At 53.8% G+C, this 115343-nt stretch carries 105 protein-coding genes and 1 pseudogene (1 of these 106 running past the window's edge); 47 read left to right on the top strand and 59 right to left on the bottom strand.

Going from position 1 to position 115343, the window contains the following annotated elements; translation table 11 throughout:
* The 4 genes in view from moaA to ACQKE4_RS00515 are tightly spaced (each overlapping or abutting the next) and all read right to left on the bottom strand, a layout consistent with a single transcriptional unit that may run on beyond the window.
* Positions 1–450 carry the 5' end (the start) of a GTP 3',8-cyclase MoaA gene (moaA, locus tag ACQKE4_RS00530; RefSeq protein ID WP_427386431.1) on the bottom strand. Its footprint begins 597 nt before the window's first position, so the window shows 450 of its 1047 coding nt (coding positions 1–450); it begins with the start codon at positions 448–450; the stop codon falls past the left edge of the window.
* Positions 447–1718 (bottom strand): molybdopterin molybdotransferase MoeA, encoded by a 1272-nt coding sequence (gene moeA, locus ACQKE4_RS00525; protein ID WP_427386430.1) that lies wholly within the window; start codon positions 1716–1718, stop codon positions 447–449. Before moeA ends, moaA begins: the two co-directional genes overlap by 4 nt.
* Positions 1715–2353 (bottom strand): molybdenum cofactor guanylyltransferase MobA, encoded by a 639-nt coding sequence (mobA, locus tag ACQKE4_RS00520; RefSeq protein ID WP_427386429.1) that lies wholly within the window; start codon positions 2351–2353, stop codon positions 1715–1717. The genes moeA and mobA overlap by 4 nt, the downstream gene beginning before the upstream one ends.
* Positions 2350–3207: a formate dehydrogenase accessory sulfurtransferase FdhD gene (locus ACQKE4_RS00515; RefSeq protein WP_427386428.1), complete on the bottom strand. Its 858-nt coding sequence runs from the start codon at positions 3205–3207 to the stop codon at positions 2350–2352. Before ACQKE4_RS00515 ends, mobA begins: the two co-directional genes overlap by 4 nt.
* Positions 3208–3312: 105 nt before the next feature.
* Between ACQKE4_RS00515 and ACQKE4_RS00510 the strand changes: the two genes are divergently transcribed.
* From ACQKE4_RS00510 to ACQKE4_RS00460, 11 genes are all read left to right on the top strand, one after another.
* A complete protein-coding gene (locus ACQKE4_RS00510; RefSeq protein ID WP_427386427.1) occupies positions 3313–3753 on the top strand; it encodes a DUF3305 domain-containing protein in 441 nt (146 codons plus the stop codon).
* The gene (locus ACQKE4_RS00505; RefSeq protein ID WP_290836316.1) at positions 3750–4355 is read left to right on the top strand and encodes a DUF3306 domain-containing protein; all 606 of its coding nucleotides are present in this window, start codon (positions 3750–3752) and stop codon (positions 4353–4355) included. The genes ACQKE4_RS00510 and ACQKE4_RS00505 overlap by 4 nt, the downstream gene beginning before the upstream one ends.
* A 199-nt stretch (positions 4356–4554) precedes the next feature.
* Complete coding sequence (locus tag ACQKE4_RS00500; RefSeq protein WP_427386426.1) at positions 4555–6282, top strand: 4Fe-4S dicluster domain-containing protein; 1728 nt, start codon at positions 4555–4557, stop codon at positions 6280–6282.
* A 4-nt stretch (positions 6283–6286) separates the two neighbouring features.
* Positions 6287–6904 (top strand): TorD/DmsD family molecular chaperone, encoded by a 618-nt coding sequence (locus ACQKE4_RS00495; protein WP_427386425.1) that lies wholly within the window; start codon positions 6287–6289, stop codon positions 6902–6904.
* 78 nt (positions 6905–6982) lie between these two features.
* Positions 6983–7183: a twin-arginine translocation signal domain-containing protein gene (locus ACQKE4_RS00490; protein ID WP_427386424.1), complete on the top strand. Its 201-nt coding sequence runs from the start codon at positions 6983–6985 to the stop codon at positions 7181–7183.
* 24 nt (positions 7184–7207) lie between these two features.
* Positions 7208–10060 (top strand): molybdopterin-dependent oxidoreductase, encoded by a 2853-nt coding sequence (locus ACQKE4_RS00485; RefSeq protein WP_427386423.1) that lies wholly within the window; start codon positions 7208–7210, stop codon positions 10058–10060.
* 76 nt (positions 10061–10136) lie between these two features.
* Positions 10137–10751 (top strand): formate dehydrogenase FDH3 subunit beta, encoded by a 615-nt coding sequence (gene fdh3B / locus ACQKE4_RS00480; RefSeq protein WP_427386422.1) that lies wholly within the window; start codon positions 10137–10139, stop codon positions 10749–10751.
* An 11-nt stretch (positions 10752–10762) separates the two neighbouring features.
* A complete protein-coding gene (locus ACQKE4_RS00475; RefSeq protein ID WP_427386421.1) occupies positions 10763–11860 on the top strand; it encodes a formate dehydrogenase subunit gamma in 1098 nt (365 codons plus the stop codon).
* Between the two features lie 119 nt (positions 11861–11979).
* Positions 11980–12303 (top strand): DUF1244 domain-containing protein, encoded by a 324-nt coding sequence (locus tag ACQKE4_RS00470; protein ID WP_427386420.1) that lies wholly within the window; start codon positions 11980–11982, stop codon positions 12301–12303.
* A 5-nt stretch (positions 12304–12308) separates the two neighbouring features.
* Positions 12309–12830 (top strand): molybdenum cofactor biosynthesis protein B, encoded by a 522-nt coding sequence (gene moaB / locus ACQKE4_RS00465; protein ID WP_427386419.1) that lies wholly within the window; start codon positions 12309–12311, stop codon positions 12828–12830.
* A complete protein-coding gene (locus ACQKE4_RS00460) occupies positions 12823–14028 on the top strand; it encodes a molybdopterin molybdotransferase MoeA (protein WP_427386418.1) in 1206 nt (401 codons plus the stop codon). The genes moaB and ACQKE4_RS00460 overlap by 8 nt, the downstream gene beginning before the upstream one ends.
* On the opposite strand, the gene ACQKE4_RS00455 is transcribed toward ACQKE4_RS00460, so the two are convergent.
* The 19 genes from ACQKE4_RS00455 to dctP form a co-directional block, all read right to left on the bottom strand.
* Positions 14011–14493, bottom strand: a complete 483-nt coding sequence (locus tag ACQKE4_RS00455) for a hypothetical protein (RefSeq protein WP_427386417.1) — start codon at positions 14491–14493, stop codon at positions 14011–14013. The genes ACQKE4_RS00460 and ACQKE4_RS00455 overlap by 18 nt on opposite strands.
* A gap of 1 nt (position 14494) precedes the next feature.
* Entirely contained in the window at positions 14495–15049 is a 555-nt protein-coding gene (locus ACQKE4_RS00450; RefSeq protein ID WP_427386416.1) for a chemotaxis protein CheW, read from the bottom strand.
* On the bottom strand, positions 15042–16718 hold the full coding sequence (locus tag ACQKE4_RS00445; protein WP_427386415.1) for a diguanylate cyclase: 1677 nt from the start codon (positions 16716–16718) through the stop codon (positions 15042–15044). The genes ACQKE4_RS00450 and ACQKE4_RS00445 overlap by 8 nt, the downstream gene beginning before the upstream one ends.
* 49 nt (positions 16719–16767) lie before the next feature.
* A complete protein-coding gene (locus tag ACQKE4_RS00440; RefSeq protein WP_427386414.1) occupies positions 16768–17130 on the bottom strand; it encodes a response regulator in 363 nt (120 codons plus the stop codon).
* A gap of 41 nt (positions 17131–17171) precedes the next feature.
* The gene (locus ACQKE4_RS00435) at positions 17172–19274 is read right to left on the bottom strand and encodes a hybrid sensor histidine kinase/response regulator (RefSeq protein WP_427386413.1); all 2103 of its coding nucleotides are present in this window, start codon (positions 19272–19274) and stop codon (positions 17172–17174) included.
* 1 nt (position 19275) lies between these two features.
* Positions 19276–20700, bottom strand: a complete 1425-nt coding sequence (locus ACQKE4_RS00430) for a CheR family methyltransferase (protein WP_427386412.1) — start codon at positions 20698–20700, stop codon at positions 19276–19278.
* On the bottom strand, positions 20697–21770 hold the full coding sequence (gene cheB, locus ACQKE4_RS00425; protein WP_427386411.1) for a chemotaxis-specific protein-glutamate methyltransferase CheB: 1074 nt from the start codon (positions 21768–21770) through the stop codon (positions 20697–20699). Before cheB ends, ACQKE4_RS00430 begins: the two co-directional genes overlap by 4 nt.
* Before the next feature lie 12 nt (positions 21771–21782).
* A complete protein-coding gene (locus ACQKE4_RS00420) occupies positions 21783–23789 on the bottom strand; it encodes a methyl-accepting chemotaxis protein (RefSeq protein ID WP_427386410.1) in 2007 nt (668 codons plus the stop codon).
* 204 nt (positions 23790–23993) lie between these two features.
* Positions 23994–25160, bottom strand: a complete 1167-nt coding sequence (locus ACQKE4_RS00415) for a glutathionylspermidine synthase family protein (RefSeq protein ID WP_427386409.1) — start codon at positions 25158–25160, stop codon at positions 23994–23996.
* 15 nt (positions 25161–25175) lie between these two features.
* On the bottom strand, positions 25176–25799 hold the full coding sequence (locus ACQKE4_RS00410; RefSeq protein ID WP_427386408.1) for a DUF1190 domain-containing protein: 624 nt from the start codon (positions 25797–25799) through the stop codon (positions 25176–25178).
* A 28-nt stretch (positions 25800–25827) separates the two neighbouring features.
* Positions 25828–26241 (bottom strand): DUF350 domain-containing protein, encoded by a 414-nt coding sequence (locus tag ACQKE4_RS00405; RefSeq protein ID WP_427386407.1) that lies wholly within the window; start codon positions 26239–26241, stop codon positions 25828–25830.
* Positions 26242–26298: 57 nt separating this feature from the next.
* On the bottom strand, positions 26299–27024 hold the full coding sequence (locus tag ACQKE4_RS00400; RefSeq protein ID WP_427386406.1) for a DUF2491 family protein: 726 nt from the start codon (positions 27022–27024) through the stop codon (positions 26299–26301).
* Positions 27025–27063: 39 nt separating this feature from the next.
* Complete coding sequence (locus ACQKE4_RS00395; RefSeq protein ID WP_290836302.1) at positions 27064–27759, bottom strand: PspA/IM30 family protein; 696 nt, start codon at positions 27757–27759, stop codon at positions 27064–27066.
* 84 nt (positions 27760–27843) lie between these two features.
* Positions 27844–28302 carry a DUF2170 family protein gene (locus tag ACQKE4_RS00390; RefSeq protein ID WP_427386405.1) on the bottom strand — a complete coding sequence of 153 codons (459 nt, stop codon included), beginning with the start codon at positions 28300–28302 and terminating at the stop codon, positions 27844–27846.
* 147 nt (positions 28303–28449) lie between these two features.
* Positions 28450–29985, bottom strand: coding sequence for a malonate--CoA ligase (locus ACQKE4_RS00385; protein ID WP_427386404.1), 1536 nt, complete (start codon positions 29983–29985; stop codon positions 28450–28452).
* Positions 29982–31349, bottom strand: coding sequence for a malonyl-CoA decarboxylase (locus ACQKE4_RS00380; protein WP_427386403.1), 1368 nt, complete (start codon positions 31347–31349; stop codon positions 29982–29984). The genes ACQKE4_RS00385 and ACQKE4_RS00380 overlap by 4 nt, the downstream gene beginning before the upstream one ends.
* Before the next feature lie 11 nt (positions 31350–31360).
* Positions 31361–32695 carry a TRAP transporter large permease gene (locus ACQKE4_RS00375; protein WP_290836298.1) on the bottom strand — a complete coding sequence of 445 codons (1335 nt, stop codon included), beginning with the start codon at positions 32693–32695 and terminating at the stop codon, positions 31361–31363.
* A 2-nt stretch (positions 32696–32697) separates the two neighbouring features.
* On the bottom strand, positions 32698–33213 hold the full coding sequence (locus ACQKE4_RS00370) for a TRAP transporter small permease subunit (protein ID WP_427386402.1): 516 nt from the start codon (positions 33211–33213) through the stop codon (positions 32698–32700).
* A 76-nt stretch (positions 33214–33289) separates the two neighbouring features.
* A complete protein-coding gene (gene dctP / locus ACQKE4_RS00365; RefSeq protein ID WP_427386401.1) occupies positions 33290–34285 on the bottom strand; it encodes a TRAP transporter substrate-binding protein DctP in 996 nt (331 codons plus the stop codon).
* Positions 34286–34441: 156 nt separating this feature from the next.
* Here dctP and ACQKE4_RS00360 point away from each other — a divergent pair, with 156 nt between their 5' ends.
* The 3 genes from ACQKE4_RS00360 to ACQKE4_RS00350 all read left to right on the top strand — a co-directional run bounded on the left by ACQKE4_RS00360 (position 34442) and on the right by ACQKE4_RS00350 (position 37393).
* Positions 34442–35125 (top strand): GntR family transcriptional regulator, encoded by a 684-nt coding sequence (locus ACQKE4_RS00360; RefSeq protein WP_427386400.1) that lies wholly within the window; start codon positions 34442–34444, stop codon positions 35123–35125.
* A gap of 109 nt (positions 35126–35234) precedes the next feature.
* Positions 35235–36239 carry a GlxA family transcriptional regulator gene (locus tag ACQKE4_RS00355; protein ID WP_427386399.1) on the top strand — a complete coding sequence of 335 codons (1005 nt, stop codon included), beginning with the start codon at positions 35235–35237 and terminating at the stop codon, positions 36237–36239.
* On the top strand, positions 36230–37393 hold the full coding sequence (locus ACQKE4_RS00350; protein WP_427386398.1) for an MFS transporter: 1164 nt from the start codon (positions 36230–36232) through the stop codon (positions 37391–37393). The genes ACQKE4_RS00355 and ACQKE4_RS00350 overlap by 10 nt, the downstream gene beginning before the upstream one ends.
* Here the strand turns inward: ACQKE4_RS00350 and ACQKE4_RS00345 are convergent.
* Genes ACQKE4_RS00345 through ACQKE4_RS00325 form a run of 5 tightly spaced genes read right to left on the bottom strand, consistent with a single transcriptional unit; the run spans position 37390 to position 42695 of the window.
* Entirely contained in the window at positions 37390–37836 is a 447-nt protein-coding gene (locus ACQKE4_RS00345; RefSeq protein ID WP_427386397.1) for an HAD family acid phosphatase, read from the bottom strand. The two genes, ACQKE4_RS00350 and ACQKE4_RS00345, sit on opposite strands and share 4 nt — an antisense overlap.
* Entirely contained in the window at positions 37824–38915 is a 1092-nt protein-coding gene (locus ACQKE4_RS00340; RefSeq protein WP_427386396.1) for an MBL fold metallo-hydrolase, read from the bottom strand. Before ACQKE4_RS00340 ends, ACQKE4_RS00345 begins: the two co-directional genes overlap by 13 nt.
* Complete coding sequence (locus ACQKE4_RS00335; protein ID WP_427386395.1) at positions 38912–39988, bottom strand: ABC transporter ATP-binding protein; 1077 nt, start codon at positions 39986–39988, stop codon at positions 38912–38914. Before ACQKE4_RS00335 ends, ACQKE4_RS00340 begins: the two co-directional genes overlap by 4 nt.
* A complete protein-coding gene (locus tag ACQKE4_RS00330; protein ID WP_427386394.1) occupies positions 39976–41688 on the bottom strand; it encodes an ABC transporter permease in 1713 nt (570 codons plus the stop codon). Before ACQKE4_RS00330 ends, ACQKE4_RS00335 begins: the two co-directional genes overlap by 13 nt.
* 2 nt (positions 41689–41690) lie before the next feature.
* Positions 41691–42695: an ABC transporter substrate-binding protein gene (locus ACQKE4_RS00325; protein ID WP_427386393.1), complete on the bottom strand. Its 1005-nt coding sequence runs from the start codon at positions 42693–42695 to the stop codon at positions 41691–41693.
* Positions 42696–42830: 135 nt separating this feature from the next.
* Here ACQKE4_RS00325 and ACQKE4_RS00320 point away from each other — a divergent pair, with 135 nt between their 5' ends.
* The 3 genes from ACQKE4_RS00320 to mtnK all read left to right on the top strand — a co-directional run bounded on the left by ACQKE4_RS00320 (position 42831) and on the right by mtnK (position 45330).
* Complete coding sequence (locus ACQKE4_RS00320; RefSeq protein ID WP_427386392.1) at positions 42831–43583, top strand: DeoR/GlpR family DNA-binding transcription regulator; 753 nt, start codon at positions 42831–42833, stop codon at positions 43581–43583.
* A gap of 61 nt (positions 43584–43644) precedes the next feature.
* Entirely contained in the window at positions 43645–43911 is a 267-nt protein-coding gene (locus ACQKE4_RS00315; RefSeq protein WP_427386391.1) for a DksA/TraR family C4-type zinc finger protein, read from the top strand.
* Positions 43912–44067: 156 nt separating this feature from the next.
* Positions 44068–45330: an S-methyl-5-thioribose kinase gene (gene mtnK, locus ACQKE4_RS00310; protein WP_427386390.1), complete on the top strand. Its 1263-nt coding sequence runs from the start codon at positions 44068–44070 to the stop codon at positions 45328–45330.
* A gap of 328 nt (positions 45331–45658) precedes the next feature.
* Here the strand turns inward: mtnK and ACQKE4_RS00305 are convergent, their stop codons facing one another.
* The 3 genes from ACQKE4_RS00305 to mtnB are packed head-to-tail and all read right to left on the bottom strand — an operon-like array spanning position 45659 to position 47546.
* Complete coding sequence (locus ACQKE4_RS00305; protein WP_427386389.1) at positions 45659–46207, bottom strand: 1,2-dihydroxy-3-keto-5-methylthiopentene dioxygenase; 549 nt, start codon at positions 46205–46207, stop codon at positions 45659–45661.
* Between the two features lie 36 nt (positions 46208–46243).
* Entirely contained in the window at positions 46244–46930 is a 687-nt protein-coding gene (gene mtnC / locus ACQKE4_RS00300; RefSeq protein WP_427386388.1) for an acireductone synthase, read from the bottom strand.
* A gap of 28 nt (positions 46931–46958) precedes the next feature.
* On the bottom strand, positions 46959–47546 hold the full coding sequence (mtnB, locus tag ACQKE4_RS00295) for a methylthioribulose 1-phosphate dehydratase (protein ID WP_427386387.1): 588 nt from the start codon (positions 47544–47546) through the stop codon (positions 46959–46961).
* 111 nt (positions 47547–47657) lie between these two features.
* On the opposite strand from mtnB, the gene mtnA reads away from it, so the two are divergent.
* Positions 47658–48677 carry an S-methyl-5-thioribose-1-phosphate isomerase gene (mtnA, locus tag ACQKE4_RS00290; protein WP_427386386.1) on the top strand — a complete coding sequence of 340 codons (1020 nt, stop codon included), beginning with the start codon at positions 47658–47660 and terminating at the stop codon, positions 48675–48677.
* Positions 48678–48704: 27 nt separating this feature from the next.
* Here the strand turns inward: mtnA and ACQKE4_RS00285 are convergent, their stop codons facing one another.
* The 7 genes from ACQKE4_RS00285 to ACQKE4_RS00255 form a co-directional block, all read right to left on the bottom strand.
* The gene (locus tag ACQKE4_RS00285; protein WP_427386385.1) at positions 48705–49373 is read right to left on the bottom strand and encodes an RES family NAD+ phosphorylase; all 669 of its coding nucleotides are present in this window, start codon (positions 49371–49373) and stop codon (positions 48705–48707) included.
* Between the two features lie 8 nt (positions 49374–49381).
* Positions 49382–49783 (bottom strand): MbcA/ParS/Xre antitoxin family protein, encoded by a 402-nt coding sequence (locus ACQKE4_RS00280; RefSeq protein ID WP_427386384.1) that lies wholly within the window; start codon positions 49781–49783, stop codon positions 49382–49384.
* Between the two features lie 120 nt (positions 49784–49903).
* Positions 49904–51721 carry a DNA helicase RecQ gene (gene recQ / locus ACQKE4_RS00275; RefSeq protein WP_427386383.1) on the bottom strand — a complete coding sequence of 606 codons (1818 nt, stop codon included), beginning with the start codon at positions 51719–51721 and terminating at the stop codon, positions 49904–49906.
* A gap of 64 nt (positions 51722–51785) precedes the next feature.
* Entirely contained in the window at positions 51786–52640 is an 855-nt protein-coding gene (locus ACQKE4_RS00270) for a carbohydrate ABC transporter permease (protein ID WP_427386382.1), read from the bottom strand.
* A complete protein-coding gene (locus ACQKE4_RS00265; RefSeq protein WP_427386381.1) occupies positions 52637–53524 on the bottom strand; it encodes a carbohydrate ABC transporter permease in 888 nt (295 codons plus the stop codon). The genes ACQKE4_RS00270 and ACQKE4_RS00265 overlap by 4 nt, the downstream gene beginning before the upstream one ends.
* Positions 53525–53592: 68 nt before the next feature.
* A complete protein-coding gene (locus tag ACQKE4_RS00260; protein ID WP_427386380.1) occupies positions 53593–54876 on the bottom strand; it encodes an ABC transporter substrate-binding protein in 1284 nt (427 codons plus the stop codon).
* A gap of 11 nt (positions 54877–54887) precedes the next feature.
* Entirely contained in the window at positions 54888–56066 is a 1179-nt protein-coding gene (locus ACQKE4_RS00255) for an ABC transporter ATP-binding protein (RefSeq protein WP_427386379.1), read from the bottom strand.
* Between the two features lie 913 nt (positions 56067–56979).
* Between ACQKE4_RS00255 and ACQKE4_RS00250 the strand changes: the two genes are divergently transcribed.
* Positions 56980–57663 carry a helix-turn-helix domain-containing protein gene (locus ACQKE4_RS00250; RefSeq protein WP_427386378.1) on the top strand — a complete coding sequence of 228 codons (684 nt, stop codon included), beginning with the start codon at positions 56980–56982 and terminating at the stop codon, positions 57661–57663.
* A 52-nt stretch (positions 57664–57715) separates the two neighbouring features.
* On the opposite strand, the gene ACQKE4_RS00245 is transcribed toward ACQKE4_RS00250, so the two are convergent.
* The 6 genes from ACQKE4_RS00245 to ACQKE4_RS00220 form a co-directional block, all read right to left on the bottom strand.
* Positions 57716–59116 carry an MmgE/PrpD family protein gene (locus ACQKE4_RS00245; protein WP_427386377.1) on the bottom strand — a complete coding sequence of 467 codons (1401 nt, stop codon included), beginning with the start codon at positions 59114–59116 and terminating at the stop codon, positions 57716–57718.
* Between the two features lie 33 nt (positions 59117–59149).
* On the bottom strand, positions 59150–59950 hold the full coding sequence (locus ACQKE4_RS00240) for a transporter substrate-binding domain-containing protein (protein ID WP_427386376.1): 801 nt from the start codon (positions 59948–59950) through the stop codon (positions 59150–59152).
* Between the two features lie 12 nt (positions 59951–59962).
* Positions 59963–60730 (bottom strand): amino acid ABC transporter ATP-binding protein, encoded by a 768-nt coding sequence (locus ACQKE4_RS00235; protein ID WP_427386375.1) that lies wholly within the window; start codon positions 60728–60730, stop codon positions 59963–59965.
* 1 nt (position 60731) lies between these two features.
* Positions 60732–61592 carry an amino acid ABC transporter permease gene (locus tag ACQKE4_RS00230; RefSeq protein ID WP_427386374.1) on the bottom strand — a complete coding sequence of 287 codons (861 nt, stop codon included), beginning with the start codon at positions 61590–61592 and terminating at the stop codon, positions 60732–60734.
* Between the two features lie 21 nt (positions 61593–61613).
* Complete coding sequence (gene argH, locus ACQKE4_RS00225; RefSeq protein ID WP_427386373.1) at positions 61614–63062, bottom strand: argininosuccinate lyase; 1449 nt, start codon at positions 63060–63062, stop codon at positions 61614–61616.
* 1393 nt (positions 63063–64455) lie between these two features.
* Positions 64456–65895: a sigma-54 interaction domain-containing protein gene (locus tag ACQKE4_RS00220; protein ID WP_427386372.1), complete on the bottom strand. Its 1440-nt coding sequence runs from the start codon at positions 65893–65895 to the stop codon at positions 64456–64458.
* Between the two features lie 263 nt (positions 65896–66158).
* Here ACQKE4_RS00220 and speB point away from each other — a divergent pair, with 263 nt between their 5' ends.
* The 4 genes from speB to ACQKE4_RS00200 all read left to right on the top strand — a co-directional run bounded on the left by speB (position 66159) and on the right by ACQKE4_RS00200 (position 71755).
* On the top strand, positions 66159–67109 hold the full coding sequence (speB, locus tag ACQKE4_RS00215) for an agmatinase (RefSeq protein WP_427386371.1): 951 nt from the start codon (positions 66159–66161) through the stop codon (positions 67107–67109).
* A gap of 139 nt (positions 67110–67248) precedes the next feature.
* The gene (locus ACQKE4_RS00210) at positions 67249–68631 is read left to right on the top strand and encodes a YjiH family protein (RefSeq protein WP_427386370.1); all 1383 of its coding nucleotides are present in this window, start codon (positions 67249–67251) and stop codon (positions 68629–68631) included.
* A gap of 10 nt (positions 68632–68641) precedes the next feature.
* On the top strand, positions 68642–70270 hold the full coding sequence (locus ACQKE4_RS00205) for a 5-guanidino-2-oxopentanoate decarboxylase (protein ID WP_427386369.1): 1629 nt from the start codon (positions 68642–68644) through the stop codon (positions 70268–70270).
* 9 nt (positions 70271–70279) lie between these two features.
* Positions 70280–71755, top strand: coding sequence for an aldehyde dehydrogenase family protein (locus ACQKE4_RS00200; RefSeq protein WP_427386368.1), 1476 nt, complete (start codon positions 70280–70282; stop codon positions 71753–71755).
* Between the two features lie 13 nt (positions 71756–71768).
* Here the strand turns inward: ACQKE4_RS00200 and ACQKE4_RS00195 are convergent, their stop codons facing one another.
* Together ACQKE4_RS00195 and ACQKE4_RS00190 are read right to left on the bottom strand one after the other, a co-directional pair.
* Positions 71769–72704: a hydroxymethylglutaryl-CoA lyase gene (locus ACQKE4_RS00195; RefSeq protein ID WP_427386367.1), complete on the bottom strand. Its 936-nt coding sequence runs from the start codon at positions 72702–72704 to the stop codon at positions 71769–71771.
* A gap of 12 nt (positions 72705–72716) precedes the next feature.
* The gene (locus ACQKE4_RS00190) at positions 72717–73922 is read right to left on the bottom strand and encodes a CaiB/BaiF CoA transferase family protein (RefSeq protein WP_427386366.1); all 1206 of its coding nucleotides are present in this window, start codon (positions 73920–73922) and stop codon (positions 72717–72719) included.
* A gap of 149 nt (positions 73923–74071) precedes the next feature.
* Between ACQKE4_RS00190 and ACQKE4_RS00185 the strand changes: the two genes are divergently transcribed.
* Positions 74072–74986, top strand: coding sequence for a LysR family transcriptional regulator (locus ACQKE4_RS00185; RefSeq protein WP_427386365.1), 915 nt, complete (start codon positions 74072–74074; stop codon positions 74984–74986).
* Here the strand turns inward: ACQKE4_RS00185 and ACQKE4_RS00180 are convergent.
* A complete protein-coding gene (locus ACQKE4_RS00180) occupies positions 74967–75734 on the bottom strand; it encodes an SDR family NAD(P)-dependent oxidoreductase (RefSeq protein ID WP_427386364.1) in 768 nt (255 codons plus the stop codon). The two genes, ACQKE4_RS00185 and ACQKE4_RS00180, sit on opposite strands and share 20 nt — an antisense overlap.
* 278 nt (positions 75735–76012) lie before the next feature.
* Between ACQKE4_RS00180 and ACQKE4_RS00175 the strand changes: the two genes are divergently transcribed.
* The 4 genes from ACQKE4_RS00175 (at position 76013) to hpaI (ending at position 79720) form a co-directional block, all read left to right on the top strand.
* Positions 76013–76993, top strand: coding sequence for a TRAP transporter substrate-binding protein (locus ACQKE4_RS00175; protein WP_427386363.1), 981 nt, complete (start codon positions 76013–76015; stop codon positions 76991–76993).
* 108 nt (positions 76994–77101) lie between these two features.
* Positions 77102–77644, top strand: a complete 543-nt coding sequence (locus ACQKE4_RS00170; RefSeq protein ID WP_427386362.1) for a TRAP transporter small permease — start codon at positions 77102–77104, stop codon at positions 77642–77644.
* Positions 77641–78936 (top strand): TRAP transporter large permease, encoded by a 1296-nt coding sequence (locus tag ACQKE4_RS00165; protein ID WP_427386361.1) that lies wholly within the window; start codon positions 77641–77643, stop codon positions 78934–78936. Before ACQKE4_RS00170 ends, ACQKE4_RS00165 begins: the two co-directional genes overlap by 4 nt.
* A 16-nt stretch (positions 78937–78952) precedes the next feature.
* Entirely contained in the window at positions 78953–79720 is a 768-nt protein-coding gene (hpaI, locus tag ACQKE4_RS00160; RefSeq protein WP_427386360.1) for a 4-hydroxy-2-oxoheptanedioate aldolase, read from the top strand.
* A 34-nt stretch (positions 79721–79754) separates the two neighbouring features.
* Here hpaI and ACQKE4_RS00155 read toward each other — a convergent pair whose 3' ends face one another.
* The 3 genes from ACQKE4_RS00155 to ACQKE4_RS00145 are packed head-to-tail and all read right to left on the bottom strand — an operon-like array spanning position 79755 to position 83691.
* Positions 79755–81179, bottom strand: a complete 1425-nt coding sequence (locus tag ACQKE4_RS00155) for an FAD-binding oxidoreductase (RefSeq protein WP_427386359.1) — start codon at positions 81177–81179, stop codon at positions 79755–79757.
* Positions 81179–82480: an L-fuconate dehydratase gene (locus ACQKE4_RS00150; RefSeq protein ID WP_427386358.1), complete on the bottom strand. Its 1302-nt coding sequence runs from the start codon at positions 82478–82480 to the stop codon at positions 81179–81181. Before ACQKE4_RS00150 ends, ACQKE4_RS00155 begins: the two co-directional genes overlap by 1 nt.
* A 47-nt stretch (positions 82481–82527) precedes the next feature.
* Positions 82528–83691 (bottom strand): fumarylacetoacetate hydrolase family protein, encoded by a 1164-nt coding sequence (locus ACQKE4_RS00145; RefSeq protein ID WP_427386357.1) that lies wholly within the window; start codon positions 83689–83691, stop codon positions 82528–82530.
* A gap of 240 nt (positions 83692–83931) precedes the next feature.
* Between ACQKE4_RS00145 and ACQKE4_RS00140 the strand changes: the two genes are divergently transcribed.
* From ACQKE4_RS00140 to nanR, 8 genes are all read left to right on the top strand, one after another.
* Positions 83932–84696 carry an SDR family NAD(P)-dependent oxidoreductase gene (locus tag ACQKE4_RS00140; protein WP_427386356.1) on the top strand — a complete coding sequence of 255 codons (765 nt, stop codon included), beginning with the start codon at positions 83932–83934 and terminating at the stop codon, positions 84694–84696.
* The gene (pdxA, locus tag ACQKE4_RS00135; RefSeq protein ID WP_427386355.1) at positions 84693–85694 is read left to right on the top strand and encodes a 4-hydroxythreonine-4-phosphate dehydrogenase PdxA; all 1002 of its coding nucleotides are present in this window, start codon (positions 84693–84695) and stop codon (positions 85692–85694) included. The genes ACQKE4_RS00140 and pdxA overlap by 4 nt, the downstream gene beginning before the upstream one ends.
* Positions 85691–86866, top strand: a complete 1176-nt coding sequence (locus ACQKE4_RS00130; RefSeq protein ID WP_427386354.1) for a four-carbon acid sugar kinase family protein — start codon at positions 85691–85693, stop codon at positions 86864–86866. Before pdxA ends, ACQKE4_RS00130 begins: the two co-directional genes overlap by 4 nt.
* A gap of 166 nt (positions 86867–87032) precedes the next feature.
* Complete coding sequence (locus ACQKE4_RS00125; RefSeq protein WP_427386353.1) at positions 87033–88034, top strand: sialic acid TRAP transporter substrate-binding protein SiaP; 1002 nt, start codon at positions 87033–87035, stop codon at positions 88032–88034.
* A 57-nt stretch (positions 88035–88091) separates the two neighbouring features.
* A complete protein-coding gene (locus ACQKE4_RS00120) occupies positions 88092–88634 on the top strand; it encodes a TRAP transporter small permease (RefSeq protein ID WP_427386352.1) in 543 nt (180 codons plus the stop codon).
* A gap of 60 nt (positions 88635–88694) precedes the next feature.
* Entirely contained in the window at positions 88695–90074 is a 1380-nt protein-coding gene (locus tag ACQKE4_RS00115) for a TRAP transporter large permease (protein ID WP_427386351.1), read from the top strand.
* 96 nt (positions 90075–90170) lie between these two features.
* Entirely contained in the window at positions 90171–91247 is a 1077-nt protein-coding gene (locus ACQKE4_RS00110) for an Ldh family oxidoreductase (RefSeq protein ID WP_427386350.1), read from the top strand.
* 75 nt (positions 91248–91322) lie between these two features.
* Entirely contained in the window at positions 91323–92045 is a 723-nt protein-coding gene (gene nanR, locus ACQKE4_RS00105; RefSeq protein WP_427386349.1) for a transcriptional regulator NanR, read from the top strand.
* A gap of 15 nt (positions 92046–92060) precedes the next feature.
* On the opposite strand, the gene ACQKE4_RS00100 is transcribed toward nanR, so the two are convergent.
* The 4 genes from ACQKE4_RS00100 to ACQKE4_RS00085 form a co-directional block, all read right to left on the bottom strand.
* Positions 92061–93638 carry an aldehyde dehydrogenase (NADP(+)) gene (locus tag ACQKE4_RS00100; RefSeq protein ID WP_427386348.1) on the bottom strand — a complete coding sequence of 526 codons (1578 nt, stop codon included), beginning with the start codon at positions 93636–93638 and terminating at the stop codon, positions 92061–92063.
* Between the two features lie 77 nt (positions 93639–93715).
* Positions 93716–94999 (bottom strand): TRAP transporter large permease, encoded by a 1284-nt coding sequence (locus ACQKE4_RS00095; RefSeq protein ID WP_427386347.1) that lies wholly within the window; start codon positions 94997–94999, stop codon positions 93716–93718.
* Positions 95000–95002: 3 nt separating this feature from the next.
* A complete protein-coding gene (locus tag ACQKE4_RS00090; protein WP_427386346.1) occupies positions 95003–95596 on the bottom strand; it encodes a TRAP transporter small permease in 594 nt (197 codons plus the stop codon).
* A 76-nt stretch (positions 95597–95672) separates the two neighbouring features.
* Positions 95673–96749, bottom strand: coding sequence for a TRAP transporter substrate-binding protein (locus tag ACQKE4_RS00085; protein ID WP_427386345.1), 1077 nt, complete (start codon positions 96747–96749; stop codon positions 95673–95675).
* A 289-nt stretch (positions 96750–97038) separates the two neighbouring features.
* Here ACQKE4_RS00085 and ACQKE4_RS00080 point away from each other — a divergent pair, with 289 nt between their 5' ends.
* Genes ACQKE4_RS00080 through ACQKE4_RS00065 form a run of 4 tightly spaced genes read left to right on the top strand, consistent with a single transcriptional unit; the run spans position 97039 to position 101594 of the window.
* Entirely contained in the window at positions 97039–98841 is a 1803-nt protein-coding gene (locus ACQKE4_RS00080; protein WP_427386344.1) for an IlvD/Edd family dehydratase, read from the top strand.
* 21 nt (positions 98842–98862) lie between these two features.
* Positions 98863–99807, top strand: a complete 945-nt coding sequence (locus ACQKE4_RS00075) for a DMT family transporter (protein ID WP_427386343.1) — start codon at positions 98863–98865, stop codon at positions 99805–99807.
* A 31-nt stretch (positions 99808–99838) separates the two neighbouring features.
* Positions 99839–100609, top strand: coding sequence for a FadR/GntR family transcriptional regulator (locus tag ACQKE4_RS00070; protein ID WP_427386342.1), 771 nt, complete (start codon positions 99839–99841; stop codon positions 100607–100609).
* Between the two features lie 58 nt (positions 100610–100667).
* A complete protein-coding gene (locus ACQKE4_RS00065; protein ID WP_427386341.1) occupies positions 100668–101594 on the top strand; it encodes a Gfo/Idh/MocA family protein in 927 nt (308 codons plus the stop codon).
* A gap of 56 nt (positions 101595–101650) precedes the next feature.
* Here the strand turns inward: ACQKE4_RS00065 and ACQKE4_RS00060 are convergent, their stop codons facing one another.
* From ACQKE4_RS00060 to ACQKE4_RS00040, 5 genes are all read right to left on the bottom strand, one after another.
* Positions 101651–102556 carry an NAD(P)-dependent oxidoreductase gene (locus ACQKE4_RS00060; RefSeq protein ID WP_427386340.1) on the bottom strand — a complete coding sequence of 302 codons (906 nt, stop codon included), beginning with the start codon at positions 102554–102556 and terminating at the stop codon, positions 101651–101653.
* Between the two features lie 76 nt (positions 102557–102632).
* Positions 102633–103685: an Ldh family oxidoreductase gene (locus tag ACQKE4_RS00055; protein WP_427386339.1), complete on the bottom strand. Its 1053-nt coding sequence runs from the start codon at positions 103683–103685 to the stop codon at positions 102633–102635.
* 37 nt (positions 103686–103722) lie between these two features.
* On the bottom strand, positions 103723–104607 hold the full coding sequence (locus ACQKE4_RS00050) for an NAD(P)-dependent oxidoreductase (protein WP_427386338.1): 885 nt from the start codon (positions 104605–104607) through the stop codon (positions 103723–103725).
* Positions 104608–104665: 58 nt separating this feature from the next.
* Positions 104666–105631, bottom strand: coding sequence for a GntR family transcriptional regulator (locus ACQKE4_RS00045; RefSeq protein WP_427386337.1), 966 nt, complete (start codon positions 105629–105631; stop codon positions 104666–104668).
* A 188-nt stretch (positions 105632–105819) separates the two neighbouring features.
* Positions 105820–107349, bottom strand: coding sequence for a UxaA family hydrolase (locus ACQKE4_RS00040; protein WP_427386336.1), 1530 nt, complete (start codon positions 107347–107349; stop codon positions 105820–105822).
* 274 nt (positions 107350–107623) lie between these two features.
* Here ACQKE4_RS00040 and araD1 point away from each other — a divergent pair, with 274 nt between their 5' ends.
* From araD1 to ACQKE4_RS00005, 7 genes and pseudogenes are all read left to right on the top strand, one after another.
* On the top strand, positions 107624–108637 hold the full coding sequence (gene araD1 / locus ACQKE4_RS00035; protein WP_427386335.1) for an AraD1 family protein: 1014 nt from the start codon (positions 107624–107626) through the stop codon (positions 108635–108637).
* 67 nt (positions 108638–108704) lie between these two features.
* Positions 108705–110288: an aldehyde dehydrogenase (NADP(+)) gene (locus ACQKE4_RS00030; protein ID WP_427386334.1), complete on the top strand. Its 1584-nt coding sequence runs from the start codon at positions 108705–108707 to the stop codon at positions 110286–110288.
* Between the two features lie 191 nt (positions 110289–110479).
* Positions 110480–111613, top strand: a complete 1134-nt coding sequence (locus ACQKE4_RS00025) for an iron-containing alcohol dehydrogenase (RefSeq protein ID WP_427386333.1) — start codon at positions 110480–110482, stop codon at positions 111611–111613.
* Between the two features lie 188 nt (positions 111614–111801).
* Positions 111802–112788 (top strand): tripartite tricarboxylate transporter substrate binding protein, encoded by a 987-nt coding sequence (locus tag ACQKE4_RS00020; protein ID WP_427386332.1) that lies wholly within the window; start codon positions 111802–111804, stop codon positions 112786–112788.
* Positions 112789–112797: 9 nt separating this feature from the next.
* Complete coding sequence (locus ACQKE4_RS00015) at positions 112798–113292, top strand: tripartite tricarboxylate transporter TctB family protein (RefSeq protein WP_427386331.1); 495 nt, start codon at positions 112798–112800, stop codon at positions 113290–113292.
* Complete coding sequence (locus tag ACQKE4_RS00010) at positions 113280–114776, top strand: tripartite tricarboxylate transporter permease (protein ID WP_427386330.1); 1497 nt, start codon at positions 113280–113282, stop codon at positions 114774–114776. Before ACQKE4_RS00015 ends, ACQKE4_RS00010 begins: the two co-directional genes overlap by 13 nt.
* 217 nt (positions 114777–114993) lie before the next feature.
* Positions 114994–115248: pseudogene (locus ACQKE4_RS00005) on the top strand (dihydroxy-acid dehydratase); the annotation flags it as partial.
* Positions 115249–115343 lie beyond the last annotated feature (95 nt).

The raw sequence follows: 115343 nt of genomic DNA, 5'->3' as shown, positions 1-115343 counted from the left end.
CTGCTTAAAGCGCTCGGCATCCAGTGAATCAAGACTGATATTCAACCGCCGTAAGCCGCTGGTGTAAAGCTGCTTGGCATGCTTGCGCAGGCTGGCACCGTTGGTAGTCATGGTGAAGTCTGTGAGGCCCGGCATTGCACCGATCTCATCAGCCAGTTGCTCTATGCCGCGGCGCACTAACGGCTCACCGCCGGTGAGGCGAATCTTCTCAACACCAAGCTCAGTGAAGGCGCGAGCGACCATGGCGATCTCTTCCAGCGTGAGTACCTGGGCGCGGGGCAGAAACGTCATCTCCTCGCTCATACAGTACACGCAGCGGAAATCGCAGCGATCGGTGACCGAAATACGCACGTAGCTAATGCGCCGACCAAAGTCGTCGATCAGTTGCTGGTCAGTCAGCGATTGAGACCGCTGTTGGTCAAGTGGTTGTGCGGATCGTTGCTCGCTCATCGCCATCCCGTTAGTGGTTGTATGCTGACTACCTCGCCTGGTTGAGCGCCGTCTTGGTCATCGGCAAGCTCAATCAAACAGTTAGCAGCCACCATCGAGGTTAAAATACCCGACCCCTGGGCGCCGGTGCTACGCACGTGTAACTGCCCTTGCTCATCAGTATGGTAGACGCCGCGAATAAAATCAGTGCGTTTGAAGCGGCTTTTTAAAGTGTTATCGGCAACCGCATTAAGGCGCTGGGGTGGTGCGACTGACTGCCCCTGAAGCCGATCCAGCAGCGGCGTAACAAACTGTAGAAAGGTTACCATGACCGCTACTGGATTGCCGGGCAAGCCAACAAACGGCGTGTGTGTTTCACCCAGCCAACCACACACCATTGGGCGCCCTGGGCGCAGCGCCACGCGCCAGAAGGCTAAACGGCCCAGTTGCTCCAAAGCAGCGCGGGTAAAGTCAGCTTGGCCCACCGATACGCCGCCGCTAGTGATCACCAAATCGCTCTTCTGGGCGGCCTGCTCAAGGGCCATTTTGGTCGCCACCAAGTCATCCGGCAGAATGCCCAGGTCAATCACCTCGGCGCCCTGTTCTGTGAGAAGACCTATCAGCGTAAAACGGTTGGCGTCGTAAATACCTGCCTGGGGTAGCGGCTCGCCAGGCGCAGTAACTTCATTGCCGGTGGAGAAGATCGCTACCTTCGGGCGTTGGTACACGTTTATTTCGGCATAGCCCAATGAGGCTAACAGCCCTAGTGATGCCGCATCCAGCCGTGCTCCTTCAGGCAGTGCTGTGTCGCCAATGGCAATATCTTCACCGGCTTGGCGAACATGTTGGCCGTGTTTGAGGAGCTCAGGAGACTCAATGATCACATGTGCAGGCTGCTCATCTAGCGGTTCGCGCAGTTGTTCACTCATCACCACTGTATCGGTGCCCGGCGGTAAGGGGGCACCGGTAGTGATGCGTACACAGTAACCGGCAGGCACCCGTTCGCGACGATACTGCCCGGCCAACACCTCACCGGCCAGTGGCCAATGGTTTTGCTTGGCTCCCACTCCTTCCCTGGGTAAGGCTAACGCCACGCCATCCATCGCCGCATTAGTGTTTTGCGGCACGTTAATCGGCGCCTGAACGGATGCCGTCAAGCGGCGGCCATGGGCTTGCGCCAAAGGGATCTGCTCACTGCCTAGTGGGTGCTTAATAAGAGTGGCAAGCGCCTGGCGCGCTTCGTCGACGCTGAGCATCTGTTCGCCTAGATCAAAGCAGGAGAGGGTCATTTCACCTCCTTGCTCGGAGTTCCCATTAGTACTTTTTCCAGGCTTAGCTTCTCCTCTTCCGTATTAAGGTTGGCAAAAGCCTCCGGGCAGTCCGACATATCGACTTTGCACCAGTCGTGACGGGCGTACCAGCGGTCAATTTTGCGCTCGCCCTCGCCAAGCGTTGCGGCCAAATCATCGGCGAGTGAGGTGCGTAATAACGCGACCACCGGGTGTAGCCGTTCACCGTCAAAGGCTACGGCGATATCATGCTCGCCATTATCTGAGGCAATACCTGCCACCATGCGCGCTACTAAATCGTCGGGTAGGGCGGGGGAATCGCAGGGGGCCACTAATAGCCAGGGGGTTTTTGCCGCGCGCAGGCCGCTATAGATGCCCATTAATGGCCCCTTAAAGCCACCTTCGGCACCGTCCATTGCGAGATCAGCAATCACACGGTCAGCAAAGAATTGGTAGGCGTCGGCATTGCGGTTGGCGTTAACCAGCAGCTCGGCTACTTGGCCTTCAAGGCGTTTCACTACATGAGCAACGAGTGGCAAACCTGCGAATGGCTCAAGCCCTTTGTCGCGGCCTCCCATTCGTCGCCCTTCGCCGCCGGCGAGAATCATGCCGGTGAGTTCTTGAGTGGGGATCATGAGCTTGCCTCTTTGGATGAACGGGCATGGGATGGGCGCGGCGGAATAGCGTCTAGCGTTAAACGGCTCTGGGTATTGATAGCCTGAAAATGGCGGCCCTTGGCGCGGGCGATCAACATCACCCCAAAGCGCTCGGCGAGCTCAACGCCTTTTTGCGTAACACCTGAGCGTGATACCAGCACGCTAATACCCATTTGTGCCACTTTTAACACCATCTCAGATGTCAGTCGCCCGGTAGTATAGAAAATATCCGCATTGGCACTGTCGGCTTGTTTAAGCCATTGGCGCCCAGCCAGCGTATCTACCGCATTGTGTCGCCCAACATCTTCAACAAAGTCGAGCACCTCGGTTTGGCGGCACAGCGCGCAGCCATGCACGGCACCCGCGCTGCGGTAAGTTTCATTATAGGCGTTAAGGTTTTGCAGCAGTTGATAGAGGGTGGATTGCGCTAGGTGGGTATTGGGCAGTGCGGTAAGCGCAGTTTGATCAAGCAGCTTACCAAATACCGTGCCTTGGCCGCAGCCGGTGGTCACTGTGCGCGTGCTTAAACGCGTTTCCAAATCTTCTGGTAAGTGGTGGGTCACCACCACGGCCGCTTCGACCGACCAGTCGACCTGCACCGCCTGTAAATCTTCCGCTGCACGCAGCAGCCCCTGGTTGCGTAGATAGCCAACGACCAAGGCTTCCGGGTCGTCGCCCAGTGTCATCAGCGTGACGATTTCACGTTTGTTGAGATAGACAGTCATTGCCCGTTCAGCGGCAATTGCCTGCTGGCGTGCATCGCCGTACTCATCAACGATGCTGATCTCGGTAGTGGCCGGTAAGCGAGCTCGGCTTAACTGAAGGGCGGGCATCTATGCTCCTCACAGAATACGACAGGGTTGACGATGATGGCGCTGGGGATGCTTACTTGTCTACCTATTCAACGGCAATCCGTTCAAGGCAAAGGGACTGATGTTATGAGTGACAACCTACGCCCAATCAGTATTACCCTGGTTGCTGAAGCAAAGCAGGTGAAACAGTTTACCCTGACCCAGTGGCGAATTGCTGAGCTTACGCTAGGTGATCAGGGTGATCATGTGCTTAACCTGCAGCTTTCAATGACCGAACGGGCGGCTTACCGTTTTAATCTGACCTCTAAAACGCCGCGTCTGTTTGTACGGGCGGGTTTTAGCGGAGAAACACCAAAACCCGATGCCATCTCTGCTAGTCAGGATGTAGCGGCAGGTTGGATGGACGGTGAGCGCCAGGTGTTGGAAGCGCCAATGCCGATGGCGATTGAGGTGTGGATGGAAAATTATCTTGCCCGCCACGGCGAAGCGCCGGTGGAAATGCGCAAGAAGAAACGCAAAGGAGCGGGTCGTGCTAAAGACACCCCGACCAAGGAGCAGCCGCAGTGAGCCGTTTAGAACGCTGGTCACGGATTAAGCGCAACGTTGCCCGCGAGGAAGATTCGCCACCCCCTGCGTCTAAAGCGCCTGTTGAAGAGACATCTTTAGAGCTAACGTCTTCAGAAGCCGTGTCTACATCCAGTGAAACGGTGCAGGCTCACGTCACTACTGACGCCGGACACGAAAAAGCACCGACCTCGCCTGAGCCAGAACCTGGCAGTCTGGATCACACCTTGCCTGACCCTGAAACGCTAGAAGCCGGCAGCGATTTCAGCGCTTTTATGGCACCGGGGGTAAGTGGGCCGCTACGCAGGCAAGCACTGAAACGGCTGTGGGCTACCGGCAACTATAATGTCCGTGACGGCTTGGATGATTATGATGCCGACTACAATAAGCTCTTAAAGCCCATGACTTCGGAGCTTGCCGGTAAACTGCGCCGTTGGACGCACAAAGTGGAAGAGGCGGTCGATAAGTCGTTAGCTGAGGCGGAGTCCGAACTTCCCGTTGAGGAAGAAACCTTAACGCCTGACGCTGAAAGTGGTGCCAGTGAAAAAAACATCGCTCTAGACGACCAGTCTGATTATTTATCTGGCCCTAAGACGAAAACATGATGCCAATATTAAAATAATAAAAATCAATATGTTAGGTTTTTAAAAATACATGATCGTTGGCAGCGTTGACAGCTGTTAGGTTGGCAAATGTCATATTTCGCCATACGCTGAACTTAGCTCTAGCGCATAGTTATGCCACAATAGTTAAATTAGACAATTCAAAATTATAATAAGAATTATTCACTGACCGTGAGAGCGCATGAACCAACGAATCCAACTGGCGTCGATAGACGACCAGCGTAATGCCGAGGCTCGGGAAACGGTACGCCAGCGTATCTCCTGGCCCGCTAATTTAACGCCTGCCAATGTGACCTATCACAGCCGTGGTCATGCGCTGTTAATAGGGTCGGTCGACGACGTTTATCCAGCTGCTCGCGCGCTCCAGGGGCGCGGCTTGGCATCGCTTACACTGCTTTTAGCTGAATCTGCTGAACACAACCCAAGCCCTGCTCCTGTCGATACGCTTGGGGGCAGTGAGCCGGTAGTTACCCAGATGCTCAGTAGCGATCAGTTAAGCCAACTGCGTATCAACGGTTATTTAGGTGCTTTCAGCGTACTTATTGAGAGTGATGATACGCCGCTTGATCTTGCCCGCGCACTGATTGAGCGTGACGGTTTTGATCTGATATTCGATCTTGCTGCGACCACGCATTCACAGCGCTGGGAGTTACCGCCACCTGGCTATGTCACTATGCAGTGGCATGACGTTGAGCAGCGCAGTGAAACTCTCGATAGCTTTGTAGGGCTAGTGGGTGAGTTTGATAAGCCGCGTTACTTCCAAGTCAACAGTGATTTATGTGCTCACTCCACCAGCGGCAATATTGGCTGTACGCGCTGCTTGGATGTTTGCCCGGCGGATGCTATTTCCAGCGTTAAAGGTCGGATTGAATCCCGTATCGAGGTTGACCCTTATCTCTGCCAAGGCGTTGGGAGTTGCACCAGCGCCTGCCCAACCGGTGCTATCGAATTTCGCTTACCGGAAACCCGCCGCCAACAAGATACGCTGTCTACCTGGCTGGGTGCTTATCGCGAAGCGGGCGGCCAAATGCCGGTGCTGCGTTTTATTACCCATGATTCACAAGATGCTGAGCGTGCAGCTGGCGTAGTCCCTGCAGGTCACGTCATTGACGCACCGTTAGAAGAGCTGGGCGCGGCGGGTCACGACCAGTGGCTTACCGCGCTCGCTGCGGGTGCTGCCGAAGTGCGCATCCAACTGCACCCCAATATGCCTGCTCGCTTAAGCGCTTTTTTGACTGATCAGGTTGCTCAAGCTCATGCGCTCTTAGAGGCGCTGGGTCATGACTGCGCTCGCGTAAAGCTGGTCGAGATAGCCGATGGTGCAGGTCGGGATGCGCTGCCAGCGCTAACGCCGCTGACAGAGGCACCGCTTAGCTTGCCAGAACCCGAAAAACGCGCCCGTTTAAACCGCGTATTAGCGCGCTTGGCCGAGCTTGGAAGCCCCAGTAGTGAGCGAGTGGCATTGCCGGTCGGTGCTGCTTACGGCACGATCCAGGTCGATAGCAATGCCTGTACGCTGTGCCATGCCTGTGTCAGTAACTGCCCGACACCAGCCTTGAAATCAGGCACCGACCAGCCAGCGCTTAGCTTTCTGGAAGCGGACTGTGTGCAGTGTGGTTTATGTGAGCAGGCCTGTCCTGAAAACGCGATTACCCTGCTGCCCGGTTTCCTGGCGACGGATGCGCGTACAACGCGGCACATTTGCCACGAAGAGGCTGCCTTTGAATGCATCAACTGCGGTAAGCCGTTTGCCACCGTCAGTACCGTAGCTACTATTAAACAGAAGCTCGCCCACCACCCCTATTTTGCCGGTGAGGCAATGATCCGCCTGGAAATGTGCGAAGACTGCCGGGTAAAAGATGTTTGGAAAACCATGATTCGCGATCCAAACGCGCAACTGAAGGTATAAGCCAATGACGGATGCTGCACTGTCCACGCTCAAAGAAGCGGATGCACTACGCGCCGATATATACCGGCTGCTTGCTTCACTATTACGTCAGGCACCCGATGCAGAGCTTTTGGAGTGGCTGGCTGATCTTTCCATTGATCAGGATGGCAGTCGCTTAGCTGAGTGCTGGAAGGCTCTCTCAGAAGCTGCAAAAGCGGCCCACATAGAGCAACTGCAGCGTGCGCATTTTAATCACTTGGTGGGGGTGATTCAGGGAGAGGTGGTGCCTTATGCCTCCTGGTATCGCAACGGCGAATTAATGGAAGCGGCGCTGGTGGCGCTGCGTCGTGATTTAAAAGTACTTGGTTTTGTGCGTAGTGAGCATACCCGTGATCCAGAAGATCACCTTGCAGCGCTATGTGAAGTCATGGCGATGTTGATCGATGCCGAAAGCCAAGAACAGGCCTATTTTTTTAGCCAACATTTAGCCCCATGGGCGGCCAATTGTTGTGCCGACCTGGGGCAGGTAGACACTGCTTTCTATGCAGCGCTGGGTCAGTTGGGTAGCGCTTTTATGGAGAGTGAGCAGGCTCGCTTAAGGGTTGATGCGGGCCAAACGACGGTGCGTATTGTTGAGCTTTAACTGTTGAGCTTTAACAAAGCCGCCGTATAAAAACTACATAAAAAGACCCTGCATAAAAGCATGCTAGAGGAGAACCCCATGCACAAATCACATAATCCTGAGCGCCGCCGGTTTATGAAAACCGTAGGGTTGGGAACCGCCGCTGCAGGTGCGGCAGCAGCCGTTGGTCATGTCACTCTGGCACAGGCTGACAATGCCCCAGTGGAAAACGAAAAACAAACGGTTAACTACCGTGAGACTGACCACGTCCGTGCGTATTACGCCTCTCTGCGTGACTGACGGCGGAATGCCAGGAGATTTGCCATGCGTTTAACTCGCAAAACAGACACCCCTAAAGCCTCTGGGCTGGGAATTTCCCGCCGCCAATTCCTTAAGCGGACTGGTGCCGCGACGGGCGGCGTTGCTGCCGTTGGTTTTATGGGAGCGCCGATGATGCAGCGCGCCGAAGCGGCCAACAAAACCCCAGTATTGGATTCGCCGGTAGAAACCAAGCGCACGATCTGCTCTCACTGCTCCGTAGGTTGTGGCGTTTATGCAGAAGTTCAAGAGGGCATTTGGACGAAGCAAGAACCGGCTTTCGATCACCCCATTAACCGTGGCGCTCACTGCGCAAAAGGCGCTTCTTTACGCCAGCACGGCCACTCAACGCGTCGCCTCAAATACCCGATGAAGCTGGTGGCGGGTGAGTGGGAGCGTATGAGCTGGGACGACGCCATTAACGAGATCGGCGACAAACTGCTTGAACTGCGCGATGAACACGGCCCGGATAGCGTCTACTGGCTGGGATCGGCGAAGTTCAGTAATGAGCAAGCGTATCTGATGCGCAAGCTCGCTTCGCTTTGGGGCACCAATAATACCGACCACCAAGCGCGTATTTGTCACTCGACGACAGTTGCCGGCGTAGCAAATACCTGGGGTTACGGGGCGATGACTAACTCGCTCAACGACATGCATAACAGCAAATCGATGCTGTTTATTGGGTCTAACCCCAGCGAAGCCCACCCGGTGGCGATGCAGCACATCTTGATTGCTAAAGAGCGCAATAACTGCGACATCATTGTTGCCGACCCGCGCTTTACCCGCACGGCTGCTAAAGCCAGTAAGTATGTACGTATTCGCCCCGGTTCAGATGTGGCCTATATTTGGGGCCTGCTGTGGCACATCTTTGAAAATGGCTGGGAAGATAGCGAGTACATTAATCAGCGCGTCTACGGTATGGATGAAGTGCGCGCTGAAGTGGCTCAGTTCACTCCTAGCGTTGTTGAGGATGTCACCGGGGTTTCCGAGGCGGACATGTTCGATGTGGCTAAACGCCTTTCCGACAACCGTCCTGGCTGTGTTGTGTGGTGTATGGGCGGTACCCAGCACACCACCGGTAACAACAATACCCGCGCTTACTGCATTCTTGAGCTGGCGCTGGGCAATATTGGTAAATCCGGTGGCGGCGCTAACATTCTACGAGGTCACGATAACGTACAGGGCGCTACCGACTTGGGCCTGGGTTCTGATTCATTGCCGGGCTATTACGGCTTAGCGGAAGAGGCTTGGCAGCACTGGGCGCAGGTATGGGATGTCGATTACGAGTGGCTTAAAGGCCGTTTTGATGACACCGAGTACGCCGATGGCAAGCCGATGTACACCAGTGGTATTACAGTTTCCCGCTGGGTAGACGGTGTGCTGGAAGAGGATGAAAACATCTCTCAGCGTACTGCGCTGAAAGCGATGTTCTACTGGGGCCATGCGGTTAACTCCCAGACCCGTGGTGTCGAGATGCAGAAAGCCATGCAGAAGCTTGAGATGATGGTCATCGTTGACCCTTATCCAACGGTTGCCGCTGTCATGCATGACCGCAACGACGGCGTTTATCTGTTGCCTGCGGCCACCCAGTTTGAAACCACCGGTAGTGTCACTGCCACCAACCGCTCCATTCAGTGGCGTGACCGCGTGATTGAGCCGTTGTTTGAATCTAAGCCAGACCACGAAATCATGTATCTGTTTGCCCGCAAGCTGGGCTTCGGTAATGAGCTGGTGATGAATTATGAGATGAACGGTGACGAGCCGCTGATCGAAGATATCCTGCGTGAAATCAACAGCGGCATGTGGACAGTAGGCTACACCGGACAAAGCCCTGAGCGCCTAAAGGCACACCAGCAAAACTGGCATACCTTTAGCTTCGAGAATTTACGCGCTCAAGGTGGCCCGGCTGATGGTGATTACTATGGCCTACCCTGGCCTTGCTGGGGCACTCCAGAGTTTGGTCACCCAGGCTCGCCTAATCTGTACGATACCAGCATTCCGGTAATGGAAGGCGGCATGGGCTTCCGCGCTCGTTTTGGTATCGAGCGCGATGGCGTCAACCTGCTGGCGGAAGGTTCTGCTCCGGTCGGCGGTGATATCGACGACGGCTATCCTGAGTTTAGCGGCCAGTTGCTCAAAGATCTGGGCTGGTGGGATGACCTGACGGCTGAAGAGAAAGTGGCTGCTGAAGGTAAAAACTGGAAAACTGACTTCTCTGGCGGTATCCAGCGAGTGGCTATTGAGCATGGCTGCGCCCCTTACGGTAACGCCAAGGCGCGTGCAGTCGTCTGGACCTTCCCGGATGCCGTGCCCAAGCACCGCGAGCCGCTTTACACCACCCGCCGTGACTTAGTCGAACGCTTCCCGACCTGGGATGATTTTGACTCCATCATGCGTCTGCCGACCATGTACAAAAGCATCCAGGATCGCGATAACAGCGCTGATTACCCGATTATTCTTACCTCTGGGCGACTGGTTGAGTACGAAGGTGGGGGTGAAGAGACACGCTCCATGTCGTGGCTGGCCGAGCTGCAGCAAGAGATGTTCGTCGAGATCAATCCGGGCAATGCCAACGATCTTGGAGTCAGTGATGGCGACGAGGTGTGGGTAGAAGGTGCTGAGGGCGGCCGCGTCAAAGTGAAGGCGCTGGTAACACCGCGCGTTGATCGCAACGTGGCGTTTATGCCCTTCCACTTCGGCGGAATGTTCCAGGGGGAAAGTCTGCGCGACCGTTATCCGGATGGGTCTGATCCTTACATTATTGGGGAGTCAGCAAATACCGCGACGACCTACGGCTACGATCCGGTGACACTGATGCAAGAGACCAAGTGCACCATTTGCCGCATTGAGCGTGCTTAAGCCTAATAAAATAGTCGCGACTGACCTGACAGCATACCAGCGCGGTTAAAGACCGCGCTGGTAAGAGGAGAACACCATGGCTCAAATGAAATTTATGTGTGACGCCGAGCGTTGCATTGAATGCAACGGCTGCGTCACCGCTTGTAAAAACGCCAACGATGTCGAGTGGGGCATTCAGCGCCGCCGCGTGGTTACGCTTAATGACGGCGAAGCGAGTGAAATGTCTATTTCCGTCGCTTGTATGCACTGTGACGACGCCCCCTGCATGGCGGTTTGCCCAACCGACTGCTTCTACAAGACCGATGACGGCATCGTACTGCACGATAAAGACCTGTGTATCGGCTGTGGTTACTGCCTTTACGCCTGCCCGTTTGGCGCGCCGCAGTTCCCGCAGCAGAACGCCTTTGGCGAGCGCGGCAAGATGGATAAGTGTACCTTCTGCGCAGGCGGTCCTGCCGAGAGCAAAGAAGAAGAGTATGCCAAGTACGGTTCTAACCGTATTGCCGAAGGTAAACTGCCACTATGTGCGGAAATGTGTTCCACCAAAGCGCTGCTTGCCGGTGATGCACAAGACGTTGCCGATATCTTCCGTCAACGGGTTGTACATCGTGGCCATCCAGATGGTGCTTGGTCGAATAACCCACAGGCCAGTGCCGATAACCTAGCCTACGATGCTACCCGTAAAGGGTAAGGAGGCGTGTCATGAACCTGTTGACTGCACAGGCACCCGCCAGGGTGCCGCGCTCAGGTAAAGGGCTCGCCCTGGGCATTGGGCGTATGATAATGGTCGCGCTTGTCGTGATGCTTAGCCTTGGTTTTACGCAGGTAGCGGTGGCTCAGGCCGACCCTGACCGCGAGATGAGCACGGCTGCTCCTGGTATCACTGCCGAGCAGTGGCGCCAGGTACGTGGTGGCGAAACGGATGCAAATTTCCGTGATTCTCGCCACGAAAGCACCTATAACCTGATCAACGCGAGTGGCGAGACGTGGCGCACACTGCGTAATCGTTGGGTATCGCCGTTTGGGCTGATCGCGATAGTGGGCATGGCGGCGGTAATTACGCTGTTCTACTTTGTTGTGGGTCGTAAGCATTTAGACGAGCCCCGCACCGGGCGTAAGCTGTTTCGCTGGTCGCTACTGTTGCGTTCATTACACTGGACGGTTGCCACGCTGTTTATCACGCTGGCGCTGACGGGTTTAAATCTGCTGTATGGCAAGTTCGTGTTTCGCTCCCTGTTTGGGGATGCCTTTTGGGCGTGGATGATCTCCGCCTCTAAAGTACTGCATAACTACCTGGGGCCGATCTTTGGCATTCTGCTTATTGTGCTGCTGTTAAGTCTGTTAAAAGACAACATTCCTAAAAAGCACGACTGGGTGTGGTTTAAAAAAGCAGGCGGTTTAACCGGCAAGCACCATCCGGATGCTGGCTTTGCTAACGGCGGCGAGAAAGCGTGGTACTGGCTGCTGGCCACGGCGGGTGTCGTGGTGATTGCGAGTGGTTTCGTACTCGATTTCCCCAACTTTAATCAGAGCCGTGACACCATGCAGTGGGCGAATATCATCCATGCGGTGGGCGCGCTAGGATTAACTGCCGTGGCGCTGGGCCATATTTACATTGGTACCGTCGGCACTGAGGGCTCGCTTGAAGCGATGACTACCGGCTATGTGGATGAGACCTGGGCCAAAGAGCACCACAACCTGTGGTACGAAGAGGTCAAAGGCCAAGCAATTTCTGAGGAAGAACTGGCTGCCCGCAAGTCGGGTGACCACAGTGAACCGTCAGCCTCACGGCCAAGCTGATGGGCTAAGTAAATCGAGTAGTAAAACCCATGACACCGCCGAATATGGCGGTGTCTTTTGTTATGCTGGGTCTTAATACGTCTGCTCATATTGTGAACGAAGATAGTAAAGGAACCGTGATGCAACAGTTTGATGAAGCGACTCGTACCGAACTCGAAGCTGCCGCGTTTCGCCGCCTGCTTCAACACTTAGACAAGAACAAAGACGTACAGAATATCGATATGATGATCCTGGCCGACTTCTGTCGTAACTGTTTATCTAAATGGCTGGTGTCTGCCGCTGAAACACGTGGTGAAACCCTCAGCTATGAAGAGGCGAGGGAGTACGTATATGGTATGCCTTACAGCGAATGGAAAGCGCTTTATCAGCCGCCTGCGTCACCCGAACAGATGGCAGCTTGGGACGCACATCACGCTAAAAAGAAAGCAGCCAAACAGGGGTGAATGTCATGAGTGAAGCGATGGTTCCTCTCAATATCGCCGTGCTGACGGTCTCTGATACCCGCAACGAAGAGACGGATCGCAGTGGTCAGGCATTGGTCGAGCGTTTAACCAGCGCCGGGCATACCCTCGCTGAAAAGCGCATCGTACCTGACGATGTCTATCGTATTCGCGCGGTGGTGGCGAATTGGATTGCCGATGAGAGCGTTCAGGTGGTGATCACCACTGGCGGTACCGGTTTTACCGGCCGTGACTCCACGCCAGAAGCTATCTCGGTACTACTGGATAAACGCATCGAAGGTTTTGGCGAGCGCTTTCGCCAGCTAAGCAGTGAAGAGATCGGCAGCTCGACCATTCAGAGCCGTTGTCTCGGTGGATTATCCAATGCCACGGTGGTGTTCTGCCTGCCGGGTTCAACCGGCGCCTGCCGCACCGGCTGGGACGGCATTCTAGCTGAGCAGCTGGATAGCCGCCACAAGCCCTGTAATTTTGCCAACCTGGTCATCCCAGGCCGAGGTCAGCATGGCTGATCTGCAGCCCATTTCAGCCGCGCTTGAGGCTCTGTTAGCAGACGTAAGCCCCGTTATGTCGGAAGAGGTAGCACTGGAAGCCGCTGCTGGCCGCGTGCTGGCCGACGCTGTCATCGCGCAGCTGGACGTGCCGCCATTCGATAACAGCGCGATGGATGGCTATGCGCTGCGTGCTGCCGATGCCGGGCAGTGGCTGCCGGTGAGCCAGCGCATTGCAGCGGGCACTCAGGCACAAGCACTTGCTCCAGGCAACTGCGCGCGGATTTTTACCGGCGGTGAAATCCCGCTTGGTGCCGACTGCGTGGTGATGCAAGAGCGCGTAGAGATTGATGGTGAGCGCGCGTTGATGCCTGCTGACATTCCAGCGGGTGATAATGTCCGCCGTCAGGGGCGCGATGTGAAGAGCGGTTCTGTGCTGCTGAAGGCCGGTGAACGACTCGAAGCAGCAGCCCTTGGCCACTTGGCGGGTCAGGGCATTACCCAGGTTAGCGTTCGTCTTCGGCCCCGGGTGGCACTGCTTTCGACCGGTGATGAAATTATTGATCCCGGTACCCCGTTAAAGCCGGGCCAACTGTATAACTCTAATCGGCCGATGCTGAAGCGGCTGTTAGAGAACTTTGGTGCCGAGGTCATCAGCACCGTCAGTGTGCCGGACAGCTATGAGCGTACGGTAGCGCTGCTGACGGCCGCCGCTAGTGAGGCAGACCTAGTGGTCACCACCGGCGGGGTCAGCGTTGGCGAAGAAGATCACGTTAAAGCAGCGCTGGAAGCGATTGGCCAGCTTGATATGTGGAAGCTGGCGATCCGCCCAGGCAAACCATTAGCACTTGGCCGTTTGCCGAGGGGTGATGGCCGCCAGGCGCGCTTTGTGGGGTTGCCGGGTAATCCGGTATCAGGGTTCGTCGGTGCTTGGCTGTTTTTACGCCCGTTGGTCGGGGCTATGTTGGACTGCCCGGCACTAAACGCTCTGCCGACGATAACCGCTCGCGCTACTTTTGCCACCTCGACGGGGCCGCGCGAGCACTATATGCGCGTGACCCTGCAATTTACATCCAGCGGTGTGACGGCGACGGCCTTTGATGATCAGAACTCTGGCGTGCTTTCTTCCTGTATCAATGCCGATGCGTTTGCGGTTATTCCGCCCAATAGCGAAGTAGTCGAGGGCGATGAGATCAGCTGTTTATGGCTGGCGGGCTAGGGGGTTGAGAAGGTGCAGTGCAGAGGGAGAAGGTTCAGGAGCAAGCTTGCGCGCATCTAGCACAAGCACCAACTGCTGCCCAACGAAGGCAATACCACATAGTGCTGGGGTGAAGCGGCGCGAGTGAAGCAGCTTAGGGATGGGGCGGATAGAGGACGCCGGGAGCTGCTGCAGCGCTATCTCACCGCTCACCCCTAGCTGCCAACCCTCTTTCTGCAAAAACCCTGTTTGCAAAAACCTAGCCGAATCACGCAAGGTCAGCCAGTAAGTGGGCTGCGAGACAGGGGCGCTGGGAGCTGAATAGAGTAGCGTTTGGGCATTGGCCGTACGCCGATGACTGGGCTGATCGCTCATCGAAATTACTTGATTTGCTTCAATGGCTACGCGGTATTGAGCCACATTAAATAGCACAAGCGCGACACGCGGTTGATCATCAGTTTGACTGGTATGGGTTGGTTTGGCCACCTTAACCCAGCCCTTGCTGATAGGCGCTAAATAGCGCTTCGGTATCTAACAGAGCCAGTGCTTGGTCCTCATCCATCTGCCAGAGTGCGCTCACATAAGGGCTCAGCGTGCTGGAAAGTGTTTCTGGAGGAGATTGCAGGACGCTTTCGGCAACATCACACACATCGTCAAGCTGCTCAATACGTACGCCGCTGCGTATGCCTGCGGCGTTAACCAGTAAGATCATGCCACGAGGCTTGCCCTCAGGTGCGGGTAGGCTCAATAACTGATGCAGACTAATCACCGACTCAATCTTACCGCGTAGGTGCAAGACACCTTCGGTGGAAGCGGGCAGCCCGGGTACAAAATAGACCGGCTGATCGCTAGGTAAAATTTCATTAACGGCGCTGCCAGGCAGCGCGAACCGCTGACCACCAATACGAAATAGAACAAGCTGCTGGGTCGGCTCTTCAACGTCCACCACGGCCTCACTATCACCGTTCGCTGCTAATGCCTCCTCCAAGCTCTGGATCCCGTGCTGCTCGTCAATATGGCTGGCCCGTGGGTTTTCAGTCATCCGCTAGCTCCCTATTGATGGCTACCTGATTGCGACCCTGGCGTTTAGCACGGTAAAGCGCCTGATCGGCGCTTAAGCGTAGTGACTCAGTGGAAGGTTGTTCGGGGAAACCGCCTATACCGGCACTGAACGTGCATCGAAAGCGAATGTCGCCCGCGTGAAAATCAACCTGACTAAAGTCATTGCGTAAGCTGTCGATCAACTTGGCCGCCTTATCGGCGTCGATACTTTTCAGCAGTACGACAAACTCTTCGCCGCCATAGCGGCCAATGATATCGGAGAGTCGCAGGCGGCTCTTAAGTAGTCTTGCCAGGGTTATGATCACTTGATCACCCGCTAAATGGCCATGGGTGTCATTCACCTGTTTGAAGTGATCGATATCAATCATCGCCATGGCGTGCTGAGTGTTTTCACGATGTGCTTGAAAAAGGGTTTTATTAATAAGTTCGGTGGTCGTGCTGTGATTATAAAGCCCGGTCATACTGTCACGGGTCATTAACGAACGCAGCAGGCGCAGCCGCTCAGCGCGTAAGCGTACAGCGGAAACAAGTTCATTTGGCTGTACGGGTTTGGTAATAAAGGCTTCAACGCCAGCTGCCATGGCGGATATTTGCTTCTGACTGTCAGTTTCACTGGAGAGGTAAATAATCGGTAGGCCTAGATGTTCCGGCTGCTGACGAATAATATTAGCCAGCTCCTCGCCCGAACATACTGGCATATAGACATCTATCAATAGTAAATCCGGGTTAAAGCGTTCTAGAGCCGTAAGCGCTTCAGCAGGGTGGTGAACTTGCCTTGCAGTCATGCCTGCTTCTTCAAGCAGTAATGCGTGATAGGCAGCGGCTTCGGGCTCATCATCAACGATCAATACGCGCAGTGGCTCCTCAGAGGTAGGCGCAGTCAGCTCATCAATGGCGAGCATTAGGTCAAGCGGCTTAACGGGTTTGGTGAAGTAACCCCCGCAGCCAGCGCGCACAGCGCTCAACCGCGAGTGAAAATCGCCGTAAGCGGATAGCACAATAGCGGGCAGTTGCTGGCCAGTCAGTTTATTTAAGCTGGTCAGCGTTTCGGTACCTGCTGTTTGGCCGTGTGGGAATTGCACATCCATGATGACCGCATCAGGCCGGCGGGTAAGCACCGCCTTGAAGAAGGTGTCTGTATCAATAAAATGCACTACTTCATGGCCAAAACAGCGCATGTGATGGATAAGTTGATCGACCTGTTCGGGTTCATCGTCACATAGATAAATTAGCCGCTGCCGCTTGTTACGTAGTGGTTCGTCCTGGGTAATGATTTCAAAGCTATTGATGGCTGCCAGCGCTTTTTGTTGGCCTTGATAGGAGCGTAATTGTTGGAGTTCGTGATCAAGCTGCTGCAAGAGGTGTGGGAGATACGTGTCTATATCTTCCCGTAGAGGATCTGCCGTGAGCGCGTCTTCCGCCTGATCCGCTAGCATGGCTAGCCGCTCAAAGCCGAGTGACCGCCCCGTGCCTTTAAGACTATGGAAAAAGCGGTGTAGCTCCGGTGCCAGTCGGGACTGCTCTTCTGTGGACAGGCGGCTTTGCTGCCACTGCTCAGCGGTTTTCGCTAAGCGAGTGGGCAGTTGCTCAATAAAGCGCTCACGTAGCTGGGTAAGCTTGTCGTGCAGCGAAGGGGCGGGGTTCGACATCAAACTACCTGCGTAAGTGATCGGAAGCGGCGTTCCATTTCATCTGTTTTTAATCATGAAGATCGAGCGCCTGGTTCACTGCCTGCTCTAATGTGGACATTAACTCGGCATCTTTGCGTAAGCAGGCAGCCAAGCCAGGTGTCTGTTGTAGCGCTGCATCGGGCGTGTCACCGGTGAGTAAAATAAACGGCAGGCTATTACCTTGCTCGCGTAGCATCTCCAGCAGGGCTAAGCCACTAATTAAAGGCATGTGCATGTCGCTCACAATCAACATAATCTCGCTATGAGTATCTAGCTGCTCGACGGCCTCCATGGCATCGCAGGCCAGCAAGGGTTGATGTCCTTGGGCTTCAAGTAGTGCCGCTGTCATTTCACCTGCGAGTGGATCGTCATCTACCACCAAAATATGCATGCAAAAACCTCGTGAATAATGGTGTCTTTGAGAAAGCGCGGCTAGCCCAACAGCGCTTGAAGCGTCTCTACTAAGTTGTTTTGGTCGAAGCTGCCTTTAACGATATAGGCATCGGCGCCCACCTCAATACCCCGTCTGCGGTCAGCCTCTTTTTCCCGCGAGGTGATAATTATAATTGGTCGATAGCGGTAAACCTCATTTTCGCGCAGTCGGGCTGTTAGCGCAAAACCATCCATCACTGGCATCTCAACATCGGTGAGCACTGCATCAAAAGGTTCAGCTAGCGCTTTCGCTAATCCGTCACGACCATTTTCCGCCAAAGTGACGTGGTAGCCCCATGCCTCAAGTACGTCTTTTTCTATTTCGCGCGTATTAAGTGAATCATCAACCACCAAGACACGCTGCCGTCGAGATGAAGAGGCATGCTCGCTACTTGGTGGCTGCGGTTTATGTCGCGTTAGTTCCAGCAGTGCAGGGACATGCAGCAGGCTTACCAGTGTACTTTGCCCCATGGAGACCATACCCGACACCAGGGGTAAATGACGTAGATGGATGGGGAGCGGTTTAATGACCATATCGCGTTCATCGATGAGTGAATCAATGATTAAGGCCAGTTTCTGGTGGCGCTGATGAACAATCAATAACAAGGTGTTAGTTGACGTAGGCGGTGAGGCTGGGAGTTCCAATAGCTGGGCAAGCGCTACGACCGGCACGAACTCATTGCGCAAAATTAACGTGCATTGTCCGGCGGCATCAATAAATGAAGAGGTGGGGCACTCCACCAGTTCTGCCACATAGGGGGCTGTCACACCGAGGTTTACCCCGCTAACGCTGACCAACAGTACTCTCATCATGGCCAGTGAGAGTGGCAGGCGCAGCGTAAAACGGGTACCAGCTCCGACCTCGCTGGCAAGCTGTAGGTCACCGTTGAGTTCATCTATCACGGTGCGCTTTACCACATCCATACCGACCCCACGGCCCGAAAAATCGGTAATCATTGTTTTAGTAGAAAAACCTGGAAGAAAAATCAGCTCGAGGATTTCCTGTTCACTAAGTGTATCCAGCTGTGCTTCGGTGAGCAGCTGCTTGGCGAGCGCTTTTTGGCGCACGCTATCAAGACAAATGCCCGCGCCATCATCGTGCATCTCTACTACCACCCAGCCACCATCCTGCCATGCTTCGATGACGAGTTGCCCACGGGATGATTTACCGCTTGCCAGGCGCTCGGCAGGTAGTTCTAAGCCATGATCCAGCGCATTGCGTAGCAGGTGAATTAGAGGGTCTGACAAGCGGTCAATCATTTGCCGATCAAGCTCAATTTCGCCACCCCGAACGCGACAATCAACTTGTTTGCCAAGCGAATGGGCTAATTCACGGCTCATATGTGACAGCGGGTCGAAGACGACGCTTAGCGGCAACATGCGCATTTGCAGTGCCCGATCGTGCAAATCGCTCATCAGAGAGTCGTGGTTAAGCACACTGTCTTTTAGCTCACGGCTAAAGGTATCAAATGGCCCCTGCTGGTCGGCGGGCAGCGTTGCGCTCAACCTGCGGGCTTGTGCGACCAGGTCGTGTAAATGGTGGTGCCCGGAGAGCACCTCACCCATAAGGCGAATGACATCATCCAGGCGATCTAAGCGAACCCTGACGGTATCGCTTAAACGGAGTTCGGTTTCCGCTGCTGGCGCGGCGGGGGGCGGCGTAGCGATGTCAGGAACCGGAAGGCTGGCAGGCGCGGGCGGTTGGCTGTCCCCAAGAGCGCTATTTTCTAACGCACTACATAGTGCTGTATCCGCCATCGGTAGCTCATCAGCATTTGCGCCTTCGGCTAGACGTCTGACAAAGTCTGCTAACCCATCAACGGCTTGCCCCAGTAGATTAGTTACTTCTGGAGACGCTGTTTGAGTACCTTCACGTAAGGCGCTAAGCAGTTCTTCCGTACTGTGTGCCAAGGCTGTAATCGGCTCAAGCTTGAGCATACGCGAAGAGCCTTTCAGCGTATGCGCCGCCCTAAAAAGCTCATTGATCTGTTCCTGATCGGCACAACCCTGCTCTAATGCGCGAATGCCATCGCGAAGTCGGGGAAGGTGATCCGCGGCTTCCTCTACGAAGCGCTGTATAAATCGGCGAATATCCAGCGCCATATTATCTCACTCCCTGTGAGGTATTGGTTGATTCCAGCGCTGAGTTGACCACACTCAAGTAACGTTCGGCGAGAAAGCGTGCATCCCCTGGGGGAATTGGCGGCGCGATAATGTCCAAGCCACCATTTGCGGTCGGTGAGGCTATCAACAAACGCACTACCGAGGCATAGCTGCGTTGGCGCTGTATGGGCTCATCGGTCAGTTCTCCCTGACGGTAGAGCTCCGCTAGGTAAAAATGGGCGGGCCAACACTCAGGGGCGACGTAGATAGCTGTTTTAAAGTGCTCATAGGCGACATGGGGCCGGTGCTGCCAGCGGGCGACTAACCCAGCAAGCACCAGCGCATCGATCGACCATGGTTGCTGTTGGAGCAATGCTTGTAGCAGCTCATCAGCGTCGGCGAACGCATTTTTATTCAGCAGTTGATGTGCATGATGCAACTGAAGGTTGAATTGCTCTGCTTCCTCTTCAGGAGGGAGAGCTGAAAGCGATACGCGCATCTCAGAGGCAGCATCGGTGCTGTAATCCTTGTCCCTTGCAATACCTTCGGCACTTGCAATATTTTCGCTACTGTTAGCGTTAGGAGGTAATGAAACGGTGGGTAGGTCGGCGGGGGGCTGGGTAGTTTGTTCGGGGTGTTGAAAGTAGAAAACTCCTTGAGCTTCCACTAGTTCAAGCACGCCTAGGTCATTGCCTAATGTTTCGGTAACGCCACAGAGTAAAACACCCTTCGGCGCGAGCAGGGGGGAAAGCTGCTGATGGATACGGCGGCGAGTCTGCTCATCAAAGTAAATTGACACGTTACGAAAGAGAATCACATCAAAAGAGCCCTGGAGGCTGCTGTCATGTGCATTTAATAGGTTAAATGGGCGAAAATTAACCCATTGGCGCAGCGTGTCCTGGAGCTTAAAGCGGCCTTCATGGGGGCTGAAATAACGCTCTTTAAGCGCGGGTGAGAGAGCTCGAAACGCCATGCCGCCATAAATACCCTGGCGGGCTTTTGCCAGCACTTGGTGATCCAGGTCGCCAGCTGAGATATTAAACAGGGTTTTGGCATGCTCGCCAAAGCGCTCATACAGCATCATGGCGACACTATAGGGTTCTTCACCAGAAGAGCAGCCTGCACTGAAAATGGAGAGGGGGGCTTTGCCGGCGGCCAAGCGTTGGGGTAAGTGGGTATTGACCAGCCAGTTCAAAGCATCGGGTTCACGGCAGAAATAGGTTTCATTGACCGTCAATTGACTGATAAATCCGTCGAAAAGCGTACGATCACTGGTTAGACGCTCAACAAGGGACGAGGTATGTGTTAATCCCGTTGAGGCTTGTAGAGCGGCCACTGCTCTGAAGAGGCGAGCTTCAGCCAAACCTTCAAGGTGTAAACCACAGCGCTGGTGAACCAGGTGCTTAAGGGGCGCTAGCGCACTCATGCAAACGGCTCCGACCCGTTAGATACGCGTGCACGTACATCACGCAGTAGCCGATCTGGAAGGCTGTCGAGAGGCAATATATGCTGAACAACACCCGCTTTCACGGCCTCTTGGTTCATGCCATAGATCACGGAGCTTGCTTCGTCCTGTGCCAAGGTGGTGCCCCCGGCTTGATAAATGTCGCGTATGCCATTGACGCCATCTCGGCCCATACCGGTCAAAATAACCCCAATAGCATCAGCACCATATACGTCAGCGACACTCTGCAACAGGGTATCGCAACTGGGGTGGTAAAGGGCAGTCTCTGGACTAGGCTTTAGCTGGAAGCGGTGACGTGGGCTGACACTTAGGTTGGCTTCAGACGGCGATAAATATATGTGCCCGGGGCATAGCAGCTCGCCTTCAACGCCCACACTTACAGGCATTGCACACAAGGATGATAGCCACTCTGCCATACCACCAATAAACCCATGGCTAATATGTTGGGCGATCACAATCGGGGCGGGGAACGTTGCTGGTAATGGGCGCAGCAAGCGTAATAACGCTTGGGGGCCACCGGTAGAGCAAGCAATGGCGACCACGCGTTGGAAGTTGCGTGGGAGTCCACGCTCGTTATTAGGATGAGTAGACGGCGGAAGCGGTGTTAGACCTCGGCGACGCAAACGAGTAATCACTGTCACACCGGCGAGCAGGTGAATGCGCTCTAACAGGCGTTCGCCGTCGGCCTCATCCAACGAGGGTTTCGGCATCACTTCAAGCGCGCCCACTTCAAGCGCGCCCACTTCAAGCGCTTGGTAGGCTGTCTGCGCATCAGAGCGGTCGCTAATCACCAGAATCGGCACACCCTTGGTGTGCATTATTTCTGCAATGGCGCTCAGTCCGTCCATCACTGGCATATTGAGGTCCATGGTAATCAGCTGAGGCGATAAACGTTTTGCCAGTTCCACTGCTTCACGGCCATTGGTAGCTTCGCCGACAATCTCAATATCACCGTCGCGGCCAAGTATCTCGCGTAGCACGTCGCGAGCTACCTGGCTGTCGTCGGCTATGACTACACGAATTACACTCATCCGGCATCCTTATCAGCGGTCGTCGTTAGTCAGCGTAAACTCCTGAACCAACTCGTTAAGCTCAGCTGCCATATTAATCATGTCTTGGCTAATTTCGGTAATGCTGCGAACTGAATGAGCGTTGCGCGAACTGGCGGTATCAATATCGCGTAAAGCAATGACTACTTGGCTGCTTGCCGTTTTTTGCTGCTGGGTAGATAGCGATATCTGCTGTGCCGCGCTACTGGTTTGGCTGGCGGCTTTTAGTACTGCTTCCAGATCTTGAGCCGTATTGATGCTCACTTCAACGCCTTGTTCGATGGAAGAAGCACCTTTTTCCGAGGTGATCACTAAGCGATTAATCGCTGTTTGAATATCATCGGTATGATTTTCAATCTCCTGAGTGGAGTCCGTGACACTGTCCGCCAGGCGGCGTATTTCATTTGCCACCACTGAAAAGCGGCGTCCAGAATCGCCCGCACTGGAGGCTTCCAATGCAGCATTAAAGGCGATCAGCTTAGTCTGGGCGGCTAGCTTATTGATCAGTTCCATCACCTTGTTGATCTGCTTGGATTTAGCGCCCAGCGTCATAATTTCACTAAGACTCTGTTCGCTATCGCTACGTATATCCTGCATTTTGGACTGCAGTAGCTGCATCGCTGTACTCCCTTTACGGCTGCGCTCTAGGGTTTGGTTAGCAACGTCGACCACCGACTGCGAATGGTCAGCTATTTGGGTTGATGAAGTGGAAAGCTCTTCCATGGTGGAGGTGATTTCCGCCACCGAAGAGGCCATCTCTTCAACAGCAGCCGCCATGGTTTGACTGGCTTCATGGTCAATGTTACTGCCATCCACACCGGATAAGCCTGCGGTCTTGGCCAGTCGATCAGCCACTAGCGTCAGGGCTTGAGAATTCTTCGCCACCGCGGCTATGGCACGGGTAAGGCGCTCAAGAAGCTCGTTCGTCTGGTCGGCCAGGTCACCTAACTCTGCTCTGTCGTCCGTTTTAACACGCCGTGAAAGATCTAGGCTGTGGGTGATATCTTTGAGCTGGCGCTGGAATTGAATCAGTGGACGAATCAGGCTGCCGGTCAATGGATAGAGTAGCAACAACCCCCCCAGCAGAATGAGCAGGCCCATCCCGCTGGATTGTAAAAAACGCTCTCTAGTCGAGGTCAGGTAAGCCTCTTTATTAACTTCGACCATAAGGTAGCGCTGCAGCTCGGGTAACCAAAGGGTGCTGACAAGCAGTATTTGGCCGTTACGATTAATTTCGTGAACCTGCAGTTGTTCGTTATCCAAAAGGCCTTGCAGTGCTGGAGAAGGCAGCGCTTCCAGCGTGGTTTCATCGCTACGAACCAGCAGCTCCCCTTCGGGGCTGAGTAAGGAGGCACGTCCGGCATCACCAAGCTGGAAATCATCAATTAGCGTCGCCATTTTGGTTAGGTCAAGCCCCGCGCCTGCCACGACCAAGGGTCGCCCGTTGGTGGCATTCACCGCACTTCGGAAATTAATAAACACGAAAGCTTCATCTGGCGAGAAGGTGTCGCTATCTAAGATCAGCTCATAAGCGGCATCGCCGTCAGTAAAACGATAGTACCAGTCGTCTTCATTGCCGAGTGGCTGAATAATGCGCTGGAGAAAATCCCCGCTACGAAACTGAAAATAGTAGCCACGCCCTTGATATTGAGCAGCGATAAACAGTAGCTCAGTATTCAGTTGAGCCATTAAGCGCGTTAGATAACTGGCTACCTCATCCTGGCGCTCTTCAGGGAGGCCATCGCGGACCCACTGCTCTATGAAAAAGCTATTGGCGAGGCTTTCTGAAATGGCTAGCTCCTGACTAAGGCTAAGATTGATATGCGCTGCTAACCCTTGAACTTGCGTGGGCAGCTCTTCGTTGAGAAGGTTATCCAGCCGTGCCTCACTATGCGAGCGCGCCTGAAGATAGAGTGCCAAGAGCATCGCAAGTGCTAATACGGTCCCAAAAGAGAGAAAAAGCCTTAGCCTTAGAGGTAGGGATTTCCAGCGCGCCATCATGTTCGCCGTTGCTCCAAAATAAACGGTGGCCCTGAAGACGCAGGAATTGCCCACATCAACGCTGTCGAGAAACGCTCAGGGTGAAGAGAGTAAAGTAATGCTTGCTGCTTTACTCACGATAATGAACTTCAGAATAGTCATCCTGATTTCAGCTTTTTTAAGGACATCTGTCCAGCGTTAATCATTAGATATTGGTGCTCACGTTTACACAATCGCATGAGGCACGAAGCAGGAAGAGTCTTTGGTTATTCGCCCCACGTCTTCACGAATCCCCATACCACAGGCGCGATCTCCGACCACCCAACTGCCGATTAATGCGTGATTATTACCAAACCGTGGCATTGGGTGGTAGGCCTGACGAATCCACGGACTGTCGGTATAGGGGCCGCCTACCGCCTCGCGCTGGCCTGATGGCGTGATCAGCTCAATATTACTGCCTTCTCGGGAAAAGAACGGCTTGCGTACCCAGCCCGAAGGCAGAGCAGGGCTGTTGGCATTTTCGAAAAATGCCGGTAGCAAATTGGGGTGTCCTTCAAAGTGTTCCCAAAGTAGCGGCAAAATACCTTTGTTAGAGAGAATCGCTTTCCAGGGCGGCTCAAACCAGTGGGTGTTTAACTGGGGAATGTTTTCGCCAAAGGCATCATCGGCCATCTCCTCCCAAGGGTAGAGCTTGAAGATCGCGTGGATAGGCTGCTCTTCAAGGTCAACAAAATGCTCCGCCCCAGCACGCAGGCCAATATCTTCAGTATAGATAAACGGTGCGTTAAGACCGGCCTGTACCGCTACATCCTGCAAGTAGTGCACGGTGGCGCGCTCTTCAGCGTTATCTTTAATGCATGAAAAGTACAGCGTACGATTTTCAATACGGTCACCAAGATGTGCCATGGCGTTGATTAGGCGCTCCTGAATCGAATTGTACTGATCAGCGTGGCGCGGCAGTATATTTTGCGCAATGGCTTGTTCAAGCCACACCCACTGGAAGAAACCTGCTTCATAAAGCGAGGTAGGGGTGTCGTAATTGAGCTCCAGCAGCTTCGCCGGACCGTCGCCGGAGTAGGCAAAATCCATCCGCCCATAGAGATGCGGCTGACCTGATTTCCAGGAGTTGTGGATGCTGTCCCACATATGCTCGGGCAACGACAAACGCTGCATTAATGCATTGGAGTGGCAGACTTTATCGACCAGCTCCATACACATTTCATGCACCGCTTCGGTAGGCGCTTCAATGTCTCGCTCTACCTGCTCCATGGTGAACTGGTAGTAAGCATCCTCTTTCCAGTAAGGCTCGCCTTCGATGGTATGAAAATTAAACCCCAGCTCGTGAGCCAGGGCTTTCCAGTTATTGCGTTCAGGAATATCGATTCGCAGCATGTGAATGTTCGCTGGTTAGGAGCCCCAGCCACCCCGTGCCGAAGAGCGCGAGCCGAAACCGCTGCGCTGAGTAGCCGCTTGGCGGTTCTGTACGACCGAGCTGCGCATTGCATCGTTACGCTGGGTGACACGTTGAGTCGCCTGGGTCGAGGCGGTGTTCCAGTTGCCCTGATTCTGACGATTGCGGTATACCGGCTCCTGGTAAACCCGTTCAAAAGAGCGGCCACGGTTGGTGTTAGACATCATGCTACCGACCATGTAACCCATCATGGCGGGCATAAACCAACTACCACCGGTGCTACCGGTAGCCGCTTGGGACTGCTCTTCGGTTGGCGCGGTACAAGCACCTTCACCATTCTCAGCTTCGCACTCTTCAAGGGTGCTATAGCGCGGCACTGCTTCCAAGGACGCTTGGTAAGCGTCTTCACAGGCGCTACGGGTGTAAACGTTCTCCGCAACGCAGTCTTCGACGCTCTGAAAACTACGCGGCTGGTCGAACTCAACCTCAGTAATCTGCTCTTCCTGGGGTGGCTGTCCGCAGGCGGTGAGGCCAAAAGCGCCAGCGCCCATCATCGCCAGGGTTAAGCGGCCGCTGCGCTTACGGCGGGGCAAATGGGGGGTGTGATCGTGTTTAGACATACCGACTCTCTCCTTTACCACGTCGTCGTTACCAAGTCATCGAAGCGGCGTTGAGCAAGCCGACGGCCACGGCCACGCTGGCCATTAAAATGCCATAAGCGTGATGGCCTTCCGTAATGTGCTGGGAGAGGCTTTCACCCTGCTTGCGCAAAAACAGCTTAACGGCGAAGAAGGTGGCTAACTGAACCCCAAACGCCACCACGCTCCAAAGCACAAAATCAAGAAAGCTGATGGAATGCGCCATCGCGCTATAGAGTGGAATCGTAAAACCTAAAATAGAGCCACCATAGGCGGTGGCGGCAGCGGCATTGCCCTGACGAATCAGTGTCCATTCGTGATGTGGCGTAATACGGCTATAGCAGTACATAAAGGCAGCAAGCAATAAAATCGCGGTTAATAAATAAGCGATAAATGACGGCAAGCCGTACAGGTAGTTCACCATGGAGGATATTTCCTTTTATAAGTCGTAAAAAATAGCGCTCTAGAAACAGTCTACCGCTTACATAGCATCGATATCGACCGAAGCAACATCAACGCCTAGGTTGTGCACGACCATAAAGCTGCCTTCGCCATCGTTTTCAGCGCTTAACAGTAAGTACTCCATGCGCTCAGTGCCTTGAATAGGGCGCTCATAGAGCATTGTGTGATGCGTTACATGACGTGCAGAGACACTCTCTGTGGTCATCACCTGCTCATCAAATACTACCGGTGGTGACCATAGGCTATCGCCATTACCCCATACCCGCTGATAGGTGCAGGTGCGGGCTGCGTCGGAAGTCGACGTAAGGGGAATCGTTTGGGTGCCGATACTGTCAGGCTGTTTATCTTCACCGTTTATCAAATTATCAAATTCGCCATCCGAAAGATGGGCCACCCGGTAAAAGTCGAATAGCTTGTATTCAAGCACCTTGCCATTCTCAACATTGGCCTGTAGCCAAGTATCGTTATCCAGATAGAAGCGCACTAGATACGCCCCCTGACCCAGATCAACGTGGCCTACCGCGGCAATATGGTGATAGGCGTCGTCATCCCAACTAAATAGCGTATCTGGGTGGGCGCGCAGACCGATCAGTTTGATATTGACGCGCCCATCGAGTCGCAGCCCTTCAAGGTCTTCCTGACTGACGCCCATTGGCAGGCCTGCCGCTACCGGGCGGCCTGTAGTAGGCGGCTCGGGTGGCTTCTCCGTGGTGGCACGGAAAAGTGCTTTCAGCGTGTTCAACATGGCCTGCCTCGCTAATCAGTTTGTTGGGAGCGGAACGACTTACTCTTGAGTGGTGTTTTTCTTCGCTTTCAGGCGCGCTAACACATCGTCGGCTTTGCGCTGGGTGCCGCCAATGCCTGCTGCTTTCAGACGTGCTTCCAGTGAGCTGCCGCTCTCTTCCGCCGCCATCTCATCGGCTGCGTGCATTTGCGCTGAGTTGAGCTGCTGGCGCTCTTTAATACGCTCCAGTGATTCCATGGCGCTGCTCATGGCACTATTCTGACCCGAGTGGCGAGCCGCGACGGCGGATTGCGCTTTTTGCGCAGATTCAGTGGCTTTTACCACGCTAACCTGCTGCTTAAGCTGACGAAGCTGGTTGTCGGTGCTGCGAATCGCACCACGCAGTTTTTCAATGCTGGCATCGTACTCGCTAACAATTGCGCGTTCTGCTTCCAAATCATCCTGTAGCGCGACCATTCGCTCGGCGACTTCCACCGCCAGCGCTTCCTCGCCTTTGTCTAACGCCGCTTCGGCGCTTTTTTCCAGCTCGGCAATTTTGCTTTCCAACGTGTCCGCTTTATTGCTATTTAGCTGGCGCTGGCCCATCAGGCGAGTCAATTCGGTTTTAGACTGGCTAAGGTTATTTTCTGAGTCACGAATTTCCTGGTCTAAAATACGCAGCGCTTGGGAATCGACCACCGCTTGTCCGGTTTCATTCGCTTTGCCGCGTAGGGCAGTCATGATTTTGCTTAACATAAGAGCTCTCTTTTTTTAAAAACTGTTTTTAAAACGTCATCTTGACGGCGACGATGATCAATAAACCATGTCAGATAAACCAGCTTAGACGAAATGCGTTTGTATCAGTTCAGCGACTTCCATGGCGGCACCCGCCGTGGCGTGTAGCTCAGCGCAAATGGATTCCAGCTTGGAGTCGCCAAATAGCTGCCCGTAGGCCACATAAAAGTCGTGCCCGTCGATCTCGACAATACCCACAGAGGCCAACGGTAACGAAATGCCCTGGCGTAACAGCACTTCGTTGAGTTCGGCAGTATTAGTAACGCTTTCTACAGCAACGATGGGCGCCATGGCGATCCACTCATTTTCGCTGCGCGAGAGTGTGATCGGCAAGTTGCCATAATCATTGAGTTCCCAGATTAGGGTTTGATTCGATTCATCTAAGCTAATGGTGGCTTGCGGCCACTCAAGGGTTGCATTCCCGGCGCTGCTTGACGCTGGCTGTCTGACTAAATGATAGAGTTCGGTGGCGGTGATGCCGCTAGTAACGGTAGGCGTAGTCAAGGCAGTTTGCTCCATCGTTCGTTAAGTGGCTTTACCTTAACATTTAGTAGAGCAAATGGTTCAGATTACCGAAAACCCCGTATCTTTTACCCACTATCTATTGGAGGGGCAAATACGGGGTTTGGGTTTTACTGGTTAAATAGAAGGCTAGGCGCTGCGGTAGGTATCGTTGAACTGTTTGCGCAGTTCATTTTTCTGCACCTTGCCCATGGTATTACGGGGCAATTCATCGACAAAAAATACTCGCTTAGGTTGCTTGTACTTGGCAAGCCGTCCATCTAAATGGCGGATGATCTTCTCTTCTGCAAGCTGGTTTTCTTCATCAGCGCCTGGCTGGCGTACTACCACGGCGGTAACTCCCTCGCCCAAGTCAGGGTGGGGTAAACCGATCACCGCTGATTCAGCAACTTGCTCCAGCTCATCAATCACCTGTTCCACTTCTTTGGGGTAAACATTATAGCCACCGGAAATGACTAAGTCTTTGTCGCGCCCTACGATATGCACATAGCCCTGCTCATCGACCATAGCGAGATCACCGGTGATGAAAAAGCCATCGTCTAATAGTTCTTCACGAGTTTTTTCGGGCATCCGCCAGTAGCCGATAAATACATTGGGGCCGCGGATCTGCAGCATACCAATCTCACCATGGGGGACCTCATCGCCGGTTTCACGATTAGTAATACGCATCTCCACGCCAGGGAGTGGCATACCTACGGTGCCCGCCCGACGCGCTCCTTTATAAGGGTTAGAGATATTCATATTGGTTTCGGTCATGCCGTAGCGCTCAAGAATGGCATGACCCGTTTTAGCTTCAAACGCTTCATGGGTTTCGGCGGTGAGTGGCGCGGAGCCAGAAACAAATAGCCGCATGTTAGCGGTAGCCTCAGGCGTCAGGCGCTCATCCTGGACCAAGCGTGTGTAAAAGGTAGGAACCCCCATCATCACGCTGCCCTTGGGCAGCTCTGCAAAGATCACATCGGCATCGAATTTGGGTAGAAACAGCATGCTGGCGCCCGCCATCAAGGTGACGTTGCAGGCAACAAATAAGCCGTGAGTGTGGAAAATAGGCAGTGCGTGAATCAGCCGGTCATCGGCGCTGAAGTGCCAGGATTTTACCAATGTCTCAGCGTTAGAGGCGAGATTGTTGTGGGTCAGCATGGCACCTTTGGAGCGCCCCGTAGTGCCTGAGGTGTACAAAATAGCGGCCAGGTCGCGCTCGCCAAGTGCCACTATCTCTTCACAGGGCGCTGCTTGGCGGGCGCTCTCCATCAGGCTGCCGTCGGCGTTGCTGCCAAGGGTTGCGACCGCCGGGCAGCCGGTGTCGGCCGCGATAGTTCGCGCCTCATCATGAGTTTTAGGGCGGCAGACGAAGAGCGCAGGCTCGGCATCATTTAAAAAGTAGCGAATTTCATCGCCGGTATAGCCGGTATTTAATGGCAAATAGACGCCGCCGATACGCAGGCAAGCCAAGTAAAGCAGAATCGCTTCAGGGCTTTTATCCACCTGGACGGCGACGCGATCGCCTTTTTTAACGCCTAGCTCGGTCAATGCACCGGCAAGCTGTGCGCTTTGGCTGAGCGCATCGGTGTAGCTATAGCGGTGGCCTTCGCGGGTGGTAATAAAGTCTGCGTTAGCGCGCTCGCGCATTTTGGCGGCAAAGGTTTCAAATAGGTTGTGGCTCATTTGGTGGTCTCTCCCTTGGCCAGCTTACGGGCGCGACGAGCGAGGTCGCGCACCTCATTTGAGCAGGCAACGGTTGCCTTAGCAGTATAGTTTTCGTGATTGCGCTCAATATCATCAAGCACATAGAGATAGTTGACCATCAAGCCCGCCGCTTGTTTAAGGCCTTTATCGGAGATATCGCCCAGCCAGTTGATACGGTGTAGTTCAGCACCGTTGCCTAAGTGAAAGCGGGCCACCGGGTTTAACGGCAGGCCATGGCGGTTTTTCTCATCTACTAAATAACGCGCAGCCAGCGGGCGAATTGCCGCTTTAAGCAGCTCTTCACTGGCTTTGTCTTGGTGCCATCCCGGTGTTTCAAGGGCGTTAAGTGACTTGCGTAGCGGCTCGGGGAGCTGCTCATCGTCACGTTGTTCTTGAAGCCACTGGGCAAAGCCAGGTACCGGCGAAAGGGTCACAAAGTATTTAAGCTGCGGTAGCTCCTGAGACAGCTCCTGAACCACCTGCTTGATCAAAAAGTTACCAAAGGAGATACCGCGCAGCCCAGTTTGACAGTTGCTGATGCCGAAGAAAGCCGCTGTATCGGCATCTTCGGCGTCATCAAACCCTTTTTTCGACGGGCTACTTTCACCCGCTAAAATGGGTTGAATACGGCTCGGTAGGCCTTTATGCAGCGCCACTTCCACAAAGATTAACGGTTCGTCACCAATCGCTGGGTGGAAGAAGGCGAAACAGCGCCGGTCCCGTGCATCCAGCCGTCGGCGCAGGTCATCCCAGTCCTGAATTTCGTGCACCGCTTCGTAACGAATGATCTTCTCTAAAATGGAGGCGGGGGTGTTCCAGTCAATGCGCTTGAGCATCAAAAAGCCACGGTTAAACCAGGAACCAAACAGATGGGCAAAATCGTCATCAATGGCTGTTAATTCAGGCTGCTCTCGCAGCAAACCCAACAGGTCTTCGCGCATTTTGACCAGTTCAAAAGTACCATCTCTGGCAAGATTTAAACGCCTGAACAGCTCCTGGCGACGCGGCTCGCAGGCTTCAAACAGTCGCTGTAGCGTGGGGTTGTCGCGCGCTTCCTGATACGCCGTATAAGCAGTGTCGATGGGCCCTGGCTCGGCCGCAAAGTCGGTCATTAGCCGGGCAAAGAAACTACTCTTTTCAGCCGCAGATAGGCGTTGATAAATCGCCAAGGCGCGACTTGCCAAGGCAATGCTTGAGGCTTCTCCGTCGCTCTCCAGTAACGTTTGGCAGGCCTTAACTAACTGACGATGGTCAGGCGTTAGTGTTTCTGGTTGACGGCGTCGCAACAAGGCATCGCGCTGGGTGATGTTGTTGAACAGCTCCTGCAAAAACAGCATGTTCATGGTCGAACTCCTTAGCCCATGATCAAGTTGGGCAGCCAAAGTGCAATGCCAGGGAAGACGCATAGCAGCAAGATACCTAGCACCATGCATAGCGCGTAGGGCAAGCTGCCCATGAGAATGTCACGTAGTGAAATATCCGGCGCGATGCCTTTAATAATGAACAGATTGAGTCCCACCGGTGGCGTGATCAGACCGATCTCCAGGTTGATGGTCAAAATCACCGCAAACCAGTAGGGGTCGAAATTAGCCGCCAGGATGATCGGTAACAGGATCGGTGCGGTCATGACGATAACGGCCACTGGCGGCAGGAAGAAACCGGCGACCAACAGAAAGAGGTTGATGATGCCCATCAATACCCAGCGGTTAACGTCAAGATCGCTGATCGCAGCTGCGATGGTCTGGGTGATAAACATGGATGAGAGTGCGTAAGCAAACACTTCGGCGGTCGCAATCACCAGCATGATCATTACGCTCTCACGCAAGGAGTCGCGCATGATCAGTTTGATGGGCCCCACCTTCCACATGCGGTAGATAAGTACTGCAAGCGCTACACATAGGAAAGCCCCCACGCCGGCTGCCTCTGAAGGCGTAGCGACACCGCCGTAGAGAGCAAACAGAATGCCCGCAATTACCAGCAGGAAGGGGACGACACGCACCAGCGCCTTGAGGTTGGTATCAACGTTGGCCTTGATGTTTTCTTTCATTCGCTCGGCGGTTTGGGCCATGGGATTGTTGTAGCCCCCTTCTAAGCGACAGGCGATCATCGTCCAGATCATAAACAGCCCTGCGAGCATAAAGCCGGGAATTATCCCCGCCATAAATAGACGGCCAATAGAGGTTTCGGTCGAGATGCCGTAGATAATCATGGTGACCGAGGGAGGGATCAAGATGCCTAAGGTGCCGCCTGCGGCAATACAGCCCGCGGCTACGCCATCTGGATAGCCCCGAGAGCGCATTTCTGGGATGCCCATTTTACCGATCGCCGCGCAGGTAGCAGGGGACGAACCAGAGAGAGCGGAGAAGATGGTACAGGCTCCGATATTTGAGACGGCGAGCCCACCCGGCAAGCGGCCCATCCATAGGTCCAGCGAACGATAAAGATCACGCCCGGTTGGCGATGAAGCGACTGCCGCACCCATTAAAATAAACATGGGGATTGCCACAAAACCAAACTCAGCAATGCGATCAAAAAAAGTTTCACCAAAATAAACCAGCTCTGACAAGCCTCGGTCATAAAGTAGTGCAAGTAAGGAAACGCCCCCCAGAGCAAATGCGATAGGAGTGCCAATAGCCATGAGGATGATCAACGCGACGGCAACAATAATGCCCAGTGTAATAGGATCCATGTTTAAGCCTCCCCGCGCAGAATTTCAGCAATGTACTGCAGCGTTAAAAGGGTGGAGCCTAGGGCCATGGGCAGCAGGCCCGGCCAAAGTAGCGGGTTCCATACCGTGCCGGTACGCCAGTTAAATTCGTAGGCTTCCACCACATACACCCAGGACGCGAAGGCGAGGGCGCCGCAGAAGGCGAGCCCGAACAGCGAGGCGATCAAAAGCATGGCCTTCTTGGCAACACCGCCAAGGGCGTCGGGCAGGATCGTAATAGCAACGTGCCCACCGGTCATAAGCACATAAGGGCTGCCCATCAGCATGGCACCGGTTACGGAAAATACCGTGAACTCGGTTTGCCAACTGGTACTCATGCCAAGCACATAACGGATGAAAACCATCTGACAGATCACCACCACGCCAGCAATGAACATCGCCGCTGCCAAGTAGGCGCTCGACCGGGAAAGCACATCCATCAGGCGTATGTAGCTGGCAATGAGACCGGAACGTTTAACAAGGGATTGGGAATTGGCCATGGCCGTTGACTCCTCCCGGTGGGTGAAGGGGTGGCCACCCTGTCAGGTGGCCCAGTTCACGAGGGAATGCGAGGAGTTATTCGACCGCCAGGGCGGCGTCGATGATGGCTTGGCCATTAGGGACGCTGTCGGCGAAGTTCTTGTAAGAGGTTTCACGGGCAATCTCAAGCCAGGCGTTGTAGTCATCCTCACTCATGCGTACAACCTCAATGCCATTCTGCTCATAGGTTTCCACCATTTTTTGGTCGATGGCGGCGGCTTCTTCTGCAAAATACGCCTCAGCGGCCTCACCAGCTTCCAGCAAAGTGGTTTGCTGCTCTTCTGTTAACCCTTGCCACACCTGCTCGGAGATCATTGCCGGTTCATACATAAACCAGAGGGCGAAGTCGCCAGGCTCGGTCAGACACTCCACCTGTTCGTAGAGGCGAAAAGAAATGAATGACATGGATGAGGTGTTGGCGGCATCTAATACGCCTGTTTGCATTGCCGTGTAGACTTCAGAGGAGGGCATAGAGGCGATAGAGGCGCCAGCAGCCTGCAGCATCTGCTCAAAGGCAGGACCCGCGGCACGAATATTCTGACCGCTTACGGTGTCAGGCGAGGTAATGCACTGCTCGCTGGAGGCAAATCCCCCAGCCAACCAAGTGTCAGCCAGCACCCGTGCTCCGCTGTCCATGATAACTTCCTTGATCATGTCCATATACTCGGAGTCGTTAAGACGAGCGGCATGCTCATGATTGCGCACCAGGCCAGGCATCAGCGTGGCGGAAAACTCTGGGTGACGGCCACTGGCGTAATCCAAGGGGAGTAGCGTCATGTCTAGACGACCACGCACTAAGGCGCCCCACTGTTCACCAGCCTTGAAGAGAGATTGACCAGGGTAGACCTGCATTTCAAGGCCAACGTCGGCTTCTTCAACGTGACGTGCCATCATCTGAATCATTTCGTCACGGATATCGCCTTGGCCACCAGGGAACTGATGTGAGGCACGTAGTACGGTATTGGCAGATGCATGTGACGCCGCCATAGCTAGGCTAAGAGCGGCAGCAGTAATCATCATAGAGCGTTGCATGAGGCGTCTCCAACATTTGTTTTTGTGTGTTTGGAAGAGCTTTATATGTTTATCAGGCGTGCTGATATATATATCAATAGGCGCTGCGTATGCTAATGTCAACTATATGACAGCATTAAAATAGCTAAGATGAGGCGCGATCCAAGGAGGTAAAACATGACGGGCACTAAGCGATCCAACGCTCAGCGGTTAAGGGATTCCCTTGAAGATGACATTATCAATGGCCGCCGTTTACCTGGGGAGCGCCTGGATCCAGAAGCCTTGGGACAGGCGTTTCAGGTCTCGCGGACGCCGGTTCGTGAAGCCTTTCAGCAACTGGTCGCCAGTGGCTTGGTCACCGTCTCGCCAAAGAAAGGTACTTTCGTGGCGAAGGTGGGGATTGATCAGCTGATCGAGATGTTTGAAGTGATGGCGGAGCTTGAAGGCATGTGTGGCCGCCTGGCAGCACGCAGGATTAACGAGCAGGAGTTAACCGCATTACGCGAAGCCCACCAGCGCTGCGAAGCGGCGGCCCTGGCCGGTGACAGCGACGAGTACTATTACGAAAATGAGGCATTTCACGACTGTATTTATGCCGCCAGTCACAACGCTTTTCTGGCTAGCGAAGCGCGTCAGTTAAAGCAGCGCTTAAAACCCTATCGGCGTCTGCAGTTGCAGGTACGCCAGCGCGTCAATAATTCACTAAGCGAGCACCAAACCATCGTAGAAGCGATTGAAAAAGGAGACCCTTTGGCTGCTCAGCAAGCACTGAGCGAGCATGTTTTAATTCAAGGGGAGCGATTCAGTGACTTCGTTTCCAGCGTCCGCCGAATGGAAGCGCCGTTAGAACAAACGGGCTAGCTAAGGTTATAGCTAGGTCCCTATCGGTGGGGTAATGGTCCTTGCCGACATTGAGCGCAGGGCAGACACTCTCTCTAATGCGTCAATATCCCATTAGCGGAGAGAAATCGTGACTCGCCACGTTGCCCTGCTTGCCTACCCCGATTGCCAACTGCTGGATGTCAGCGGGCCCTGGCAGGTGTTTGCCAGCGCCAATGCGCTAAGCCCCCAACCGCTCTATCAGTTGACGCTGGTGGCCGATGCCGTTGGCCCAGTGGATACCAACGGCGGCCTAGCGGTTCACGCCACTCATAGCTACCACCAACTTAATCGTTTACTGCCGCTGGATACGCTCTTGGTGGCGGGAGGAAGTGGTGTCATTCAGCAACGAGAAATCGTTGCTGTGAAAGAAGCGCTTTGTGAGGTTGTCCCCCAGGTTAGGCGCCTTGGGTCTATCTGCTCCGGGGCATTTTTGTTAGCCGCAGCAGGGCTTTTGGATGGGTGTCGCGTGACCACCCATTGGCGCCATGCTCAGCAATTGGCTGATGAGTACCCCGCGCTAAGCGTTGAGCCTGATGCGCTGTATATCGAAAGCAATGGCCGCTATACCAGCGCAGGAATAACCGCAGGGATTGATTTAGCGCTGTCGTTAGTAGAGGCGGATCACGGCTCGGCGTTAGCCGGGCGAGTGGCCCGTGAGCTAGTGGTGTTTCTACACCGCCCTGGTGGTCAGTCCCAGTTTAGCGAAGCACTGCGCCACCAACAGGATGCCGGTCCGCTTCGGCGGCTACTCGATCAATTACACGCCAATCCCGGAGGTAATCACTCCATTGAGCGGATGGCTGATGTAATGGCGGTGACGCCGCGGCATCTAACGCGCCTGTTTAAGCGTCATTTGCAGGTTACCCCAGGGGCGTACCTGACCCAACTGCGCCTGGAACAAGCGCGGTTAGCGCTGCTCAATGAACGCGAACAGCTATCCCTTGAGCGTCTGGCACAACGCTGGCGGTTGGGTGGGGCGGAGCAGTTGCGGCGTCAGTTTCAGCGCTATTATGGCGTGTCACCCTCAGTCTATCGTCAGCGCTTTGCTTCCTCCCATGCCGATTCCCTTCAGGAGAGCGTCTCATGCCGTTAACCGTCGCCCTGTTATCACTCTGCCAGGCGCTGCTGGTTACCGGTAATGTCCTGCTGATTGCCGTTTCACCGCTAATAGGCGCCTCTTTAGCACCCAGTGTGTCTTGGTCGACCGCACCTGTTGCCACGCAGTGGTTGGGGCTGATGTGCGCCACTATTCCCGCCTCGCTCATCATGGCCAAGCTGGGTCGTAAGCGTGGTTTTATGCTGGGCAATATCATTGGGTTGGCGGGGGCGCTGGTGGCCGTTCAGGCACTGATGGGTGAGCGCTTTGGGTTGTTCCTGTTAGCCACTTGGCTAATCGGTATCGCCATTGGTTTCGGTCAACTGTATCGCTTTGCCGCCGTGGAGGCCGCCCCCGCGCCGATGCGTGACCGGGCGATTGGTTTGGTGATGGGTGGCGGTGTACTGGCTGCTTTTGCCGGGCCTTGGCTAGCAAGAGTGAGTCGTGAGCTGGGCGACGTGCCGTTTCTGGGCAGCTTTGTTGGTTTAGCCGTGCTCTATTCACTGGCGTTGGTGGTGTTGATGCTGACCCGGCTACCGCCTGCTTCGCGCACCCATGGAGAAGGCGTCGGGCTTCCGCTAAGAAAAATAATCAGCCAACCCGCGTTTATTGCGGCCGTTACCACAGCAACAGTAGGCTACGGTGTGATGAACCTCGCCATGACCGCCACGCCGTTGGCGATGGCAGGGGCTGGGCATCACTTTAATCATGTCTCAATGACCATTCAGTGGCATGTGGTGGCGATGTTCTTACCCTCCTTTTTTACCGGACATTTAACCGCGCGGTTCGGCGCAAAAAGGATCATCGTCATGGGCTGCCTGCTGCTGGTCGCGAGCGCCCTGGTGGCACAATTTGATGCTGGCTTAGCAGGGTTTAACATTGCGCTGATTTTGCTCGGTTTGGGTTGGAACTTTACCTTTCTGCCTGCCACCGGCCTGCTCACCGAAAGCTACCGGCCGGTGGATAAAGCGCGCACCCAGGCCGCCAATGAGTTCTTATTGTTTGGTACCGTCGCAATGTCGGCATTATTAGCGGGGCCATTGGTGAGTTCTTTGGGCTGGGCAACCCTAAACCTACTGTTGATCCCTGTGTCGCTGATCCCTGTGGTGGTGCTGGTATGGCAGCACCGTGTTGGTTTGGCAAAGGCTTAGAAATCCCCTGGTGCGCACTGCAGGCAGGTAAGGCCGAGTGCGCGCCATTGAGCAACCACCGCATCTCTATCATCCAATACTAGCCAGGGTGCAAAACCATCATCGCGCATGCGCGATAACAGTGCCGCTTTTACCGTTTCATCATCCACATGGTCATCGCCTTCTGGGCGTAAATACATGGCATCAAAAGGGATGGTATGGCGCTCTAACCAGCGCTGGGTGTGATCGCGATGGCTATCTGGGCGACCGCTGCAAATGACGATCTGCTGGCCTTGGGCCTTAAGTATCGTGACCAGCTTGGCGACTGCTTCGATCACCGGCGCTTCGGCCATATGGGCAAAAAAGGGATCCCACTGTTTTTGACTGCCCAGCACCCACTCGCTGACATGGTGAGGGTGAAACTCGGCCAAGGTGCCGTCGACATCAACAATTACTGCGGACATGCAAAACTCCCTAAAGAGGAAAAAGTGGTAGAACGAACACCGGTGCTGAAATGAGGCGTGGTGCAGAGATGTTTACCTAATAGTTTACGCCACTCGTTCAGCGGTTGATCAGTGAGATGAGTAAATAGCGGCATCACGTGAGTGGCGCCCAACTGATCGGCAAGCGCCCTTAGATGCGAGGCGCGTAGGTGAACGTTCCAGCGTTGCCACAGCACATCGCCTGCGGCGAGCTGGGTGCAACGCTCCGGGGTTAAGTAGCCAGTATGTAGCAACCGATAATCGGGCCACTGGGCGGGAACGTCGTCGCGATCACTGACCAGCATTAGTGCCGCGTTGGCATCATCCGAGCGTGCTAGCACGCTCGCAATCGCCGTCTCAGTGCCGGGGCGGCGCAGCGTGACAGGCAGGGCCAGCAGGGCGGCCAGGTTAGCGCGTATTACTGCATCTATCGCCAGCGTCAGCCCACGCGCTTTAGCCTCTTCTGCCAGCCATAAGGCCATCTCCAATGCACGTCCGGTGGCGGGCACGGGGAACACGAGGGGTTGCGTTAAGTGTTCACTAATCGCCTGGATACACCCTTGCTGTGATTGGTCGTAAGCACCGTACGAGGCATCCAGCAAAGCAATCCTGGCAGGTGGCGGTGTGTCGAAGGGAAAGAGTCTTGATTCGAAACAGGCATCGCCGCTGTAAAAAATGCCTTCTGCCACTGCTAAATGTAGCCAAACGCCCCCAAGGGAGTGACCCGCTTGACCAGTGGTGACGGTGATACCTTCGACCTCTAATGAACCCCGCTCTGGCAATGGCTGCCACTGCCTGTGCTTTGGCAGTGCCTTGGCCACCAGCGGCGTACAGTAAAGCGGTACGTCATCGGGCAACTGCGCTACGCCACCGATATGATCAATATGGTCGTGGCTAATCAGCACGGCATCCACGTCCAAGTTGTTTGCCCAAGTAATAGCGTCGCCGGGGTGCAGTGCGCCGCCAGCATCCAGCAGTAAACGCTTACCCTGTGTCTCCACCACTATCGCAGCAGGCCCTTTGTCGCCTAACCCACTGAGAACCTCAATGCGTACACTCATTGATCGGGCTCCATGCACCAACCCTGATGCAGGGTAACGGCGACCTGGCTGCCCACATCAGGCGCGCTATGGTGGTAGGCCAGTAGCGTTTCGCCACTGTGCAGCCGTAGACTAAGTTCATACCGCTCACCGCGGAAAATAACGCTGACTACCTGGGCGGTGAGTTGCTGTGCGGAGGGCGGTTGAGTGGCAATCTGGATATGCTCAGGCCGTACCAATACCGCTTGAGTGCGTTCAGACTCCATGGCGTTCAACCCATGCATCAGAGGGGCGCTTTCAAGAAGCTTCCCAGGACGACCGGCAGCAACCTTTAGCTGGCTGCCCTGGCCGATAAAGCCCGCCACCCATGCCGTACGTGGCTCGCGGTAAAGCGTTTCAGGGGTACCCCACTGCACCAGTTTGCCCGCTTTTATCACGGCGATTTTATCTGCTAGCGCCATGGCTTCGGTTTGGTCGTGAGTCACATAAACCAGTGTGGCGCCAGTGCGCTGGTGAAAATCACGAAAGCTATGCTCCATGGTGGCGCGCAGGTGGCGGTCAAGGTTGGCCAGTGGCTCATCCAGTAGTACGACGGAAGGGTCGCTAACCAAACAGCGCGCCAGAGCGACGCGCTGGCGCTGCCCACCGCTTAATGCCTGTGGCATACGTTCGGCGTAGGCTTCAAGCTCCACTAACGCTAACGCTTGCTGAACGCGCTGCTGATACTCGGCTCCACGCAGGCCGCGCAGTTTGATCGGGTAGCCGACGTTATCGGCAACGCTCATATGGGGCCACAGCGCGTAGGATTGAAACACCATCGCCATGTCGCGCTTCTCTGGCGGCACATGGGTCTCGGGGCTTGCCAGGGTGCGACTACCCAATTGAATCCTGCCCCCATTGACCGGCTCAAAACCTGCCAACATGCGCAGCATGGTGGTTTTGCCGCAGCCGCTAGGGCCAAGCAGGGCGACAAACTCGCCCGGTTTAATCTCCAGCGACAGCTCATCCACCGCGATGTGTTCGCCAAAGCGTTTGGTGACGCGGTCAATCGCTAGCCCTGATGTGCTTAGCTTTTCTGTGCTTAGCCCTGCCATGGGATGACTCCTTTAGGTAGCCGCGGTGCCAGAAGGCTGAGGGCCAGCATCAGCGAGGCGACCATAATCACCACCAGCACCGACACAGCAGCAGCCAGCACACTTTCGCCACCTTGATCTAAGTTGAAAATCAGCACGCCGATGGTTTCGTTACCGGCGCTCCATAGCAGGGCTGAAACGGTAAGTTCGTTAACGGCCAGTAAGAACACCAGCAGCCCGCCGGCAAACAGTGCGGGGGCCACCAGTGGCAGCACGATGCCGCTTAGTCGCCGCCAGGGTCCTGCCCCCGCGAGTTGGGCGGCTTCTTCAAGGGAGGGGTCTAACTGGGCCAGACTGGCCGCCACTGGTTTGACGCAGACCACTAAAAAGCGCGCCAGATAAGCGACAAAAATCAGCCCAAGGGTGCCGTAGAGCGCGACATTGATAATCGGCAAGGGGCGCACAAACAGCAGAATGCAGGCGATCGCCAGCACCACACCGGGCAGGGCGTAGGGGATTTCAATAGCGCTGAGTACCACGCCGCGCCAGCGTTCCGGCAAGCGCTGCAGCCGGTAAGTTAACGGTAGGCACAATAGCATCAGCACAACCGCCGCGCTGCCCGCCAGCCATAGGCTGTTGCGTACTGCACGCCATGTCGCTCCTTGGCGACCAACCACTTCGGCGTAAGCGTTAAGCGTGGCGGTATTGGCGTTAAGCGGTACGCCCACCGCGGGCACTAGCGAGCTAACAACGAGCGCCAGCAGCGGCGCGACCAGGATAATCAATAAGGTTCCGACTAGCGTGGCCGTTACCAGCGTGCGCCAACGGCCCAGGGTGAAATCATGTGATCGACCGCTATGGCCACCCAATCCAAACCGGCTGCGTCCCATTAAGTGTTGCTGCAGAGCGACGCCCGCTAAGGCCAGCAAGCCAATCAATAACGACAGGGCGGCCATTTCCGCCAGAACGCCGGTGCCAAAACTAGCCATACGCTGATAGATCAGTGTTGGCAGTACGTAATAGCCCGCCGGAATGCCCAGCATGGCGGGAATGCCGAAGTTGCCGAGGCTGGAAATAAACGCCATCGCACCCCCAGCGATTAAGCCGCTGCGGGTCACCGGCAGAATAATATGGCCCCATACCTGGGTTTGTTTGGCACCGCTGATGCGGGCGGCTTCAATAAGCTCGCGAGGCAACGAGAGTAGGCTAGTACGCAGCGCTAGAAACACCAACGGCGCGCTTTGAATACCTAACAGCAGAGCGATACCTTCTGCGGAGTAGAGGGGTTGTGGGCTCCCCATGGGCGGCGCCATGCCAATGCTCTTGAGTAGCGGGCTGGCGGGGCCGAACAGCTGTAGCCAGCTTAGCGCGGTGACCTGAGGCGGAATCATCATTGGCAGCATAAAGCAGAATACTAGCCACGTTTTGCCACGCACATTGGTCAGCGTGATGGCAAAGGCAAATAGGCTACCCAGTACCAGGGCGATCAACATGCCGAGCCCCGAGGTATAAAGGCTATGCCACAGTGCTCGCCAAGTGCTTGCGCTGTTGAGCACTTGCCACAGCGGCGATTGACGCCCCTGGCTAAGATCGCTCAATGCTTCTATCAACAGGCGTAAGCTAGGCGCCAAACTCAGTAGCACAATGCCGATCAGCAGGCTTGATAGCAGCCAGCGGTGCTGGCTGCCGTACTTTTTGTCAAAGGTCAGGGCAGGCGTCATGTTTACCCGCCGAACAAGTCGCTAAAGCGTTGTTTAAGCTCGGCTTCTTGCGCTAATGTCTGCTCAATGTCGACCGGCATCAGGTTAATGCTATCGCGCGCGGGGAAACCTTCCGGTGGAGTAATATCGTCACGGGCGGGCAAGTAGCCTTGTTGGCTAACCAATTCCTGGCCTTGTTGAGAGAGCACGAAATCAACAAATTTCTGTGCCGCATCCAGGTTGTCAGCGCCCTGCATAATCGCGACCGGTTCGGTAACCGCACTGACACCCTCGTCAGGGAACACAAACGCTACCGGTGAGCCTTTGACCGCTTCACGGATAGGCAAAAAATCCACCACGATGCCGTAAGGTTTTGTGCCAGCGGCGACCGCGTTGAATACCCCGCCATTTCCGCCCTGCGCTTCGGTGCGATTAGCCTGTAACGCGTCGTAGTAATCTGCGCCTAGTTCAGGGTTGGCGCTAATCGCCGCCATGTGGATCAGCGCTGCACCGGAGTAAAGCGGGCTGGGCATGGTCACCATGCCTTCATATTCAGGCTCCAGCAGGTCTTGCCAACTTTGCGGCTGATGCTCGGCACCGGTGTTATAGACAATGCCGGTGGTGATTAGCTTAGTGCCGTAGTAGTAGCCTTCAGGGTCATATAGCTCAGCGTCATAGCCGCTGCGCTCGTCGCTTAAGTAGGGCTGCAAGTGCCCCTCCTGCTTGAGCGACTCCATGGTCATGCTGTCGGCAATCAGCAGCACATCCGGGTTACTCACCCCAGCAGCAAGCTCCGAGCGCAGGCGAGTCATCAGCTGCGTTGTGCCGTCGCGAACCCACTCCACTTCTATATCTGGGTAAGCCGCTTGAAAGGCATCAACTGTCTGCTGGGCATCGCTGTTAGGCTGACTGGTGTAGAGCGTCAACGATTCGTTAGCAACAGCCTGAACAGAAAGGGCAAAGCTGGCTACCGCGACGGCAGTCGTAAGAGCAGAAACCGGGATAGATAGCAGGGGACGCTTCAACATGGGAAAACCTCAAGTGAGTGAACCCCACCTAAGCTACTGTCATCTGCTTACAACAAAGTGACAGTACGCTTTCGTTTGGTACTTTTTTACTTTCGTTCTCTGCTTAATCTGCTTTCGTCCCGTTGTGAGGTAGCCATGCGCCAGTTCGAACGTCGTCAACTGTTGTTGCAGCGTATCCACTCTGAAGGCCGCCAATCGTTGGATGTATTGGCGCAGCTCTGTAACGTGTCGGTGCAGACCCTGCGAGGGGATATTCGCTACTTAGCTGATAAAGGCTTAGTGCTGCGTCGCCAGGGCGAAGTGCTGCCGTTTCCTGAGCAGGAGAACATTGGCTATGACCAGCGCCAGATAGTTAATGTGGCGGGTAAACGACAAATCGCAGCCCGCGCTGCAAGCCTAGTGCAAGATCATCAGGCGCTGTTTTTAGGCACGGGCACGACGGTTGAGCAATTGGCGGATGCGCTCAGTGACAAGCAAGGCCTGCATATCATGACCAATAACCTACATGCGTTGATTAAGCTGTGTCAGTTGAAGTGTGAGTTAGTGGTGGCTGGTGGGCGGGTGCGTCGTCGCGATCAGGATGTGATCGGCGGTGATGCCTGGCGCTTTTTTCAACGCTACCGTGCTGATGTAGGCATTGTGTCGGTGGGCGGAATGGATAGCTATGGGCAGCTTTATGATTACAACGATGATGAAGTCATGGCTCGTGAAGCACTATTAGCCCACTCCAGTTACCGCGTGCTGGTGCTGGATAAAACCAAGTTTGACCTGCCGCTGCGCTGTACAGCAGGTCAACTAGGTGATTACGACGCGGTCGTGACCGATGTGCCGCTCCCGGATAAGATAAGAAGCCCGCTGGCGGCTCAAGGCATTAGGTTTTTGGGTTGACGGTGCGCTGCCCTGGTTACTGCTATGCTTAATGTCTATTACGGACGCGAGGATCGCAGCGATGGCAGGTGGATGGGCAAAGGATGGAGCCGAACAGGAGCAGATGGAGAGTACGCTAGACGATGCGGTACAGCGTGCCCGTAGCCAACTGCCGCAGGGCAAAAGTCTTGAGGTTTGTGAAGAGTGCGGTGATCCCATTCCCGAAGCTCGCCGTAAGGCGATGCTTGGTGTTCGGCTCTGCGTGGTATGCCAGGGAGAGCTAGACAAAAAACAGTCAAGCTTTAGTGGTTATAACCGCCGCGGCAGTAAAGATAGCCAACTTCGTTAATGCTGCCGTTAGACCATGGGAAGAATTGAAATCAACAATTAATAGCGACGTCAATAGTGCCCTTATTAGCCTTTAAACGTTACCCTCTCAAAACTAACGTGTTTGAGTTACGTCTTCGGGCGTGAATATAAGCAAAAGTTTTGTGAGGATTGACCTGTGGAGATTGATCAACATTACCGCGCGCTCAGCATCGAAACACTTTCCCAGCGGCTTGGGGATGTTGAAGCGGTGGCTAGTCGAGTCGGTGGTGAGCCAGCCAGCTGGGATATTCGTGAGGTGGGTGACGGCAACCTTAATCTGGTCTTTATTGTCTCCGGAAGCCTTGGCAGTGTAGTGGTAAAACAGGCGCTTCCCTATGTCCGCATGGTAGGGGAAAGCTGGCCGCTGCCGATTTATCGTGCCCACTTTGAATACTATGCGTTAGTGCGCCAAGCCAAGCGGGCACCGGGTATTGCGCCTGAGGTTTACTACTTCGACAAACCCCAGGCGCTGTTTGTGATGGAGTACCTTCACCCCCACACGATTCTGCGCCGCAAGTTGATTAATGGCGAGCGTGTAGCTCAGCTCGGCGAAACCATCGGCCAATTCTGTGCACGCACGGCATTTCGTGGCTCGGAGCTTTCGCTAAGCAGCCCAGATAAAAAAGCGGATGTAGGGCTGTTCTCAGGTAATGTGGCGATCCCCGCCATCACTGAATCGCTGGTATTTACCGACCCCTATTACGGCGCGGAAATGAACCACCACACACCGGAGCTTTCGCCAGTGGTGGATGAGCTGCGCCGCAATACCCGTTTAAAAGCCAAAGTGCAGCGGCTATTGATGAAGTTCACCGCTAACACCGAAACCATGCTCCACGGTGATCTGCACTCCGGCTCGATAATGGCCACTGATACAGAAGTTCGGGTCATTGACCCCGAGTTCTCGCAGTACGGCCCAATGGCGTTTGACTTAGGTATGGCCGTCGCTAACTTCCTGATGGCCTACTTTAGCCAGCCCGCCCACCGCTCGGGAAATGAGCTTGAGGCGTATCAGGCGTGGATTTTAGATGTTATTGAGGCGTGCTTTACCAGCTTCGATGCTGAATTCCGCCACCTGTGGCAAACCGAGCGGACGGGCATTCTGTTCCCGAAAGCCTTGTTTGAAGAGCAGGGTAATAGCGCTGACGACGCCTGCGACGCGCTGCTTGACGAGATACGTCTGGATGCCCTGGCCTACTGCGGTATTGAAATGCACCGCCGGGTGCTATCGCTGGCCCACAACGCCGACTTTGAAGAGATTAAGGACACGGCCCAGCGTGCCAAGCTTGAAGCACGTAATGTGCTGATGGGGCAAGCGCTGATTCTGGAGCCTGAGGCTTACAGTGACCTTGCCGCCCTAACGGATCTTGCCAGGGCGTATAACCAGCAAGAAGTGTTGTAAGTGCTTAACTATAGCTCGGCGTAACCTTCGGCACCGCTGCGCGCTGATTCCGCGGGTGCGCTAACGCTTACGCCGCGCTACGTGGCTCATCGCTTTTCAGGATGACGTGCATATGCGCCGCGATGGACTAACCCGTAGCGCGGCGTAACGAATCTCGCGAGGGACGAGCGTATGAGGCACCCGCGACGGCGGCGCCAGCCGCCTGGATGATGCCACTGTGACTGATCAAGCCTCAGTGCTACCTTCGGCACCGCTTCGCGCTGCTTTCGCGGGTGCGCTGACGCTTACGCCGCGCTACAACTGCCTTCTGCCTTTTACTCCTCAGCGCTTATAGCTGATCCAAACGATCAAACTTCCCGGCGATATCGCTCTCTGTCCAGTGGGGTACCCAGCCTTCCACGTTATCGAAGAAGCGTAGTGCGGTGAATTCCGGCGTGGGGCCCATATCGAACCAGTGGGGGGTGTTGGCCGGTACGCTGATCAGGTCGTTGCGGGTACACAGCACCTGATACACCTTGTCATCGATGTGCAGGCAGAAGAGCCCCTGGCCTTTGACGAAGAAGCGCACTTCATCTTCGTGATGACGGTGCTCATTTAAGAACTTCTGCCGCATGGCGTCTTTTTCTGGGTGCGTGGGCACCATGTGCAGCACATCCACGGTCTGATAGCCGCCCTTAGCTTTAACCCGGTCGATATCTTCCTGGTAAAGCGCCAAAATATCTTCCTGGGTGGCGTCGTCAGCAATCTCGCCCGGCGTAGCCCAGCGTTCAAACAGCACGCCCACCTTGTTTAGCTCCGCGGTCATCTGTTCGCCGTCAGTGGTGTCGATCAGGGCATCGTTCGGGTTTTGATCAGCAAATACTTTTAGTTGCGACATTAAAAAACTCTCCTTAAAGGTGACGGGCCATTAACGTTACAGAACTATCTCGTCGAAGCGGGTAACGCACGCGTGAGCGGTGCCTGCCTGGGTGCCTTCGCGCACTAGTTGCAGTGTTTGCATCCCCGCTTGCTTGGCGGCGTCTAGTTCTTCAACTACATCAGACAAGAACAGCACTGCATCCGCCGGTAGGTCAAGCTCAGTGATAATTCGCTGATAGGCAGTGGCCTCGCGTTTATGACCAATATGGGTATCAAAGTAGCCGCTAAACAGTGAGGTTAAGTCGCCCTCATCGCTATAGCCAAATAGCAGTTTTTGCGCCTGAACCGAGCCAGATGAATAGACGTAAAGCGTTTTGCCGGCCTCTTTCCATTGGCGCAGGGTAGGGGCTACATCGCTATACAAATGGCCTGTAAAGTCACCGCGCTGGTAGCCATCGGCCCAGACCATGCCCTGCAAGGCTTTTAGGGGGGTGACTTTTTGATCAGTCTCGATCCAGTACAATAACTGAGTAATAACTGCTTCCAGCGTGGCATCTGGAGCGTCCATTTCGCTGCGCACGGCATTGATCTGCTCGGCGACGGCCGGAGTTTCTGCGTTAGCACGTAGAAAGTCAGGCAGCTTGGCGTGGGCGTAGGGAAACAGAACGTTGTGCACGAAGTTAATATCCGTGGTGGTGCCTTCAATATCGGTCACAATCGCGCGTACAGTTGGGTTGTTCATTTAAGACTACTCATTTAAGACTGCTCATTTAAGACCAGCGACTCTCTTCAAGAACACAGGCGAGTAAAAACTCAATGGCTTCCAGGTGGCGGCGGCAACTGGCGATGCTATCACCTACGGCGTAAATGCCGTGGCCCGCGACCAAAAAGCCCCAAGGCATCGGCCAGCCGAGTCGCACATGCTCGGCCAGCTCTTCCATATCCTGGGAGTTGGGCACTACCGGCAAGTGAATAGTGGCGTCATGAGTCACGTTAGTGGCCAGCGCTTTTTGCATCTCAAAGCCAGTCAGCTCAATACCGTCTGGAAAGCGCCGCGAGAGTACCGTGCTGGCTACCGTGTGGGTGTGCAACACGCAGTGAATGGTACTGTCTAAACGATAGAGAGCAGCATGCAGGTCGCTCTCTGCGCTAGGCTTGCCGCTACCTTCAAGCACCTTTCCATCAAGGTCGCACAGCAACAGGTCATCGGCTTGAATACGGGTTTTATCCCGCCCTGAAGCGGTGACAAGATAGCCCGTTTCAGTACGGGCGGAAAAGTTGCCGCCGGTGGCGGGTGTCCAGCCTTGCTGCGCCGCCCATGAAATGGCGTCCAGTAGTTCAGTTTGTCGCGTCATCATAGGATCTGCATCGCCTCTTCTAATGGCAGCCATTCTATATGATAAGCTTCGCGCCTGATAAGCCGCGCTGTTGTTCAGTTAGTCAAGTTCAAGTGCTCAAGGAGTCCATCAATGCCTCTTCTTCAATCACGCAGTTTGCGGGTTTATGCCGACTACGTTGAGTATTTGGATCAGTCCCAACTGCCCCAGACGGAGCAGTGGGTACGCTGTGACTCTCCCGAGGCGTGGCAGGGTGCGGTTAAGAATCTAGCCATTCGTGGCGCACCGCTGATTGGTTTGAGCGCCGCTTTCGTGCTGGCGCAGTATGCCGCTCGCCACCCTAAAAGCGATTGGCAGGAGGTCAGCGATCGCCTGCGTGCCACGCGCCCGACGGCCGTGAATCTTATGTACTGCCTGGATGCCATGGAGGCCTGCTTTGAGCAAGGCCCCAACGCCCTGACCGAACGTGCAGCCGCGCTGTTTGCCGAAGACCGGGCGCTTTGCCAACAAATGGCCGAGCGGGGCGCTGACTTGTTGCAAACGGGCGACCGCGTGCTTACTCATTGCAACACCGGGGCGCTGGCGACTGCTGGCGTTGGTACAGCGATTGGCGCGCTGGCGGTGGCTAAGCAGCGTGGCATTGAACTACATGTGTATGTGGATGAAACCCGGCCGCTGCTGCAAGGTGGCCGCTTAACCGCCTGGGAAATGGCCGATTTAGGCATTTCCTACCAACTGATTGCCGATAGCATGGCCGCCAGCCTAATGGCAGCAGGGAAAGTCGACAAAGTGATGGTCGGCGCCGACCGTATCTGCGCCAACGGCGACTTCGCCAACAAAGTGGGTACTTACATGCTGGCGGTGGTAGCTCATTACCACCAAGTGCCATTTTACGTGGTAGCCCCTTACACAACGGTAGATCCCGCCTGTGCCACCGGCGCGGATATTCCCATTGAGCAGCGCGACCCTGCCGAGATCCGTGGTGCGGCTGGTGCCTTTGGCGAGGTCATGTGGGCACCCAGTGATGCCCCGGTGTGGAACCCGGCATTTGATGTCACCCCCGCCAGCCTCGTCACCGCCTGGGTTTTGGATACCGGCGTGTTTGATGCGGCCGCGATAGCACGTGGTGAACACTGCAAGGGGCGCTTTTAGCCGTCGAGCTAACAGTAACGTTAATAGCTAACCCAATAATGTAAGTTCATAGATGTGGCGGATACGCTGACCATCCCAGTCATAGCCGAGATGACGCCCTTGCCGAGTTGCGGAGAGCACGGGCGGCCGTAGCACAGCGGCGCACTCGCCATCGGGGTCTCTAACGCTGGGGTAAACGATGCCGTCTGCTTGCTCCTCCCTGGCTTTTCTACCCAAGGTTTGCCCGGCAGCCCAGCTATCCGAGGTGAGAAGCGCTTGGGCAGCATTGCATCCTCGTAAATCAATCAGTTTTCCCTCTAAGTTCGACAGGTAAACACGCTGCTGAAGCATCATGGGCGGTTCGTCGGACTCCCCCATAAAGCGCTCTGTGTGGTAAACGGTTTCGGCGATGGCAGTGGCTTCTGTTAACGCGCAGTAGTAAGCACCAAAGGTGCCATCGCTAAAACGCGAGCCGGTCGCGGGGAAGTGGCAGAAGGCGGCCATGACCGGCGTCCAGCCGGGGCCGTAGCGACGGTCATCGTCGCAAACCAGGTGAATGGCACCTGCTTCCTCGCGCAGCCTTGCGGAGGTTTCACCTTCCAACTCATTAAGTAAGTCCCAGTCATCAACGCTGCTGTTGACACCTTCGAATAAATCAATCGGTGGGAAACGCGAGGGAATAACACGGTAGCTGGGGCGCCATGTGACGTCGCTCATTGGGAACGTCATGCATGGCCCCCACCACGGGCGGCATCCAAATGTTGGCGAACAACGTAGAGGTCGGAGACCTGGCCATTTAACAAACGCTCCATTGGCGAGTGGCCAGCAAAAAGAGGGTTGCTGTTGGCACGCTGCAGCCAGCTGTTAGCGGCTTCTTTATTGGGCAAAAGTATATGCAGTGCCTTGTAAATGCCGAGAATTAACGACATCCGCTCTAAATGGTTCGCATCAAGCCTCGCCTGCTCAGGTGACTGCTTCCAACGCCGGTAGGTGGAGTCCGGTACGCCTAACAACAGCGCTGCTTCGCTCTCTTTCAAGCCCCATACGTGTGAAATGTTAGGGTAAGTGCGCATTGCGGCGGCCCCCATTTCGCGACGCTTATCGGCTGATTTATGCTGAATGGCCATATAGCTTTCTCCTCACTCACCTATAGTTTACGCCAAGTGAGCGATTTTTGAAAATAACGACCATTTGAGCCTTTCTAATTCCCGCCAGTAAGAACCACTGCACGCACTGATTCAGCTGTTTTACTCAGCTTCTTGATGCGCTTGGATTACGCCCAGGAATCCCTCACCGTAATCCGCCAGTTTGCGCGCGCCGATACCGGAGATTGCGCCCAGTGCCTCCAGGCTTTGGGGCTTCTGCTCAACCATTTCAGCCAGAGTGGCGTCGTGGAAGATGACATAAGCAGGTACGCCCTGGGCTTCGGCAAGTTCTCGGCGGTGCTGGCGTAAAGCTTCCCACAGCTCGCCGTGGGCCAGAGTGGCAGAGGCCCCTTTGCTGCCCCGCCGGGAGGCTTTGGCCTTGCTTGGTTTGCGCAGGGTGAGGGCGTGTTCGCCGCGCAGCACCGGCCTTGCGCTGGTAGTCAGCCGAATACCGCCGTGGCCCTCCATATCGACGCTTAAATAGCCATTGGCAATCAGCTGGCGAAACAGCGCTTTCCATTCGTTAGCCGCGAGCTCTTTACCAATACCGAAGGTGCTGAGGCGGTCGTGGCCAAAGCGGGTGATCCGCTCGTTGTGTTTGCCCAGCAATACATCCACCAGATAGGTTACGCCGAAGCGCTGCTCGGTGCGGTAGACACACGACAGTGCTTTCTGTGCCGCCACGGTAGCATCCCAGGTATCGGGTGGGGTTAGGCAGTTGTCGCAGTTGCCGCAGGGCGCATCCAGGTGGTCGCCAAAGTAGTGGAGCAGCGCCTGACGGCGGCAGCTGATGATTTCACACAGTCCCAGCATGGCGTCGAGTTTCTGCTGCTCAATGCGCTTTTGCTGGTCGGCAGCGCTGGAGTCCTGCTGCATCTGACGCAGCGTGATGACATCCTGAAGCCCGTAGGCCATCCAGGCATCGGCGGGCAGGCCATCGCGCCCGGCGCGGCCGGTCTCCTGGTAGTAGGCTTCGATGCTCTTGGGCAGGTTAAGATGCGCCACAAAGCGCACGTCCGGCTTGTCGATGCCCATGCCGAAGGCGATGGTGGCGACGATAACTACGCCATCTTCCCGCAGAAAGCGGGTCTGGTGGCGCTGGCGCTGCTCAGCGGGAAGCCCGGCGTGGTAGGGCAGTGCGGTCAGCCCTTGGCGCTCAAGCCAGGCGGCAGTCTCCTCCACTTTGCGACGGGAGAGGCAGTAGACGATGCCCGCCTCGCCGTTGTGGTGTTCGCGGATAAAACGCAGCAGCTGCTCTTTGGCATTGCCCTGATTTTCAGCGATGTGGTAGCGAATGTTGGGCCGGTCGAAGCCGCTGTTATACAGCGCTGCCTCTTGGAGCTGCAGGTGCTCCATGATGTCATGCCGGGTGGGCACATCGGCGGTAGCGGTGAGCGCGATGCGCGGCACGTTAGGAAAGCGCTGGTGCAGATGGGAGAGCTGGCGATACTCTGGGCGAAAGTCGTGTCCCCACTGGGAGACGCAGTGGGCTTCATCAATGGCGAATAGGGCAATCTTGGTCTGTTCCAGCAGCATCTGCATACGCGGCGTGGCGAGCCGTTCGGGGGCAACATAGAGCAGATCCAGATCGCCCGCGCGCAGTCTGTTCTCTACCTCGACCGCTTCGTGATAGTCGAGGCTGGAGTTGAGGTAGGCCGCTTTGACCCCGTTCTGTTCAAGCGCCGCTACCTGATCATGCATCAGCGCGATCAGCGGCGAGATCACAATCGCGGTGCCTCCGCGCAGCAGTGCAGGGATCTGATAGCACAGCGATTTGCCACCGCCGGTAGGCATCAGCACCAGCGCATCGCCACCGGCAATCACATGCTCAATGATCGCCTGCTGCGGGCCGCGAAAGCTGTCGTAGCCAAATACCTCCTGCAACACCTTGAGGAGTGCCGGGTGGGGGTCGCCGTGCATCACTGCTCTCCTTGTTTCGTGCTGGAGAAAGAATTATTGCACGAAACAGTTAAGGCGCGTTTGCCTAGCGAATACCTGCCCTTAAAAACGACTGAACGAACTGGCGCTGAAAGAGCAGAAAGGCGATGAGTAACGGGGCGATGCTTAACAGCGTTGCGGCGCTGACAGTGGCCCAGTTCACGCCGGTTTCTGGCGCCGAGAAAACCCCTAAGCCTACTGTTAATGGACGACTCTCTACCGAGTTGGTCACCACCAGCGGCCACAGAAAGTTATTCCAGTGGTGGCTAATCGAAACGAGCCCGTAGGCAAGATAGGTAGGCTTAGCCAGGGGGACGTAGACTTTCCACAAAATTTCCAGCCAGTTGCAGCCTTCAATGCGTGCAGCGTCCTCAAGCTCCCGGGGAATGGTTTTAAACGTCTGGCGCAACAGGAAAATACCAAAAGCGCTGGCCACATAGGGCAGCCCGATACCGGTGATGGTGTTGATCAGCCCCAGCCCACTGGCGATGCGATAGTTCTCGACGATGAGCACTTCGGGAAATACGAATAGCTGAATCAATACCAGCATAAACAGTACGTTTTTGCCTGGGATGGGAAAGCGCGCAAAGGCAAACGCTGCCAGGGTGCAGACCACAAACTGGGCAAATACAACCCCGGTCACCAAGGTGAAGGTGTTTAAGTAGTAGCGGGCGAAGGGCGCCTGGGCCCAAGCGTTTTTAAAGTTATCCAGCGTTAGCGGGGCAAATAAGTCAAAGCGCACCATATAGGCGGGCGGATGAAACGCCGCCCAAAAAGCGTAAAGCAGTGGGAAAATCCAAATGATAGCCAGCAGCCATGCAGCCACGGTTTCAAGCGACGGGAGTGAGAAGAAGCCAGAACGAGACGCATAGGTTTTTGATTTAGTGGTGGCTGTGTTCATTGGTAATGCGTCCTACGGTCTAAAATCGTGAACTTCACCGTGGCGACGACTGCGAGTACCAGCAGAATAACCACTGTAATCGTCGCTGCGGTGGTGCGGTCAAAGAATGAAAACGCGTTCTCGTAGACGTAATAAAGCAGCAGGTTGGTCGCGTTGTTAGGCCCGCCTTTGGTCAAAATAAACAGATGATCCACTACCCTAACGGCGTTGATCAGTGCATTAATCAGTACGAACAGGGTCGTGGGCATTAACAGCGGGAAGGTGACGCGCCAGAAGAAGCTCCAGCGACTGGTGCCCTCAAGGTCGGAAGCCTCTTTAAGTTCTGGGGCAATGCCCTGCAGCGCCGCTAGGTAAAAAATCATAAAAAAGCCGGCCTCTTTCCACACCGACATTACGATTACTGATCCCAACGCCACGCTTGGATCGCCAAGCCAGTTCACGCCAGAAAAACCTAATGCGCCGAGCAGCTTATTAAATAGCCCAATCTGCGGGGCGTAAAAAAACATCCAGATATTGGCCGCCGCAATCATCGGCAGAATGGTGGGCGTAAAATACGCCATACGCACAAAGCCGCGGCCGCGAAGTTTGCCATTTACAAATAGCGCCATGACCAATGCCAGCGCGATAGACGTAGGGATGGTACCCACCGCATAGATAAGATTGTTGCGGGCTACCTTCCAAAACGTCGGGTCATCGAACAGTACCTGATAGTTTTCAATGCCCACAAACTCGGCTGGCGCGCCGCGAAAGCCTGGCAAAAACAGGCTGTTGATCACTGTCGTGATGGTGGGCAGATAGGCGAAAGTGGCTAGCAGCACAGCGGCGGGAAGCAGCAACAATGCGCCATACAACTGCATACGCCGGAGGGAAGTCATTTCGGCCATAGGAGTCTCTCGATAGCCGCTTTAAAAGTGCCGCATGAAAGCACTTGCTTCATGCGGCATGGCGAAGGTTAGCGGGCGTAGCGGCGTAATACGCCTTCGGTTTCTTGCTGCGCTTGGTTTAGTGCTTCTTCCGGTGACATTTGCCCCGTCAGCGCGGCTTGTACAGCGTTATCCAGCGCGCGACGCACACGGCCACCTTGGTAGGTGGAAAGCTCTGCGGTACCGTGCTCAAGCTGGTCGCGGGCCACTGCCGCTGGAGCGAACTCTTCGACATAGCTTTGCAGCGCATCGGTTTCGTAGGCAGCGGGGCTAACACCCATATAGCCAGTTTCAATCGACCAGGCGGCGGCGCGTTCGGGGTCGGTCATCCAGCGAATAAACGTCATTGCGGCACGCTGCTCGTCTTCAGTCGCATCTTCAAAAATATAGAAGTTGCCACCGCCGGTGGGGCTGCCACGCTGGGTTTTCATTGGCAGCATCGCAACGCCAAAGTCGAAATCAGCCTCACTACGTACGGCGGTCAGGTTGCCGGTGGTGTGCCACATCATGGCGGTGGATTGCTCGATAAAGTTCTGGCGTAGCGTGCCCCACTCAATGGTGCCATCGGGCATGGCATTGTGCTCCGTGGCCAGCGACACCCAATATTCAAGCGCTTCAATCGCCGCTGGGTCATTGAAATAGACTTCGGTGCCATCTTCGCTCATTAGGCGATGGCCGTTCTGAAAGGCGAACGCTTGGAACATCCAGTAGGGGTAGCCAGTGGAAGGTACCATCACACCCCATTGATCACCGCCCGAGGCTTCACGCACGGTGGCGGCCATTTCGGCCATCTCTTGCCAGTTTTCGGGCGGCGTTTCCGGGTCTAGACCTGCGGCTTCAAAAGCGTCTTTGTTCCAGAACAGTACGATGGTTGAGCGCTGGAAGGGAATGCCGTAGGTTTTGCCATCCAACTGGCCGTTTTCCATCAGGCCGGGGTAAAAGCTGTCTAGCCACTCGCGCTCTTCATCGGTTTCAACTAGGTCATCAAACGCCACGATGGCGTTCTGCTCAATCAGCTCATAAAGGTCGATGGAGAACAGTACCGACAGCTGCGGTGCATCACCGGCTTCAATGGCAGACATTGCCCGCACCCGGGTGTCGTCGTAGTTACCGGCGTAGATCGCTTCCACGGCAATATCAGGGTGTTCGCTCTCAAACTCATTCACCAAGTTATCCACCACATCGGTTAGCGCGCCACCTACCGACACCGGGTAGTACATGGTCAGCTCGATAGGGTCATTGGCAGCGACTTGGCCTGCGCTAAGCAGACCCGCGGCCAGGGCTGTCACAGCAAAAGGAAGACGTACACGCATGGGGTAACTCCTCAACGTTGGGGATGGAGCTTTGGATGAAGCTTGGGGGCGAGAAAAGCAGCTTGGAATGCATCTAGTGGTGGAGCGCTTGCCGCTGGTATAGCAGCGGTCGGCGTTAACGAATAAGCACTTAGATCATCACGGCGCAGGCCATCTTCACCGAATAGGTGCGCGGCGGTTGTGGGCCAGCCAAGGCGGCATTGCTGACCCGCAATCGCGTGCTTTCCGCTCAACCGAACCCGCAAGGTGTGTTGGCCCACGGCTAAGTGGACGATCGTATCCGCACCCAAATATTCATCGCTCAGCACAGTGGCGGGTACGCCAGCCGCAGAGGCGGGGCGCAGCTCGATATCTTCAGGGCGGATACCCAACTGCCCGCCAGCGGCTTCGTGAGGTGCCACTGAAACGTTGGTTTCGCCTTCAATCACCGCGCCGTGCTCGCCTGCCACCAGGGGCAGTAAATTCATCGCGGGGCTACCAATAAAACTGGCGGCGAAAGCGCTGGTGGGGCGGTTATAGAGTTCGTCGGGCGTGCCGTCCTGCACAATGCTGCCGTGCTGCATCAGAATGACGCGATCCCCCATGCTCATGGCTTCGACCTGATCGTGGGTGACGTAGATCACGGTCATATTCAAGCGGCTTTGTAGCGCTTTAATTTCCCGGCGCATATCGCTGCGCAGCCGCGCATCCAGGTTGGAAAGCGGTTCGTCCATTAAGCAGATCGGGTGTTCGGAGATCACCGAGCGCGCCAGTGCCACGCGCTGGCGCTGGCCGCCGGAAAGCTGGGCAGGTTTGCGGTGCAGATAATCGGTTAGATCGACCAGCTCGGCAACTTTCGCCAGCCGCTCGCGCTGTTCTGCCTTGGGCACCTTGCGGCTGCGCAGGCCAAACACGATATTGTCAGCAACGCTTAAATGCGGAAACAGCGCATAGGACTGAAACACCATGCTTAGCCCCCGATCACCCGGTGGCAGGCGCGTGACGTCGCGCTCACCGATAAAGATGCGCCCATCGCTGGCCTCTTCCAAGCCTGCGATCATGCGCAGCGTGGTGGATTTTCCACAGCCTGACGGCCCTAGCAGAATGACAAACTGGCCGGGGGTTACATCGAAGGAGATGTCATCGACAGCAGTAGACGCGTCCCAACGTTTGGTGACGCGTTCCAAGCGGATACGCGATTGATTTGACATAGCACACACATCACCGGCTGTTGGTTGTTATTGGTTCAGCTTGTGTTGAAGGTGTTGCACTATCATGACACTTACATGGATGGTTGATGACAGCAGCTGTGTCAAGCAGAAATTACTTTTCGTTTAACTAAAGTAATCGTCATGCTGATCCCCGATTAAACGGAGCGCTGCTTGCCAAGCCAATTGAGTGATTTCCGGCTCATCTTCCGAATCGAACAGCGCAGTGGTGTGGCGTTGGATATGATGAGGTCGGGACTTGAAACTGAGCGTGACAGGCGCATTTCAGAAAATATATCTCCATAAAAGTCCCTGCAACACTCTCTCCGGCTACAAGTAGGACATGAATGATTTGCATAGCCACAACGTGGTTGCTTGAGTCATTTTGATGCATATGACGGCAGCTCTATGAGATGGCGCTGTGACGACGAAATGATCCGCTGGGCCTGATGTGCACTTATATCGCGGGAGTGAGTACCGCTGAAAGACTATCACAGGCACTGGTGGTGACGAATTAATAATAGCGGTGCAGCTCTAGCGCAAATTTAATTACTACGAAATGCTTGTCCAAAAGCCTCTTTCAATTGAAAGTGGTGCATTGTGAGCGATTCGCCTCCCGGCAGGCTATGAAAGAAGCGGTGTTTGAATACATCAATTTGGATTACAATTAAACCCGCCAACACTGCACTAACAGCTATCCCAGCCAGGAATCGTTTGAGGCGCAAAAGAAGTTCCTTACAAGCTTGTCCGGTAGTTCTTGGTAGCATCACAATCTAGGGAAAGCATACGGGTAGGACTAATACATTAGTCCAGGTTGAAGTTCAAAAATAAGTGTTTGTCTGCGATCATTAACTTTAGTGCTTGAGCCGTTATGCCTGAAATGACATAATTTTTCAGTTACTGAACTGAATGTCTGATGCAAAAGTATTTGTTGCATTCAAGTTTTATATGTTCAAGATTGTTTTACTTCTTCCTCGTGTTCAGAGCATCGGAGTATATTATTGCTGTGACGGACTTAATAATTAAAACTTTACCTATTGAACATCGAGCCCAGCCAGCCCGCATAGGAAGAAAGCTAAGAAGTCTTCGCCTTAAGCGTCATCTTACTGTGGCCCAAGTTGCAGAGGCCTCTGGGCTTTCAAAGGGGTTTGTGTCTAGAGTTGAAAGAGAGCAAACCAGTCCATCTGTTGCGTCCTTACTATCACTTTGTGATGTGCTAGGAGTTGCACCTGGACAAGTGTTAGAACATTCTGAGACTAAAGTCATTCTGGCTAGCGATGCTCCAAGAATTGACTTAGGAGATAAAGATGTTTCAGAAAAACTATTGACACCACCTCATCAACGAAGTGTACAGATACTGAAGTCTGTTATGAAACCTGGTGGGCGTGCAGGGGTAGGTATGTATATAATGGATTGTGATGTGGAATCAGTTCATGTACTAAGTGGCAGTATAGTGCTTATGACTACTGAAGAAGAAGAGTATTTAAAAGTTGGTGATACAGCCACGCTCTCTGGAGAAGAGCCACACTCATGGAGAAATGGCTCTGAGAAGGATGAGGCAGTAGTATTATGGTTCATGGCCAAAATTAATAGAAATTAATATAGAAATTATCCGTATCAGTTTCAAAAGAAAAAGAAAATATAAAGTTATTCTATGTTTTCGTGACGGGAGTAATCTGGGTAAGCTTGTTGAGCCTGAGTGGAAAATTGGTGGGAAGCTTTTTATACAGGTCGGTTAGCTCTTCCGCTTCATCATTGTAATTAAATTCTTTCATCAGATTGCGTATCTTTGAAAGTGCCATATTTTCAATCCATGGATACTGTAGGTTAGAATCATCAAATTTTGTATATACAATTTCATTTTTTGTGTCGCTTACTATCATAAATTTACCGTTACCGCTTGCACCATCGTATTCAGGATCGATATAGACAGTAATTAGCTGTAATACGTCTTCCACTCTGGGGCTTGAGTCTGGAATGGTCCAGTAGTCACTTAAACGAATAACTCCTTGAGTCATTAGCAACGCTAACGAATAAGGAATACTCATTTGGCGAGATGAAGGGGTGTTTAATTCTTTAATGTCAGATTCCCCGCACATGCTATTAACTATATCACTTACCCATATGCTAATAGCTTTAATAGAAGAGTTTTCGACATAAGTGTAACTGTTTAATTGATTCTCAAATGCATGGATAATAGGATGGGAACTCGCACAACTAGGATAAAGTTTTATTCTGGCATCTTTAGCATGCCATTTATACCCTAATGTATTGGTAAGTTCACTAACGTTGCCTTCGGATCCAGAGTATGTTTTGACTATTCCACCCCAGACAAGTTCAAAAGTATCAAGAGTTCCCTTGATGCCTGATTTAGCCATCAAAACACTCTCTAAACCATTTTTTGCTGCTAAGCCAGCATGTAAAGCTTTATTGTCTCCTTTTCCAGATGAAAATGACCAAGTTCCAGATAGCATAGAACTACATATCCCTATAGCGGCTGCTACTTCATCATAGGAGAGACGTAATAACCGGCTAACAGCACAGACAGCTCCGATTGGTCCACAGATGGAAGTAGAATGCCATCCTTTTTCATTTAACTTTGCATAACCACCAAAAGCAATTTGCATACGGCGAGCAACTTCGTAGCCCAATATCATTGCTGTTAAAAATTCATCCGTAGTCGGATCTTTCTTTAGATAAGGTAGTGCACCCATTAGGGCAGGTATAACAACAGCTCCAGAATGATCACATCCATGTGTATCATCAAATTCTATAGAGTGGGAAGACACCCCATTTATAAACGCCACATCACAAGGATTACCCTCAATAGTAGTACCCCAGATATATGCCTTATCTGTAGCAACACCATTCTGGCGAACTTTTCCATAAGTACGGACACGATGACTTAATGGTCTCATTGCCCCTACCAAGCCTACTGCAACAGTATCGATGGCATGGAGGGACATCTGAGCTTTAAGTTCAGCAGGTATATCCTCTGCCTTAACCGTAACTACAAAGTTTGCAAGTTTGAGAGTGGTGTTTTCGTTATGCATGGTCTAATACTTTGTGATCGATGAAATGATAAATCACCTGCTTTCAAGGTTTATTGTAACTTCATCAATAGCTTGTTTTTCAAGATCCCAAGCTGCCAGTATTTCTTTATAAGAGCCATCCTCCATCATTTCTGTCAATGCGTTTGCAAGGCGATCTGCAAGCTCTGGATTATTTTTAGCAACAATCATTCCATAATAGTCACTCGTGATAGGCTCGCCAATTGCGGTAATACCTTTATCATTGGCAGCTAAATAAGAGATAGTCTCTGTTGTTTGCATTACACCTTGTGCCCGCCCTTGCCGTAGTTGCAGCAAAGCATTAGAGGAACCATCGGTGTCAAGTACTCGGATATGATCTTGCTCGCAGTTATCTTCACTCCATTTATTAATAGCCGCTGCATATGAGGAATTCCGGCTCGCTGCAACAGTAAGTCCGCAAAAATCTTCGATTTCTACAATGCCTTCAGAGTCTGCAACATCAGCTGTGGTGAAGAACTGATATCCAGTCTCAAAAAAATCTACAAATGTATGATTTTCCTGACGTTCTGGCATATCAACCATGCCTGCAATAACAGCATCACTCCGGCCAGTAGTTATGTCGCTTAGAAACTGGTTAAATTGGCTTCGTCGCCAGTCGATTTGTATACCCATTCGATTAGCCAATGCCTCGCCAAGGTCAATGTTAAGGCCCTTTAGCTCACCACCTTCTATAAATCCCATGGGTGGAAACTGGGTTTCGGTCGAAACCGACAGAGTATCTGATGAGACTGCTTTTCCGCCGGTAGTAAGAAGAGTTATTGCTGTCCCCATGATTAAAAAAGACTTATTCTTCATTTTACAACTCCTTTAAAGTACCGCATTTAAAAATGTTTGCATTCTTGAGCTGTCTGATGTGAGCGCTTCATCCATGGAGCCATCGAACAGTTTTTTTCCTTGATCCATGAAAATCATCCGGTCTGCTACTTCTTTCGCAAACCCCATCTCATGCGTAACGACAACCATCGTCATGCCATCTTTCGCTAAATCTTTCATAACGCCCAGTACTTCGCTGACTAACTCTGGATCCAAGGCGGAAGTGGGCTCGTCAAAAAGCATCAATTTTGGCCTCATACTTAAGGCCCTAGCAATAGCTACACGCTGTTGTTGCCCCCCAGAAAGAGCATTGGGATAGTTGTTAGCTTTATCTGACAACCCGACTCGATCTAATAATTCTAACGCCCTAGCTTTCGCCTCTGATTTTCCTTCCCTTAATACTCTGGTAGGGCCTTCCATGACATTTTCTAGCGCTGTGCGATGAGAAAACAGGTTGAATTTTTGGAAAACCATGCTTATTTCAGTACGTTGTTTAGCTAATTTTTTTCCGGATAATTCATAAAGCTTCCCATCAATTTCCTCATAGCCCAGGAGGGAGCCATCTATCCAGGTTGCTCCGCCCTCTGGACGTTCTAAAAGATTAAGGCAGCGGAGAAACGTACTCTTCCCTGATCCAGAGGGTCCCAGAATGCAAACGACCTCCCCCTTACTGACTTCAACCGAGACATTTTCTAATGCTGTGAAATCACCAAATTTTTTTGTTATATCTATAGCCTCTAAAACTATTTTTGATGAACACATGTTAGTTGCTCCCATTACGAGGCTTAGACTCACGGGTATAACCCTTAGAGAAATATGTTTCGATGCGTGCCTGTATTAATGTTAAAACAGTAATGACTATTAAATACCAGAAAGTAGCAACAAATAACAATTCCATTACTTGTCCATTTACATAGTATATTGTTTGGGCATTATATAGTATTTCTGAAAACTGAATAGCACTGGCAAGTGAAGTGAGTTTCACCATTGTTATAAAGTAGTTTCCAACCGGCGGAATGATAACTCTCATCGCCTGCGGTAAAATTACTCTGTAAAGTTGTTGGCCATATCTCATTCCTATAGAGCTAGCGGCTTCAACTTGACCATCATCGACTGAGAGAACACCTGCACGAACAACCTCCGCTGTATAAGCCGCTTGACATAGGCCTAACCCAAGCACTGTAGCCAGTACTGGTGTCATTAACGAGGAGGTTTCAACACCAAGCACGCCTGGTATACCTATATAAGGAAAAACTAATGCTAAATTATACCATAAAAATAATTGAAGTAGCTGTGGTATGCCTCGGAAAAGCCATATATAAAAACCACTTATAGATTTTAATACCCCGTTAGGCGCTATCTTCATTATTGCGAGTATCGTGCCAAGAACGATGGTAAGAAACATTGCAGCGAATGTCATCCAAATGGTGTTAATTAAACCTAAAAGAATTCCTTTGTCAAAAAGATACCTTCCAACAGTACCCCAGTTTATATTTCCCTGAGCAAAGCTAATGATTAGAAATGCAAGAGAGCTAACTGCAATTAAAGCTGTAGCCCACTGTGCCCAAGGGATTCTTTTTTCCTTTGTCAAATTTGCTAATTCTGTTTTTCTTAGAGCAGTCATGAAAAGCTTCCCTTAAACTCACTAGATGGATAGAGCATTGCCATTTAATGAGGCCATGAGCATTTTTGGAGAGTGTATATGTTTTCGCAATTCTATGGCCTGCTCAAGCACTAAACTAGGTTTAGATGACCCTTTTCCTAAACGGTTTTCGACAGATTGCGGTCCATTGATTGACGCAATCATTTTCATATTTATCCTTGAGTCTAATTTCTTAAGATCATTTTCTTCTAATTCATAAAGCTGAATACCTTTTTCATCACAATAGCTTACGATTTCACCAACAATTTCGTGTGCATCTCTAAATGAGACACCTTCTTTTGAAAGCATATCAGCGATATCTGTTGCTAAGGAGTGCCCCCATGTAGCCTGCTCCGCCATTTTTGCTTCGTTTATTTTCATAGATTTAACTGAGCCCGACATTGCCGGAAGTACTAAATGCATAATATCAACTGCTTGTATAACAGCATTTTTATCTTCAAATAAATCGCGGTTGTAAGCAGTTGGTAGACTTTTTTGAGTGGCCATAAATCCAGTTAATAAGCCGAGCATGGTTCCTGATTTACCTCTAGATAGCTCTGCTATGTCAGGGTTTTTCTTCTGCGGCATAATAGAGCTGCCTGTTGAATAGCTATCGTGTAATTTGATCCAGCCAAATTGTGGGGAGGCCCATAATATTTGCTCTTCTGATAATCTGGAGATTGTCACCATCATTTGTGAGAGAGTAAAAATAAACTCGGCAACATGATCTCTATTGGCTACGGCATCTATAGAGTTGTTGTATGATGATGTATAGCCCAGATCATTTGCCATTAATTCTGGATGAGAAGTAATGCCGGAACCAGCAAGTGCCGCTGCGCCTAAAGGCGAAATGGCATTCTCTATATCCCATGTTGCTAGCCGCCTTAAATCTCTACTTAAAGCTTGAGCATGAGAAAGTAATTGATGTCCAAAGGTAATAGGTTGAGCTGCTTGGAGGTGAGTAAAGCCCAGGCAAAGACTTCCTGCATGTTGCTCGCCTTGATCAATAAGAGCCTCTATAAGCTGTCTGCACTGCTGATGTATGAAACGTGCTTCTTGTCGCATGAAAAGCTTCAGATCATTGGCCGTTTGATCATTACGTGATCTGCCCGCTCGAATTTTACCCCCAACATGGCCCACTCTTTTTATAAGCTCTTGTTCTAGAAAGCCATGTACGTCTTCACTTTCTGGATCTCTTTCAAGCAAGCCGTTCGTCCAGTCTTTTTCTATTTCATCCAAGGCGTTATTGACTTGTTTAACTTCTTCTTCAGTAAGGAGCGACTCACGGCCTAGCTCGAACGTGTGCGCTTTTGACCCTGCTATGTCCTGTGGTAGTAGCCTAAAGTAGCTATCTGGAGATCGTGAAATATCAGTTAGGGACTTTTCTGGTAGATCCTTAAACCGAGCCCCCCAAAGTGTTCCTGAGCGGGTATGGTGCTTATCATTGAGCATAATATTCACTTTTAGTTTTGTCATAGAGAACTAATGTTGCATATAGGGTTTTTTAGCAACACTAATGCATAGCTGTCAACTTTTTTTATTGAATGCGAAATTTTAGGAGGCTAATAAAATTAGTTTTTTCTTATGCTTAGCCTTTGCTTGCCTTTCTGTGGTGCATAAATAGTGCCACTTAGAGCAGGGTTTTATTTTTAAGCACGCTTGTGGTGCATTGAATTTAGTGAAAACCAAATATGAAGCTGTTTAAAGACGGGTTTCATTGGCTCGAAGTAATTGTTGTCATTTTAAATTAATACAATAACGCTTTGTAATTATAGGGTTCTTGGTTACTTCATGTGAATTTGGCTTAATCGAACAGTTGACCCACTGGACTGCCAATGAGGCAAATTATGCGATAAAGTTAGACTCCGCGTGACCGAGCTGCTTAAAACAGGCTTTCTTTCCTGTCTTGCGTTGATCAGCCCCAAATCACCGCATTGGCGTATCGAGTAATCGTTGCTAGGGTCTTCCACATTGGTTTCAATAGCGGCTTTTTAAAAGCCGCCGCCTGCATGCTCTCTAGGTAGTTCATGATGCGCCATCGAACCCCTCTGGGTGTCTGGAGCTTTGGGATCCAGCGTAGGCTCCTCCTTGTGCCTGCTGCAGTGACGCTCTGATCAGCCACCAACGTCTGGGGCGACGTCAAAGCTTTTGGGCTCTAGTCTTCTTATTCGCTAGCAGTGCCCAGCACATTGGCTTGAGTGTTGCCGCTTGCTGTGCTTTTTCTTGCGTACTTTGTCTAGCCGCTTAGTTAAGGTCTGCACTAAATTGAATCAGTCGATTATTACCTCGGCCTAGTAAAGGTACTGGGTCACTCCGATGAGGAAGACTGGCGACCTTTCTTAGGCTACCCCAACCACATGTTCGTATCTCCGCGATGAATTGATAGGGGCGCTGATGGCCTTGATGGCGTGCTTGTCGCAGCCTGGGTCGGCAAAACTACTGGCTTCTGCTTGCGCTGCATTTCGAGGAATACCTTAATGTAGCAATGACCGCGCGGCATATCTGTTTAAGTCAACAATTACCACGTTGAACAGATTCTGTTCCCGCACATGCCGCGCATGAAGTAATGCACGATGCGCTATAGCCGTTTGACGCAAAGCTTCAACTGGGGGGAGGCACCTCTTTAAAAAGTGGCATGGTCGTTTGCTCAAACAGCAGGGTGAAGTCTTTGTTTGTTCCAGTTCAAGGGACGAATTCCATGCACAACGTCGAAGAACCTATATTTGATTGTCCATGCTGGGTAGGCCTAAGTTAAATGATTTGCTTTTAAGTTATTCTGAATAAACGATGTTAATCGATTGATTAGTTAAGTTTTAATTTTCAATGGAGTATTGATGGTCGTTGATCAGGAATCCTGAGATTTTGATCCGCGCGGAGGTTTTAGCCCGTAAGTTTGCAGGCGACGTACGACGCTGGACTGGCTAATGCCCAAACGTTTAGCGATGGCGTAGGTGCTAGGGAGTTTGCGGCTGAGCGCATCGAGTGTTTCGCATTCGAGTCGAGATAAGTACTGCTTAAGGGTTTCATGAGGCTCTAGTGCTGCAGTAATAGGAAGGGAGGGGCCCTGCAAGCTTTTATCGTAACTATTTGCCGCGTGGGAATGAAACACAGGCACTTCGATCTGATCGGTGGGGCTTGAGAGCCAGGCTCTTTCTAACCAGTTTTCCAGTTCGCGAACATTGCCTGGCCACTCGCTACCCATCAGTGTCGACCACACTCGCGTATCGAGAATTTTTTGTCGTCCATAGCGTTGATTAAGCCGTCCCAGGCAGGCTTCTACTAGTACGGGGATATCTTCACGGCGATCCCGCAGCGGCGGTAGCGTCACCGGGATAACGTTGAGCCGATAGTACAAATCTAGACGAAACAGCCCGGCTTCTAACTGCTTGGCTAAATCCTGATTGGTAGCCACCACCAAACGGAAATCGACGCGTCGAGTGCGAGTGTCACCCAAGCGGGTCAGGCTGCCATCTTGAATCACTTTGAGCAGTTTGGTTTGCATCAGCAGCGGCAGCTCACCAATCTCATCTAAAAACAGCGTGCCGCCTTCGGCTTGCTCTAATAATCCCGCCTTGCCCTGGCGCGCCGCGCCGCTAAACGCGCCGGGCTGATAGCCAAACATCTCAGATTCAAATAGGTTCTCTGGAATCGCTGCACAGTTAACTTCAATAAAGGGGCCGTCGCAGCGCTGGCTCCAGCGATGTAGCTGCTTAGCAAACGCCGTCTTACCCACGCCGGATTCACCCAGCATCAACACATTGGCATCCGAAGGTGCCACGCGCTTAAGCAGCAAGGCAATTTCGCGCATTATGCTACTGCGCACTTGTAAGTTATCCAGCGCATCATCCAGCGCTTGCTCTTCGGCATCCGGCGCTGCTTGGCTGCGCTTAAGGTGTTCGTTGAAGCGTTTTTGGAGTAGGGCATATTCGTCTTGCAGCAACTGGAGGTCAGTTAAATCCCGCGAGCGACTGATAATGCGTTCCAGTTTGCCATTCACGAACACCGGATAGGCTTCTGCAATGACGCGGCGGCCTGTACCTGTGACTTGCATCAATTGCGCGGGCCGACGGGTACGTATGACGTCCATTGTGATTGAGGGCTTCAATACCCCAGCCGCCTGAAGCTGTTGAACGCTGCTGGAAAGCAGCTCTTCACGTGACATTCCATAAACCGCTTCGGCCCCTGGGCTGACATCCACGATTTGCCCATTCCCACTGACGATAAAGAAGTGGTCATTGGCAATTTCTACGATGGTTTGCAGTACGTGCTTGTCTATTTCACTCATTCCGTTTCTCTCACGCCATCTCTCTTATGGCAGACAGCTTTGCACAAATGATTCATAAATGAATGATCAATTCATTTATGAATCATTCTGTGTGCGATTGATTCATTTTTGCATCGTTAGTCCGTTAATTCTACCAGTATATCGCTATCGTAGGGTTGGCACGTTCTGTGCACATTTAAGAGCATCATCAGAAGATATTAAGAGTGCGCTGGCCACTTCGATTTAGCCCCTATCAGCGCCATAACAACGCCAAGGAGATAACGATGTCGGAGTCTAATCAGCCTTTGGGCGGCAACTCCATGCCGCGCTTTGCAGGTCCTGCTACGATGATGCGCCTGCCTACGCAAGAGACCGCCCAAGGGCTGGATGCCGCCTTTATTGGCATTCCCATGGATATCGGTACCTCAAACCGCCCCGGCACGCGCCTCGGCCCGCGGCAGATTCGCGATGAGTCGCGCATGCTGCGCCCCTACAATATGGCGACCCGCGCCGCTCCCTTTGAAAGCTTACAAGTGGCCGATATCGGCGATGTACCGATCAATACCTTCCACCTGCCAAAAAGCGTCGACATCATCACGGCCTTCTATGACAAGGTGTTAAAGCATGACTGTATTCCACTGACGCTAGGCGGCGAGCACACGCTGACGCTGCCGATTTTGCGCGCGATGGCAAAAAAACACGGTCCGGTGGGGTTGATCCATATCGATGCCCACGCCGATGTGAATGAGCATATGTTTGGCGAGCCGATTGCCCACGGTACGCCGTTTCGTCGTGCCCAGGAGGAGGGTCTGCTGGCCCACAACAAGGTTGTACAAATCGGCCTGCGCGGGACCGGTTACTCCCCTGAGGATTTCGACTGGTGCCGCGAGCAGGGATTTCGTGTGGTGCAGGCTGAGGAGTGCTGGCATCGCTCACTGGCACCGCTGATGGCCGAAGTGCGCGAAAAGATGGGCGATATTCCGGTGTATATCAGCTTTGATATTGATGGACTGGACCCCTCGGTCGCGCCCGGTACTGGCACGGTGGAAATGGGCGGCCTGACCTCTGCCCAAGGGCTCGAGATTGTTCGCGGCGCGGCGGGGTTGAACATTGTCGGCGGTGACTTGGTTGAAGTATCGCCGCCCTATGATCCCAGCGGCAACACCGCGCTAATGGGCGCCACGCTGCTGTACGAGATGCTCTGCGTCCTGCCGGGCGTGAAGCGCGGCGACTAAGTCACTGTTAAAAAATTTAGGTTCAAAAAAGCGTTGATCTAACAAAGCGCTAGTAAAAAAGACATATGGCAGGAAGAACTCCTTCCTGCCACGACGCCGCCAGCCCACCTCGAATAGTCACTTCCAATGGGTGAATCCTATGTCTTATAGCAACGTTAAAACGGAACAGCCGAGCCCGTCGACACCGATACCTCCCGCACACTTACTGAAATTTCTGATTCCCTCCATCATTGGGGTATTGCTGTTTTTGGTTCCCTTCCAGATCGGTGATTCTATTAATATTGGCATGGGTATTATGGCGGATGGCTTACAAACCCTGCTTGGGGGAGCGCTACCCGCTATCGCGATGGTTGTGCTTTGCCTGTCGGTGGTAGTGACGCTATACGTCAAAGTAGCCCAACCGACCTGGGCACAAAGTGGCCCCTTTCACGATATGTTCGATGTGGGCGCAATTTGGATAGCGATGCGCGTGTTAGGCGCCATTTTTGTCATCATGACCTTTTTTCAGTTCGGCCCTGAGTTTGTCACCGCTTCATTTACCGGTGGTGTCATGCTCAATGATTTGGCGCCGGTGCTACTGACATTTTTCTTCTTTGCTGCAGTGTTGCTGCCGTTTTTGGTCGAATTCGGTTTTATGGAGTTTATCGGCACCATGGTACGCAAGCCGTTCCGGTTTATCTTTAATCTGCCGGGTCGCAGTGCTATCGATGCCACAGCTTCATGGATGGGATCGGGTACGGTAGGCGTGCTGATTACCGCCCAGCAGTACGAACAAGGCTATTACAATGGCCGTGAAGCTTCGGTGATTGCGACCAACTTTTCAGTCGCCTCCATCGCTTTCAGTCTGTTAGTGATCAACTTCATTGACCTTAACCACCTCTTTGTACAGTTCTACTTAACGGTGGTGGTATCAGGCTTAATCGCCGCGGTTATCGTCTCGCGGATTCCACCGCTGTCGCGTAAATCCGATGACTACTATGAGCCGGTTGGCTGTCAGTTGAGCGAAGAGCGTACTGAAAATGTCGGCCTATTCCGCTACAGCCTGTTGCAGGCCACCCGCCGTGCAGGCAGTGCGCCAGGGCCTCGAAAGTTAGCCCGTTTAGCGCTACTCAACGTGATTGATATCTTCCTAACGCTGTTACCGCTGGTATTTGCCATCGGCACTGTGGCGCTGATTTTGGCCGAGTTTACCCCGCTGTTTACCTGGCTCTCTTACCCCATGATTCCGGTGCTGGAACTGTTGCGTATCCCTGAGGCGCAAGCGGCTGCGCCTGCTACGCTAGTGGGCTTTGCCGATATGTTCCTGCCTGCGGTGCTGGCGACCAATATCGAAAGCGAGCTGACTCGCTTTGTCATTGCCTGTCTCTCCATGACACAGCTGGTTTACATGTCGGAAATCGGTGCGCTGCTGCTCAAGTCGAAGATTCCCATCAAGTTCTGGGAGCTGGCGGTGGTGTTCTTACTGCGTACTGCGATTACACTGCCGATCATCGCCTTTATGGCCCATACGTTTTTCTTCTAAGGGGCTATTTATGAAGGATAGACAGACCATGACCTGCGCCGAATTGCTGATCTGCCTGCTGCGCGATACCTATGGCGTACGCGCGCTGTTCGGTATTCCCGGCGTACACACCGTGGAGCTCTACCGAGGGCTTGAGAACAGCGATGTTCAGCACATCACCCCACGCCATGAGCAGGGCGCGGGGTTTATGGCCGACGGCTATGCACGGGCTAGCGGCCAGCCAGGTGTCTGCCTGATTATCACCGGGCCAGGGATGACCAATATCGCCACCGCCATGGGCCAAGCCCTGGCGGACTCGATTCCCATGCTGGTGATCTCCAGCGTTAACCGCCGCGATACTCTGGGCTTGGGCCAGGGGCGGCTGCACGAGCTGCCCAGCCAGCAGCAGATGATCAGCGGCGTGGCACGCTTTAGCCACACGCTGCTGGATGCCAACACGCTGCCGGAAGTGCTGGCCCGCGCGTTTGCCATCTTCAAGGGTGCGCGCCCAGGCCCGGTGCATATTGAAATCCCTATTGATCTATTCAATGCGCAGGTCAAGGTGCCAGTGAGTTGGCAGGCGCCTACGCTGTATAGAGCAGCGCCCGATCCAGAAGGGATTGCTGAGGCCGCTCGCTTATTAAAAGCAGCGAAGCAGCCCTTGGTGCTATTAGGCGGTGGCTGTGTCTCCGCGCCAGAGGCAGCGCGAGCATTAGTAGAAAAGCTTGATGCGCCAACGGTGACCACTATTAACGCCAAAGGGCTGCTAGGCCGCGACCATCCGCTGGATTTGGGCGCTAACGCCGCGCTACCCGCTGTACGTGAACTCGCGGCCAACGCCGATGTGATTTTGGCGGTAGGCACTGAGCTGGGTGAGACCGATTACGACGTGGTGTTTGACGACGGTTTTCATCTCCATGGCACGCTGATACGTATCGATCTCGATCCTGAACAGCTGGTGCGCAATCAGCGTACGACGCTTGGCTTAGTCGGCGACGCTGGGCGTAGCCTTGAGCTGCTGCTTGAACACTTTACTGCCCCCTTGCAGCGCAATGGCGTTGAACGAACGACCGCGGCGTTAAGCGCGCTCAATTTGCTAGACGATCCTGCGTTTGCCGACTTCGTGCCACTTTATAAAACCCTAGCCTACTATCTCCCCGAAGCAATTCTGGTGGGCGATTCCACCGCCCCGGTATATGCCGGTAATCATTTAGTGAGTCAGTCAGCGCCACGGCGTTATTTCAATGCTTCAACGGGTTACGGCACTTTGGGCTATGGGTTGCCAGCGGCGCTGGGCGCGCAGCTTGCGCGACCGGATCTACCCGTGGTGGCGCTAGTGGGTGATGGTGGGATGATGTTTACGCTTTCTGAACTAGCCACGGCGGTAGAAGAGCGCCTGCCAGTGGTGATTGTGCTGTGGCACAACGCAGGCTATGAAGAGATTCGCCGCTATATGGATGCTCATGGCGTGGCGCGCTTGGGTGTAGATATTCAAGCGCCTAACTTCCTCACCCTGGCTGAAGGTTTCGGCTGCCCTGGCATGCTAGTGGAAAGCCCCGCTGAGCTTGCCAAGGCGCTTGCTAACCGCGTACCCACCGGGCCTTTACTGATCGAAATTGACGCCGCTGCCTGGCAGCGTGCGTGTGCATTTTCTGACTAGGATATTTCCATGCAGTCACTCAGCGAGCAGTTAATTAATAATCTGTTTATCAATAAGCAATTTATCAATAACCAGTGGGTCGCATCTTCGGGAACTCGACTGCTCGACGTGATGAACCCTTTTAGCGAAGAGCGCATTGCTCAAGTGACGGCGGGGGATGCGGCAGATGTAAACGCCGCGGTAAACGCCGCCCAGCAGGCGCAGCCCGCTTGGCAAGCGCTGGGCGGTGCCGCTCGGTCACGCTATTTGGATGGGCTTGCGGATGGTTTGGAAAGTCGTCGGGAGGCACTTATTACCCTGTCAGCGACGAATAATGGTAAGCCACTAGCAGAAGCAGGGATTGATCTAGACGATGCTATTGCCTGCTACCGCTACTACGCGAAACAGGCCAAAGCGCTGGATGCTCGCCAAGGCGAGCTGGTTAGCGTCGAGATGGAAGGTGTTGAGGCGCGTACGTATCACGACCCCGTTGGCGTCGTGGGGCTGATTACCCCGTGGAATTTCCCGTTAGTCACTAGCGCCTGGAAACTGGCACCCGCCTTAGCGGCCGGTTGTACGGTGGTGCTTAAACCCTCTGAAGTGACACCAATGCCAGAACAGGTGCTGGCCGAGATCGCCCTGGAAATTAAGCTGCCCGCTGGGGTGCTGAACCTTCTAAATGGCGATGGTGAGGGCATCGGCGCGCCGCTGACCAATCACCCTGGCGTGGATAAAATCTCCTTCACCGGTAGTAATCGTGTCGGTGAAGCGGTGATGCAAGCCGCTGCCGCACGCACTGCCAGCGTATCGCTTGAACTCGGCGGGAAATCACCGATTTTGGTGATGGAAGACGCCGACCCTGCCCAAGCCGCCGACTGGGTGATGGCCGGTATCTACTTCAATGCCGGGCAAATATGCTCTGCCACTTCACGGTTATTGGTGCATGAAGAGGTAGCGGAAGCACTCTATGCCGCCCTCGCCGAGCGTATGGATGCGCTTACGCTGGGCGACCCACTAGCAGAAGGCACCGACTTAGGGCCACTAACCAGTACCAAACAGCGCGATGCGGTACAGCGTTATTTGGACATTGCTGAACAGGAAGGTCTTACAGCAGTGCGGGATGTGCAACACCGCACTCTGCCAGAGAAAGGCTACTTTTTAGCACCAACGCTTTACCGCGACGTACCGGTAGAGAGCCGCCTATGGCAGGAAGAGATTTTTGGCCCGGTGCTCTGCGGTCGCAGTGTGGCAAGCGAAGCCGAAGCTATTCAGCTTGCCAACGACAGTGCCTATGGCTTGGCAGCCACGGTCATTAGCGGCGACCCAGAGCGGGCCAAGCGCATTGGCCGTCAGCTCAAAGCCGGCAGCATTTGGTACAACAGCGAGCAGTTAGTGCTACCCGAAACCGCCTGGGGCGGCTTCAAGCGTAGTGGGATTGGTCGTGAACTCGGCCCCTGGGGGTTAAGCGCTTATTTGGAAGTGAAGCACGTGATAGGGCCGAGTTAGCGCCTGGGTAAGGCTAGCGCTCAGGCATCGCATAACGCCGCGTCGATTTCCCGGCTTTTACCACCTGCCCCGGCACATCGTGGCCGATAAGGTCGGGGAGGGTGGCGGCGACCTCAAGCAGCGCATCTAAATCTACCCCGGTATCCACGCCCATGGCCTCAAACATATGTACTAAATCTTCGGTGCATACATTGCCACTGGCGCCGGGAGCGAAGGGGCAGCCGCCCAGCCCACCTAATGAAGCATCAAAGCGGGTAATGCCCGCTTGCCAGGCCGCCAGTGCGTTAGCCAGGCCCATGCCGCGAGTGTCGTGAAAGTGCAGTGTGAACGGCGTTTCTGGCCAGCGCTCAAGCACGGCTTCACACAGGTGTTTTACCTGGGAGGGGTTGGCCATGCCGGTGGTGTCGCAGAGTGTGATGCCCTGAATGCCAAGGCCGATAAGCTTTTCAACGAGTTCCAGTACCTGCGCTTCGGGCACCTCGCCTTCAAAGGGGCAGCCAAAAGTGGTGGAGAGCGAGGCGTTGATAAACACGCCGCTTCCTTGTGTCACTTCTAGGATTGCCGCGAATTGCTCAAGGGATTGCTCCGGCGTCATTCGCAGGTTGGCCAAGCCATGGCTATTGCTGGCGGACATAACCAAGTTGATCTCATCCACTTGACAGGCAAGCGCACGTTCGGTGCCTTTTACGTTGGGTACTAGCACTGTGACATCGACCCCTTCCTGACGCTGAATGCCAGTCACTACATCGGCGGCATCACGCAGGTTGGGGATCGCTTTTGGCGAGGTAAACGACGTTACCTCTATTCGCCGCAAACCGGTGGTGGAGAGCGCGTCAATCCAGCGGATTTTCTCTTCTGTGGGTACAAACCGCGCCTCAATCTGCAGGCCGTCCCGAGGGGCAACTTCGTTAATCTCGATCTTGGTGGGGCAAGGTGTTATCAAATTCATAAATAAAGCTCTCTAGATGATGCCCGCTTGGCGCAGCTTGGCGCGGGTTTCGTGATCAATACCCAGTTCATCCAACACGTCGTCGGTATGCTGGCCAAGGGTGGGGCCGCCGTCGCCGATTCGCCCTGGAGTAGCGCTAAGTTTTGGCAGTACGCCGGGTACTTTTAGCGCTTTGCCATTAGGGCGGGTAAAGGTTTGAATCATCTCCCGCGCCAAATAGTGGGGATCAAAGGCGATATCTTCGGCAGTGTAGGGATAGCCTGCGGGCACGCGGGCCTCATCCAGCGCCTGTAAAATGGCATCCCGTGGGCGCTCTGCGGTCCATGTTTGAATTGCGGCATCAATCATTTCGGCTTGCTGGCTACGCCCATCGTTATGGGCCAGGGCCGGGTCGTTGGCTAAATCTTCACGGCCAATCACGCCCATTAAGCGCTTAAAGATGCTGTCGCCGTTACCGGCAATCAGCACATAATCGCCGCCCTGGCAGCGGTAAGCGTTGGAAGGAGTGATGCCGGGCAGGGCGCTGCCGCTCGGTTCGCGCACTTGGCCGCTGGCATCGAACTCCGGTAGCAGGCTCTCCATCATCGCAAAGACGGACTCATACAGCGCAACATCGATCTCTTGGCCCAGGCCGCTGCGGTTACGCTCCTGAAGTGCTAACAGCGTGCCGATAACGGCGTAGAGCGCGGAAAGCGAATCACCAATACTCACGCCAACGCGCACTGAAGGTTCTCCCGGCTGGCCGGTGAGGTAACGCAGCCCACCCATGGCTTCCCCAATCACGCCAAAACCGGGCTTGTCGCGGTAAGGGCCAGTTTGCCCGTAGCCGGAAATATGCACCATGATCAGCCGTGGATTGAGTGTGGAGAGTGCTTCCCAGCCAAGCCCCCAGTTATCTAGCGTACCGGGGCGAAAGTTCTCCACCACCACGTCTGCTTCGGCGGCGAGCTTGCGTACCAGCTTTTGGCCCTCTTCGCTGCGTAAATCCAGCGCCACCGAGCGCTTGTTGCGGGTTTGCACATGCCACCAGAGCGAGGTGCCCTCTTCTAACATTCGCCATTTGCGAAGTGGGTCGCCGGTTCCGGGAGGCTCGATTTTGATTACGTCGGCACCAAATTCACCCAGCAGTTTGGTAGCGAAGGGGCCCGCAATCAGTTGGCCAAGCTCGAGCACTTTTAAGCCCTGTAGCGGAAGCTGGCGCGCTTCGTGAGCATTCATTAAGGCTTTCCTCTACTTATCGTTATCATCATTAATCGTCAGCATGCGTGAGCTGTTCAAGGCCGACAATTAGGCAATCGGTAACAAAGGGTTCGTGACCTACGAAGGTTGGTGCTAGCATCATCAAGCTGTCTCTTAGGAGTTTTTTCATGCGCCGCTTCGATTTTGTCACCCTCAAACTGTTCATCTCCGTAGCAGATGAAGGCCGCCTAACGGCTGCCGCTGAGCGCGAACACCTGGCACTCGCTGCGGTGAGTAAGCGGATTAGCGACTTGGAAGCACTGGTAGGCACCACGCTGCTTTACCGTCGCCCTCGTGGCGTAGAGTTAACACCTGCCGGGCAGGCCTTTTTGCACCATGCCCGGCGTATTATGGATAACATCGAGCGGCTGCATGCCGAACTCAGCGAGTACGGCGAGGGCGTGCGCGGCCATGTGCGTATTCACTCCAATACCTCGGCGATCATTGCCTTTCTGCCTCAGGATCTCAGCGCTTTCTCTCGCCTCTACCCCGAAATCAAAATTGACCTTCAAGAGCGCGTTAGCAGCGAAATCATTGCCGCCGTACGCGATGGGTTAACCGATATCGGCATTTTCGCCGGCCATGTGGCGGCACCTGATCTTCAGCAACTCTCTTATCGCCATGACCGATTAGTGCTAATGACGCCCATTGATCACCCCTTGGCTGAGCGAGAAAGCATCGCCTTCAATGAAGCGCTGTCCTTCGATTTTATTGGCTTACAGCAGGATGCCTCATTGCAATCACTGTTGAATGAACAGGCCAACCTGGCAGGCAAAGCGCTGCGAATGCGAATTCAGGTGCGCAGCTTTGACGCTATTTGCCGCATGATCCACCACGGTATGGGCGTTGGGGTACTGCCTGAGCAAACTATTTATCGCGACCTGGGTGATTTGCAGCTAAAGAGCATCCCGCTTAGCGACCCCTGGGCTCAGCGCGAATTGGTCATTGGTATGCGCCGCTATGCCTCACTGCACGTCACCGCTCGGCACTTGGTTGACCATCTTATCGAAGGCCAGCCCCAGATCAGTCCCGCAGTATCGTAGGTGCTGACCACTGCTGACAAAGCGGCATAACTTCCAAACGGGTGATATTGACGTGGGGCGGTAGCGAGGCGACATGTAGCGCCTGCTCGGCAATATCTTCTGGCTGTAGCGGTTGGGCGCCTTCGTAATAGTTATCGGCGGCGTTGCTGTCGCCTTTCATGCGAATCAGGGTAAAGTCGCTGGCGGTCATCCCGGGCGCTAAATCGGTAACCCTTACCCCTTGAGGGCCGACATCACAACGCAGGTTATAGCTAAACTGCTCTACAAACGCTTTGGTAGCGCCGTAAACATGTCCACCAGGGTAGGGCGTATGGGCGGCGATAGAACCCAAGTTGATCACGGTTGCCCCAGGCCCAGCGGCGATCAGTTTAGGAAGCAGGTGGCGAGTGACGGTCACTAACCCTTTCACATTGGTATCGATCATGCGGTACCAGTCATCTAAGTCGGCGCTTTGCGCCGGGCCTTTACCCAACGCTAGCCCCGCATTATTGATTAGGGTATGCACGTGCTGAAAGCGTTCAGGCAGTGCCGCCACTACGTTGGCCACGGCCTGAGGGTCGCTTACGTCCAACTGAGCAGTGTACACAGGCACGTGCTTTTCAAGGGTGGCTTGAAGTGTATCCAGTCTTTCTAAGCGGCGGCCAGTCAGTACTAACGCCCAGCCAGCCTGGGCAAAACGGTGGGCGCAGGCAAGACCAATGCCCGAGGTGGCGCCGGTAATGAAGGCGACGGGTGCGGCTTCGTGCATGGTGAAAGCTCCTAAGATAAATTGTTATTGGAAAGCAGCCTGATGGCCTATTGAGAGAGCTAACAGCGGTGGTTAGATATTCATCTTTGGTCGTATGGGGACGAATGGCTACTTAAAATAGCGCGCTATAGCGGCGTTTCTAGCCATCGTATTTCACGAAGCCTGCCTTCTTGAACGTCGATTTGAGCCCCTTGGCGGCTTGTTTCAAGATCGGATAAGCGCTACTTGAAGAGTTACCAGAACCACACCCAATAACGACAACCGTAGAGAGTGATCCCATGCGGAAACAACTGCTTGCCACGCTGGCTACCCTCGGCATGCTAACGGCGGCCCCCTTCGCCTTAGCTAACCCTATCGAAATTCAAGTGAACAACACCATGAGTGAAGGCGGCTCTGAGAGCGCCGCAGTGGAGCGTTTTGCGGAATATTTAGAAGAGCAAGCACCCGGCCGCTTCAATGTGCGCCCCTTCCTGGCGGGGTCGCTGGGCGGTGAAGACGCCATACTGGAACTGCTCAACCTGGGTCAGACCCAGCTCTCCATTACCGGCGGTAACTGGCGGCAGCAGTACGCGCCTGAGTATGACGCGATTACCGTGCCATTTGTTTTCACTACCTGGGAAGAAGTTGACGCCTATATGGAAAGTCCTTCTGGTCAGGCACTGGTAGAGCAAGCGGAAAGCCAAGGCGGCCTGAAGTACTTTGGCACTCAGCACCGCGGCCCGCGCCATATGACGGCCAATAAAGCCATCGAAACGCCGGCAGACCTACAGGGCTTCCGTATGCGCCTGCCCTCCCTGCCGATATGGCTGGAAGTGTGGCAAGAGATTGGCGCACAGGTGGTGAACGTGCCCGCGCCAGAAATTTATCTGGCGATGCAAACCCGCCAGGTAGATGGTCACGAAAACTCGCTCTCTTCGCCTTACACCCGCCGCCTTTGGGAAGTGCAGGATCATATTATTATGACCAGCCACGTACAGTTCCCGTGGAACTGGGTAGCAAGCTCACGCTGGTGGGAAGGGCTTGATGCAGAAGACCAGGCGGTGATTGAGGAAGCCATTCATGTCGCCCGTCAACATGGCTCTGATCGTGAACGCGAGTTGGACGAGTACTATTTAGAAGAGCTTGAAAAAGAAGGCATGACCATTATCGAGCCTGATATTGAAGCCTTCCGCGAAGCAGCGTTACCGGCGATTGACCGGGTGATGGCCGAAATGGCCGACGGTGTCCGCGAAGATGCGCTGGGCAGCCAGAGCCAATAACACGCGTTTGGAAAATTTTGCGACGGCCCAACGGGCCGTCTCAGTTTTTAATAACAAATAAGCTTTCATAACAGTTAAAAAAAGATGTCAGGGTAAAGGAGTTCTGCTGTGGAAGACGCTGTAGCACCCAGTAAGGGGCCAGATCGAATCGCTTTCTATGCGCTGCGTGGCGTCACCCGCCTTTGTGACGGGGTCGGCGTGGCATTAATGGTGGCCATTCTATTACTGCTCGTGGCGGCGGTTATTGCCCGCGACTTGCTGGGGCTAGGCATGCCCTGGACCGAAGAGGTGGCGTCTATGCTGGCCATCTACGCCATTGGTTTTGGCTCAATATCGGCCTGGGTGCGCAGTGAACATCTGGTGGTGGATCTGTTCAGCCACAAGCTGTCTGGGCTGGGTAAAAACATCCAATATCGAATCACTGCACTGATTTCCTGTGGTTTTTTTGCGCTCGCTGCCTGGGGCGCGTGGATTATGTCGGATATGAGCGCCAACAATAAAACGGTCTCTCTCAGTATTAGTTTCAGTTACCTCTACTACGGCGTCTTCTTCAGCTTTGCGGGTATGGCGCTGATTGCGGTGTGGCAAACCCTGCGCGGCCCCGTGGCTTGGTTGGAAGCGCCTCGGGAAGAGGAGTTGGTTAAACCATGATAGAACTACTCATTTTTGTCGGCGGGCTACTAGTACTAATGGCCATTGGTCTGCCTGTGGTGGTGGCCATTGGCGTCACCTCGTTTATTGCCCTGGCGGTCACCGGTGCTGGTGGGCTACCGGTAGAGTTACTACCGCTGCGCATGGTGCAAACGCTCAATAACTTCACACTACTGGCGATTCCGTTGTTTATTCTGGCCGCCAATGTCATGAATGTTGGCTCCACTACCACACGGATTTTTGATTTTGCGACGGCGTTGGTTGGCTTTACCAAGGGCGGCCTTGGTCACGCTAATGTGGTGGCCAGTTCGATCTTTGCCACCATGTCGGGTACCGCCGTAGCTGATGCCGCCGGGCTGGGCAGTATTGAAATCAAGGCCATGAAAGAGCGTGGCTATGCGCTGGATTACTCCACTGGTATCACCGCCGCTTCCAGCGTTATCGGGCCGATTTTGCCTCCCAGTATCGCACTAGTGGTGTACGGTTGGCTGGCGAATGTGAGCATTGGTGGGCTGTTTATGGCCGGGATATTGCCTGGTCTTTTGATGGCGCTGCTACTGATCGGGATGACGGTACTGCTTGGCGCCACCGGCAAGGTAGTCATGCCTAAGCCCACACCCTTTGATGCCTGTGAAGTGGTGCGCACAGGGAAACGCGCTATTTTGCCGTTAATGATGCCGGCGATTATTGTCGGTGGCATTTGGGGTGGCTTCTTCACACCCACAGAAGCGGGAGCGATTGCGTCGCTCTACGCGGTAATTCTAGGCGGGCTGATCTACCGTGATCTGAACTGGCGGGATCTGTTTAACGCCTTTCGCCGCACCCTAATGTTCAGTGCAGTGATACTGTTGATTATTGCGGTTTCCAGCTTTTATGGCTGGATACTCGTGCGCATGGGAATTCCCCAGGCATTGGCGGGGCAGGTGGCCAGCATTGATATGCCCATGTTTGCACTACTGCTCTGCTTTGCGCTGTTCTTCCTGCTGATCGGCTGCTTTATGTCGGTGATTGAAAGCATCCTGATTTTCACCCCGATTGTGGTGCCGGCGGCCCTAAGCGCTGGGTTAGACCCGGTTCACTTCGGTATCGTGATGGTGATTACGCTGTCCGTAGGGGTCATTACACCGCCGTTTGGCACGGTGCTATTCTTAATGGTTGGGATCACGCGATTACGCTACGGTCAGGTAGTTAGGGCAATACTGCCTTTCTTGCTACCGATTATTGCCACCATTTTGCTATTGATCGCCGTACCAGGGCTAGCCACTTGGCTGCCGCGGGTGATGGGATACTAATAAAAAAGGAGCTAGCATGAACATGCCGCCTAACGCCTTTAAACAGCAACTGCTGGCGGGCCAACCCCAAACCGGGATTTGGCTCGGTTTGACCAGTGCTTATACTGCCGAAATTGCCGCTACGGCAGGCTTCGACTGGCTGTTGATTGACGCGGAGCATACTCCTAATGATCTCGCCAGCTTGCTTGCTCAGTTGCAGGCGCTGGCACCCTATCAAAGTCACCCGGTGGTACGGCCGCCCACGGGCGATGCGGTGTTAATCAAGCGCTACTTGGATATTGGCGTGCAGAACCTGCTCATCCCAATGGTAGAAACGGCTGAACAAGCCGCCGAGCTAGTCGCGGCCACGCGCTATCCGCCGCGGGGTATTCGCGGCGTTGGCCATGTGCTGGCGCGCGCCTCACGCTGGGGGCAGGCCGAAGACTATCTCTCCCGTGCCGATGACGAAATCTGCCTGATGTTGCAGGTGGAGAGTCCGCAGGCGCTTGCCAACCTGGAAGCTATCGCTGCAGTAGAAGGTGTCGATGGCGTATTTATTGGCCCTGCTGATTTGTCGGCGTCAATGGGGCATCTCGGTAACGCTAGCCACCCGGACGTGAAAGCAGCGATTAGTGATGCCATTACCAAGATACGTTCTGCAGGAAAAGCAGCGGGTATCGTCACGGTGGACGAGCAGGCCGCCCGCGGCTATCTTGCGGCGGGCTGTACCTTCGTTGGCGTGGGGATCGATACGCTGCTGTATGCCAATGCTTTGCGTGGCCTGGCAGAGCGTTTCAGACAGTGACCAACCAAAACTGAATGAGGCACCAAGCTGGGGATTACTCCCCAGCAGGCAAAATTCTCCCTGGGTTCATCAGCCCCTTGGGGTCGAAAAGGGCTTTAACCCCGCTGATCAGCTCCCGTTCGATAGGCGATAGCCGCGCCAGGTAAGACGCTTGCTTGGTGCGGCCAATGCCATGCTCGGCGCTGATACTACCGTGGAACTCGTCGAGCACTTCAAACAGCCGCTCCTCCAGGTCATGCAGGTGGGCTTTCTTATCGCTGTCCGCCATGGCACTGGGCGGCAGGATGTTGAAGTGCAGGTTGCCGTCGCCCACATGGCCGTAGGCAATGATTTCGCACTCGGGAGAAGCGGCCATGACCACTTCGCTTGCGCGTGTGACGAAGTCGGGAATTGCCGAGATGGGCACCGAGATATCGGTGCGCAGATGCTCGCCGCGTCGTCGTTGGCCTTCCAACATACTTTCGCGGAATTGCCATAGCTGGGCGGACTGGGTGTCGCTGGATGCCAGCGCGCCATCCAGCACCAGCTCGCGCTCCATGCCGGTTTCAAGTAGCTGTTCCAGCATTGCACCTAGATCCACTGGCCCCGTAGCCGCAACTTCCATTAGCACGTACCAGGGGTAGGCGCTCTCCATTGGGTCGCGCAGTTCAGGTGTTGCTTCGATTGCTAGCTCAATGCAGCGGCGGGGAATCAGTTCGAAAGCGGTCAACAGATCGCAGCACTCCCGGCGGGCCAAACCATAAAGGTCAATCACCGCCTGAACGGAGGGTAGACCCAGCAGCGCGGTACGATTCTGGGTCGGGCGTGGTGAGAGCTTGAGTACCGCGCCGGTCACAATGCCCAGGGTGCCTTCGCTGCCTAAAAATAGCTGCTGAAGATCGTAGCCGCGGTTGTCTTTATGTAGCGCGTTAAGACTTTCCCAGACGCGGCCGTCAGGCAGAACCACTTCAAGCCCCAGCACCAGCTCGCGCATCATGCCGTAGCGCAGCACGTTAAGCCCGCCTGCGTTGGTGGCGATATTGCCGCCGATCTGACAGCTGCCCTGAGCGCCAAGCGAGAGCGGAAAGTCGCAGTCATGCTCAAAAGCCGCCAGCTTAACGTTTTCGAGAATACAGCCCGCATCTACGGTGATGGTGAAATTAACCGGATCAATCACGCGCACGCTATTTAAGCGCTCTAGGCTGATTACCAGCTCCTGACCGCTTGCAGCGGGCAAGGCGCCGGCCACCAAGCCGCTATGGCCACCCTGAGGCGTCATTGCGACGCCTTGCTCATAGCAGCGCTTCACTACTTCGGCGACTTCTGCAGTAGTTGCCGGGCGTGCCACCGCCAGCGGCATGCCCAACGTATCGCCTGCCCAGTCGCTAACGTAGCGCGCCATAACATCCGATTCGCGGACTAAACCCCGCTCACCGAGCAGGGTAGTTAGTTCATTTAGAAACGTAGTGGTGTCTGTCATTAATGCTCTTCCTGCCAGGCCGCACCCTCGGGGTAGCGGTGCTGTGCTTGGGATTCCGTGTGCATGGCGATACTGTAACCCGGCGCTTCGGGCACCTGGTAGCGGCCACGGTTGATGACTACCGGGTCGATAAAGTGCTCGTGAAGGTGGTCTACGTACTCAAGCACACGGCCTTCAAGGCTGCCGGATACCGCAATGTAGTCGAATAGAGAGATATGTTGGGTGTACTCGCATAGCCCAACCCCGCCGCCGTGGGGGCAAATCGGCACGCCGAATTTAGCCGCCATTAGTACCACTAAAATGACTTCATTAAGCCCACCCAAGCGCGCCGCATCAAGCTGGCAATAGTCAATGGCATCCGCTTGGAAGAACTGCTTAAACATCACTTTGTTGTGGCAGTGTTCGCCAGTGGCAACGCCGATAGGCGCAACGCGGTGGCGGATTTCAGCGTGGCCAAGAATATCGTCAGGGCTGGTGGGCTCTTCGATCCACAGTGGATCAAATTCTGCCAATCGGCGCATCTTGGTAATTGTCTCGTCGACTTCCCACACCTGATTGGCGTCCATCATCAGCACGTTGTCCCAGCCGATCTCATCGCGCAGCAGCGCCGCTCGGCGGGCATCCTCTTCGATATCACCGCCAATCTTCTGCTTAAAGTGGGTCCAGCCTTCGGCTAGTGCTTCACGGGCAAGGCCGCGCACTTTCTCGTCGCTATAACCCAGCCAGCCGGCGGAAGTGGTGTAGCCAGGGTAGCCATCGCGGCGCATTTCAGCTTCCCGCGCGGCTTTGCCAGAGGATTGGCGGCGCAGCAAACAGATCGCTTCTTCGGGGGTTAACGCATCGGTGACAAAACGGAAATCAAGGCAGCGCACCAGTTGCTCCGGCGTCATATCCACCAGTAGCTTCCACACCGGCTTGCCCTCTTTTTTCGCCCACATATCCCATACGGCGTTGACGATGGCGGCGGTCGCCAGGTGAATGGCGCCTTTATCGGGGCCAATCCAGCGCAGTTGACTATCGCCGGTAATTTCCCGCCAGAAGGTGCCCATATTGTCGGTAATCGAGGCCAGCGTGCGACCCTCAATCAGTGGTGCTAAGGAGTGCAGCGCGGTGACCACAATCTCGTTGCCGCGACCAATGGTAAAGGTCAAGCCGTGCCCTTCGGGGCTGCCGTCATCGGTGTGCAGGATGACGTAAGCGGCGGAGTAGTCTGGCGCCGCGTTCATGGCATCCGAGCCATCTAGTGAGCGCGAGGTGGGAAAGCGAATATCCTGGATCTCGACGCGAGTAATTGTTGTCATTGTGCTCTCCTTGTCGGTGCGGTTGAGTGGCGTATGAGGTGGCTGAATCAGCGGCGCGCTAAGTGGCGCATCAGCTCGCGAATGCCGTAGGTCCAGGGCGGCAACTGATCGCTTCTGCCTACCGAATTAACCAGGGCGCCAAGGGCGGGTGTGGTGATAGTGACGCGATCTCCCAGGTGATGGGTGAACCCTTGGCCTTTACCGTCGCGGTCTTGAATCGGCGAGAACATGGTGCCGAGGAACAGCATAAAACCGTCGGGGTATTGATGGTGCTCGCCGATGGTTTGGCTAACTAAGTCCAGCGGGTCGCGACTGATCTCGCGCATATCGCTCTCGCCTTGCAACAGGAAGTCGTCATCCCCACCTTCGATGCGCAGCGCTACTTGGCAATTGCGCACACTGTCGATAGTAAAGTGGTCATCAAATAGGCGAATGAAAGGGCCAATGGAGCAGGAGGCATTGTTATCTTTCGCCTTGCCAAGCAGCAGGGCGCTACGGCCTTCGACATCGCGCAGGTTGACGTCGTTGCCCAGAGTGGCACCACGCACCTGACCGCGGCTATCGACTGCCAGCACAATTTCCGGCTCGGGATTATTCCACTGAGAGGATGGGTGCAAGCCTACTGTCGTGCCAAAACCTACCGATGAAAGCGGCTGGGCTTTGGTAAATACTTCCGCATCGGGGCCGATGCCCACTTCCATATACTGTGACCAGCCACCGCGGGCTTGAAGTGCTGTTTTGAGCGCCATCGCCTCATCAGAGCCCGGCTTGATTTTTGAAAGATCAGTGCCGATCAACGCCTGTAGGTCATCGCGTAATTCAACGGCCTTGGTTGGATCGCCTCCTGCCTGCTCCTCAATCACGCGTTCTAACAGACTAACCGCAAAGGTAACGCCACATGCTTTAACGGCCTGCACATCACAGGGCGCGAGTAGATAGGGTGCTTGCGGCGAGGAAAGCTGGGAGTTCGCTATTAATGATTCTACGCTGCCCAGATTGGAGCCCTTGGCACTCTGCACAATCGATAGCACATCGTCGCGCTCAAGCAGGTCAGCCATGGTCGGGCCATGCTCAGTAATATCAATGACCTGGCCATCGCGTACAGTCACCAAGGCAGGGCCGGGGTGAGCGCCTTCTAACCATACGCGACCGACCAGTAGCGCATTATCCAGGTCATGGGGCAGGGAGTCAGTCAGGGAAAGTGGGTTCATATACGCCTCCAGGTAGTTAAAAATTGTTGTTAGTCATCGTTTTTAGCGGTGGTATGCGATTGGCGGTTAATACGCCATCGCCTATCATGTTATAGATGTTGTGTTGTATGACAGGTATGCCAGTTAATTGCCTACTCTAGCGCACCGTTCTATTTCGGGTCGATAGTTAAATCGGCCTAGATGAAGGTGTTTTGCTGAACAGAGCGATTAGAAAAACAAAAAAGTGTTAAGGAGAATTGCATGTTAGACGAGTGGAAAGGTAAGCGCGTATTGATTACCGGTGCCAGTCGCGGCATAGGCGCGGCGGTCGCTAAACAACTCGGTGCGTTGGGAGCACATGTCGCGGTGCACTATCACAGCAGTGAAGCGCCTGCCGAAGCGGTAGCCCAGGCTATTCGCGATGCTGGCGGCGACGCCTTTACGCTGCAAGCCGACGTCAGCCATACCAGTGAAACCCAACAACTGGTTGATAAGGCCGCCGAGCGTCTGGGCGGTTTAGATCTGTTGATCAATAACGCGGGAGACATGATGGGCCGGGTTGGCTTAGATGAGATGGACGATGATCAGTACGACCGGGTTATGGATCTCAATGTACGCTCAGTGATCATGGCCAGCCGAGCAGCGCTGCCGCATTTTCGCCGCGCTGGGGGCGGGAATATTATTCATACCACTTCGATTGCCGCGCGTAACGGGGGAGGCGGTGGTGCGGGGCTATATGCGTCGGCCAAAGGGTTTGTGAGCACGGTTACGCGCAATATGGCCAAGGAACTGGCGGGCGATAATGTTCGCGTTAACGCCGTGGCACCCGGCACCATTGCCACTGATTTTCATGAGCGCCACTCAAGCGATGCTCATCTAAATGCCGCTCGGGCATCGATTCCCATGGGCCGTTTGGGGACGGCGGAAGAGTGTGTCGGCGCTTATGTTTTTCTTGGCACCGACACATTAAGTGGCTATGTCACCGGCCAAATTATTGAGGTCAACGGCGGGCAGTTAATGCCATGAATAGCTCCCTACGCTGTTATGAAATTGCTATCACGATGGGCGACCCCGCCGGTATCGGCCCAGAGATTATTTGCCGTGCGCTAAGCGCCATGTCGCCCGCTGAGCGGGCCACTGCCATGGTGGTCGGTGATCCGGTTATTTATCGCCGCGCAGCGACGAGCATTGGCGCCGAGCTTGAGTTTGTACCGTTGGAACAGGTAAAACGCGGTAACGATTGTGTGGCGGTGGGGGTGGTAGAGGTAGCGAAGGGCGTCGACATTTCCGATGGCAAAATTAGCGCCGCTGCGGGCGATATGGCGTTTCGCTGCGTTCACAAAGCCGTTGAGCTTGTACAGGCAGGGCGAGCACAGGTGATTGTCACTGCCCCGCTGAACAAAGCGGCGCTACATGAAGCAGGTCACCACTATGATGGTCACACCGGCATGCTGGCATCGCTGACTGGCGCGCCGTCATCGTTCATGCTGCTGGCCTCTGAAACGCTCTCGACGCTGCATGTTTCCACCCACGTTTCGCTGCGAGATGCCATTGATCGGGTGACTCCCGAGCGCATTATTGCCACGGTTGAAGCCGGACATGCGCACTTGGTGGCATTGGGATTAGCTAGGCCGCGTATCGCTGTTGCGGGGCTTAATCCACACTGCGGTGAAGGCGGTATTTTTGGCGACGAAGATAGCCGCTGTATCGCCCCGGCGGTTGCGCGCTTGCGGGAACAGGGATTCGATGTGAGCGGGCCGATCTCAGCGGATACGGTGTTTTACCGTGCCTCGAAAGGTGAGTTCGATTTGGTCATCGCTCAGTATCACGACCAGGGGCATATCCCCGTCAAGCTGATCGCCTTCGATACTACCGTGAACGTTAGCCTAGGGCTGCCGCTTCAGCGCACCTCAGTGGATCACGGCACTGCCTTTGATATTGCTTGGCAGGGTAAAGCCGATGCCACCAATATGGGGTCGGCGATTGCCTATGCACGGCGGCTAGCCAGCGGCGCTAAAGCATGAGCAGCTGCCGATTGGCGATTATTGCGGACGATTTGTCTGGCGCGCTGGATACCGCCGCTCCGTTTGCCGCGAGGGGAGCAGACGCCCGCGTGGTGATTAGCCTTGAGGCATTAGCCAAAACGCTTGATACGTGGCAAGGGCAGTTGCCAGAGGTTATCGCCGTAAATACTGAATCTCGCCACCTACCGGCCGACGAGGCGGCCAGCCGTGTGACGGAGGCTGTGCGATTGCTCAAGCGAGCTCACCCGCAGCAGTGGTTTAAAAAAGTGGACTCAACCCTGCGTGGCCAGGTAGTTGCAGAGTGCAGGGCCCTGCGCGAAGCGCTGAGCCTGCCGTTGCTTTTAGCCCCGGCGGTTCCCGCCCAGGGGCGAACAGTGCGCGATGCTGAAGTGTGGGTCGATGGTCAGCTACTGGCAGGCACGGTTTATCAACAAGATGCCCTTTCAGTGCCCATTATGGGCCCGATTGATCGGGCATTTGCTGCCAGCGGACTACCGCTGGAGCGCTATCGCCCTGGCCCAGGAATGCAACTGCCTAACGAGGACTGTATTGCCGATGCTGCTAGCGACGAAGAGCTTGCGAGCCTGTATGAGCGATTAGTTTCCACTAACGATGTTAGAACACTCGCCGGTGCAGCGGGCTTGGCAACGGCGATTGCCCAGCGCTGTTTTGGATCGCCGAATGCCTCGTATCGCTCGCTGAGTGGCGTAACCTCGTTGCTTTATGCAGTGGGGTCTAGAAGCCCACGCGCGGCTGAGCAGCTTCAGCAACTCTGCAAGAACTTTCCCAATGTGGCCGTTATCGAAGCGTGCATGGATGTTCCTGCTAATGACTACGCGTTGAGTACTTGTGTCGTCGTGCCTGGAGCGGAAGTAGGGCGTACGGCAAGTGAGGTTGCTAAAGCAATGGCTGCCCAGGTGGCTGCAATTACTTTTACCTGGAACGGAATTGAGGAGAGTTTACTGTTCTTAACCGGTGGCGATATTGCAATGGCGGTGCTCTCCCGGCAGGGAGTGAGTTATATATCCGTTGAAGCCGAGTGGTCACCAGGGGTTGCCTTAGGGGTCATGGATGGCGATTGGCGACGTCGAGTAATTACCAAAGCTGGCGGGTTTGGTGATCAGCAACTGCTGGTGCGTTTGCAGCAACAGCTTGGCTTGCAACGTGAATAAACATAAACACAACAAAATCCTTATCGAGATGGTTGCGCGATTGCAGGCAACCAGCTAGGTTTGAAACTGGTGGTATGATACGTATACAGCTCTATGGTCGGTTACGTCGGCTGCCGCCACTCGCACTAAAACCAACAACAAATCTAATGGTTGTGAGGAGTACACGATGAGTCACAAAAGCCAACGCCACCTCAGAATGGGCCGCCTATTGACTGCCTCGCTGATCGCGGCAGGTATTGGTTTTACGGCTGCCGTTCAGGCAGCTGAAAACCTACGCTTCGCGCATGTTTATGAAACGTCTGAGCCGTTCCACAAATGGGCGCTATGGGCCGCTGATGAAATCGAAGAGCGTACCGATGGGCGCTATACCATGCAGGTGCACCCTGCCTCTTCGCTGGGTAAAGAGGAGGATATTAACGAAGGGCTCGAGTTAGGTACGGTGGATGTTATCTATACCGGCACACAGTTTGCTGGGCGCTCTTATGGCCCCATCGGTATAGCTGGCGCGGCCTATATGTTCCGTGACTTTGATCACTGGCAGGCGTTTGCTGACAGTGAACTGTTTGAAGAGATCGCGCAGGGCTACCAGGATCAAACCGGCAACGTACCTATGGCGCTCAACTATTACGGCGAGCGTCATGTGACCTCGAATACTCCCATCAATGAGCCAGCGGACATGCAAGGCCTCAAAATCCGCGTGCCTAACGCTCCGATGTACATGATGATGCCCCGTGCAGTTGGCGCTAACCCTACCCCTATCGCGTTCGACGAGGTTTATCTGGCGCTGCAGCAAGGCGTGGTAGACGCCCAGGAAAATCCGCTACCTACCATTCGCGCCAAGGCATTCCATGAAGTACAGGACTACATCAACCTAACTGGCCATATTACTGATTCATTAATCACCATTGTCGGGGGGCCACGTTGGAATCAGCTAACTGAAGAGGATCAACAGATATTCCGCGAGGTTTTCCAAGAGGCTGCCGAGAACAACACCAAGGATATCCAGCAAGCTGAAGAAGAGCTGGTCGTCTGGTTTGAAGAGCAGGGCAACACCATCAACGAAGTGGATCGCGATGTCTTTCGTGAGGCCGTAGTACCCGCCCATAACGGCGATGCTGCCACCTGGGATGAGGAAACTTACGACCGTCTACAGGCTATCGGCCAATAATCCAATCCTTTGTTACCCCCTCCGCTCTTTTGAGCGGAGGGGGTGGAGTGTTGCGCCATGAACAACCCAAGAGAAGACTCACCGCCCATTGGTGACCCAATGGTCGATTTTGAATCTGCATTTGATGACGCCCCGTTTAGGTTCAGTGATTATCGTATCGAGGATTATGTGACCCTGACGCTGTTTTGGGCGCTGATTCTGGTGGTGTTCGCTCAATTTTTTAGCCGCTATGTATTAGGCAGCTCGATTGGCTGGACCGAGGAGATAGCGCGCTATCTGCTGATCGGGGTGGGCTTTCTGGGCAGCGCGATGGCGGCTCGTAACGGCAGCCACATTATGGTGGAGTTCTTCTATCACTACATGCCAGGGTGGCAGGCGCGCTTTCTGGAGCGACTGGTCAATCTTGTCAGCCTTACCTTTTATATAGCGTTGGCATGGGTGGCTTATCAATTGGCATCACGCACCAATAGCTTAATGGTCTCCATCGATCTGCCTAAGAGCATCATCTATTTTGCCGTCTGTGCCGCGTTTGTCTTGATGGCCTTGCGCACCGTGCAGCGGCTCTATTTAAAGTACCGAAACCGTAACAGTGCAGTGTGAACGGTGGTTATTGGCGATGGCGTTTTTTATTGATATGCCCTTTTTAGTGAGAGGCTTCCCATGTCCCGAATGTCCTTAATGCGCTGGCAAACGCCGATCGTGTCTCCCCTGCTGGCCGCTCTGGCGGTGCTGGGCTGCGTGATTTTACCGCTGATGGGCTACGATCTTGGCTTCCTGTTTTTCTCCCTGTTTACCATGCTGGTATTAGGGGTGCCTATCGCTGTCAGCTTGGCGGGTGCCTGTTTGATGTTTGTGCTGATTACCGGGCAAGTACCTAATATTGTTATCGCACACCGCATGATTAACGGCATCGACAGTTTTCCGCTGTTGGCGATTCCGTTCTTTATCTTCGCCGGCAGTTTGATGAATAACGGCGGTATTACCGAGCGGATTTTTAATTTTGCTAAGGCCCTGATGGGTTGGATGCGCGGTGGCTTGGGGCACGTGAATGTCGGTGCCAGCATCGTCTTCTCTGGGATGTCTGGGGCCGCAGTGGCGGACGCTGGTGGCCTTGGAATGATCGAAGTCAAAGCGATGAAAGACGCCGGTTACGATGAGGAGTTTGCAGTAGGAATTACCGCTGCTTCATCTACCATCGGGCCGATTATTCCGCCCAGTCTACCCATGGTGATTTATGGTGTAATGGCATCTGCCTCAGTAGGTCAGCTGTTTGCCGCGGGGTTGATCCCAGGCCTATTGATGGGCGCCATGCTGATGCTGATGATCTTTATTATCTCCCGTCGACGTGGTTATACCCGCGATGCGGTGTTCTCGGTGCGCGTGCTCGGCCATACCTTCAAGCGGGCCTTCTTATCGCTAATGACCCCGGTCATTATCGTTGGCGGGATTATCACCGGTGCCTTTACGCCTACCGAAGCCGCCGTGGCCGCGGTGTTCTATGCGCTGCTGCTTGGCGTGGTGGTGTACCGCACGCTGACCTGGCGCAAGCTACTTAAAGTCAGCATGGAGACCATTGAGACCACCGCCGTCATTCTGTTCATTGTCTCTGCCGCCTCTATCTTTGCCTGGATTCTTACCAGCAATCAGGTCACGCAAAATGTGATCGCCTTAATGGGGCCTTTTGCCGACAGCAAACTCGCCGTGCTGATAATGGCTAATATCGTGCTGATTATCGTTGGCTGCTTTATGGAAACGATTGCGGCAATCACCATTTTAGTTCCCGTGCTGCTACCCATGGCGGTTGCAGTGGGCGTTGACCCCGTTCACTTCGGGGTGATTATGGTACTGAACCTGATGATTGGGTTGTTGACCCCTCCGGTCGGAATGGTGCTCTACGTGCTTTCCAGGGTGTCGAATGTCAGCTTTGAACGCTGCATGCGCGGCACCATACCGTTCCTGATCCCCTTGGTAATATGCCTGCTGTTAGTGACCTTTATTCCAGCCATCTCAATGTGGTTACCGACGCTGATTTATCGTTAGGCACTGTACGAGAAGTCGGCGAGCGCAGGCAGTTTTTGTACAAAGCCTAGGCACTGCCGGTAACGGATTAATAGAAAGATCAGGAGTATGTAACCCATGACTGATACGTCGTCGGATTTTCGTGTAAAAGGTGAAGACCTTAGTCGCTTTATGCAAACCGTGCTGACCGCGGCGGGTGCTGATCATCCCTCCGCAGAGGCAACGACATGGGCGCTGGTGACGGCCTCACGGATGGGCACCGACAGCCATGGGTTACGCCTATTGCCCCACTATCTGCAGGCATTGCAAGGTGGGCGCATTAACGGCGCTCCCAATATGGTATTTCACCAGCGCTTAGCGGCAACAGGGTTTTTAGACGCGGACGACGGTCTGGGGCACTTAGCGGGGTACACCGCTATTGAGCATGCCATTGCAATGGCGGAAGTGGCGGGTATCGGCGCGGTCGCAGTGGGTAACTCATCGCACTTCGGGGCGGCCGGGTGCTACGCACTGGCGGCGGCGGAGCGCGGTTACCTGGGAATGGCATTGTGTAATTCAGACCCTTTTGTACTGCTTCACGATGGTGCTAAGCCTTTTCATGGCACGAACCCCATTGCCTTCGCAGCACCGGTAGCGGGCGACGCACCTTATCTACTTGATATGGCCACCAGCTCAGTCCCCTGGAATCGCGTGCAGCAGTTTGGTGCTATTGGCCGCACGCTTCCGGATCAGGTAGCGGCAGATGCGGCTGGCAAGGTGAGCCGTGATCCTAGCCAGGTCGCCGCACTGTTGCCGATGGGAGGCACTGGCTTTGGCTTTAAGGGGGCAGGGTTGGCAGGCATGGTTGAAATACTCAGCTCCGTGTTGTCGGGTATGCAGCACGGCTTTAAAATTTTACCCATGGGTGGGCCGGATATGGCAACACCCCGTGGCGTCGGGCACTTCTTCCTGGTGATGAAACCCGATGCATTCGTAGAAGAGGGCACTTTTGCGCGAGGGTTGGCTGAGTACCTAACCGACTTGCGTGCTCAACCCGCCACTGAAAATAATAGCGTGCTAGCCCCCGGTGATCGTGAATGGCGCTGTCAAGCCAGCCGCGATGCAGAAGGCATCCCCCTCGATTCTGCCAATCAATTAGCCTATGCCGAGCTTGCTAAGCAATACCGGATAACGCCGCTCACAAGACTTCCGTAAAGTTCGTTTAAAGGATAATGGCAAAAAATGCAGTAAAATGGCGGAAAATTCCAGGTTAACCAGGGGTGACTGCCTATGAGCAGATACCGGATCGAGCGTAAAACGCTGTCCGAACAGGTCGCCGAACAGCTTGAGGCAGAGATCCTCGAGGGGCGGTTAAGTGAAAACGATCAACTGCCTTCAGAAAGGGAGCTGATGGAGCAGTTTGGGGTCGGCAGGCCCGCCGTGCGTGAAGCGCTGTTTCATTTACAGCAACTGGGGCTAATTGCCATCAATAGTGGTACCCGCGCCAGGGTTATTCGCCCCACTGCGGATGCGGTAATGGCCAGGCTTTCTGGCGTAACACGGCAACTGCTTTCCAAGCCTGATGGCCAGCAGTATTTTCAAGAAGCCCGTGCCATGTTCGAGATCTCCCTGGCTCGCTACGCGGCTCGCCATGCCAGTGAAGAAGATCTGGCGAGGCTGCACGAAGCGCTTAAAGCCAATCGTGATGCCATTGGCGATGAAGCACGCTTCAAACGCTCGGATAATGATTTTCATGGCGTGTTAGCCAGCATTTGCCGTAATCCCATCTTCGATGCCATACACGTGGCGCTCTCTGAGTGGCTGGATGATCGCAGGGCACTGGTATTGCAGCAAAAAGATGAGGATAAAGCCGCCACCACTGCTCACACTGAAATCATTGCCGCGATAGAGTCCCGTGACCCTGATGCGGCCGAGGCAGCCATGCGACGCCACCTCGACCGTCACTACGGTACTTATATGCAGCTTAAAAAGCGTCTATCAGATGCCTCTTAAGCCTGTGCATGCGGTTTAGCTCTCGCGCTTGCCGTCGACTAATCGAGAGACGTTAAACGGATTGCCATCACGCAGCGCTTCAGGGAGTAGACCTGCGGGTAAATCCTGATAGCAGACCGGGCGCAAGAAGCGATAGATAGCCGCGCTACCTACCGAGGTGGTGCGTGAATCCGAGGTGGCAGGGTAAGGGCCGCCGTGTACCATGGCGTGACCGACTTCAACCCCAGTGGGCCAGCCATTGGCCATGATGCGTCCAGCGCGGCGTTCAAGCACGGGTAGCAGGCGTTTAGCGTCGGCGAGGTCGCCATCGTCCATTTGCAGCGTGGCGGTCAGTTGGCCTTCCAATTGCTCGGCGACGCGTTGCATTTCATCATTATCACGGCACTCAATCACCAGTGAGGTCGCACCGAAGACTTCGCCTTGTAGTGCTTCGTCGGTTAAGAAGTCGCTGGCGCTAGCGGTAAAGAGGCCTGTTTGGCAGCTATGGGGTGCTTCATCTGTTTGCCCACGGGCGATTTCCGTAACGTTGGCACTGCTTGCCAGCGCCGCTACGCCGTTTTGATAAGCATCGTGAATGCCGGGCGTGAGCATGGTTTGTGCCGCGCTGGCTTTAACGGCTTCACCGGCGGTTGCTACAAACGCATCCAGGTCGGGGCCTTTAAGGCCGATAATTAAGCCAGGGTTGGTGCAGAACTGGCCTGCGCCCATATTAAGCGATGCCACAAAGCCTTCGGCAATCTTGGTGCCGCGTGCCTTAAGGGCCTCAGGCAGGAGAAAAACAGGGTTGATACTGCTCATTTCGGCATAAACAGGAATTGGTTCAGGGCGTGCCTGCGCTGTTGCCATCAAGGCAGTACCGCCACTACGTGAACCGGTAAAACCAACCGCTTTGATACGTGGGTCAGCGACCAGCGCCTGGCCGATCTCTTTGCCCGAGCCAAACAGCAACGAGAACACTCCTTCAGGGAGCTCGCATTTAGCAACGGCGCGTTGAATAGCACGACCCACGAGTTCAGAGGTGCCGGGGTGGGCAGAGTGGCCCTTGACCACTACTGGGCAGCCAGCTGCCAGTGCAGACGCGGTGTCGCCACCTGCGACGCTAAACGCGAGCGGAAAGTTGCTGGCACCAAACACCGCCACTGGGCCCAGTGGAATATGACGCTGGCGAAGATCTGCGCGGGGCAGCGGCTGGCGCTCTGGCAGGGCAGGATCGTGACGAATATCCAGCCACTCACCCGCGCGTACCACAGAAGCGAACAGACGCAGCTGGCCACAAGTACGGCCACGCTCACCCTCAAGGCGCGCCTGAGGCAGCCCGGTTTCAACCACGCCGCGCTCGGTAAGCTCTGCACCAATGGCCTCAATCTCATCGGCAATGGTTTCTAAAAAGCGTGCACGGGCTTCAAGCGACGTCTCGCGATAATCATCGAATGCGGCGGCGGCAAGCTCACACGCCTGTTCCACCTCAGCGCGAGTGCCACCAGCGTAGTTCGGCTTAAGCGCTTCACCTGTCGCCGGGTTAATCGCATAAATGTCAGCCTGTGAGCCGGTAACGGCCTGCTGACCGATAAGCAGTGTGCCTTGCAGTGTCATGTTGGCCTCCTTTGATAAGGGCGTTTTTAAAACGTTAACTATCGAAAGCGATAGTGATTAGCGAGCGAGTAATCACGTTAGTTACCACGTACGGCGGTGAGTTCAGGTAGCCACGTTACGATGCCAGGAAATGCGATCAGGATTACCAGCACGACTAACAGAGCGCCGTAGTAAGGCAGCATGGCTCTGACGAGCTGTTCCATGGAAACCTTACCGACCCCACAGCCCACGTAAAGGCAGGTGCCCACTGGCGGAGTTAAAAGACCGATTCCCAGCACGAAGGACATCAATACGCCGAAGTAGACCGGGTCGATACCTACTGACGTCACAATGGGCGTTAGCATCGGTGCCATAATCACCATGGCAGGGGTCAAATCCATCACAAACCCTACAAGCAGCAGCAAACCGGCCACGATTAGCAGCAGCAGAAAAGGGTCTTCGGTAATCGACTGTACTTGGCGAACCAGCGTTTGCGGCACCATGTTGATGGTTAAAAACCAGGCAATGACGGTGGCAAACGCCAGCAACAGCAAGACCATACCGGTCAAGCGGGCGGTGCGAATCAGCATGCCCCAAAGCGCGGTAATCTTAAATTCGCGGTAAACCACTAGTGAGATAAACAGCGAATAAAGCAGCGCTGCAACAGCGGCTTCGGTAGCGGTGAAAACGCCACCAATAATGCCGCCAATCACAATCACCGGCAGTACTAACGCAAGCCAAGCCGCTTTGAATGCCGCCCACAGCACATCAAAGCGAAACTTGCGGGTCTGCCCCGCGTGGCCGATGGTGGCCATAATGAAGGTCGTCGCCATCAGCGCGAAAGCGATCAGTATGCCTGGCACGATACCGGCAATGAACAGGCGGCTAATCGACGTTTCGGTAACAATGCCATATAGAATGAGTGGGATAGAGGGTGGGATGATGATACCAATCACCGATGAGACGGTGTTGATGGCTGTTGCTTGAGGCGCGGTGTACCCCTGCTGCTTCATTGAAGGAATCATCATGGCACCGGTCGCTGCCGTATCTGCCACGGCTGAACCGCTAATGCCACCGAAGAACATTGAACCGGTAATCGCTACCTGCCCCAGGCCACCGCGAACGAAGCCCACTAGGGCGCCTGCCAACTCCATCAACCGGCGGGCGATGCCGCCGTTGCTCATCACTTCACCGACTAAAATAAAGAACGGAATCGCCAGCAGAGGGAAGCTATTAACACCCCGAATCGACTGCTCGATCATGATGGATAGTGGAATATCAGAGAGCAGTGCCATCACCACAGCCGCGATACCTAGCCCAAAGGCGATGGGTAGACCAAGTGCCAGTGAGGCGAACAGGATGCCTAGAAAAATCCATAGCATGGCCTAACGATCTCCTGTGGTGGTTGGTATGACGCTGGGCGAACGGATCTGTCCAATGCTCTGCCAGGCGCGCCAAATAGCCACCGCGGCAATGAAGGAGGCACAGAGTACCAGTGAGACATTGACCAAGTTCCACGGTACGCCAAGAATCGCGGTGCGCCCGGATGCGCGAGACATCACTAAAAAGCCACCCCAAACAATCACTCCCATCAAGGCGGTGATGACAAGGTGCTGGAATAAATACAGCATATGGGCGGCACGGGGCTTAAGTTTGCGTACTAAAATATCCACAGCAATATGTTCATAGCGAGCGAAAGCGGCGGCAGCACCAATAAAAATTAACCAGATAAACAGCATCCGAGCTAACTCATCGGCCCACGGCAGCGAGTGATTCAATACAGCACGTCCCACCACATTGGCAGACACCGAGACGATTAGCGCCACCAGCAGGGTGGCGATAACGTGTTCCATTGCCAGCGTTAGCCAGCGGAAGATCGCTGGGCCACGGCGCTGCTCGGTGTCGATCTCCAACGGTTCACGTTGAGGGTCATCGAAAAATGCTGCAGTGTCAGGAAGTGGGGTGTTGGGTATGTCCATAAGCTCTCCGAAGAGGCGAATAACGACAAGGCAAGAGGCGTTTGCCTCTTGCCTGTTTTGTCATTAGAGAGAGTGTTTATTCCGACATTGTCGATTCAGCAATACGCTGGAATTCAGCGACAAGTTCTTCACCAATGCGCGGTGCCCACTCGTCATAAACGGGTTGTACGGCTTCCTGGAAGGCGGCAATCTGATCATCATCAAGACGCGTAACCTGCATGCCACGCTCTTCTAGTTGATCCCGAGCCCAGTCATCGTATTCACTGGAAAGTTGGATTTCATAATCCGCGGCTTGCAGCGCAGCCTCTTGTACAAGCTCCTGATATTCGGGGTCGAGGCGATCCCAAGTACGTTCAGAAATCATTTTGATAAACGGCGTGTAGACGTGACGCGTTTCAGAGCCGTACTCCTGCACTTCATAGAAATTCGAGGTCAGGATGGTACTCCAAGGATTTTCCTGGCCGTCCACAACGCCTTGCTCCATGGCGGAAAACAGCTCACCAAAGGCCATGGGTGTTGGGTTGGCCCCTAGCGCCTGCCAAATGGCCAGGTGTACCGGGTTTTCCATCGTGCGCACTGACAAGCCGCGTACATCTAAGCCAGCCACGTCTTCAGGCGATGAGACTTCCCGCGCGCTATTGGAAAGCTGGCGAAAGCCGTTTTCCGAGAACGCTAAGGCTTTAATACCGGTGCCATCAAACGCATCAAGCATCTCTTGAGCGGCATCGCTGCGCATCGCTTCAATGGCTGCTTCGCGCGTTGGAAGCAAGAAGGGCAGATCGAAAACAGCCAGCTCCGCTACATAGCCCGTGGCGGGGGATGACGAGGGATAGGTCATATCCAGCGTGCCGGTTTGCAGCATTTCCATCATCTGCACGTCATCGCCGAGTTGGCTGTTCGGGAACAGATTAACGCTGATGCGTCCTTCGCTGCGCTGGTCAAGAATATCCGCGAAGTACTGGCTTGAAATGTACTGAGGTGAGCTTTCAGCCAAGCCAAGGCCCATACGCAGGGTCACACTGCCGTGGTCACCCACCGTATCGCCTTCAATCTCAGGCGGGTCGGAAAGATCAGGCGTCTGCGCGTAAGCGATACCTGAGCTAAGCAGCGTAGCACCGGTGACTAACAGGGTGCGCTTCCAAAGATGATGCATAGTTATCACTCTCCTGACGAGCTACAGGTCGCTTCACTAAGGGCGCTTTCCAAGCGAGCTGCAGCATGTTTACCGTTGTTGTTGTTTAAACCCAGTTATTGAAGCCCAGTTCTTGAAACCTAGTTTTTACAATCCAGTTCTTGAAACCAGTTTTAAAACCCTAGCTAAATGTCTAACTTTTCGTGATTATGTTCAACATATACTTTTGTATGTATCGACGATATGGAGAAGAAGGCGTACCGTCATGGCACTGTTTTCTTATCCTTCACTTTAGGCGTGGAGCGTAACCATGGCCAATCCTCATCGCATAACTCCTGAGCAGTTGCGTTCACGTTACTGGTTCGATAACTCTGAACACCCTGGAACCACGGCGCTGTGCATCGAGCGCTATCTAAATTACGGCATTACCCTGGATGAGCTAACCAGCGGTAAGCCGATCATCGGTATTTGCCAGTCAGGGTCAGATTTAACGCCATGTAATCGTCATCACATCGACCTGGTTAAACGGGTTAAAGACGGTATTCGTGCTGCAGGCGGCGTACCGTTTGAATTTCCCATGCACCCCATTCATGAAAATGTGCGCAGGCCGACCGCCGCACTGGACCGTAACCTGGCCTATCTGGGCATCGTTGAGGTGCTGCACGGCTACCCTTTAGACGGCGTGGTACTAACGACAGGCTGCGATAAAACCACGCCTGCTGCGCTAATGGCGGCGGCAACAGTTAATATTCCCGCGATTGTGCTTTCCGGTGGGCCGATGCTAAACGGTTGGCGCGGGGCTGAGCGGGTGGGCTCAGGTACGATTATCTGGGAGCTACGCAAGCGATTGGCAGCGGGGGATATCGACTACGCCGAATTTCTTTCCCGAGCCAGCGACTCAGCGCCTTCGATTGGCCACTGCAACACCATGGGCACAGCTTCCACCATGAACTCCATGGCCGAAGTGTTGGGCATGAGCCTGCCGGGCTCGGCGGTAATCCCCGCCCCTTACAAAGAGCGGGCGATGGTGGCTTATGACACCGGCACCCGAATTGTCGATATGGTGTGGGAAGACCTGCGTCCGCTGGATATTTTGACCCGGGAAGCATTTGAGAACGCCATTGTGGCGTGCTCGGCGCTGGGTGGCTCCTCTAACGCGCCGGTGCACATTAATGCGATTGCACGTCACGCGGGTATTGAGCTTGATAACGACGACTGGCAGCGCCTGGGCCATGAAATTCCGCTGCTGGCCAACGTGATGCCCGCGGGTGCTTTCCTGTGTGAAGAGTTTTATCGTGCGGGTGGCGTGCCGGCAATCCTGCATGAATTAAACACGGCCGGTAAATTGCACGGCGAAGCGCTAACGGTCAATGGCCGCGCTATAGGCGATAATTTGCAGGGCCGCGAAACCCAGGATACGGACGTTATTTGTCGCTACGCCGATCCGCTGGTCGAGCATGCAGGCTTTCTCAATCTCAAGGGTAATTTATTTGATTCGGCGCTAATGAAAACCAGCGTGATCTCTCGGGACTTCCGCGAGCGCTTCCTAAATGATCCCAATGACCCGGAAGCCTTTGAAGGCAAGGTCGTGGTATTTGATGGTTCGGAGGATTACCACGCCCGGATTGACGACCCGGCGTTGAACATAGACGCACGCACCATTCTGGTCATGCGCGGCGCAGGCCCAGTGGGGCATCCAGGCGGTGCGGAAGTAGTCAATATGCAGCCGCCTGAGGCGCTGATTAAGCAGGGTATTGAATCGCTTCCGTGCTTGGGCGATGGTCGCCAGTCAGGCACCTCTGGCTCGCCATCGATTCTCAATGCTTCCCCGGAAGCGGCTACGGGTGGCGGTTTGGCACTGCTGGAAAGCGGTGACTGGCTGCGGGTTGATCTTAAGCGCGGAGATGTGCAACTGCTGATTGAAGCGAGTGAGCTAGAAGCCCGCCGCGAGCGTTTAGCCCAGCAGGGCGGCTACCGCTACCCTGGCCACCAAACGCCCTGGCAGGAGATTCAGCGCAGCATGGTTGAACCGCTGAATCGAGGCATGACCCTGGAACCCGCTACCAAATATCGCGATGTGGCTCGCAAGCATCCGCCCAGGGATAACCACTAAAGGCAAAAGGATAACCACTACATGAGCCGTTTGAGTGCCTTGTCACACCGGCAACAGGGCCTACTGCTAACCGGTGGCGGAGCGGTGATTATGGCGCCCGATGCGCTGCTGATTAAAGTGGCTGCGCTGCCTGATGCTGATATTTTGATGTGGCGTGGTTTTCTCTCAGCCCTCGGCTTTTTGCTGATTGCTTTAGCACGCTACGGCCGAGGTACCTTGGCAGCCTATCGCCGATGCGGCTGGACGGGAATCGCCGTGGCGCTGCTGTTCAGCCTGACCACCTGTGGTTTTGTGCTTGGCAACCAGTACACCACCGCAGGCAACGTACTGATGATCCTGGCCAGTTCGCCACTCATTGCCGCGGTGCTCTCCTGGGTCATCCTTAAAGAGCGCTTACCACGGCGGACCTGGCTGGCGATTTTGCTGTGCATGGTGGGCATCTCCATGATTGCCCTGGATGACGCAGGCGCTGGTTCCTGGGTGGGCAACGCTTTTGCCTTAGTGACAGCGGTGACCCTGGCGATAAATTTTACGCTGTGCAGGACGCGACCTGGTGTCGACATGAGCCCGATGCTGGTCTTCAACGGGCTAATTGTCGGTAGTGTCGCCGGGATTTTTTGGCTTTCCGGAGAGGCGCCTGCGCTGCCGGCGATCGACCAGCTAGCGGTGGTTATACTGCTCTGCTTGGTCATTGTGCCTTGCGGTGTGACTTTACTGCAGCGAGGCCCTCTTTATTTACCTTCCGCCGAGGTAGGGCTGCTGATATTGATGGAAGTGGTGTTAGGCACTTTACTGGCTTGGTGGATTCTCGCCGAGCAGCCAGCGCCAATGGCAATGGTGGGTGGCACCTTGGTATTGGGTACGTTATTAGCCAAGGGGATCTATGATCGTCGCCTGGAACTTAGGCAGCGGGCGAGGGTAAAGCCCACTAGCCAAGTACCGGCTGGTCCGTCGAGTACGGTATGATTGGCAGCAATTGAAACAGGGGCTTAGCTTAGTGACGTCATCTCTTATCAAACCTGCGGCACGCCCCAACATTGCCGAATATCTCGCCGAAGAGATTTTCGGTGGGCGTTATCATCCTGGTGATTTCGTGCCCCGTGAACTGGATCTCTGCGAGCGCTTCGGTATTAACCGCTCGGCGGTGCGCAGTGATCTTCGTCAACTGGTGGATGCGGGCATTATTGAACGCATTTCCGGCCATGGCTCTAAAGTGCGCGAGTACTCGGAGTGGCACATTTTGGATGCTCAGGTGACCGACTGGTTAACGCGCTATGCAGCACCCAACCCCGATATCCAGCGTGAAATTCTCGCCTTTCGCCTGGATGTTGAACCCTATGTGGCGATGACGGCGGCCAAACGCGCTAAAGCGCGTGACCTGGTGGCGATCGAAGAAGCCTTTGAAGGGCTAGGGCAGAACCTGCGCAACGCCACTTGCCAAGAGGAACGGCGTTTACACAGCGAGTGCGATATCGCTTTTCATGAGGCAATCTTCAAAGCGACCCATAATATTGTCTGGGCGCAGCTATCGCATATTTTACGACCCTCAATCTACTTGCTGGTCTCGATGTCCAACGAGAGCGCATCTGACCCTGAAGAGAGCCTTGAACGCCATCGCCAATTGATGGAAAGCATCCGTATGCGCCGCCCCCGAGAGGCGTTTCTGGCTGCCCAAGCGGTGCTGGCGGGTACCGCCGAGGCGTTGGGGCTCGAGCACAGTGCAAGCTCCTTGGGGCGCAGCGTGGAGCTGCCGCATACTTCTCATTAACCTACCTACTAAGTGCTTTTCATCATTTGTAATTAATTTTTATCTTCAGGGTAAACGTATGTCTGACGTAACGATTGGTCTAGTGGGTGTCGGTAAAATTGCCCGTGACCAGCATCTTCCAGCGATTGCAGTGACGGCTAACTGCCGTCTCGTCGCCACCGCCGATCCCAATGCCGGCGTGGACGATGTTCTGTCCTATGGGGATTTGGATGCCATGCTGGATGCACATCCTGAAATCGCTGCTGTGGCGATCTGCACGCCGACCCACTTGCGCTACTCCCAAGCCCGTGCGGCGCTGATGCGCGGCAAACACGTGTTGCTTGAGAAACCACCGGGCGCCACGCTAAGCGAAGTGGAAAGCTTGATCTCACTTGCTGCCGAACAGGGCGTTAGCCTGTTTGCTGCCTGGCATTCACGTTTTGCACCCGGCGTTGCGCAGGCTAAGCAGTGGCTAAGTGAACGCCAGGTTCAACGCGTTAATATCGAGTGGAAAGAGGATGTGAGGGTTTGGCACCCCGGCCAAGCCTGGATCTGGCAGCCCGGCGGCATGGGCGTTTTTGATCCCGGTATTAATGCGCTCTCAATTGCGACTGAAATCCTGCCTCAACCGTTCTTTCTACAACAGGCGCGGCTGCTGGTGCCGAGCAATGCGCAAACCCCGATTGCCGCGGATCTCTCCTTTACCGACCCAACGGGAGCGGCGATTGAGGCAGCATTTGATTTTCGTCAGACCGGCCCACAAACCTGGGATATCCTTGTTGATACCGATGGTGGCCGCTTGAGCCTCACTAAAGGTGGATGCCGCCTGAAGATCGACGACGAAGTGATTGTCGATGCCGAAGAGCGTGAATACCCAGGCCTCTATGCGCACTTTGCCGAGCTGGTCAAAAATGGCCGTAGCGAAGTGGATGTGGCACCACTTCGCCAAGTGGCCGATGCGTTTTTATATGGTCACCGAGAGGTAACCGACGCCTTTATTGAGTAAGCGCTACTTTGAGTGGCCATGTAAGTGGCCCTAGCCGGAAGCCAGAGTCTACTGCATTACTTGCCACGGTTTAGCTCGATACCGTTATGTTGCATGCAGCTATCGTACGCTTGGGGAACAAAGCTATCTTCTCCCACATCATGGCGGGCTACTGACAGGAACTCGCACAGTGGGGGAAGCATATTGGCCTTTAGCTGGTAGGCGCTTAACGTTTCCGCTAGGTAGCGCATATCCTTTTCGGCATTACCAAGACTGAACTGCAGTTTCGTACACTCTCCCTGCAGCACCCACTCCATCACGGGTGCCAGCATGGCGCTGTTGGCACCCCCTTGGGAGCAGATTTCGAGCAGTTTTTCCTGTGGCACTCCCATGCCAGCAGCCATCGTCGCGGCTTCGCTAACCAGCGCTGCGGCCCCTAGCGACAGGAAGTTATTGATCAGTTTCAGTTTGTGCGCTGAACCGACCTTGCCCACATGAAAGACATTCTCCGCGAAACTCTTGATGACCGGCGTGATACGCGCAACCGCCGTGGCATCGCCACCCAGCATGACGTTGAGCCGTCCTTCTTTAGCCTCGCGAGGTGTACGAGCTAAAGGGGCGTCGACTAAGGTCACTCCCTGTTGCGCTAAGGTTTCAGCAAGGCGCTCGGTCGATTCGGGATGCGCCGTAGAGCAGTCGACAATCATCAATCCTTCATGAGCCCCTGCCAGTAAGCCGTCGACTCCCGTGATGATCTCGCTAACCTGCTCGGATGTTTTGACGCAGATGAAAACAATATCGCTGTTGCTTGCCATCTCGGCGGCGCTACTGACTTCGGTAGCACCCTCTGCGCACAGGGCTTCTAACGGTGAGCGGTTGCGATGAGCCATAACGCTCAACGGGTAGCCGTTACGCACGATATGTCCGGCCATTTCCTTACCCATTAGGCCGAGGCCAATAAAGCCTATACGTTCCTGTTTCATAGTCGCCTCTAAGTAATCGCTTTAACGGTTTGTTATAAGGGCCAGCATGCGGGAGCTAACGCTGCTCCGGGGTGAATTATTTTGCCTTGGGGAAAGGCACGACGAGACGCTCGGACCACTCAGCAAGCGCTTCGGGAACACCTTCTGGAAGCGGGACGCCCTGCTGCGAATACTGTTTATGAAGCGCAAGCCCGCGCTCGCCCGGAATACGTACCTGGGGGCTGCCTTCGGCAACCGGATTGTTGCGACACGCATCGGCCAGGGCACCGGTTTCACGCTTAAAAGCGTCGAGCCCACCAAAGGCTTCCGGGTCCAGCACCTGGACCATGACAGAGGCACCCCACTGGGTAGGTGCCTGTACCCGCCCAAATCCTGCCAAACCAGACGTCAATGCTTCCACCATAAGGCCAAGTGCGTAGCCCTTGTGGCCATGGTCAAGCCCACCGATAGGCATAATGCTGCCTTTCGGCTCGTCGAAGAGCACCTCGGGACGGTCGGTCGCCTGGCCTTGATGATCCTTCAACCAGAGATAGGGCAGCCGGCTGTTTTGCTTGTTAAGCCGCCCGACCATGCCATTAGTGGTTATTGACGTGCTGACATCTAAAAGAACGGGGCCTGAATCAGTGGGGTAGCCCACGGCGATGGGATTGGGGGTATGAGTAGCTTCTAAACCGCCGTAAGGAGCAACCGATTTAGTCGCCGGGTCGGAGGACTCAATCACCACCACCAGGTTTTGGTCGGTGGCGCGTTTTAGGTAGGCAGCCAGGCAGGCGATATGATTAGAGCGCCGAATCACTACCGTACCGGTGCCGCATGAGCGCGCCATGGATTCAGCGGCCTCCATGGCTTTGATAATCAACCAAGGCCCTGGCAGATAACGACCATCCCAGGTTTGTACAGCGGCACGTTCGGAGACCACCTCATATTCACCGGTGACAGGCATTCGGCCTGACTGAATTTCCCCAAGGTAAGGTGAAAGCAGCTGAAGGCCATGAGTGGTATGGCCCATCAGGTCGCCTTCAACGAGTATTTCAGCGACAGCCTGGGACTTATCTTTATCGAGTCCAGCGGCCATTAGTAAGTCGGTGCTGAACCGCGTTATTTCCTGTACGTCGTAATGGGTGCTCATTGGCTTTGTTCTCACTATTTGTTGTTGTGGGGTGCTGTTAAGCGTTGTGCCGCTTGAGTTGGCGTATCAGGGCGCTATGGTCCAGCTCGCCATCCCCCTGGGCTACCAGCTCCTCGAAAAGCGAGTTGACCAATGTTGATACGGGCAAGTTGAGTCCCAGCTCACCGGCAAATGCCATCGCTGTCTGGGTATCTTTTAACTGCCATTTGGCTGGCCCCCCGGGGGTGAAGTTTTCCTGGATCATGCGCTGGCCGTGGATGCGTAGAATAGTCGAGTCTGCAAAGCCACCCTCAAGTGCCGCCAGCATTCGCTCAGGGTTAGCCCCACCGCGCTCAGCCAGTAGTATGGCTTCAGCTACCGTGGCAATGGTATTGGCCACAATCATTTGATTGGCAAGCTTAGCCAGTTCACCGCTGCCTGCTGGGCCAACATGCACTGGCCTGCCAAGTGTTAATAGAAGATGCTCGACTGCTTTAAAGCTTGCGGCGTCGCCACCCACCATGATGGCTAAACTGCCGTCGATAGCTCCCTGTTCACCCCCGGATACCGGCGCGTCCAAGTAGTGAATCTGATGCGTGGCGGCTTCTTCAGCCTGCCTGCGCGCGGTCTCGACGGGTATAGAGCTCATCACGATCAGCGTGGCGTCGGGCTGCATGGCCTTGAGCAGACCGTTGGAGCCTAATAATATTTCATCGCACACAGGTCCCGAGCTGAGCATAACGATAACCACATCGCTATCCGCAGCGGCTTCTTCGGGTTTGTCAACTATTTCAGCCCCCACCGTTTCCAAACTGTCGGCCTTACTTCTCGTCCGATTCCAGACACGTACTTGGTGTCCTGCTTTAACCAAACGTGCGGCCATGGGCGAACCCATAATGCCTGTGCCAATAAAGCCGATAGTTCTTGTGGTCGTTGTTGTCATTATTAGCCCCTCTATCTATGTGCTATGTGAGCCGATAAGGCTCCGGTGGTTTTAGTCGTTAACGCAAGTAAGGCGGCACATTGATATCACCTGATTCTCGAAAGTTGATAAGGCGGTCGAGTACTTTAGATTCCGAGCGCTCTAAATGAGCTACCAGTGCTTTTGCTGCTTGATCGGGTTTTTGCAGGCGCATTTTTTCGAAGATGCACAAATGCTCATCGAAAAAAGGATCTTGATCGGGAAGCTTGAGGACTCGTCCCAGCAGGTGTTTGCTGATTAACAAGATAGGGTGAGTACGCCTGAGCATATTCATGACTTCCTGGTTGCCGCCTAAACTGACGGCGGTATGGTGGAGGTCATTTTCTAACTCATCGAGCACGTCACCCTTAATATTCGGGTAACTGTTTTCGGCCTGCTTGAGCTTGGCAATGTAGTCATTGACCGTACTTTCGGAAATGCTCTTGGCTGCCCTTGCGATCATGTAAGGTTCTAGTTGGCGGCGAGCTTCATAAAGATTGTGAAGCCGTTGATTATCTAAAGGGACCACGCTCCAACTATTATATTTAATCTTTTCGACTAGGCCGATGGACTGTAAGTGGAGCAGAATCTGATGGGTGACGGTACGGCTAACATTAAGTGATTTGGAAAGCTGTAGTTCATTAAGTTCAAACGCCCCCTTGATTGAACACAGCACAATATCATGCTCGACGCTGTCGATATGGGCGCGCCATGAAACGGTTCGATCGACTTTGGGGGCATGGCCAAGCTGCTTGAAATCACGCTCACTAAGAGAGCGCCGCACAATCTCACTTGGTGAGGCTCCCACCAGATAGCCACGCCCTTCAAAACGACAGATATACTGCTCTTCGTGTAGCCGGCTCAGGGTTTGGCGAACTGGAGAGCGGCTAATACCAAATAGCTCCGCAATATTACCCTCCAGCAGCACAAGCCCTGGTTCAAGCCGTTTTCCAACAATACCCTGCTTAAGAGCCGTATAAAGCTGGTCGCGCAGCGTTTGTGCCATGGTTAATTGTTTGCCCTTAAATAATAAATTTAGGCTTTGTTTGAAAAGTCGGCGAGCGAAGACCAGATAAGGCAAAAATCGGCGAAAAGACGGAGTTTACTGGGTGTAAATGAGTACTTTGATCGGACTCGCGCGCGAGCCGATTTTTAACGCAGTATGGTCGAGCGCAGCCAGTTTTCGGACAGAGCCTAGGTAACGGCACCTACCAGCCAGGGCACAAACTCATTATTACCATACCCCAGTGATTCGCTGGCGCTCATGTCGCCAGAGGCAATGGCAATAATGCGCTCAAAAATCTCTTCCCCGACACTCTCTACACTAGCAGTCCCATCGACGATAACACCGCAGTTTATATCCATATCTTCATGCATTTTCTCATACATGGCGGTATTGGTGGCGAGCTTCAGGCAGGGGGCTGGCTTGAAGCCTGATACCGAGCCGCGCCCTGTGGTAAAGCACACAACGTTAGAGCCAGAGGCAATTTGGCCCGTGACGGAAATAGGGTCATAACCAGGGCTATCCATAAAGTTAAAGCCACGGGTGGTCATCTTCTCGGCATAAAGCAGCACATCATTAAGGCTTGACGTGCCACCTTTGGCGACTGCACCCAATGATTTCTCAAGAATCGTCGAGAGCCCACCCGCTTTATTGCCAGGGGAGGGGTTGTTGTTTAACTCGGCGCCATTTATTTCGGTGTAATGTTTCCACCAGGTAATGCGGTCGAGTAACTTTTGCGCAACGCTCTCATCAATGGAGCGATCAATCAGCAAATTCTCCGCGCCATAAATCTCCGGCGTTTCTGCAAGAATAACGCTACCCCCCTGTTGTACGATCAGGTCGGCGGCATGGCCTAGCGCAGGATTAGCCGTAATGCCTGAGTAGCCGTCCGACCCTCCGCACTGCAGAGCAACAACCAAATGTTCTAGTAGGGCAGGTTCACGTTGCTGCTGGCCGTGTTGAGCTGCCATCTGCATGATGTGATCGCAGGCCGTTTTAATACTGGTGCGGGTGCCTCCCGCATCTTGAATATTAAAGTAACTAAGCCTTGAAGCATCTTCTAAGCCTTGTGTTTTGACGAGTGTTTTGACCTGGTTGGTTTCACACCCCAGCCCAATAATCAGCACAAAGGCAAAATTGGGATGCTGCGCATAACCCGCTATGACGCGCTCAAGAAAAGAGAAGCCTTCTGAATCAGTATTCATGGCACAGCCAGAACCATGGGTAATGGCAACGACGCCATCGAAGCCCATTTGGGACAGCTCGCCAGACTGATTGAGTAAGTCCGCTGCTGCTTTAGCCACCGTAGCGGAGCAGTTAACGGTAGACAAAATGCCAATAAAGTTGCGTGTCCCCACGCTGCCATCAGCCCGCTTAAATCCTTGGAAGGTGCGAGAACTGCTTTGGGTAGCGGTTTTTGGGTGAGGCTGGAAATCTTTTAACGAAGAGTCGAGCTCTATCATGGTCAGGTTGTGGGTATGCACATGCTCGCCAGGCTGAACATCCTGGGCCGCTAACCCTATCAGTTGACCGTATTTATAAACGGCGTCTCCTTTATTGATCTTAGTTAACGCAACCTTGTGACCAGCATCGATATTTTCTGCGGCGAGCGTGCCATTTTGGTCAATGGGAAACCCTTTAGGAACCGCATTAGAGGCGACCCCTACGTTATCTCGCGGATTGAGATGAATAATAACGGACGGGGAATTAATGAGATCCATCGTTTACCTCTAGCTAGTTATTGGGCTTTTTATGCAAGAGCTATTTGCAGAGACGGTCTGCAAACACGATGCGCAAGCTAAGAAGCGGTCACGGTTGATGCACTGTAGCAAGCGAGCGCTATACGTCGATTAGACTATCGTCCTATGTAATGGTCATTGAATGCAATGTTCATTTGTTCTAGATTGCTTCCAGGTCTGAGCATTTAGCACCGTGGGAAGGGTGCGCTTATGCAATAAGTTGACGAGTCATTGTTAATAAAGAGAAAAATTTTATATGCCTAAAGCTGCGGGAAATATCCATGTCGTTCAAGTACGTACAGAAAGTGGCTTAGCCGTCGCTGCAAAGGTGGAAGGCAATTCACTACGCCTGTTGTCATCGTCCCTGTTTGAGCTTGCGCTGTTGTCGGCCAATGAAGGCCGTCGGTTGAGCGAGGTAATCGATACCTCAATGACAGGTGAAACATTGGATTATGACGTGGCGATTGCAGCCGGCCAGTTGCTAGCGCCGATCACCCATCCAGACCCTGCTCATTTATTGCTAACCGGTACAGGCCTAACGCATTTGGGCAGCGCTGCACCACGCAACAAAATGCATGGCAAGGGTAGTGATAAGAGCGCTAGTGAAGCCCCCGTAACGGATACGCAGCGGATGTTTGATTGGGGCGTCGAAGGTGGTAAGCCGACTGATGGAAGCGTTGGTGTCCAGCCTGAGTGGTTCTACAAAGGCACGGGGCACACGCTGCGTGCGCCCTATCAAGATATTGAAATGCCTGCCTTTGCCTTAGATGGCGGCGAAGAAGCGGAACTTGTCGGTGTCTACATCGTTAATGATCAAGGCAAGGTTTTCCGCATTGGTTATGCATTGAGTAATGAGTTTTCCGACCATGTAACTGAAAAACAAAACTACCTCTACTTGGCGCATTCAAAACTGCGTGATGCGAGCATCGGCCCTGAAATTGTGATTGGCGATTTGCCCGAAGAGGTGAGCGGCAATGTATCGATCCATCGTAATGGCGAGCTTTTATGGCAGCACGACTTTGCCAGTGGCGAGCAGCATATGTGCCACTCCATCGCCAATCTTGAACACCACCACTTTAAATACGCTGCTTTCCGAGTGCCTGGGCAAGTGCACGTGCATTTTTTCGGCGCCGCTATATTGAGCTTTGCTGATGCCATCGTGCTTCAGGAGGGCGATGAGATGCGCATAGAGTGCAATTTAATGACGCGTCCGCTCATCAATCGAGTGAAAGTCATGTCAGCAGTTGAAAGCCCCGTTGCTGCGCTTTGAAACGCAGCAACGAATTAGCCAACTCAATAAACATTATCTTTTTAAGTTTCGGCAGAGGAGCCACGCTATGAGTTCACTTAAAGGTCAATCGCTAATCGGCCAGCAATGGGTAGACGGTACACGTGAAGAGATCCGTGCGATTGATCCATCAACCGGTGACCTGCTGGAGCCTGCTTACAAAGGGTGCTGTGAAGCCGACGTTGAAAAAGCCTGTGAATTGGCCAATCAGGCGTTTGATGCTTATCGCGAAACGTCACTAGATGAGCGGGCTACCTTTTTAGAAACCATTGCCAGCGAAATTGAAGCGTTGGGCGATGTTTTGATTGAGCGCGCGATGGCTGAAAGTGGCCTTCCTCGTGGGCGGATAGAGGGTGAGCGTGGGCGTACCTGTGGCCAGCTACGTCTGTTCGCGAATGTAGTCCGTGCGGGTGAATGGCTCGATATACGCATTGATCCTGCTTTACCTGATCGCCAACCGTTACCGCGTGCAGACCTTCGTCAACGCCATATTGCCGTAGGGCCGGTCACCGTGTTCGGTGCTAGCAACTTCCCACTAGCCTTCAGTGTGGCAGGCGGCGATACAGCGTCAGCATTGGCTGCTGGCTGTCCCGTTATTGTTAAAGCCCACTCCTCACACCCAGGTACGTCAGAGCTAGTCGGGCGGGCAGTGCAAGCTGCAGTGGCCAAGTGCCAGTTGCCCGAAGGTGTCTTCTCACTGCTATTTGGCTCCGGGCGTGAAGTAGGCCAGGCGTTGGTCGCTAACCCATATGTTCAGGCAGTCGGTTTTACCGGCTCACGTGCGGGAGGCATGGCGCTTCTGGCAACTGCCCAGGCGCGGCCTCAGCCCATTCCAGTTTATGCCGAAATGAGTTCAATCAACCCCGTGTTTTTACTTCCCGCAGCACTGGATGCCCGAGCCCAAGCGTTAGGGGAAGGCTTTATTGCTTCTCTCAATATGGGGGCGGGGCAGTTCTGTACGAATCCGGGCCTGGTACTGGCGGTGAAGGGGCAGGGGTTAAACACATTTAAAGAAGCAGCAAGCGCCGCCGTAAGCGCAAGTGCTGCACAAACTATGCTGACACCCGGTATCCATAAGGCGTACGAGGGGGGAGTGAGTCAACTAAGCAATAGTGCCGCTGAATTAGCCCGCGGTAAGGCTGCAGAACAAGGCTATCAGTGTCAGACCGCGCTATTTACGACTACGGCGGCTGAATTTCTGAGTAGCGAAGCATTGCAAGAAGAGGTATTTGGTGCCGCATCGTTAATCGTTGAATGTAACGACCAAAACGAAATGCGTGATGTAGCAGCGCATCTTGAGGGGCAACTTACCGCAACCGTCCAGATGGATGACGATGATATGGCATTGGCTCGTTCTCTGTTGCCGATCCTGGAGCAAAAAGCGGGGCGAATTTTGGTTAATGGTTGGCCTACAGGTGTTGAGGTAGGGCACGCCATGGTTCATGGAGGCCCATACCCAGCGACATCAGATACCCGAACCACCTCGGTGGGCAGTGCGGCCATCCAACGTTTTTTACGCCCTGTGTGCTATCAAGATCTGCCCGCGGGGCTGTTACCCGAGGCGCTGAAAGACAGCAACCCTTGGAAACTGTCGCGCTTGGTAGACGGCCTGCGTGAAACAGCCAAAGGCTAGGGTTTGATACGGATTTTGCGCACAGTGCTTCTCAACGCATTTTTTTACTAAGCTTTTTACACATAACTGTTTAACCGGACTTGGCAGCCACGAAATACGTTACTAAACTGTTGTCATGTAGTCATACTGTATGACACCTTTGGTCTCCAATGTGACGTGGCTTTTTACACCAATAATAATGAGAAATAAAAATGCCCTATATCATCAATTACCTAACAAAAATTCAGTTTGGTGAGCATGCCATTACAGAATTAGCCAACGAGCTGCAACTGTTGAAGGTGAAAAGGCCTTTATTTGTTACTGATAAAGGGCTCAGCTCCACTCCGCTTATCGCCCAAGTCGTTGAGTCAGCAAAGCTTAGCGAAGAGGCCTGCATTTTTGACGGCACACCCTCCAACCCAACGGAAATAGCCGTAGAGCATGCGCTGGCCTTTTTAAAGGAAAAAGGTTGCGATGGCATTGTGGCCGTTGGTGGTGGCTCAAGCATTGATTTGGCTAAAGCGGTTGCCTTGCTGGTTAATCACCCCGCGCCGCTACGCCAATATGCCGCTATCGAGGGTGGCGTTGCCAAAATTAATGCGAATGTACTGCCGCTAATCGCGGTGCCCACGACGGCGGGTACCGGTAGCGAGGTGGGAAGAGCCTCGTTAATTACGATGAAAGACAACCGAAAGCTGGGTTTTCTTTCTCCCTATCTGATTCCCGCTGTTGCCATTTGTGATCCACGTTTGACGCTTGGGCTACCGCCCTTTTTAACAGCGGCAACGGGGATGGATGCGATTGCTCACTGTGTGGAAACGTTCTTAAGTCCTAAAGTGAACCCACCTGCAGAGGCGATTGCATTGGATGGCCTTAAACGTGCCAGCCAGTATCTTGTAACGGCTGTAGAGCACGGCGATAACTTAACAGCAAGAAATGAAATGATGATGGCCGCCCTTGAAGGTGCCATGGCTTTTCAGAAGGGGCTGGGCGCGGTGCACTCCCTTTCCCACGCGTTAGGTGGCATGCATGAACTTAATCTTCACCATGGCACGCTCAATGCCCTGTTAATGCCGACAGTGCTGAGGTTTAACCAGCCCGAGTGTGAAGAGAAATTTGCTCGCCTCAAAGAATCGATGGGGCTCGCCCCACATGATGATTTAGCCGATGCATTTGAAAAGCTAAATATTACGTTGGGCATGCCTTCTCGTTTGAGCGAGATGGGGGTTAAGGAAGAGCAGTTAGCACAAGTGGCCCAGTGGGCATTGGAAGACCACTCCACGGCTACCAATCCGCGTGCTCCCTCTAAAGAAGACTTCTCTAAAATGCTTCAAGAAGTTTTCTGAGGGTTAGCGCTTATCCATTTTCATAATCATGCAGGAGGGTGTTAGGCAATAAAGCAGTAAACAAGAGGGCGATAAAGCGTAAAGCAGTAACTAGAAAAGCAATAACTAGTAAAGCAGTAAATAGTAGCTCCGTGCAGTTTTAACAAATGATAATCAAAATAGACAATAAAACATTAGAGGAAGTGAACATGATAATTACAAACCATTCTCTCAAAACTATTCTTGCTTCAAGTATCGCCGCTGCGGTTATGGTCGCGTCCGGATCAGCGATGGCTGATTACCCTGAGCGCCCCATCACCCTGATTGTTCCCTGGGCTGCTGGTGGGGGTACGGATGCGACGGCGCGCACCATCGCCCGCGCATTAGAAGAGGAGCTGGGGCAGAACGTTAACGTTGTTAACCGTACCGGTGGCAGTGGGGTTGTCGGGCATACCGCCATGATCAACGCGGCACCGGATGGCTATACAATTGGCTTGGCGACGGGCGAAGTCAACATGATGCATTGGCAGGGCTTAACCGACCTGACCTATGAAGATTTTACGCCTATTGCTCAAATCAACTATGACTTTCCAGGTATTCAAGTAGCCGCCGACTCTCCTTATGAAACCCTAGAAGAGCTGGTTGAAGCCATCCGCTCCGAGCCTAAAGGCACGTTCACGGCCTCTGGCACGGGTCAGGGCGGCGTTTGGCATCTCGCATTTGCGGGTTTTTTGATGGATCTAGGCGTTCCGGCAGATCAAGTGATTTGGATTCCTAGTGAAGGTGCTGCGCCTGCTATGGTCGAATTGGTATCTGGTGGTATTGATATCGTACCCAGCTCTGTACCCGAAGGCCGCTCAATGATGGAAGCCGGACGAGTGAAAAGTTTTGCGGTCATGTCGCCTGAGCGTATACCAAGCTTCCCTGATATTCCGACCACCGAAGAGCTAATCGGCAGCACCTATCAAGTGGGTGAGTGGCGAGGTATCGCAGGTCCAAAAGGTATGGATCCTGAGATCGTAGCCACCCTTGAAGCAGCACTTGAAGCCGCTTACAACAGCGAAACCTACCAGGGCTTTATGAATCAGCAAGGTTTTGGAACCGAGTGGCGTAATGCAGAAGAGTTTGGGCAGCTCATGCAAGAGATGGATGCTGTATTTGGTGAGATTGTTGAGCAAGTTGGCTTAGCTAACTGAGGAAAGACAATGCGGGATGTATACGCCGGATTAGGGTTTATTATTGCTGGGGTAGTGACAATTATCACTGCCCAGCAATTTCCAACTCTTCCAAGCCTTCAGTATGGTCCTTCGCTATTCCCCTCCCTCATCGGAGGGGGATTTTGCATCGGTGGAGCGGTGCTTGCTTTCAGTGCGCTATGGCAAAGAAAAAAAGTTTTCGCTCATGAAGTACAAGGCACGCCAGAAACAGCAAAGCCTGAGGGTGAGAAACTTAACTTGGCGTTGATATTGCCACCGCTTGCTATCGTCTTTTATATCTTTGCAAGCGATTATATTGGCGCGCTACTTTCGATGATCATCATTATGCTTGTGCTGATGTTGGTAAGAAAAACGAAGCCTTATATAGCAGTGATAACCTCTATAGTGGTTTCAGGAATCATTTATTTTATCTTTTCGCGCTACCTGCTTATTCCATTGCCACAAGGTATTTTGTTAGGAGGTAGCCTGCCATGGATATCTTAATCAATGGTTTTGGATTGGTTCTAAATATAGATACCATTCTTGTTATTCTTGCAGCGGCAATGTTCGGAATCTTCGTGGGTGCCGTGCCCGGTCTTACCGCCACGATGGCCGTGGCGCTATTAGTTCCCTTGACCTTCTATATGGACACCATCCCCGCGATTGCAGCGATTGTAACAACGTCGGCGATGGCAATATTTGCAGGTGATATACCGGGTACCTATTTGAATATACCGGGTACGCCTGCTTCGGCCGCTTATGTGGGTGAATCCCATGCGTTAGCAAAAAAGGGCAGGGCGAGAGAAGTTCTGGGCATTAATTTAGTGTGTTCAGTGTTTGGCGGTATTTTTGGCACGGTTGTTTTGATTGTGGTTGCTCAATCGCTTGCTGAAGTGGCGCTTAAATTCAGTGCTTTCGAGTACTTTTGGCTGGCGGTACTTGGGTTAAGCTGTTCAATCTTCATTTCTGTTGGTTCTAGAACAAAAGCATTTTTATCGCTGCTATTCGGCATTCTGCTTTCAACCGTCGGGCTAGATATGATGAGTGGTGCGCCACGCTTTACGTTTGGTGTGCCTGATCTTATGGCAGGGATCAACTTTATACCCGTCATGATTGGTATGTTCGCTCTCAACGAACTGATGAACTATTACGGTTCGAAAAGCGAAAAGAAAAATTTAAATATTATTGATAACGACAGTGTTTTCAAAAATGTTCCGAAACACGTTAAGCGTTACTGGCGCAATATGTTGCGCGGTAGTTCGATCGGTACACTGATTGGAGCATTGCCAGGTGCTGGCGCAGATATTGCGGCCTGGATCGCATACGGGGTAGGAAAAGGTAGGTCAAAAGAGAGCGCTAAGTATGGCACCGGCCATATTGAAGGCATCGTTGATGCGAGCTCAGCTAATAACTCTGGCCTAAGTGGAGCATGGGTACCCGCCTTAGTGTTCGGTATTCCGGGTGACTCCATCACCGCTATTGTGATTGGCGTTTTGTACATGAAAGGGATGAACCCTGGCCCCACTATTTTTATGGATGGCTCTGGGTTGATTTATGCGCTGTTTATCGTCTTCATCCTCGCTAATTTAATGATGCTGCCCATTGGTTATATAGCGATTAGGCTGTCTAAATTCTTTATTCTTACGCCTAGTCGTATATTGATGCCCATCATCTTGTGCTTCTGTATTGTCGGAGCTTTCGCTATCAACAATAGCATTGTGGATATTTGGTTAATGCTGATAGTAGGTCTGGTGGCTTATGTATTAGCCGTTAATGACTTTCCGATGGCACCGGCTATCCTTGGATTGGTGTTGGGCAAAGTGGTTGAAAATAATTTCATGAGTGCCATGTTGCGAACAGGTGGTGACTTAACCAGTTTCTTCGCACGGCCCATCAGTGCAGGGCTCGGCATTGCCGTCATTGTTCTATGGTGTTCACCCCTGTTGATCAAAGCGTATCGCTATCAAAAGGGAAGATTAGCAAAATGATATTTTAAAGGAATCATACGTTGTTCTAAAGAAAGCATGGCTACTTGCTGGCGCTAATTGCTGGCTTTTTATAAGAATTATTTCAAAAAATTAAGAGACAGTCACTGCATGATGATTAAGGCTGATTAATATAGAAAAGTTTTAGTGCCATGTAGGGTTTTGAAATGGCATGTATACAATAATCGCAATAAAACTATAACAATGAGTGATATCTATGATGAAATGCCAGCATCCTCTACGTTCTGCCCAGTGGTTCGGTACCGCCGATAAGAACGGCTTTATGTACCGCAGTTGGATGAAAAATCAGGGCATCCCTGATCATGAATTTCAGGGCAAGCCGATCATCGGTATCTGTAATACCTGGTCGGAATTGACCCCCTGTAATGCGCATTTTCGCAAGCTGGCCGAACACGTTAAGAAAGGCGTGCTTGAAGCGGGTGGCTACCCGGTAGAGTTTCCGGTCTTCTCCAACGTAAGCGTTCATTCCAAGACGTAGTTGACCTACTTCACGTCCCGGAGAGGTCTCAATAACTCCGGCGAGACCTTGTACTGCTTCCTGCCATCCTC

It is taken from the genome of Halomonas sp. NPDC076908 (assembly GCF_050269715.1).
Classification (GTDB): Bacteria; Pseudomonadota; Gammaproteobacteria; order Pseudomonadales; family Halomonadaceae; genus Vreelandella.
This window is presented reverse-complemented; position numbering and strand designations above follow the sequence as displayed.

Excerpts from the sequence above, each read along its gene's own strand:
- moeA (WP_427386430.1), bottom strand. The coding sequence starts at position 1,718 with ATGACCCTCTCCTGCTTTGATCTAGGCGAACAGATGCTCAGCGTCGAC.
- mobA (WP_427386429.1), bottom strand. The coding sequence starts at position 2,353 with ATGATCCCCACTCAAGAACTCACCGGCATGATTCTCGCCGGCGGCGAA.
- ACQKE4_RS00515 (WP_427386428.1), bottom strand. The coding sequence starts at position 3,207 with ATGCCCGCCCTTCAGTTAAGCCGAGCTCGCTTACCGGCCACTACCGAG.
- ACQKE4_RS00510 (WP_427386427.1), top strand. The coding sequence starts at position 3,313 with ATGAGTGACAACCTACGCCCAATCAGTATTACCCTGGTTGCTGAAGCA.
- ACQKE4_RS00500 (WP_427386426.1), top strand. The coding sequence starts at position 4,555 with ATGAACCAACGAATCCAACTGGCGTCGATAGACGACCAGCGTAATGCC.
- ACQKE4_RS00495 (WP_427386425.1), top strand. The coding sequence starts at position 6,287 with ATGACGGATGCTGCACTGTCCACGCTCAAAGAAGCGGATGCACTACGC.
- ACQKE4_RS00490 (WP_427386424.1), top strand. The coding sequence starts at position 6,983 with ATGCACAAATCACATAATCCTGAGCGCCGCCGGTTTATGAAAACCGTA.
- ACQKE4_RS00485 (WP_427386423.1), top strand. The coding sequence starts at position 7,208 with ATGCGTTTAACTCGCAAAACAGACACCCCTAAAGCCTCTGGGCTGGGA.
- fdh3B (WP_427386422.1), top strand. The coding sequence starts at position 10,137 with ATGGCTCAAATGAAATTTATGTGTGACGCCGAGCGTTGCATTGAATGC.
- ACQKE4_RS00475 (WP_427386421.1), top strand. The coding sequence starts at position 10,763 with ATGAACCTGTTGACTGCACAGGCACCCGCCAGGGTGCCGCGCTCAGGT.
- ACQKE4_RS00470 (WP_427386420.1), top strand. The coding sequence starts at position 11,980 with ATGCAACAGTTTGATGAAGCGACTCGTACCGAACTCGAAGCTGCCGCG.
- moaB (WP_427386419.1), top strand. The coding sequence starts at position 12,309 with ATGAGTGAAGCGATGGTTCCTCTCAATATCGCCGTGCTGACGGTCTCT.
- ACQKE4_RS00460 (WP_427386418.1), top strand. The coding sequence starts at position 12,823 with ATGGCTGATCTGCAGCCCATTTCAGCCGCGCTTGAGGCTCTGTTAGCA.
- ACQKE4_RS00450 (WP_427386416.1), bottom strand. The coding sequence starts at position 15,049 with ATGACTGAAAACCCACGGGCCAGCCATATTGACGAGCAGCACGGGATC.
- ACQKE4_RS00445 (WP_427386415.1), bottom strand. The coding sequence starts at position 16,718 with ATGTCGAACCCCGCCCCTTCGCTGCACGACAAGCTTACCCAGCTACGT.
- ACQKE4_RS00440 (WP_427386414.1), bottom strand. The coding sequence starts at position 17,130 with ATGCATATTTTGGTGGTAGATGACGATCCACTCGCAGGTGAAATGACA.
- ACQKE4_RS00435 (WP_427386413.1), bottom strand. The coding sequence starts at position 19,274 with ATGGCGCTGGATATTCGCCGATTTATACAGCGCTTCGTAGAGGAAGCC.
- ACQKE4_RS00430 (WP_427386412.1), bottom strand. The coding sequence starts at position 20,700 with ATGAGTGCGCTAGCGCCCCTTAAGCACCTGGTTCACCAGCGCTGTGGT.
- cheB (WP_427386411.1), bottom strand. The coding sequence starts at position 21,770 with ATGAGTGTAATTCGTGTAGTCATAGCCGACGACAGCCAGGTAGCTCGC.
- ACQKE4_RS00420 (WP_427386410.1), bottom strand. The coding sequence starts at position 23,789 with ATGATGGCGCGCTGGAAATCCCTACCTCTAAGGCTAAGGCTTTTTCTC.
- ACQKE4_RS00415 (WP_427386409.1), bottom strand. The coding sequence starts at position 25,160 with ATGCTGCGAATCGATATTCCTGAACGCAATAACTGGAAAGCCCTGGCT.
- ACQKE4_RS00410 (WP_427386408.1), bottom strand. The coding sequence starts at position 25,799 with ATGTCTAAACACGATCACACCCCCCATTTGCCCCGCCGTAAGCGCAGC.
- ACQKE4_RS00405 (WP_427386407.1), bottom strand. The coding sequence starts at position 26,241 with ATGGTGAACTACCTGTACGGCTTGCCGTCATTTATCGCTTATTTATTA.
- ACQKE4_RS00400 (WP_427386406.1), bottom strand. The coding sequence starts at position 27,024 with ATGTTGAACACGCTGAAAGCACTTTTCCGTGCCACCACGGAGAAGCCA.
- ACQKE4_RS00395 (WP_290836302.1), bottom strand. The coding sequence starts at position 27,759 with ATGTTAAGCAAAATCATGACTGCCCTACGCGGCAAAGCGAATGAAACC.
- ACQKE4_RS00385 (WP_427386404.1), bottom strand. The coding sequence starts at position 29,985 with ATGAGCCACAACCTATTTGAAACCTTTGCCGCCAAAATGCGCGAGCGC.
- ACQKE4_RS00380 (WP_427386403.1), bottom strand. The coding sequence starts at position 31,349 with ATGAACATGCTGTTTTTGCAGGAGCTGTTCAACAACATCACCCAGCGC.
- ACQKE4_RS00375 (WP_290836298.1), bottom strand. The coding sequence starts at position 32,695 with ATGGATCCTATTACACTGGGCATTATTGTTGCCGTCGCGTTGATCATC.
- ACQKE4_RS00370 (WP_427386402.1), bottom strand. The coding sequence starts at position 33,213 with ATGGCCAATTCCCAATCCCTTGTTAAACGTTCCGGTCTCATTGCCAGC.
- dctP (WP_427386401.1), bottom strand. The coding sequence starts at position 34,285 with ATGCAACGCTCTATGATGATTACTGCTGCCGCTCTTAGCCTAGCTATG.
- ACQKE4_RS00360 (WP_427386400.1), top strand. The coding sequence starts at position 34,442 with ATGACGGGCACTAAGCGATCCAACGCTCAGCGGTTAAGGGATTCCCTT.
- ACQKE4_RS00350 (WP_427386398.1), top strand. The coding sequence starts at position 36,230 with ATGCCGTTAACCGTCGCCCTGTTATCACTCTGCCAGGCGCTGCTGGTT.
- ACQKE4_RS00345 (WP_427386397.1), bottom strand. The coding sequence starts at position 37,836 with ATGTCCGCAGTAATTGTTGATGTCGACGGCACCTTGGCCGAGTTTCAC.
- ACQKE4_RS00340 (WP_427386396.1), bottom strand. The coding sequence starts at position 38,915 with ATGAGTGTACGCATTGAGGTTCTCAGTGGGTTAGGCGACAAAGGGCCT.
- ACQKE4_RS00335 (WP_427386395.1), bottom strand. The coding sequence starts at position 39,988 with ATGGCAGGGCTAAGCACAGAAAAGCTAAGCACATCAGGGCTAGCGATT.
- ACQKE4_RS00330 (WP_427386394.1), bottom strand. The coding sequence starts at position 41,688 with ATGACGCCTGCCCTGACCTTTGACAAAAAGTACGGCAGCCAGCACCGC.
- ACQKE4_RS00325 (WP_427386393.1), bottom strand. The coding sequence starts at position 42,695 with ATGTTGAAGCGTCCCCTGCTATCTATCCCGGTTTCTGCTCTTACGACT.
- ACQKE4_RS00320 (WP_427386392.1), top strand. The coding sequence starts at position 42,831 with ATGCGCCAGTTCGAACGTCGTCAACTGTTGTTGCAGCGTATCCACTCT.
- ACQKE4_RS00315 (WP_427386391.1), top strand. The coding sequence starts at position 43,645 with ATGGCAGGTGGATGGGCAAAGGATGGAGCCGAACAGGAGCAGATGGAG.
- ACQKE4_RS00305 (WP_427386389.1), bottom strand. The coding sequence starts at position 46,207 with ATGTCGCAACTAAAAGTATTTGCTGATCAAAACCCGAACGATGCCCTG.
- mtnC (WP_427386388.1), bottom strand. The coding sequence starts at position 46,930 with ATGAACAACCCAACTGTACGCGCGATTGTGACCGATATTGAAGGCACC.
- mtnB (WP_427386387.1), bottom strand. The coding sequence starts at position 47,546 with ATGATGACGCGACAAACTGAACTACTGGACGCCATTTCATGGGCGGCG.
- mtnA (WP_427386386.1), top strand. The coding sequence starts at position 47,658 with ATGCCTCTTCTTCAATCACGCAGTTTGCGGGTTTATGCCGACTACGTT.
- ACQKE4_RS00285 (WP_427386385.1), bottom strand. The coding sequence starts at position 49,373 with ATGAGCGACGTCACATGGCGCCCCAGCTACCGTGTTATTCCCTCGCGT.
- ACQKE4_RS00280 (WP_427386384.1), bottom strand. The coding sequence starts at position 49,783 with ATGGCCATTCAGCATAAATCAGCCGATAAGCGTCGCGAAATGGGGGCC.
- recQ (WP_427386383.1), bottom strand. The coding sequence starts at position 51,721 with ATGCACGGCGACCCCCACCCGGCACTCCTCAAGGTGTTGCAGGAGGTA.
- ACQKE4_RS00270 (WP_427386382.1), bottom strand. The coding sequence starts at position 52,640 with ATGAACACAGCCACCACTAAATCAAAAACCTATGCGTCTCGTTCTGGC.
- ACQKE4_RS00265 (WP_427386381.1), bottom strand. The coding sequence starts at position 53,524 with ATGGCCGAAATGACTTCCCTCCGGCGTATGCAGTTGTATGGCGCATTG.
- ACQKE4_RS00260 (WP_427386380.1), bottom strand. The coding sequence starts at position 54,876 with ATGCGTGTACGTCTTCCTTTTGCTGTGACAGCCCTGGCCGCGGGTCTG.
- ACQKE4_RS00255 (WP_427386379.1), bottom strand. The coding sequence starts at position 56,066 with ATGTCAAATCAATCGCGTATCCGCTTGGAACGCGTCACCAAACGTTGG.
- ACQKE4_RS00250 (WP_427386378.1), top strand. The coding sequence starts at position 56,980 with ATGCAAAAGTATTTGTTGCATTCAAGTTTTATATGTTCAAGATTGTTT.
- ACQKE4_RS00245 (WP_427386377.1), bottom strand. The coding sequence starts at position 59,116 with ATGCATAACGAAAACACCACTCTCAAACTTGCAAACTTTGTAGTTACG.
- ACQKE4_RS00240 (WP_427386376.1), bottom strand. The coding sequence starts at position 59,950 with ATGAAGAATAAGTCTTTTTTAATCATGGGGACAGCAATAACTCTTCTT.
- ACQKE4_RS00235 (WP_427386375.1), bottom strand. The coding sequence starts at position 60,730 with ATGTGTTCATCAAAAATAGTTTTAGAGGCTATAGATATAACAAAAAAA.
- ACQKE4_RS00230 (WP_427386374.1), bottom strand. The coding sequence starts at position 61,592 with ATGACTGCTCTAAGAAAAACAGAATTAGCAAATTTGACAAAGGAAAAA.
- argH (WP_427386373.1), bottom strand. The coding sequence starts at position 63,062 with ATGCTCAATGATAAGCACCATACCCGCTCAGGAACACTTTGGGGGGCT.
- ACQKE4_RS00220 (WP_427386372.1), bottom strand. The coding sequence starts at position 65,895 with ATGAGTGAAATAGACAAGCACGTACTGCAAACCATCGTAGAAATTGCC.
- speB (WP_427386371.1), top strand. The coding sequence starts at position 66,159 with ATGTCGGAGTCTAATCAGCCTTTGGGCGGCAACTCCATGCCGCGCTTT.
- ACQKE4_RS00210 (WP_427386370.1), top strand. The coding sequence starts at position 67,249 with ATGTCTTATAGCAACGTTAAAACGGAACAGCCGAGCCCGTCGACACCG.
- ACQKE4_RS00205 (WP_427386369.1), top strand. The coding sequence starts at position 68,642 with ATGAAGGATAGACAGACCATGACCTGCGCCGAATTGCTGATCTGCCTG.
- ACQKE4_RS00200 (WP_427386368.1), top strand. The coding sequence starts at position 70,280 with ATGCAGTCACTCAGCGAGCAGTTAATTAATAATCTGTTTATCAATAAG.
- ACQKE4_RS00195 (WP_427386367.1), bottom strand. The coding sequence starts at position 72,704 with ATGAATTTGATAACACCTTGCCCCACCAAGATCGAGATTAACGAAGTT.
- ACQKE4_RS00190 (WP_427386366.1), bottom strand. The coding sequence starts at position 73,922 with ATGAATGCTCACGAAGCGCGCCAGCTTCCGCTACAGGGCTTAAAAGTG.
- ACQKE4_RS00185 (WP_427386365.1), top strand. The coding sequence starts at position 74,072 with ATGCGCCGCTTCGATTTTGTCACCCTCAAACTGTTCATCTCCGTAGCA.
- ACQKE4_RS00180 (WP_427386364.1), bottom strand. The coding sequence starts at position 75,734 with ATGCACGAAGCCGCACCCGTCGCCTTCATTACCGGCGCCACCTCGGGC.
- ACQKE4_RS00175 (WP_427386363.1), top strand. The coding sequence starts at position 76,013 with ATGCGGAAACAACTGCTTGCCACGCTGGCTACCCTCGGCATGCTAACG.
- ACQKE4_RS00165 (WP_427386361.1), top strand. The coding sequence starts at position 77,641 with ATGATAGAACTACTCATTTTTGTCGGCGGGCTACTAGTACTAATGGCC.
- hpaI (WP_427386360.1), top strand. The coding sequence starts at position 78,953 with ATGAACATGCCGCCTAACGCCTTTAAACAGCAACTGCTGGCGGGCCAA.
- ACQKE4_RS00155 (WP_427386359.1), bottom strand. The coding sequence starts at position 81,179 with ATGACAGACACCACTACGTTTCTAAATGAACTAACTACCCTGCTCGGT.
- ACQKE4_RS00150 (WP_427386358.1), bottom strand. The coding sequence starts at position 82,480 with ATGACAACAATTACTCGCGTCGAGATCCAGGATATTCGCTTTCCCACC.
- ACQKE4_RS00145 (WP_427386357.1), bottom strand. The coding sequence starts at position 83,691 with ATGAACCCACTTTCCCTGACTGACTCCCTGCCCCATGACCTGGATAAT.
- ACQKE4_RS00140 (WP_427386356.1), top strand. The coding sequence starts at position 83,932 with ATGTTAGACGAGTGGAAAGGTAAGCGCGTATTGATTACCGGTGCCAGT.
- pdxA (WP_427386355.1), top strand. The coding sequence starts at position 84,693 with ATGAATAGCTCCCTACGCTGTTATGAAATTGCTATCACGATGGGCGAC.
- ACQKE4_RS00130 (WP_427386354.1), top strand. The coding sequence starts at position 85,691 with ATGAGCAGCTGCCGATTGGCGATTATTGCGGACGATTTGTCTGGCGCG.
- ACQKE4_RS00125 (WP_427386353.1), top strand. The coding sequence starts at position 87,033 with ATGAGTCACAAAAGCCAACGCCACCTCAGAATGGGCCGCCTATTGACT.
- ACQKE4_RS00120 (WP_427386352.1), top strand. The coding sequence starts at position 88,092 with ATGAACAACCCAAGAGAAGACTCACCGCCCATTGGTGACCCAATGGTC.
- ACQKE4_RS00115 (WP_427386351.1), top strand. The coding sequence starts at position 88,695 with ATGTCCCGAATGTCCTTAATGCGCTGGCAAACGCCGATCGTGTCTCCC.
- ACQKE4_RS00110 (WP_427386350.1), top strand. The coding sequence starts at position 90,171 with ATGACTGATACGTCGTCGGATTTTCGTGTAAAAGGTGAAGACCTTAGT.
- nanR (WP_427386349.1), top strand. The coding sequence starts at position 91,323 with ATGAGCAGATACCGGATCGAGCGTAAAACGCTGTCCGAACAGGTCGCC.
- ACQKE4_RS00100 (WP_427386348.1), bottom strand. The coding sequence starts at position 93,638 with ATGACACTGCAAGGCACACTGCTTATCGGTCAGCAGGCCGTTACCGGC.
- ACQKE4_RS00095 (WP_427386347.1), bottom strand. The coding sequence starts at position 94,999 with ATGCTATGGATTTTTCTAGGCATCCTGTTCGCCTCACTGGCACTTGGT.
- ACQKE4_RS00090 (WP_427386346.1), bottom strand. The coding sequence starts at position 95,596 with ATGGACATACCCAACACCCCACTTCCTGACACTGCAGCATTTTTCGAT.
- ACQKE4_RS00085 (WP_427386345.1), bottom strand. The coding sequence starts at position 96,749 with ATGCATCATCTTTGGAAGCGCACCCTGTTAGTCACCGGTGCTACGCTG.
- ACQKE4_RS00080 (WP_427386344.1), top strand. The coding sequence starts at position 97,039 with ATGGCCAATCCTCATCGCATAACTCCTGAGCAGTTGCGTTCACGTTAC.
- ACQKE4_RS00075 (WP_427386343.1), top strand. The coding sequence starts at position 98,863 with ATGAGCCGTTTGAGTGCCTTGTCACACCGGCAACAGGGCCTACTGCTA.
- ACQKE4_RS00065 (WP_427386341.1), top strand. The coding sequence starts at position 100,668 with ATGTCTGACGTAACGATTGGTCTAGTGGGTGTCGGTAAAATTGCCCGT.
- ACQKE4_RS00060 (WP_427386340.1), bottom strand. The coding sequence starts at position 102,556 with ATGAAACAGGAACGTATAGGCTTTATTGGCCTCGGCCTAATGGGTAAG.
- ACQKE4_RS00055 (WP_427386339.1), bottom strand. The coding sequence starts at position 103,685 with ATGAGCACCCATTACGACGTACAGGAAATAACGCGGTTCAGCACCGAC.
- ACQKE4_RS00050 (WP_427386338.1), bottom strand. The coding sequence starts at position 104,607 with ATGACAACAACGACCACAAGAACTATCGGCTTTATTGGCACAGGCATT.
- ACQKE4_RS00045 (WP_427386337.1), bottom strand. The coding sequence starts at position 105,631 with ATGGCACAAACGCTGCGCGACCAGCTTTATACGGCTCTTAAGCAGGGT.
- ACQKE4_RS00040 (WP_427386336.1), bottom strand. The coding sequence starts at position 107,349 with ATGGATCTCATTAATTCCCCGTCCGTTATTATTCATCTCAATCCGCGA.
- araD1 (WP_427386335.1), top strand. The coding sequence starts at position 107,624 with ATGCCTAAAGCTGCGGGAAATATCCATGTCGTTCAAGTACGTACAGAA.
- ACQKE4_RS00030 (WP_427386334.1), top strand. The coding sequence starts at position 108,705 with ATGAGTTCACTTAAAGGTCAATCGCTAATCGGCCAGCAATGGGTAGAC.
- ACQKE4_RS00025 (WP_427386333.1), top strand. The coding sequence starts at position 110,480 with ATGCCCTATATCATCAATTACCTAACAAAAATTCAGTTTGGTGAGCAT.
- ACQKE4_RS00020 (WP_427386332.1), top strand. The coding sequence starts at position 111,802 with ATGATAATTACAAACCATTCTCTCAAAACTATTCTTGCTTCAAGTATC.
- ACQKE4_RS00015 (WP_427386331.1), top strand. The coding sequence starts at position 112,798 with ATGCGGGATGTATACGCCGGATTAGGGTTTATTATTGCTGGGGTAGTG.
- ACQKE4_RS00010 (WP_427386330.1), top strand. The coding sequence starts at position 113,280 with ATGGATATCTTAATCAATGGTTTTGGATTGGTTCTAAATATAGATACC.